Source organism: Pseudidiomarina insulisalsae, from assembly GCF_003987065.1.
Taxonomy (GTDB): domain Bacteria; phylum Pseudomonadota; class Gammaproteobacteria; order Enterobacterales; family Alteromonadaceae; genus Pseudidiomarina; species Pseudidiomarina insulisalsae.
The window spans coordinates 1-115,343 of the sequence record NZ_PIPY01000001.1 but is presented as its reverse complement, the minus strand read 5'-3'; the positions used below and the strand labels follow the sequence as shown (position 1 = coordinate 115,343).

100 protein-coding genes, 2 tRNA genes and 1 riboswitch (1 of these 103 running past the window's edge) are annotated in these 115,343 nt (G+C 52.6%); of the genes, 53 read left to right on the top strand and 49 right to left on the bottom strand.

The window, feature by feature from the left end:
* A protein-coding gene (gene rho, locus CWI71_RS00515; protein WP_126753290.1) for a transcription termination factor Rho crosses the window boundary here: on the top strand, window positions 1–337 show its 3' portion. It extends 929 nt beyond the left edge of the window; 337 of the gene's 1,266 nt are visible here — the last part of the coding sequence; the start codon falls outside the window, past its left edge; its stop codon occupies window positions 335–337.
* A 520-nt stretch (window positions 338–857) separates the two neighbouring features.
* On the opposite strand, the gene CWI71_RS00510 is transcribed toward rho, so the two are convergent.
* The gene (locus tag CWI71_RS00510; protein ID WP_126753289.1) at window positions 858–1,862 is read right to left on the bottom strand and encodes an endonuclease/exonuclease/phosphatase family protein; all 1,005 of its coding nucleotides are present in this window, start codon (window positions 1,860–1,862) and stop codon (window positions 858–860) included.
* Between the two features lie 119 nt (window positions 1,863–1,981).
* Here CWI71_RS00510 and ubiD point away from each other — a divergent pair, with 119 nt between their 5' ends.
* The 6 genes from ubiD to CWI71_RS00480 all read left to right on the top strand — a co-directional run bounded on the left by ubiD (window position 1,982) and on the right by CWI71_RS00480 (window position 9,240).
* Window positions 1,982–3,469 (top strand): 4-hydroxy-3-polyprenylbenzoate decarboxylase, encoded by a 1,488-nt coding sequence (ubiD, locus tag CWI71_RS00505; protein WP_126753288.1) that lies wholly within the window; start codon window positions 1,982–1,984, stop codon window positions 3,467–3,469.
* Complete coding sequence (gene fre, locus CWI71_RS00500) at window positions 3,466–4,164, top strand: NAD(P)H-flavin reductase (protein WP_126753287.1); 699 nt, start codon at window positions 3,466–3,468, stop codon at window positions 4,162–4,164. The genes ubiD and fre overlap by 4 nt, the downstream gene beginning before the upstream one ends.
* Window positions 4,165–4,186: 22 nt before the next feature.
* A riboswitch (TPP riboswitch) is annotated at window positions 4,187–4,301 on the top strand.
* A 60-nt stretch (window positions 4,302–4,361) separates the two neighbouring features.
* Window positions 4,362–6,473 carry a TonB-dependent receptor gene (locus tag CWI71_RS00495; protein ID WP_126753286.1) on the top strand — a complete coding sequence of 704 codons (2,112 nt, stop codon included), beginning with the start codon at window positions 4,362–4,364 and terminating at the stop codon, window positions 6,471–6,473.
* 23 nt (window positions 6,474–6,496) lie between these two features.
* Window positions 6,497–7,120: a nicotinamide riboside transporter PnuC gene (gene pnuC / locus CWI71_RS00490; protein ID WP_241967568.1), complete on the top strand. Its 624-nt coding sequence runs from the start codon at window positions 6,497–6,499 to the stop codon at window positions 7,118–7,120.
* A complete protein-coding gene (locus CWI71_RS00485; RefSeq protein ID WP_126753284.1) occupies window positions 7,072–7,884 on the top strand; it encodes a phosphotransferase in 813 nt (270 codons plus the stop codon). The genes pnuC and CWI71_RS00485 overlap by 49 nt, the downstream gene beginning before the upstream one ends.
* 9 nt (window positions 7,885–7,893) lie before the next feature.
* On the top strand, window positions 7,894–9,240 hold the full coding sequence (locus CWI71_RS00480) for an MFS transporter (RefSeq protein WP_126753283.1): 1,347 nt from the start codon (window positions 7,894–7,896) through the stop codon (window positions 9,238–9,240).
* 61 nt (window positions 9,241–9,301) lie between these two features.
* On the opposite strand, the gene CWI71_RS00475 is transcribed toward CWI71_RS00480, so the two are convergent.
* From CWI71_RS00475 to CWI71_RS00460, 4 genes are all read right to left on the bottom strand, one after another.
* Window positions 9,302–9,499, bottom strand: coding sequence for a DUF3185 family protein (locus CWI71_RS00475; RefSeq protein ID WP_126753282.1), 198 nt, complete (start codon window positions 9,497–9,499; stop codon window positions 9,302–9,304).
* A 101-nt stretch (window positions 9,500–9,600) separates the two neighbouring features.
* Window positions 9,601–10,077: a Dps family protein gene (locus CWI71_RS00470; protein WP_126753281.1), complete on the bottom strand. Its 477-nt coding sequence runs from the start codon at window positions 10,075–10,077 to the stop codon at window positions 9,601–9,603.
* 106 nt (window positions 10,078–10,183) lie between these two features.
* Complete coding sequence (gene trhO, locus CWI71_RS00465; protein ID WP_126753280.1) at window positions 10,184–11,110, bottom strand: oxygen-dependent tRNA uridine(34) hydroxylase TrhO; 927 nt, start codon at window positions 11,108–11,110, stop codon at window positions 10,184–10,186.
* 74 nt (window positions 11,111–11,184) lie between these two features.
* Window positions 11,185–11,721, bottom strand: a complete 537-nt coding sequence (locus CWI71_RS00460) for a protein tyrosine phosphatase family protein (RefSeq protein WP_126753279.1) — start codon at window positions 11,719–11,721, stop codon at window positions 11,185–11,187.
* Window positions 11,722–11,829: 108 nt separating this feature from the next.
* On the opposite strand from CWI71_RS00460, the gene recC reads away from it, so the two are divergent.
* From recC to CWI71_RS00435, 5 genes are all read left to right on the top strand, one after another.
* Window positions 11,830–15,258, top strand: a complete 3,429-nt coding sequence (gene recC / locus CWI71_RS00455; protein WP_126753278.1) for an exodeoxyribonuclease V subunit gamma — start codon at window positions 11,830–11,832, stop codon at window positions 15,256–15,258.
* Window positions 15,255–18,917 (top strand): exodeoxyribonuclease V subunit beta, encoded by a 3,663-nt coding sequence (gene recB, locus CWI71_RS00450; RefSeq protein WP_126753277.1) that lies wholly within the window; start codon window positions 15,255–15,257, stop codon window positions 18,915–18,917. The genes recC and recB overlap by 4 nt, the downstream gene beginning before the upstream one ends.
* On the top strand, window positions 18,908–20,839 hold the full coding sequence (gene recD, locus CWI71_RS00445; protein ID WP_157981028.1) for an exodeoxyribonuclease V subunit alpha: 1,932 nt from the start codon (window positions 18,908–18,910) through the stop codon (window positions 20,837–20,839). Before recB ends, recD begins: the two co-directional genes overlap by 10 nt.
* Window positions 20,832–21,251: an alternative ribosome rescue aminoacyl-tRNA hydrolase ArfB gene (gene arfB, locus CWI71_RS00440; RefSeq protein WP_126753275.1), complete on the top strand. Its 420-nt coding sequence runs from the start codon at window positions 20,832–20,834 to the stop codon at window positions 21,249–21,251. The genes recD and arfB overlap by 8 nt, the downstream gene beginning before the upstream one ends.
* Window positions 21,252–21,337: 86 nt before the next feature.
* Window positions 21,338–23,881: a penicillin acylase family protein gene (locus CWI71_RS00435; RefSeq protein WP_126753274.1), complete on the top strand. Its 2,544-nt coding sequence runs from the start codon at window positions 21,338–21,340 to the stop codon at window positions 23,879–23,881.
* Here CWI71_RS00435 and CWI71_RS00430 read toward each other — a convergent pair.
* The 9 genes from CWI71_RS00430 to CWI71_RS00390 form a co-directional block, all read right to left on the bottom strand.
* The gene (locus CWI71_RS00430) at window positions 23,878–24,792 is read right to left on the bottom strand and encodes a MaoC family dehydratase (protein ID WP_126753273.1); all 915 of its coding nucleotides are present in this window, start codon (window positions 24,790–24,792) and stop codon (window positions 23,878–23,880) included. The two genes, CWI71_RS00435 and CWI71_RS00430, sit on opposite strands and share 4 nt — an antisense overlap.
* A 199-nt stretch (window positions 24,793–24,991) precedes the next feature.
* A complete protein-coding gene (locus CWI71_RS00425; protein ID WP_126753272.1) occupies window positions 24,992–26,632 on the bottom strand; it encodes an FAD-binding oxidoreductase in 1,641 nt (546 codons plus the stop codon).
* Window positions 26,629–27,360, bottom strand: a complete 732-nt coding sequence (locus tag CWI71_RS00420; protein WP_126753271.1) for a hypothetical protein — start codon at window positions 27,358–27,360, stop codon at window positions 26,629–26,631. The genes CWI71_RS00425 and CWI71_RS00420 overlap by 4 nt, the downstream gene beginning before the upstream one ends.
* Before the next feature lie 68 nt (window positions 27,361–27,428).
* On the bottom strand, window positions 27,429–30,134 hold the full coding sequence (locus CWI71_RS00415) for a TonB-dependent receptor (RefSeq protein WP_126753270.1): 2,706 nt from the start codon (window positions 30,132–30,134) through the stop codon (window positions 27,429–27,431).
* A gap of 338 nt (window positions 30,135–30,472) precedes the next feature.
* A complete protein-coding gene (locus CWI71_RS00410) occupies window positions 30,473–31,510 on the bottom strand; it encodes a bifunctional glycosyltransferase family 2/GtrA family protein (RefSeq protein ID WP_126753269.1) in 1,038 nt (345 codons plus the stop codon).
* Window positions 31,511–31,520: 10 nt separating this feature from the next.
* On the bottom strand, window positions 31,521–32,549 hold the full coding sequence (locus CWI71_RS00405; protein ID WP_126753268.1) for a DUF3667 domain-containing protein: 1,029 nt from the start codon (window positions 32,547–32,549) through the stop codon (window positions 31,521–31,523).
* A gap of 74 nt (window positions 32,550–32,623) precedes the next feature.
* Window positions 32,624–32,878, bottom strand: a complete 255-nt coding sequence (locus CWI71_RS00400; RefSeq protein WP_126753267.1) for a hypothetical protein — start codon at window positions 32,876–32,878, stop codon at window positions 32,624–32,626.
* Window positions 32,845–33,243 carry a hypothetical protein gene (locus tag CWI71_RS00395; RefSeq protein WP_126753266.1) on the bottom strand — a complete coding sequence of 133 codons (399 nt, stop codon included), beginning with the start codon at window positions 33,241–33,243 and terminating at the stop codon, window positions 32,845–32,847. The genes CWI71_RS00400 and CWI71_RS00395 overlap by 34 nt, the downstream gene beginning before the upstream one ends.
* Window positions 33,244–33,355: 112 nt before the next feature.
* The gene (locus tag CWI71_RS00390; protein ID WP_126753265.1) at window positions 33,356–33,652 is read right to left on the bottom strand and encodes a hypothetical protein; all 297 of its coding nucleotides are present in this window, start codon (window positions 33,650–33,652) and stop codon (window positions 33,356–33,358) included.
* A gap of 184 nt (window positions 33,653–33,836) precedes the next feature.
* On the opposite strand from CWI71_RS00390, the gene CWI71_RS00385 reads away from it, so the two are divergent.
* Window positions 33,837–34,391, top strand: coding sequence for a WYL domain-containing protein (locus tag CWI71_RS00385; protein WP_157981027.1), 555 nt, complete (start codon window positions 33,837–33,839; stop codon window positions 34,389–34,391).
* A 7-nt stretch (window positions 34,392–34,398) separates the two neighbouring features.
* Here the strand turns inward: CWI71_RS00385 and CWI71_RS00380 are convergent, their stop codons facing one another.
* On the bottom strand, window positions 34,399–34,866 hold the full coding sequence (locus tag CWI71_RS00380) for a methylated-DNA--[protein]-cysteine S-methyltransferase (protein ID WP_126753263.1): 468 nt from the start codon (window positions 34,864–34,866) through the stop codon (window positions 34,399–34,401).
* An 87-nt stretch (window positions 34,867–34,953) separates the two neighbouring features.
* Here CWI71_RS00380 and CWI71_RS00375 point away from each other — a divergent pair, with 87 nt between their 5' ends.
* Complete coding sequence (locus tag CWI71_RS00375) at window positions 34,954–36,159, top strand: Nramp family divalent metal transporter (RefSeq protein ID WP_126753262.1); 1,206 nt, start codon at window positions 34,954–34,956, stop codon at window positions 36,157–36,159.
* A 1-nt stretch (window position 36,160) separates the two neighbouring features.
* Here the strand turns inward: CWI71_RS00375 and CWI71_RS00370 are convergent, their stop codons facing one another.
* The 3 genes from CWI71_RS00370 to CWI71_RS00360 all read right to left on the bottom strand — a co-directional run bounded on the left by CWI71_RS00370 (window position 36,161) and on the right by CWI71_RS00360 (window position 39,727).
* Window positions 36,161–37,141 (bottom strand): hypothetical protein, encoded by a 981-nt coding sequence (locus tag CWI71_RS00370; protein WP_126753261.1) that lies wholly within the window; start codon window positions 37,139–37,141, stop codon window positions 36,161–36,163.
* A gap of 69 nt (window positions 37,142–37,210) precedes the next feature.
* Window positions 37,211–38,890: an NAD-dependent malic enzyme gene (locus CWI71_RS00365; protein ID WP_126753260.1), complete on the bottom strand. Its 1,680-nt coding sequence runs from the start codon at window positions 38,888–38,890 to the stop codon at window positions 37,211–37,213.
* A gap of 138 nt (window positions 38,891–39,028) precedes the next feature.
* On the bottom strand, window positions 39,029–39,727 hold the full coding sequence (locus CWI71_RS00360; protein WP_126753259.1) for a 2OG-Fe(II) oxygenase: 699 nt from the start codon (window positions 39,725–39,727) through the stop codon (window positions 39,029–39,031).
* 143 nt (window positions 39,728–39,870) lie between these two features.
* On the opposite strand from CWI71_RS00360, the gene CWI71_RS00355 reads away from it, so the two are divergent.
* Window positions 39,871–42,396 carry an ExeM/NucH family extracellular endonuclease gene (locus tag CWI71_RS00355; RefSeq protein WP_126753258.1) on the top strand — a complete coding sequence of 842 codons (2,526 nt, stop codon included), beginning with the start codon at window positions 39,871–39,873 and terminating at the stop codon, window positions 42,394–42,396.
* 51 nt (window positions 42,397–42,447) lie between these two features.
* On the opposite strand, the gene CWI71_RS00350 is transcribed toward CWI71_RS00355, so the two are convergent.
* The gene (locus CWI71_RS00350) at window positions 42,448–43,020 is read right to left on the bottom strand and encodes an SOS response-associated peptidase (RefSeq protein WP_126753257.1); all 573 of its coding nucleotides are present in this window, start codon (window positions 43,018–43,020) and stop codon (window positions 42,448–42,450) included.
* Between the two features lie 100 nt (window positions 43,021–43,120).
* On the opposite strand from CWI71_RS00350, the gene CWI71_RS00345 reads away from it, so the two are divergent.
* From CWI71_RS00345 to CWI71_RS00320, 6 genes are all read left to right on the top strand, one after another.
* On the top strand, window positions 43,121–44,821 hold the full coding sequence (locus tag CWI71_RS00345; protein ID WP_126753256.1) for a serine hydrolase domain-containing protein: 1,701 nt from the start codon (window positions 43,121–43,123) through the stop codon (window positions 44,819–44,821).
* Window positions 44,818–46,170 (top strand): NADP-specific glutamate dehydrogenase, encoded by a 1,353-nt coding sequence (gene gdhA / locus CWI71_RS00340; protein ID WP_126753255.1) that lies wholly within the window; start codon window positions 44,818–44,820, stop codon window positions 46,168–46,170. Before CWI71_RS00345 ends, gdhA begins: the two co-directional genes overlap by 4 nt.
* 83 nt (window positions 46,171–46,253) lie before the next feature.
* Entirely contained in the window at window positions 46,254–47,399 is a 1,146-nt protein-coding gene (locus CWI71_RS00335) for a sensor histidine kinase (RefSeq protein WP_126753254.1), read from the top strand.
* Window positions 47,396–48,055: a response regulator transcription factor gene (locus CWI71_RS00330; RefSeq protein ID WP_126753253.1), complete on the top strand. Its 660-nt coding sequence runs from the start codon at window positions 47,396–47,398 to the stop codon at window positions 48,053–48,055. The genes CWI71_RS00335 and CWI71_RS00330 overlap by 4 nt, the downstream gene beginning before the upstream one ends.
* A gap of 84 nt (window positions 48,056–48,139) precedes the next feature.
* Window positions 48,140–50,296, top strand: a complete 2,157-nt coding sequence (locus tag CWI71_RS00325; RefSeq protein ID WP_126753252.1) for a S46 family peptidase — start codon at window positions 48,140–48,142, stop codon at window positions 50,294–50,296.
* A 156-nt stretch (window positions 50,297–50,452) separates the two neighbouring features.
* Window positions 50,453–51,799 (top strand): DUF3300 domain-containing protein, encoded by a 1,347-nt coding sequence (locus CWI71_RS00320; RefSeq protein WP_126753251.1) that lies wholly within the window; start codon window positions 50,453–50,455, stop codon window positions 51,797–51,799.
* A gap of 81 nt (window positions 51,800–51,880) precedes the next feature.
* Here the strand turns inward: CWI71_RS00320 and CWI71_RS00310 are convergent, their stop codons facing one another.
* Together CWI71_RS00310 and CWI71_RS00305 are read right to left on the bottom strand one after the other, a co-directional pair.
* Window positions 51,881–54,757 (bottom strand): insulinase family protein, encoded by a 2,877-nt coding sequence (locus tag CWI71_RS00310; RefSeq protein WP_126753250.1) that lies wholly within the window; start codon window positions 54,755–54,757, stop codon window positions 51,881–51,883.
* A gap of 131 nt (window positions 54,758–54,888) precedes the next feature.
* Entirely contained in the window at window positions 54,889–55,908 is a 1,020-nt protein-coding gene (locus CWI71_RS00305; RefSeq protein ID WP_126753249.1) for a CNNM domain-containing protein, read from the bottom strand.
* A gap of 93 nt (window positions 55,909–56,001) precedes the next feature.
* Here CWI71_RS00305 and CWI71_RS00300 point away from each other — a divergent pair, with 93 nt between their 5' ends.
* Entirely contained in the window at window positions 56,002–56,670 is a 669-nt protein-coding gene (locus CWI71_RS00300) for a DNA-3-methyladenine glycosylase I (protein WP_126753248.1), read from the top strand.
* Window positions 56,671–56,688: 18 nt separating this feature from the next.
* On the opposite strand, the gene gorA is transcribed toward CWI71_RS00300, so the two are convergent.
* A complete protein-coding gene (gorA, locus tag CWI71_RS00295) occupies window positions 56,689–58,044 on the bottom strand; it encodes a glutathione-disulfide reductase (protein ID WP_126753247.1) in 1,356 nt (451 codons plus the stop codon).
* Window positions 58,045–58,153: 109 nt separating this feature from the next.
* Here gorA and CWI71_RS00290 point away from each other — a divergent pair, with 109 nt between their 5' ends.
* On the top strand, window positions 58,154–58,870 hold the full coding sequence (locus CWI71_RS00290; protein WP_126753246.1) for a M48 family metallopeptidase: 717 nt from the start codon (window positions 58,154–58,156) through the stop codon (window positions 58,868–58,870).
* On the opposite strand, the gene CWI71_RS00285 is transcribed toward CWI71_RS00290, so the two are convergent.
* Complete coding sequence (locus CWI71_RS00285) at window positions 58,867–61,170, bottom strand: S9 family peptidase (RefSeq protein ID WP_126753245.1); 2,304 nt, start codon at window positions 61,168–61,170, stop codon at window positions 58,867–58,869. The genes CWI71_RS00290 and CWI71_RS00285 overlap by 4 nt on opposite strands.
* Window positions 61,171–61,275: 105 nt before the next feature.
* Here CWI71_RS00285 and prlC point away from each other — a divergent pair, with 105 nt between their 5' ends.
* Complete coding sequence (gene prlC, locus CWI71_RS00280) at window positions 61,276–63,342, top strand: oligopeptidase A (protein ID WP_126753244.1); 2,067 nt, start codon at window positions 61,276–61,278, stop codon at window positions 63,340–63,342.
* On the opposite strand, the gene CWI71_RS00275 is transcribed toward prlC, so the two are convergent.
* Both CWI71_RS00275 and CWI71_RS00270 read right to left on the bottom strand, forming a co-directional pair.
* Window positions 63,339–63,533: a DUF2970 domain-containing protein gene (locus tag CWI71_RS00275; protein ID WP_126753243.1), complete on the bottom strand. Its 195-nt coding sequence runs from the start codon at window positions 63,531–63,533 to the stop codon at window positions 63,339–63,341. The genes prlC and CWI71_RS00275 overlap by 4 nt on opposite strands.
* Window positions 63,534–63,535: 2 nt before the next feature.
* Window positions 63,536–63,856, bottom strand: coding sequence for a hypothetical protein (locus CWI71_RS00270; protein ID WP_241967567.1), 321 nt, complete (start codon window positions 63,854–63,856; stop codon window positions 63,536–63,538).
* A gap of 178 nt (window positions 63,857–64,034) precedes the next feature.
* On the opposite strand from CWI71_RS00270, the gene rpe reads away from it, so the two are divergent.
* From rpe to CWI71_RS00230, 8 genes are all read left to right on the top strand, one after another.
* The gene (rpe, locus tag CWI71_RS00265) at window positions 64,035–64,706 is read left to right on the top strand and encodes a ribulose-phosphate 3-epimerase (protein WP_126753242.1); all 672 of its coding nucleotides are present in this window, start codon (window positions 64,035–64,037) and stop codon (window positions 64,704–64,706) included.
* Between the two features lie 20 nt (window positions 64,707–64,726).
* Complete coding sequence (gene trpS / locus CWI71_RS00260) at window positions 64,727–65,734, top strand: tryptophan--tRNA ligase (protein ID WP_126753241.1); 1,008 nt, start codon at window positions 64,727–64,729, stop codon at window positions 65,732–65,734.
* Between the two features lie 40 nt (window positions 65,735–65,774).
* On the top strand, window positions 65,775–66,362 hold the full coding sequence (locus tag CWI71_RS00255; RefSeq protein ID WP_126753240.1) for an anthranilate synthase component II: 588 nt from the start codon (window positions 65,775–65,777) through the stop codon (window positions 66,360–66,362).
* Between the two features lie 184 nt (window positions 66,363–66,546).
* Window positions 66,547–67,749: an aspartate aminotransferase family protein gene (locus CWI71_RS00250; protein WP_126753502.1), complete on the top strand. Its 1,203-nt coding sequence runs from the start codon at window positions 66,547–66,549 to the stop codon at window positions 67,747–67,749.
* Between the two features lie 15 nt (window positions 67,750–67,764).
* Entirely contained in the window at window positions 67,765–68,778 is a 1,014-nt protein-coding gene (astA, locus tag CWI71_RS00245) for an arginine N-succinyltransferase (protein ID WP_126753239.1), read from the top strand.
* 35 nt (window positions 68,779–68,813) lie between these two features.
* Window positions 68,814–70,298 carry a succinylglutamate-semialdehyde dehydrogenase gene (astD, locus tag CWI71_RS00240; RefSeq protein WP_126753238.1) on the top strand — a complete coding sequence of 495 codons (1,485 nt, stop codon included), beginning with the start codon at window positions 68,814–68,816 and terminating at the stop codon, window positions 70,296–70,298.
* A 15-nt stretch (window positions 70,299–70,313) separates the two neighbouring features.
* Window positions 70,314–70,718: an OsmC family protein gene (locus CWI71_RS00235; protein WP_126753501.1), complete on the top strand. Its 405-nt coding sequence runs from the start codon at window positions 70,314–70,316 to the stop codon at window positions 70,716–70,718.
* A complete protein-coding gene (locus CWI71_RS00230; RefSeq protein ID WP_126753237.1) occupies window positions 70,719–71,576 on the top strand; it encodes a 23S rRNA (adenine(2030)-N(6))-methyltransferase RlmJ in 858 nt (285 codons plus the stop codon).
* Here the strand turns inward: CWI71_RS00230 and CWI71_RS00225 are convergent.
* Complete coding sequence (locus tag CWI71_RS00225) at window positions 71,573–72,466, bottom strand: phosphoribulokinase (protein WP_126753236.1); 894 nt, start codon at window positions 72,464–72,466, stop codon at window positions 71,573–71,575. The two genes, CWI71_RS00230 and CWI71_RS00225, sit on opposite strands and share 4 nt — an antisense overlap.
* Window positions 72,467–72,552: 86 nt before the next feature.
* Window positions 72,553–72,789, bottom strand: coding sequence for a SlyX family protein (locus tag CWI71_RS00220; protein WP_126753235.1), 237 nt, complete (start codon window positions 72,787–72,789; stop codon window positions 72,553–72,555).
* A gap of 89 nt (window positions 72,790–72,878) precedes the next feature.
* On the opposite strand from CWI71_RS00220, the gene fkpA reads away from it, so the two are divergent.
* Window positions 72,879–73,655 carry an FKBP-type peptidyl-prolyl cis-trans isomerase gene (gene fkpA, locus CWI71_RS00215; RefSeq protein ID WP_126753234.1) on the top strand — a complete coding sequence of 259 codons (777 nt, stop codon included), beginning with the start codon at window positions 72,879–72,881 and terminating at the stop codon, window positions 73,653–73,655.
* An 89-nt stretch (window positions 73,656–73,744) separates the two neighbouring features.
* Here the strand turns inward: fkpA and CWI71_RS00210 are convergent, their stop codons facing one another.
* Both CWI71_RS00210 and rsd read right to left on the bottom strand, forming a co-directional pair.
* The gene (locus tag CWI71_RS00210) at window positions 73,745–74,512 is read right to left on the bottom strand and encodes a hypothetical protein (protein ID WP_126753233.1); all 768 of its coding nucleotides are present in this window, start codon (window positions 74,510–74,512) and stop codon (window positions 73,745–73,747) included.
* Window positions 74,513–74,739: 227 nt separating this feature from the next.
* The gene (gene rsd, locus CWI71_RS00205) at window positions 74,740–75,228 is read right to left on the bottom strand and encodes a sigma D regulator (protein WP_126753232.1); all 489 of its coding nucleotides are present in this window, start codon (window positions 75,226–75,228) and stop codon (window positions 74,740–74,742) included.
* A gap of 91 nt (window positions 75,229–75,319) precedes the next feature.
* On the opposite strand from rsd, the gene nudC reads away from it, so the two are divergent.
* The 4 genes from nudC to CWI71_RS00185 all read left to right on the top strand — a co-directional run bounded on the left by nudC (window position 75,320) and on the right by CWI71_RS00185 (window position 81,551).
* Window positions 75,320–76,132 (top strand): NAD(+) diphosphatase, encoded by an 813-nt coding sequence (nudC, locus tag CWI71_RS00200; protein ID WP_126753231.1) that lies wholly within the window; start codon window positions 75,320–75,322, stop codon window positions 76,130–76,132.
* A 67-nt stretch (window positions 76,133–76,199) separates the two neighbouring features.
* Window positions 76,200–77,264: a uroporphyrinogen decarboxylase gene (hemE, locus tag CWI71_RS00195; protein WP_126753230.1), complete on the top strand. Its 1,065-nt coding sequence runs from the start codon at window positions 76,200–76,202 to the stop codon at window positions 77,262–77,264.
* 127 nt (window positions 77,265–77,391) lie between these two features.
* Window positions 77,392–78,441, top strand: a complete 1,050-nt coding sequence (locus CWI71_RS00190) for an efflux RND transporter periplasmic adaptor subunit (protein ID WP_241967565.1) — start codon at window positions 77,392–77,394, stop codon at window positions 78,439–78,441.
* 2 nt (window positions 78,442–78,443) lie between these two features.
* The gene (locus CWI71_RS00185; protein WP_126753228.1) at window positions 78,444–81,551 is read left to right on the top strand and encodes an efflux RND transporter permease subunit; all 3,108 of its coding nucleotides are present in this window, start codon (window positions 78,444–78,446) and stop codon (window positions 81,549–81,551) included.
* Here the strand turns inward: CWI71_RS00185 and CWI71_RS00180 are convergent.
* Genes CWI71_RS00180 through rsgA form a run of 3 tightly spaced genes read right to left on the bottom strand, consistent with a single transcriptional unit; the run spans window position 81,548 to window position 84,211 of the window.
* Window positions 81,548–82,300: a glycerophosphodiester phosphodiesterase gene (locus tag CWI71_RS00180; protein WP_241967564.1), complete on the bottom strand. Its 753-nt coding sequence runs from the start codon at window positions 82,298–82,300 to the stop codon at window positions 81,548–81,550. The genes CWI71_RS00185 and CWI71_RS00180 overlap by 4 nt on opposite strands.
* On the bottom strand, window positions 82,281–83,150 hold the full coding sequence (gene asd / locus CWI71_RS00175) for an archaetidylserine decarboxylase (protein WP_126753227.1): 870 nt from the start codon (window positions 83,148–83,150) through the stop codon (window positions 82,281–82,283). The genes CWI71_RS00180 and asd overlap by 20 nt, the downstream gene beginning before the upstream one ends.
* Complete coding sequence (rsgA, locus tag CWI71_RS00170) at window positions 83,147–84,211, bottom strand: small ribosomal subunit biogenesis GTPase RsgA (protein WP_126753226.1); 1,065 nt, start codon at window positions 84,209–84,211, stop codon at window positions 83,147–83,149. The genes asd and rsgA overlap by 4 nt, the downstream gene beginning before the upstream one ends.
* 148 nt (window positions 84,212–84,359) lie before the next feature.
* On the opposite strand from rsgA, the gene orn reads away from it, so the two are divergent.
* The 4 genes from orn to CWI71_RS00150 all read left to right on the top strand — a co-directional run bounded on the left by orn (window position 84,360) and on the right by CWI71_RS00150 (window position 85,524).
* Window positions 84,360–84,911: an oligoribonuclease gene (gene orn / locus CWI71_RS00165; RefSeq protein WP_126753225.1), complete on the top strand. Its 552-nt coding sequence runs from the start codon at window positions 84,360–84,362 to the stop codon at window positions 84,909–84,911.
* An 80-nt stretch (window positions 84,912–84,991) separates the two neighbouring features.
* Window positions 84,992–85,067, top strand: a tRNA-Gly gene (locus tag CWI71_RS00160).
* A 28-nt stretch (window positions 85,068–85,095) separates the two neighbouring features.
* Window positions 85,096–85,171, top strand: a tRNA-Gly gene (locus CWI71_RS00155).
* Window positions 85,172–85,281: 110 nt separating this feature from the next.
* The gene (locus CWI71_RS00150; protein WP_126753224.1) at window positions 85,282–85,524 is read left to right on the top strand and encodes a hypothetical protein; all 243 of its coding nucleotides are present in this window, start codon (window positions 85,282–85,284) and stop codon (window positions 85,522–85,524) included.
* A 67-nt stretch (window positions 85,525–85,591) separates the two neighbouring features.
* Here CWI71_RS00150 and dgcN read toward each other — a convergent pair whose 3' ends face one another.
* Both dgcN and CWI71_RS00140 read right to left on the bottom strand, forming a co-directional pair.
* Window positions 85,592–86,599: an N-acetyltransferase DgcN gene (gene dgcN / locus CWI71_RS00145; protein WP_420849276.1), complete on the bottom strand. Its 1,008-nt coding sequence runs from the start codon at window positions 86,597–86,599 to the stop codon at window positions 85,592–85,594.
* Between the two features lie 90 nt (window positions 86,600–86,689).
* Window positions 86,690–87,586 (bottom strand): LysR family transcriptional regulator, encoded by an 897-nt coding sequence (locus CWI71_RS00140; protein ID WP_126753223.1) that lies wholly within the window; start codon window positions 87,584–87,586, stop codon window positions 86,690–86,692.
* A gap of 108 nt (window positions 87,587–87,694) precedes the next feature.
* Between CWI71_RS00140 and CWI71_RS00135 the strand changes: the two genes are divergently transcribed.
* Entirely contained in the window at window positions 87,695–88,333 is a 639-nt protein-coding gene (locus CWI71_RS00135) for a 4'-phosphopantetheinyl transferase family protein (protein WP_126753222.1), read from the top strand.
* On the opposite strand, the gene CWI71_RS00130 is transcribed toward CWI71_RS00135, so the two are convergent.
* The gene (locus CWI71_RS00130; protein WP_126753221.1) at window positions 88,307–88,690 is read right to left on the bottom strand and encodes an Lcl C-terminal domain-containing protein; all 384 of its coding nucleotides are present in this window, start codon (window positions 88,688–88,690) and stop codon (window positions 88,307–88,309) included. The two genes, CWI71_RS00135 and CWI71_RS00130, sit on opposite strands and share 27 nt — an antisense overlap.
* A gap of 22 nt (window positions 88,691–88,712) precedes the next feature.
* Window positions 88,713–89,084, bottom strand: coding sequence for a DUF423 domain-containing protein (locus CWI71_RS00125; protein ID WP_126753220.1), 372 nt, complete (start codon window positions 89,082–89,084; stop codon window positions 88,713–88,715).
* A 59-nt stretch (window positions 89,085–89,143) separates the two neighbouring features.
* Here CWI71_RS00125 and CWI71_RS00120 point away from each other — a divergent pair, with 59 nt between their 5' ends.
* The 4 genes from CWI71_RS00120 (at window position 89,144) to CWI71_RS00105 (ending at window position 95,314) form a co-directional block, all read left to right on the top strand.
* The gene (locus CWI71_RS00120; protein ID WP_126753219.1) at window positions 89,144–90,427 is read left to right on the top strand and encodes an acetyl-CoA hydrolase/transferase family protein; all 1,284 of its coding nucleotides are present in this window, start codon (window positions 89,144–89,146) and stop codon (window positions 90,425–90,427) included.
* 137 nt (window positions 90,428–90,564) lie between these two features.
* Entirely contained in the window at window positions 90,565–92,649 is a 2,085-nt protein-coding gene (locus tag CWI71_RS00115) for a cytochrome D1 domain-containing protein (protein WP_126753218.1), read from the top strand.
* Window positions 92,649–94,838, top strand: a complete 2,190-nt coding sequence (locus CWI71_RS00110) for a TonB-dependent receptor domain-containing protein (protein WP_126753217.1) — start codon at window positions 92,649–92,651, stop codon at window positions 94,836–94,838. Before CWI71_RS00115 ends, CWI71_RS00110 begins: the two co-directional genes overlap by 1 nt.
* Before the next feature lie 110 nt (window positions 94,839–94,948).
* Window positions 94,949–95,314: a MaoP family protein gene (locus tag CWI71_RS00105; RefSeq protein WP_126753216.1), complete on the top strand. Its 366-nt coding sequence runs from the start codon at window positions 94,949–94,951 to the stop codon at window positions 95,312–95,314.
* 64 nt (window positions 95,315–95,378) lie between these two features.
* Here CWI71_RS00105 and purD read toward each other — a convergent pair whose 3' ends face one another.
* From purD to cutA, 11 genes are all read right to left on the bottom strand, one after another.
* Entirely contained in the window at window positions 95,379–96,668 is a 1,290-nt protein-coding gene (gene purD / locus CWI71_RS00100) for a phosphoribosylamine--glycine ligase (protein ID WP_126753215.1), read from the bottom strand.
* Between the two features lie 24 nt (window positions 96,669–96,692).
* Window positions 96,693–97,544 (bottom strand): class I SAM-dependent methyltransferase, encoded by an 852-nt coding sequence (locus tag CWI71_RS00095; RefSeq protein WP_241967561.1) that lies wholly within the window; start codon window positions 97,542–97,544, stop codon window positions 96,693–96,695.
* 69 nt (window positions 97,545–97,613) lie between these two features.
* Window positions 97,614–99,182 carry a bifunctional phosphoribosylaminoimidazolecarboxamide formyltransferase/IMP cyclohydrolase gene (gene purH / locus CWI71_RS00090; protein WP_420849275.1) on the bottom strand — a complete coding sequence of 523 codons (1,569 nt, stop codon included), beginning with the start codon at window positions 99,180–99,182 and terminating at the stop codon, window positions 97,614–97,616.
* 79 nt (window positions 99,183–99,261) lie between these two features.
* A complete protein-coding gene (gene fis, locus CWI71_RS00085) occupies window positions 99,262–99,555 on the bottom strand; it encodes a DNA-binding transcriptional regulator Fis (protein WP_126753214.1) in 294 nt (97 codons plus the stop codon).
* 19 nt (window positions 99,556–99,574) lie between these two features.
* Entirely contained in the window at window positions 99,575–100,540 is a 966-nt protein-coding gene (gene dusB, locus CWI71_RS00080) for a tRNA dihydrouridine synthase DusB (RefSeq protein ID WP_126753213.1), read from the bottom strand.
* 124 nt (window positions 100,541–100,664) lie between these two features.
* Window positions 100,665–101,546, bottom strand: coding sequence for a 50S ribosomal protein L11 methyltransferase (gene prmA / locus CWI71_RS00075; RefSeq protein WP_126753212.1), 882 nt, complete (start codon window positions 101,544–101,546; stop codon window positions 100,665–100,667).
* A gap of 5 nt (window positions 101,547–101,551) precedes the next feature.
* Window positions 101,552–102,901, bottom strand: coding sequence for an acetyl-CoA carboxylase biotin carboxylase subunit (gene accC / locus CWI71_RS00070; RefSeq protein ID WP_126753211.1), 1,350 nt, complete (start codon window positions 102,899–102,901; stop codon window positions 101,552–101,554).
* 22 nt (window positions 102,902–102,923) lie between these two features.
* A complete protein-coding gene (gene accB, locus CWI71_RS00065) occupies window positions 102,924–103,376 on the bottom strand; it encodes an acetyl-CoA carboxylase biotin carboxyl carrier protein (RefSeq protein ID WP_126753210.1) in 453 nt (150 codons plus the stop codon).
* 27 nt (window positions 103,377–103,403) lie between these two features.
* Complete coding sequence (gene aroQ, locus CWI71_RS00060; protein WP_126753209.1) at window positions 103,404–103,877, bottom strand: type II 3-dehydroquinate dehydratase; 474 nt, start codon at window positions 103,875–103,877, stop codon at window positions 103,404–103,406.
* Between the two features lie 144 nt (window positions 103,878–104,021).
* Window positions 104,022–105,791: a protein-disulfide reductase DsbD gene (locus tag CWI71_RS00055; RefSeq protein ID WP_476742291.1), complete on the bottom strand. Its 1,770-nt coding sequence runs from the start codon at window positions 105,789–105,791 to the stop codon at window positions 104,022–104,024.
* 20 nt (window positions 105,792–105,811) lie between these two features.
* Complete coding sequence (gene cutA / locus CWI71_RS00050) at window positions 105,812–106,132, bottom strand: divalent-cation tolerance protein CutA (protein WP_126753207.1); 321 nt, start codon at window positions 106,130–106,132, stop codon at window positions 105,812–105,814.
* 157 nt (window positions 106,133–106,289) lie between these two features.
* On the opposite strand from cutA, the gene CWI71_RS00045 reads away from it, so the two are divergent.
* From CWI71_RS00045 to CWI71_RS00035, 3 genes are all read left to right on the top strand, one after another.
* Window positions 106,290–106,583 carry a co-chaperone GroES gene (locus CWI71_RS00045; protein ID WP_126753206.1) on the top strand — a complete coding sequence of 98 codons (294 nt, stop codon included), beginning with the start codon at window positions 106,290–106,292 and terminating at the stop codon, window positions 106,581–106,583.
* Between the two features lie 37 nt (window positions 106,584–106,620).
* On the top strand, window positions 106,621–108,255 hold the full coding sequence (groL, locus tag CWI71_RS00040) for a chaperonin GroEL (protein WP_126753205.1): 1,635 nt from the start codon (window positions 106,621–106,623) through the stop codon (window positions 108,253–108,255).
* Between the two features lie 116 nt (window positions 108,256–108,371).
* Complete coding sequence (locus CWI71_RS00035) at window positions 108,372–108,881, top strand: DUF3016 domain-containing protein (RefSeq protein WP_126753204.1); 510 nt, start codon at window positions 108,372–108,374, stop codon at window positions 108,879–108,881.
* Here CWI71_RS00035 and epmB read toward each other — a convergent pair.
* The gene (epmB, locus tag CWI71_RS00030; RefSeq protein ID WP_126753203.1) at window positions 108,871–109,884 is read right to left on the bottom strand and encodes an EF-P beta-lysylation protein EpmB; all 1,014 of its coding nucleotides are present in this window, start codon (window positions 109,882–109,884) and stop codon (window positions 108,871–108,873) included. The genes CWI71_RS00035 and epmB overlap by 11 nt on opposite strands.
* A gap of 128 nt (window positions 109,885–110,012) precedes the next feature.
* Between epmB and efp the strand changes: the two genes are divergently transcribed.
* From efp to CWI71_RS00015, 3 genes are all read left to right on the top strand, one after another.
* Complete coding sequence (gene efp, locus CWI71_RS00025; protein WP_126753202.1) at window positions 110,013–110,582, top strand: elongation factor P; 570 nt, start codon at window positions 110,013–110,015, stop codon at window positions 110,580–110,582.
* A gap of 15 nt (window positions 110,583–110,597) precedes the next feature.
* The gene (epmA, locus tag CWI71_RS00020) at window positions 110,598–111,569 is read left to right on the top strand and encodes an elongation factor P--(R)-beta-lysine ligase (protein ID WP_126753201.1); all 972 of its coding nucleotides are present in this window, start codon (window positions 110,598–110,600) and stop codon (window positions 111,567–111,569) included.
* A gap of 69 nt (window positions 111,570–111,638) precedes the next feature.
* A complete protein-coding gene (locus CWI71_RS00015) occupies window positions 111,639–112,019 on the top strand; it encodes a MerC domain-containing protein (protein ID WP_126753200.1) in 381 nt (126 codons plus the stop codon).
* A 4-nt stretch (window positions 112,020–112,023) separates the two neighbouring features.
* Here CWI71_RS00015 and trmA read toward each other — a convergent pair whose 3' ends face one another.
* Window positions 112,024–113,121 (bottom strand): tRNA (uridine(54)-C5)-methyltransferase TrmA, encoded by a 1,098-nt coding sequence (trmA, locus tag CWI71_RS00010; RefSeq protein ID WP_126753199.1) that lies wholly within the window; start codon window positions 113,119–113,121, stop codon window positions 112,024–112,026.
* Window positions 113,122–113,341: 220 nt separating this feature from the next.
* On the opposite strand from trmA, the gene CWI71_RS00005 reads away from it, so the two are divergent.
* Entirely contained in the window at window positions 113,342–114,946 is a 1,605-nt protein-coding gene (locus tag CWI71_RS00005) for a S8 family serine peptidase (RefSeq protein WP_126753198.1), read from the top strand.
* The last annotated feature ends 397 nt before the right edge of the window (window positions 114,947–115,343 follow it).

The window sequence follows — 115,343 nt, the reverse complement described above, 5'->3', positions numbered from 1 at the left end:
TGGCAGTTTGACCATCATCGCCACAGCACTTATCGATACCGGCTCGAAAATGGACGAAGTCATTTACGAAGAGTTCAAGGGCACCGGTAACATGGAACTCCACCTGAACCGCAAAATCGCCGAAAAGCGCGTCTTCCCGGCCATCGACTTCAACCGTTCCGGCACCCGTCGCGAAGAGCTGCTCACCTCACAGGACGAGCTGCAGAAAATGTGGATCCTGCGCAAAATCGTCCACCCAATGGGCGAAACCGAAGCCATGGAATTCCTCATCGACAAACTCCAAATGACCAAAACCAACGACGAATTCTTCGACGCCATGAAGCGCCAGAAGTCTTAGTCGAGTCATCCGGCTCCGGTGATTCCGCGGGATTGATTCCCAAGGGACGCCGTGAACCCTTCCCTGGGGGCTTGGGCGCCGCATCCCTGCGGCGCACACCCTAGGGAATCAATCCCGCGAAACCACCGCGCCTCCTGAGCGATCCGCTCCTTGGCTTTCGCTGCTTTTAGCAGCCCGATTTCCGAGGGACGCCGTGAACCCATCCCTGGGGGCTTGGGCGCCGCATCCCTGGGGGCGCACACCCTCGCAAATCGACTTACTATCACCACCATGCCTTCGATGCGTTACGCATCGCGACGGTCAAAGGCTCAAGCGAAGGGCGCAGGGTGAGTTAGAGTTCAAAGACTTGAGGTGTCTGCCGCAGGGATGCGGCAGCCAAGCCCCCAGCGAAGGGCGCAAGGTGAGTTCAGGGTCCATAGGCTTGAGGTGTCTGCCGCAGGGATGCGGCAGTCAAGCCCCCAGGGAAGGGTTCACGGCGTCCTCAAGCCTGTGGACCCTGAACTCGCCCAAAAGCCGAAGGCTAGCTTTCGCGTTTGAGCGCGAGTTCGATGAGAAGGGGGAAGTGATCTGAGCCGAATTTGGGGAGGCGGCGCATTTTGACCAGCATGAAGTGCTCGCTGTGGAACAGGTGATCCAGGGGCCAGCGTAGGTAAGGTACTTTGGCGTGGAAGGTATTGTAGAGGCCACGGCCCATGCGTGGGTCGAGTAGCTTGCTGGTGCGCAGAAACTGCCGCGTGGTGCCTGACCAGGCGACGTCGTTAAGGTCGCCGGTGACGATAATGGGGCCATTTTCTTTGAGCGTCATATCGGCGACTTTTAATAACTCGCGGTCGCGCGGCTTTGTGGTGTCATGTTCGGCTGGCGCAGGAGGGGCGGGATGCACACAATGGATACGCACCACACGGCCGCCCGGCATTTCTATATTTGCGTGGATGGACGGTACCTTGTCCTCAACCAGATTTTCCACAGTGACATTTTTTAATGGCCATACTGAGTAAAGCATCATGCCGTAAAGGTTGTTTTGCGGTACGCGCACGACATGCGGTAGGTCATCCTCAATGTCGGTGAACTGCTTTTCCCACCAGTCATCAGCCTCAACAGCGACAATCATGTCGGGGCGCTCGCGGTTAACCATGCGAATGAGCTCGACCGCGTCGCGGTTATGCTCAAAAACATTAACGACCATAATGCGCAGGTGCTCTTCGACTTTGCTTTCGTCGCGCTTTCTGACGTAGCGCTGGACGCAGCGCTCTCCCAGCGGGGTGTAAGGGAATATCCACCAGAGCTGCCAGGCACAACAAGCCAGCTGCAGTGTTATTAGTACCCAGGTGGCCGGGTGTTCCATGGGCAGCCATTGGGCGCTGGCTGCCAGCAAAATAACCGCGACCGCAGTTAATTGCAGACGCGGGAAATCCCATACGCGGATCAGCCAGAATGGGCGCTCAGACAGTGGCAGTAAGCTTACTAAGGTCAGTAAAGCAGTAAAGAAACCTATTACGACAAAAGCGATGAGAGATTCGGGCATAATGTTGTGATCATCCTTGGCGTACCTTGCGTTTAAGCCTAGCGCACTTTTACAGCGCTGAAAACAACCGCAAAAACCAGTATACTCTGCGCTAATTCGTCGCAGTGAGGTCAGGCCGAGTGAAATATCAGGACTTGAGAGATTTTATTGCGCTGCTTGAACAGCGTGGTGAGCTAAAGCGTATTGTTATGGAAGTGGATCCTTATCTGGAGATCACGGAGATTTCCGATCGCACGTTAAAATCTGGTGGGCCGGCGCTTTTATTTGAAAATGTCAAAGGGCATTCGGTGCCGGTATTGGCCAACTTGTTCGGCACGCCTGAGCGAGTCGCGCTCGGTATGGGTCAGGAGTCGGTGGCGGCATTGCGTGACGTGGGTAAGTTACTGGCCTTTCTGAAAGAGCCAGAGCCACCGAAAGGCTTTCGCGACGCACTGAATTTGCTGCCGATGTACAAAAAAGTGCTGAGCATGTCGCCGAAGCAGCTGAAAAAGGCGCCTTGTCAGGAAGTGGTACTTAGCGGTGATGAGGTCGACTTAACACAACTGCCGATTCAGCATTGCTGGCCGGGCGATGTGGCGCCATTGATTACCTGGGGCCTGACGGTGACGAAAGGGCCACATAAAGAACGCCAAAATCTGGGCATTTATCGTCAGCAACTGCTGGGTAAGAACAAAGTGATCATGCGCTGGTTATCGCATCGCGGTGGCGCGCTCGATTTTCAGGAGTGGCAGCGGGCGCATCCGGGTGAGCGTTTTCCGGTCGCGGTGGCCTTGGGGGCTGATCCGGCAACGATTCTGGGCGCCGTGACACCAGTGCCGGACACCTTGTCTGAATATGCTTTTGCTGGTTTGCTGCGTGATGGCAAAACGGAAGTAGCAAAATGCGTGAGCAACGATTTGCAGGTGCCGGCGCACGCTGAAATTATCTTGGAAGGCTATATTGAGCCGGGTGAAATGGCACCGGAAGGGCCCTACGGCGACCATACCGGCTACTACAACGAAGTGGATGATTTTCCGGTGTTTACCGTGACGCATGTGACGCAACGCCAGGCGCCTATCTACCATTCGACGTACACGGGGCGCCCGCCGGATGAACCGGCGATTCTGGGCGTCGCGCTGAATGAGGTGTTTGTGCCCTTATTACAGAAGCAATTCCCGGAGATTGTTGACTTCTATCTGCCGCCAGAGGGTTGTTCCTACCGGGTAGCTGTGGTGACCATGAAGAAACAATATGCGGGTCACGCCAAGCGCGTCATGATGGGCGTATGGTCGTTCTTACGGCAGTTTATGTATACCAAGTTCGTGATTGTCTGCGACGATGATGTGAACGCGCGCGACTGGAAAGATGTGATCTGGGCCATGACCACGCGCATGGATCCGGCGCGTGATACGGTGTTAGTGGAGAATACGCCGATTGATTATCTTGATTTTGCCAGTCCGGTTTCCGGGTTGGGATCGAAGATGGGCATGGATGCCACCAATAAATGGCCCGGTGAAACCGAACGAGAGTGGGGTGTGCCGATTGAGATGGACGAGGCGGTAAAAAAACGCGTCGATGCTATCTGGGACGACCTCGGAATTCTGCAACAGGACGAAGCAACTCAATGAAACAACTGTTATGCCAGGTGACAACGCTGGAAACCTTGTCGCCGAACGTTTATCGTGTAGTGCTAAAGCTGCCGGAGTCGATTGATTTCGCTGCCGGACAGTACCTGCAGGTAGTGATGAGTGAGCGTGATAAACGCCCGTTCTCGATCGCCTCTTGTCCGTCGGTAACGGGCCAGTTGGAATTACATATTGGTGCTACCCCGGATAACCCCTATGCGATGGAAGTCATTGAGCGCATGCGTAAGCAGGGCGAGCTAACCATTGAAGCGCCCTTAGGCGCGGCCAATTATCGTCGTGACAGTGAGCGCCCACTTATTCTGATAGCCGGGGGCACGGGCTTTTCTTATGCCTGGTCGATTTTGCAGGCGCACCTGCGCTCGGCTTCGCAGCGCCCTATTACCTTGTATTGGGGCGGACGCAAGGCGGGTGACTTGTACTATGATGACAAACTGAAGACGCTGGCCGAGCAACATGCCAACTTTTATTACCGCCCGGTGGTCGAGGAAGCCCAACAGGGCTGGCACGGTGCTGTGGGCCTGGTTCACCATGCGGTCCTGGCCGAGCAGTCGGATCTGAGTGAGGCTGATATTTACGTGGCGGGTCGGTTTGAGATGGTACGTGTGATCCGCGATGAGTTCCACAACCGCGGGCTGCCTCTGGACCAGCTCTATGGCGACGCACTAGCCTTCATATAAACTCGCTGTTATACTGCGCAGCGCAATTACCAAGGGGTGCCCCTGTACAGCTTGTACGGAGTGGCTGAGATGCACGATGCGAACCCTTTGCACCTGATCCGGTTAATACTGGCGTAGGGATGGTAGCTAACATTTTTAGTCCATTAGAATCCTGCCCGACCGGATTGTTTCTGAACCAGAAGTTGAGGAAATAATCCATGAAGTACCAAGTTCTTGCCCTCGCGGCACTTACCAGCGTGACGGCTGCCCAGGCACAAAGCAATGACGCCGATGCCAAGGCTGTAGAGCGCATCACCATTTCCGGTGAATTTCGACAAATGACGGTGCAGGAAGCGCCCACTAGTGTCACCGCATTGGTAGCCGAGGAGTTCGCTGAGCGCGGTGCCTTGCACCTTGAGTCAACGCTGAATGCCCTTGCCAATGTCAACTTTTCCGGCGGTTCCTCGCGTGCCCGCTTTATTCAAATCCGTGGTGTGGGTGAACGCAGTCAGTTTGTTGATCCCATTCAGCCTTCAGTGGGCTTACTGATTGATGGTATTAACTACAGCGGGCTTGCGCAGGCGGCGCAGCTGTTTGATATCAGTCAGGTTGAAGTTTACCGTGGGCCGCAAAGTGGCCGTTTCGGTGCGGACGGGATGGCCGGCATGATGGTGCTGGAAAGCACCATGCCCGGCGCTGAAACCAGCGGTGTCTGGCAGTTGGGCGTGGCAAATTATGATGGCCTGAGCGGCGGTTTTGCCATTGGTGGCGAGCTTGAGCGCCTGGGCCGCGGGCGCCTGAGTGTATTTCAGCAACGCGATGATGGCTTCATCGAGAATACTTATTTAGGCCGTGACGACACCAATCGCCGTTCTGAGCGAAACCTGCGCGCGAATTTATACACTGAACTTAGCCAGCACTGGCAGTTACGTACCACAGTACATGCTCTTCGCCAGGACAACGGTTACGACGCCTTCTCGCTGGATAACGATCGCACTACCTTATCCGATGAGCCAGGCGAAGATGATCTGCGCACCCGCGCGGCGCGTTTTGCGCTGTCATTCAATGGCTGGCAGACTGCCGAGCTGGAACTTGCCTACAGTTACCTGAGTGCTGACAGTGTTTACAGCTACGACGAAGACTGGACCTATGAAGGTATCGCACCGGGCTGGGAGTATAGCTCGTTTGATGCCTATCACCGTGACCGTAAGGACCATACCTTTGAAGCGCGTCTGGTCAGCCGCGAGCCGCTACAGCTTTTAGGTAGCCCGACAGACTGGGTCGCCGGTTGGTATCATTATCGCCGCGATGAAATGCTCGAGCGTGACTTTTTTAACTGGGATATCTATAGCCCTGATCTCTTCACCAGTCATTACGACAGCCGTCACCACGCGGTGTATGGTGAGTTGGTTCAGCACCTGAGTGACAGCTGGCGCTTAAGTGCCGGTGGCCGCTTGGAGCGCTACGACAATAGTTATCAGGACAGTAACGAAGTAACGGCAACGCCGGAAGATACCATGTGGGGCGGTCGTTTAAGCCTGAGTTACTTACCTCAAAGTGACGTAATCTGGTACGCAACGCTGGCACGCGGTTATAAAGCTGGTGGTGTTAATGGCGATGCGCTGGGCAAAGTGCAGGACACTACCCTGGTTGAGTTGCGTGACTACTTACTTGAGCGCGCGACCTTCGAGCCGGAGCTACTGAGCAGTCTTGAGCTGGGTCACAAACGCGTGAGTGCCGACGGCAAACTCAGCATGCAACTGGCGGCCTTTGCGCATCAGCGTGACGATGTGCAACTGAAAGGCTGGGTGAATCGTGATCAAAGCTTTGTCGGTTATATTCAGAATGCCGCTGAAGGAACGGCGTATGGCGCTGAGCTTGAGCTGAACTACCGTCCGACGGAACAGTTGGAGGCCTTCGCTAACCTCGGCCTGCTGGAAACAGAGATCGACGGCTTTGTGACCGAAGACGGCGTTGATATGACCGGTCGCGAGATGGCACATGCGCCGGGTTATCAGTTCAACATGGGTCTTAACTATCAGTTGAGTGATGCCTTGCAAGCAGGGCTTTCAGTCGATGGTAAAGATGGCTTCTACTACTCAGACTCGCACATGAGCCGCGCCGACGAGATGGCGTTGCTAAATGCCCATCTGACCTGGCGTCAGGGCAACTGGCAAGTGCGCCTGTGGGGCCGCAACCTGACCGACGAGGACTACGGCATTCGCGGCTTCTATTTTGGCAATGACCCGCGTAAAGAATACGTCGCTGAAACCTATGAGCAGTTTGGCGAGCCGCGTCGGGTCGGCATAACCGTGAACTACAACTTCTGATGCTGAGGTAAGGGAACTGACTGATGGCGGCACTACTTTCTGATCTTATGCAGCAAATTGCTGCAACATCATGGCTGGAATGGAGTGCCGTGGTGCTGGCCATTGCCTATCTGGTGCTGGCCGCGCACCAGTCGCTGTGGTGCTGGTACGCCGCCGCTATCAGTTGCACGATTTATACTTATTTAATGTTCACTGCGCAGTTGTACATGGAAACCCTGCTGCAGATTTTTTATATCGTCATGGCCGCCTATGGCTACTGGCAGTGGCGTTATGGCAAAGCACAAAAAGACGCCACGCAGGTGAGGGAACTGTCATGGTTCTGGCACTTGCGCTGGATTGTCGCATTGACACTGATCGCCGCTGGCATCGCGCTGGCCATGCAGCACTATACCGATGCTGATGCGGTATGGCTGGACACTTACACCACGGTATTTTCGCTGTTCGCGACCTGGTTACTGACCCGTAAGCAGTTTGCCAACTGGTGGTATTGGCTGGTCATTGATGCTGTTTACGTTTACCTGTACAGCAGTAAAGGCTTTGTGATCACGGGTGCACTTTTCTTCGTATACCTTATACTGGTGTTTTACGCGATGTGGCAATGGCAAACAACGAGGACAGAACAACAGCAATGCAGCAGCAGTGGTTAGATAGCCTCCCAATTCATGGTGTCATCAAAGCTGAGCCCCTTTTACGCGGCGTTGCGAATAACGTCTATAAAATCACCACCACTAAAACTGACTATATTCTGAAGCAGTTCCGCTTCGACCACCCCTATGGTCTTGATCGTGACCAGGAGGTGCATGTGCAGCGACAACTGGCACAACTGAACCTCGCCCCCGAAATTATTCATTATGACGCAACGCAGGGACTGGTCTTGCAGGTCTTTCTGAAAGAGCCTGATTTGGCTCATACCGATATTCCGATGGCAGATAAGTTAAGAGAACTGGCTGACTTATCGGCACATATTCACCGGGTTAGTGTGGAGGCTCCGGTGTGGTCGTTACGCGAACGCCTGAATCGTTATTGTCAGCAGCTTGCTGAGTTTGACGCCGAACATGCGCGCCAGTTTACCCAGCGCCTGCGCGGCTTTCGTAAGCTGCTTGACAGCTTCGCTGCGCATCCGGTCTTTTGCCACAATGACCTTGGCCTGCATCACGTGTTTCTGAACCCAACCCCCAGGGTCATCGACTGGGAGTATTCAGGACTCGGCGAACGCTATTTTGATCTTGCTAATACCATGGCAGCAAATGATCTTGAGCGACACCAGTGCAACGCTTTTATTAATGCCTACGAGGCTACGTCGGGCTTTCAGGTACAGCGCCAGACACTCGATAACTGGCGTGAGCTGGTTGCTGTCGTTAATCAACTTTGGTACGAATTACATCACCATTTGCAACGCATTACGGAATAGGAAGCGAATATGAGCGAGCGCGCCGAAGCAGCTGAACTAACCAGGAAGATCTACGGCTACCTTGCTGAAGACGAGGACGCACGGGTCTGTAAGGATATTCCTGAGTCTGCCTGCGACGATCAGCCGAAAGCTTTTCTTGCGCATATTATTGCTTTGAGTATGACCAAGCTTGGTGACTCTCTGGTCAGCGCCCGGTTGGTGTTGCCATGGATCTTGTCGACGCTCGGTGCTCCCTCGGTATTTATCAGTGCGCTGGTGCCGCTGCGCGAGTCGCTGGCGCTATTACCGCAACTGATCATTGCCCAGCAACTGCGTGAAACGCCCATTCGTAAATGGTTCTGGGTGTTTGGCAGTGTCGGGCAGGCGCTGGCACTGGTGGGGATGTTATTCAGTGTACTGACACTACGCGACAGCGCTTTAGGCTGGGCTATCATTATTCTGTTAACGGTGTTTAGTTTGTCCCGCGGCGTCTGCTCGGTATCAATTAAGGACGTCGAGGGGAAAACGATTTCCAAAACCCGACGTGGACGCTTGTCAGGGATAGCGGCCTCAGTGGCAGGGCTATTGTCGGTATTAACCGCACTGGTCGTGTTATTTTCACCGACCTTGCTGAACAGTTCCGTGAGTGAGGGGAATACCCTTATTTTCACCGCCTTACTCGGTTTTGCCGCTATGCTCTGGCTGGCTGCGGCGGTTACCTATGCGCAGGTACCTGAGGTACCAGGCGCTACAGAAGGCGGCGGCAATGCCCTGATTGAAGCATTAAAATCTATACGCTTACTGTGGCAGGACAAGCAGTTTGGCAGCTTTGTACTAACCCGTGCGCTGTTGGTTTCGTCGGCCTTTGCCATTCCCTATATCGTGGTGATGATTCAGCGTAGTGGTAAGGGAAGCCTGACCAGCCTGGGTGGCTTAATGCTCGCCAACGGCATTGCCGGCATGTTAGCCGGCAGGTTCTGGGGTAAATGGTCTGACAGTGCCAGTCATCATGTAATGGCGGCTGCCGCCTTCATGGCTATCTCGGTGATGGTCTCTGGTCTTGTGCTCTATACCCAGGCCAGTCATTGGTTGGCGCAACCCTGGGTTGCCGGCTTACTTATTTTCATTGCCGCAGTGGCGCACCACGGTGCCCGGGTAGGGCGAAAAACCTATCTGGTTGATATGGCTACACAGGACAATCGCGCCGAGCTAACCGCAGTCTCGAATACGGTTATTGGCGTCGTTCTGTTGCTTGGTATTGTGCTGGGCGCGGTCGATGCCTATGCCGGCGTAGAGGCAGTCATGGCGATTCTGATCCTACTTGGCTTAATGGCTGGCTTCCGCGCATTAACCTTGCCGAACGTGCAGCAAGATTAAAAAAGCCAGCGTCGATAACGCTGGCTTATGATAGTTTTTGCAGTCGTGCTATACGCTTTGCTTAGCGGCCGCGGATGACACCGTAAAGACCAACAATGACTGCAATGGCACCGCCAATGAGATACCACATGGCGTTGTCGGTGGGCTGTCCCGTTACAGCTTCAGAAATTTCCGACGCCGGCGAGTTATAAGCCTCATAGCCGAAATACAGCAAGATAATACCTACCACAAGCAAGATAATTCCAATGACTTTATTCATGAAACTTTCCTTTTATAGCTTTATTCGTGTGCGGAATAACTGAATTCAGCATAGCAAAAAACCAGTGCAATACAATTGCACTGGTTTTTGCGGAGAGGGCGTTATGAGCCTAGGTAAGAGGTTAGCATCCAGGCTGTTTTTTCCTGTTCTTTGATGTAATCACTCATTAAAGCCGAGGTACCCTCGTCGCCAGCATCACCGGCCAGCGCTAACAGTTCACGTTGCAGGCGGATGGTGATCGAGTAACTATCAAGAATCTCACGAACGCAGGTCTTTCCGTCGTGAATGTCTTTTACTTCTTCAATTTCGCTACTTTTGATGTAAGTTGAGTAGGCATGCAGTGGCCGCTGACCCAGCGTCAGAATACGCTCTGCAATTTCGTCAACTTTCAACAGCAGATCATTGTAGGTTTCCTCGAACTTAGCGTGCAGCTCGAAAAACTCCTGGCCTTTAATGTTCCAGTGAAAACCGCGCACATTCATGTAAAAAATCTGGTAGTTCGCCAGCAATGTATTGAGCTTGTCAGCGAGTTTTTCGGCGTGCTGCTGGTCAAGACCAATTACGTTTAATTGTTGCATTACAGACTCCTTGTTGGATAACGTAAAAACTTGATGTCTATACTAAAACATAAGAGTCAGTATAGACCTTTTCAAGCCCCGACGAGAAGTCTGCTGCGACGATTGCCTAAATCGATTTTTCCTCAAGCTTGCCGTCGCGGATGTGCTGCTCGCCGCGTTGTCTGGCGAGTTGGATCTGCTTTTCACGTTCGGCGTACCGTTGCTTTTGTTCAGGCGTCGTCTTGTCATAACAATGAGGGCAGCTCACGCCTTTCTGATAATGCTCTGACGCTTTCTCGGTCTCAGTAATTGGCATACGACAGGCATAACACTGGTCGTACTCACCCTGTGCCAGACCATGACGAACGGTGACGCGCTGATCGAAGACAAAACAGTCGCCTTGCCAGGTGGAGTCATCTTCAGGTACTTCTTCCAGGTACTTCAGAATACCGCCTTTCAGGTGATACACGTCTTCGAAACCGAGTGACTTCAAGTAAGCCGTCGACTTCTCACAACGAATGCCTCCGGTGCAGAACATGGCGACTTTCTTGTGCTTTTCCGGGTCAAGGTGATCTTTAACGTACTGGGGAAACTCACGGAAGGTATCGGTTTTCGGATTAATAGCGCCTTCGAACGTGCCTACCGCGAACTCATAATCATTGCGGGTATCAATCAGCAGAACTTCAGGGTCGCGGATCAGATCGTTCCACTGAGCAGGGTCGACATAAGTTCCAACGACATTTTTCGGGTCAACCCAGTCAATGCCCATGGTGACGATTTCTTTTTTCAGTTTTACCTTGGTGCGGTAAAACGCCTGAGTGTCACTGGGCGATTCTTTATGCTCGATATCGCGAAACACCTCTTGCGCGCGCAAAAAGTTAAGTACGTTATCGATACCTTCGCGGGTACCACAAATGGTGCCGTTGATGCCTTCACGGGCCAGCAGCAGAGTGCCTTTCACGTCATTCTCCGCCATGCAGTCATACAGCGGCTGGCGAACAGCTTCAAAGTCATTAAATTCCACAAACTTATAGAGTGCGGCGCAAATATACATCAGTTACTTCCTTCTTTTGGCGGTTCGGATCGCAAATCCGAGGTCAAAAATTGCGCGCGCATTCTAGCACAAAATTAATTGTTGAGCAGCTCTTCTACGCGCTCGCGCAGACTGGTCAAGCCGTAACGCTCGCCGAGTTCAAGCGCGTCTGCAGCGGATACGTCCTGGTACCAAGCGGCGCGCAGCGCCATTAAAGCGCCAACCCGATTACTGCTGGCACAGTGCATAAACAGGGTCTTGTCCTGATTGTGCTGCATGGTCTCATGGAAAACGCGCACGGTCTCGCGGTTCAGGTCTTCAGCACCGCTTACGGGAATATGAAAATATGCTATTTGGTTGGCCGTCGCCCACTGTGCTTCGGGGATATCTGTCATTTCGGCATGACTGCGCAAATTAATGATGGCATCGACGCCGCTGTCTGCCAGTGCGGCGACTTCATCCTGTTCGGGTTGGCCGCCCACCAGATGATTGGGTGCAGGGTGAGCAAAATTATAGATGGCGGATGCACCCTCGGCTATTTTCATCGGCGGTGTTTCGTCGGCCTTTTCAGGAGTGCAGCCCAACAGACCCAGCGCTAAAGAGCTAACGATTAAAAGGTTTACAAGTTTCATAACGGGATTCCTTTTTGCTGTCTGTGCGACACCAAATGTCGCACTAAGTTGCTAGCCTACCGCTGCATGTTTGGGTAGGATGAACCGCATGCAAGGAGAGGATAGCAAATGAGTGAACAACGCGCAGGATTAATCGTCGCCCACAGCCATAAGTTAGAGGAACTGACGCAACTGGTTGTCGAGATCACACGGATTGCACCTCTTGATCCCCTTGATGCCGAATGTGTGCTGGTGCAGTCCAATGGTATCGCGCAGTGGCTGAAACGGCATTGGGCCGAGGCGCTGGGTATTGCCACCATGGTTGACGTGACGTTACCAGCGCGCTTTCAATGGCAGGCGTACCGGGCGGTATTAGGCCACGACCTGCCGCGTCACTCACCGTTTGATAAAGATCGGCTGACCTGGCGCCTGTTACGACTGCTCCCCCCTATGCTAAGCCGACCGGAGTTTGCAGCACTGGCAAACTATATGCGTGACGACAGCGATCAACGTAAGCTCTATCAGTTATGTGAGCGCCTGGCTGACTTATATGATCAGTATCAGATGTATCGCGCCGACTGGTTAGCAGACTGGGCGGCGGGTACCGCCACTGCAGCTGATGCCGACAGTATCTGGCAGGTGTTGTTATGGCAGGAAATCTGTCGTGATGTCGGCGACCAGGGCTTAAGCGACCGGGCACAGTTACATCGACGCTTTATCGCACGCGCGCAGACCCTTCGTCACGCTGAACGTCCGGCGGGACTACCGGCGCGAATCATTGTCTTTGGTATCTCAAGCCTGCCGCAACAAATGATTGAAGTGCTGAACGCGCTGGCACATTGCAGTCAGGTGATTTTATGCGTCCATAACCCCTGCCAGCATTTCTGGGTGGACAGCATTTCCGGGCGTGATGAATTACGCGAGATTAAGCGCAAACGACAACGCCGGAAACCCGGCCAGGCTGAGCTTGAGCTGGCGAATTTACATACCGAGACCCATCCACTGCTGGCATCCTGGGGCAAACAGGGCGGTGACTATATTCGCATGCTCGACGCTTATGATGCGACGCAGGAACATGTCGGGCGCTACGGCGATCTTCATTTTGATCTGTTTGACGAAACAGGAACGCCAGACACGGCGTTGAACCAGTTACAGTCTGACATTCTGCATCTGCGCAGCATTAGTGAGGCGCGTCCGTTTTGGCAGCAACATCAGGATGATTCACTTAAATTTGTCAGTTGTCATAGCCCACAACGCGAAGTGGAAGTATTACATGACCAGCTACTGGAGCTATTTAGCCGCCATCAGGATTTGCAGCCCAGTGATATTATTGTCATGGTGCCTGACATTGACCATTACGCGCCTCATATTCAGGCAGTTTTCGGTCGCTACCCAGCCACGGATCCGCGCCGCATTCCCTTCACCATCGCCGACCAGGGCGTGCGTCATCGTCACCCGATTTTACTGGCACTGGAGTACGCGCTGAAACTTAGTGTCGAGCGGGCCACCGCCAGTGAATTACTCGATATTGTGCAGGTGCGCGCGGTACAAGAACGGTTTGCGCTGAGCGCTGATGATGTTGAGCAGTTACAGTTGTGGCTGCAGGAAGCGGGGGTACGCTGGGCATTGCACGGTGAGCATCGTGAACAGTTAGGCTTACCGGCAGCACAGGGTCGTAACAGCTGGTGGTTCGGGTTGCGCCGTATGCTGCTCGGCTATGCCGTTGGACAAGTCGAACAGGCTGAAAGTGACTGGTTAGGCGATGAACCTTATCCGGAAGTCGGTGGCCTGGCCGCCAATGCCGCTGGCGGTTTGCATCAGCTGGTAAAGGTGTTGGATGGGGTGTTTCAGCACAGCCGGCAAAGTTATACGCCAGCGCAATGGAACGACTACCTTACTGCACTTGTAGAGGAGCTGTTCGCTGCCGACGATGATGACGACGCCTGGGTTGTGAGCCGCTTAAAAAGCCAACTTGCCAACTGGGTTGACGCCGTAGAAGCCGCGAACTATGACCAGAAGGTACCGCTTACGGTAGTACTCGAGAGCTGGTTATCGAAAGTTGACGAGCATCAGCTGAATCAACGTTTTCTGGCCGGTAGCGTAAACTTTGCCACCTTAATGCCAATGCGCGCGATTCCTTTTAAAGGCGTATTTCTACTGGGCATGAATGACGGCGACTATCCGCGCCAACGTAAACCTTTTGATTTTGACCTGATGGCCTTTGACCGCCGTCCTGGCGACCGTTCGCGCCGCGAAGATGATCGTTATCTGTTTTTAGAGGCGCTGTTATCGGCACGGCAATGGTTTTATCTGAGCTGGTGCGGTCGCAGCATTAAAGACAATACTGAAAAACCTCCGTCCGTTTTAGTCAGTCAGTTACGCGATCACTTACTGCAGTTAGGTTATAAAGCAGAAGTTCAGGAGCATTTTTTGCAGCCATTTAACCCGGCGTACTTTACCGACCAGGCCGCGGGAGACGATTATTTTAGTTACGCGCACGAATGGCATGCACTGCACCTGGGTGCCCCGACGGCCGCCGTGCCTTCCGAAAGCTTACCGACCTGGCTGCCTGACGGGCCAGTAAGTCTGCGTCAGCTGCAGAACTTTTTTATTGAGCCGGCGCGCTGGCTGATGAACCAGCGCTTTCAATGTTACTTGCCTGACACGCGTGTTGATAATCACGATGAAGAAACCTTTGCCCTCGACGGTTTGGTGCGCTGGCAGCTGCTGGAGCGTCTCAGTGCGTCGCTGCTGCAGTGTGTCGATGCCGGTGACGATGCCTTGCAGTGGCAGGAGCAAATGATGGCTTTGCTGGGGCAAATGCAACGTCAGGGCCAGCTGAGTGCGGGGGCGGCGGGTCTGGATCAGCAGCAACAGCTGCTACTTGACGGGCAGGCTTTATGGGAACACATGCAACCGCACGTGTTGGCCTATCCACAGGTACAGCCACCGCTGGCGTTACAATTTGGTGCCGACAGTGGCTTAAGGGTGCAGGACGCTGTTAACGGCGTGCGCAGCAATGCGGTGGGGGAACATGTGCGGATTCAGCTGTCAGCGTCGCGCCTGATCGATAAAAGAGGCAAGGCGCGTTATGAGAAACTCGCTGGCAGTTGGTTGGAACATTTACTGCTGAATACTCAGATGAGCTGTCGCACGGTGTTGATTAGCGCTGAAGGTCAGCTCAGTCTGCCGGCCCTCGCCCGTGAGCAGGCCAGCGCTGATCTGGAGCGCCTACTCAGTTGGGCAGAAACAGGACTTCGCGAGCCCTTGCCATGGCATTATGAACTGGTTCTTGCTGGATGGCGCGAGTCGCTAAAAAATGGGCCGAGAGAGTTTATTGCCAGTGAAGCCTATGCGTTTATGAATGATGCAGCCCGGCAGTCCTATGATGAAGGTAACAGCCGTGCAGGACACCCGCCACTGCGCCGTAAAGCGCGCTATCTGGCGCGTTTTTATCCGGACTATGGCAGCTTGCCGGATACTCCCCGCAGTGTGCAGTTCGTCACCGAAGTGTACCGGCCTCTGTTACTGGCTCTGGCTCAGGAGGAACAAGAATGACTGCTCCGCAACAACTGCAGCCGTTAAATTTTCCGCTGCGTAACAGCCATCTGATCGAGGCAAGCGCGGGTACCGGGAAAACCTATACCATTGCCGCCCTGTACTTACGTTTAGTGCTGGGTCACGACCCACAGGATGAGGGGCAGCAGGAGGCGGGCCGACGCATGAAGTCGCCGCCGGAGATTCTGGTCGTGACCTTCACCGATGCGGCGACCGAAGAGCTTCGTGATCGTATTCGCGCCCGGCTTACTGAAGCCGCAGCGTTCTTCCGTAGCGAGACGGATGCTGAGGATCAACTGCTAAGCGGCCTGCGCGCTGCCTATGCGCCAGCGGACTGGCCGGCGCAGGCCCGAATTCTTGAGCTGGCTGCACAGCAAATGGATGAAGCAGCGGTATCGACCATTCATGGCTGGTGTAATCGCATGTTAAGTGAGCATGCCTTTGCCAGTGGTAGCTTGTTTACCCAAACGCTCAACACCGATAACAGTCTGCTATGGCAGCAGGCAGCGCAGGATTACTGGCGCACCTTTATTGCCAGCCTGAGCAATGCTGAGCTGGATAAATTTAGTCTCCTGACGCGTATTTTCAAAACCCCTGATGCCATTGTTGCCCGTTGCCGCGAGCTGCAACATGTGCGTGCTCAGGGTGATCCACAAGGTCTCACGATTATCGATAGCTACCTGCAGGCGAAGCGCGAACTACAGGAGCAGTTTCATGATCCTCACACCTGGCGGGCAGCCCTTGAGGATTTCCAGCAGCACTTTGTCGCGCAAATAGGTGACAGCGTAAAAGTGGATGGCCGCAAGTTACGGCGTGATCACTTAAACGGCTGGTTAGCAAAAATTGCCGAATGGATAACCGAACTCGAAGCGCCGGAACATCAGGCGCCATTGTTTCCGGAACTCACCAGTAGCGCACAAGCACGCCTGACGCCAGAAGGGCTGCATGCTGTTTGTAAAACACCGCTGCAGCCGGAGCATTTGCAACTACCGCAGTTACTGGCAGAGCTTGCGCAGACCATCGCGGCGTTACCTGATCCTGAGCCGGCGGTGCTGCGTCATGCGGCAAACTGGCTGCAGTTGCGCTTCCGACTGTTACAACAGCAGCGGGCCGAGATTGGCTTTGATGATATGTTGACGCGCTTGCGCGACGCCCTACGCGAAGACGATGGTCGTCTGGCTGCGCAGTTACGTCAGCAGTTTCCGATTGCGATGATTGATGAGTTTCAGGACACCGATCCGGTTCAATATGAGATTTTCGATCGCATTTATCAGATTGACGCAACGCCGGAGGGGACCGCGATTTTTCTTATCGGCGACCCGAAGCAGGCGATCTATTCGTTTCGTAACGCCGATATATTCACATATTTGCAAGCGCGGCGGGCCACGACTGGCCGCCATCATACGCTGGGAACTAACTTTCGATCGACCACACAGATGGTCAATAGTATCAATGAGCTGTTTTCCCGGGCTGAAGAGAGTCCGCAGGGCGCTTTTCGCTTTAAAAAGCCCGACGGCAGTAACGAAATGCCGTTTTACCGGGTCGCCGCAAATGGTCTGAAAAAAGAGTTCGTGGTACAGGGTGACCGCCAAAAAGCCTTGGGAATTCTGAATCTAAGCGGCATGACGGGGAATAATGCCGAGCTCGATAATGCCATTTCTGAGGCTTTTGCAGAATACATCGTGACCCTGTTGAACGACAGTGAAACAGGTTTTCTAACCCGCGACAGCGGTGAACTACAGCGGGTGCAACCGCAGGACATCGCAATACTGGTCAGTACCGGTTATCAGGCGCAGTTGGTCCGCCAAGCGCTGCGCAAACGTCAGTTACGCAGCGTCTATTTGTCCGAGCGGGATTCCGTTTTTGCCGGTCGCGTGGCGCTGGAACTTTACACACTCTTAAACGCCTGTGCGTATCCCCGGGACCCCCGGCGCTTACGAGGTGTTCTGGGCTGCGAGCTATTAGGTCTCAACCTTGCCGAAATCGAGCAGATCAATGCTGATGAATTACGCTGGGACGAGTTTGCGGTGCGTTTTAGCGACTATCATGAGACCTGGCAACGGCGTGGGGTGCTGGCTATGTTGCAGCAGTTACTGCACGACTTCGGCGTGCCCGCACGCTTGCTGAGCCAAGACCACGGCGAGCGTGAACTGACTGACCTGCTGCACCTGGCGGAATTGTTGCAGCAACAGGCGCAGCATGTCGAGGGCGTGCATGGTTTATTACGGTTTTTGTTGGAGCATATCGACCAGGCACAGCAGGATAATAATCGCGCCAGTAACGCCGAGCTGCAGGTACGCCTGGAGAGTGATGCGGAGCTCATTCAGGTGGTCACCATTCACAAATCGAAAGGCCTGCAATATCCGCTGGTATTTTTGCCGTTTGTCAGTCGTGGCCGTGACGACAGCCGCATGCAGTTCCCGCAGCGCTACCATGACGCTGAGGGGAAGCTGGCGATAGTGTTTGATAAAGACGATGAAGAAGCAGTTGCGCGGGTAAAAGAGGAAGCTTTTGCCGAGGAATTGCGCAAGCTGTATGTAGCCACTACGCGGGCACAATACGCAACGTTTATCGCGGTGGCGGGGTACAACAAACTGGCAAACTCAGCACTGCATTATTTGTTTAGTGATGGCGCAGAGGACAACGCAACGCCTGATTTCTCACTTGGCGAATACAGTTGCGATTTGCCTGCCGTTGCCGAAGCATTGAGCCACTACCGGCCACCGATGACCACCGGGCAGAGTTTCGACTACCGGACCTTACCTGCTGGCTTCGGCTTTAAGCCTTGGTGGATGGCCAGCTACAGTGCGCTGCGCTACGGCGAATGGGTTGCCGAGGAAGCGCCGCAAGAAGCGAATCTCAAAGAAGGGCGCCATGACGCACCGCCAGAATTACCGCAGCAACCGGTGGCAGATTCGATTCATGGCTTTCCGCGCGGCGCAGAGGCTGGCACCTTTTTGCACGAACTGCTTGAAAATGCCGCAACAGAAGGGTTTGGCCGGGTAGGCCAAAGTGCAGTCCAGTGCCAGGCCTGGTTAAACGAGCAGTTGCGCCACAGCAGCGATGAGATGCAACAGCAGGCGCTGCATAACTGGTTATACGACTATCTGCACACCCCGTTTAGTTTGGGCGACGACAGTGTCGCGGTGAAGCTGGCTGAGCTGCAACGGTACCAGGCTGAGCCAGAGTTCTGGTTCCCTGCGCGTGAAGTAAGTGCCGCGCAGCTCGATGCGCTGGTGTGCCAGTACGTGCTGCCGGATAAATCGCGGCCGCGGGTACTGGAACGCGAGCTTAACGGCATGCTCAAAGGCTTCATTGATCTGGTATTTGAATGGCGGGGCACCTATTACGTGGCCGATTATAAATCAAACTATCTGGGCCCTGATGCAAGCGCTTATACCAGCGAGGCGATGGAGCACAAGATCCTGGAAAGCCGCTACGACTTACAGTTTGTGCTTTATACCCTGGCCTTGCATAAACTGTTGAAGTCACGTCTGGGTAAAGCGTACGACTACGATCAGCATGTGGGGGGAAGTCTTTACCTGTTTCTGCGCGGTTATCAGGCGCAGAGCAAAGGCGCGTTTTATTACCGGCCGCCCCGCGAACTGATTGAGCGACTGGAGGAATGCTTCGCCGGACAGGAGGTCCTATGCAGTTGATGACGATTTTGCGCACCTGGTATGCGCATAAATGGTTGCGCGCCATTGATCTGAGTCTGGCCCAGTATGTGCTTGAGAAATTGGGCGAATCGGCAGAGGAGGTCGCATTTTTTGCTGCGCTGGCCAGTCACCAGCTCGGCCACGGCCATCCTTGTCTCGACTTACAGCATCTGCGTCGCAATGCCAACGCTGTGCTGCAACTACCACCGGAGCATGCCTCGCATGAAAGTCGTCACGCCTGTCTCTCTGCTGAGCAAGCGCTGGCACTGATAACCAACGACTGGCCCGAGTTATTGGCGGCCTCAGCGGCTGTCAATGTGGCAAGTTCACCCATGGTTCTAAGCGCAAACCGACGGCTTTACTTGCGTCGTTACTGGCGCTATGAGCAGATCATCAGGCACGACTTACTGGCGCGCTGCCAGAATATTACCGCGCTTGACCCGGTAGTTCTGAAGCAGACCCTTGATGCACTTTTTGGGAGTAGCAGCCAACTGAGCTGGCAGCGAGTGGCGTGTGCAATGGCGGCGCGCAGTGGCTTTACCATTATTACCGGGGGGCCGGGCACCGGGAAAACTTATACGGTGGTGCGACTATTAGCTACCTTGCAACAACATCGCGAACAACAGACACCACTGCGTATTCGCCTGGCAGCGCCAACTGGTAAGGCTGCAGCCCGAATGACCAGCTCTATTGAAAAAGAATTACAGAACTTGCCCGAGGATCTGGTTGACACTATCACTGAACGGCAAGCGGTAACCTTGCACCGTTTGCTTGGCAGCTCAGGGCACAGCCGGGAATTCCGGCATAATCGACGTAACCCATTGCTGGCTGATGTGGTTATTGTTGATGAAGCATCGATGGTTGATATTGAAATGATGGCGGCACTGACACAAGCGCTGGCGCCCGCAACCAGACTTATTCTTCTCGGCGATAAAGACCAGTTGGCCTCGGTAGAAGCGGGCGCGGTATTGGGTCAGTTATGTGAAGGCGCAGAGCAGGGCCACTATCAGCGGGAATTAGCCGATTGGCTGGCGCAATCACACGGTATTCCGTTACCCGAGGACTCTATTGATGACGCCGGCGCCGCACGCTGGCCCTACTTGCAGCATACCGTTATGTTGCATGAGAGCCGTCGCTTTGACGCGGAGCGGGGCATCGGTAAGCTGGCGCATGAAATTAACGCGCAGCAGACGCAATGGCTCGAACGCTGGTTAGCGGATGCCCGGGGTATGGCGGCAGAAAACCCTGCTCTGGCCAATATAAATGCTATGTCGATTAACAGCAGTGGTTCCCGCAGATTCCGCGAGCTGGTAAGTGAAGGCTACGGCCCGCTGTTGCAATTGCTGGCACAGGGGCCCGGAACCGACGTTGATGTTTGGGGTGAACAGTTGCTGCAGCAACTGGAGCGCTTTCAGGTTTTGGCTGCAGTACGTAGCGGCGATTGGGGTGTCGAGCGGCTGAATCAGCTCATCACGCTCTGGTTGTTCGGCGACACCGTCAGTGCCGATAAATGGTTTGCCGGACGCGCGGTGATGATTACTCAGAACGATTACAGTGTGGACTTGCGTAATGGCGATATTGGCCTGGCGGTTCAGCTCGATCCGCAGCAACCGCTACGGGTTCTGTTCCGTGGTAGCAATGGTCGCCTGCGCTGGCTGTTACCGTCACGTCTGACACATCTGGAAACCGCATTCGCGATGACGATTCATAAGTCGCAGGGCTCGGAATTCAGCCATACTGTGGTAGTGCTGCCGGAGCACGACTCGCCGATTCTGACCAAAGAATTGCTCTATACTGGTATTACCCGTGCCAGCGAGCAACTCACACTGGTGTATCGCTCGGCCGAGCGCGTCATTGCGGCGACGCAACGGAGGATTGAACGCAGCGGCGGGCTGACAATAGCAGAGGAGCGTCATGAGTGAGATTCAAATTTCGCAGCGTGTGAGTATTCCTGAAACGGAAATTGAGTGGCAGTTTATTCGCTCCAGCGGTGCCGGCGGCCAGAATGTGAATAAGGTGGCTACCGCCGCGCAACTGATCTTCGATATTTCCGCTTCATCTTTGCCCGATTTTTATAAACAGCGTCTGCTGGCGAAGCGTGATCATCGCATTACACCAAGTGGCAAAATTATTATTAAGTCGCAGGCCACCCGTAGTCAGGCCCAAAATCGCGAGCTGGCAGTGCAGCAGTTCGTTGAGCTGGTCGCAAGTGTGAACCGGGTCGAGAAACGGCGGATCCCCACCAAGCCAAGTAAAGCCAGTCAGAGGCGGCGCGTCGAGAAAAAGAAAAAACGCGGCGATATCAAATCAATGCGACAAAAGCCGTTAGTCTAAATGTCCTTGCGACTAAGGGCGAGTGCGGCCATACTTGAGCAATAAAAAAGCAAAACATAAAAACAACACAAAACAGGTAAAACACCATGGCAGAACAACGATTTAAGCCGCGGCTACTGGCGCTACTGGCGCTACTGGTAGCTACAGGCACTCTTACGCTGGTTGGTTGCGGCGACGGCTACGATCCGGATCCGGTCGAGGACGTCGTCATTACCAACCCTGAACCGGCCGGTTTAGTTGCCTTCGCGCCTGATGGCGAGCTAAGTGCCGACGTCACCTGGACCGACTACGGCGTACCCTATGTTACCGCTGACAATCTCGAAAGCCTGGGTTTTGGTGTCGGCTATTCATTCGCACGTGACAATATTTGCATTCTGGCCGATCAGATCATCAAGTTTAACTCGCAGCGCGCGATGTATTTCGGCCCTGACCGTGTTCCCGGCAGTGGTGACTCGGACAATATCCTCAATGACTTTGGTTATCTTGCGTTGGGTATCCGCGATAATGCCGAACAAGGCTTTGATCAGATAAGCGAAGAATCGCAAGCATTAATCACCGGCTACGCCGCGGGTTACAACAAATACCTTGCTGATACCGGCGTCGATAATATTGCGCCGGCATGCGCTGGCCAGCCCTGGGTACAGCCTGTTACGCCTATTGATCTCATGACCTATGCGCAGGGCGTCGCCTTATTGCCCGGCGCCGCTAACTTCACTGGCCCGTTATTCCTCGCCATTCCGCCAAATCAAGCCAGCGCAGCAATCAATAAAGAAACGGGCGAAGCCATGTCAGCGGCACCTGTGGCTGCGTTGCATGCTGAGGTCCCCGACACCAACCCAACGGAGTCCGGCTCGAATGGCTGGGCGATTGGCAGAGACTTAAGTGCCACCGGGCAAGGCATGCTGATTGCCAACCCGCATTTCCCGCATACGGGTAATCAACGCTTCTGGCAGTTCGGTATTGAGATTCCGGGTGAGCTGAAAGTCGTGGGTGGTTCATTGTCGGGCATGCCTGGTATCGTCAACATTGGTTTCAATGAAGATGTTGCCTGGACGCATACTTTCTCTACCGCTTCACGCTTTACGATTCATCGGCTGACGCTCGATACCAGTGACGCCAGCGGCACCACCTATATGCTTGACGGAGAGCCGGTTGCAATGAGCAAGCAAGCGCATGAAATTCAGGTCGCCACCGGCCCGGGCACCTTCATGACCTTACAACGCTCCAGTTATCACAGTGAGTTTGGCCCCATTATTGTCATTCCAAATGGCTTGCCGTGGGGCACCGACCCGGTGACAGGTCAGCAAGTTGCCTACGCATTGCATGACGCCAACCTGCCCAATTATGATTTATTTGATCACTGGCTGGGCATGAATCTGGCGGATGGCATTGATAGCTATAAGCAGACCTTTGTCGATAACACCGGCACCGTTTTTAATAACGCGATGGCAGTCGATCGCGAGGGCAACGCATTTTTCACTGATGGCTCATCAGTGCCCAACATCGTTCCCGAGGCGTTAGCCGCGTGGAGTCAGAATGCGCTTTATCAGGGCCTGTCACAGCAAGCAGGGCTCTTTATCTTCCCGGGAGACGATAGCTTATATCTGCCGCAGGGAACTGTCCCCTTCGCCCAAGCACCGCAGCTTGAGCGCAATGACTTCGTCCAAAACTCGAATGACAGCTACTGGCTGACCAATCCGGCTGCGCCGATTACAGGGGTTTCACCGTTGTGGGGACCGGTCGGTAATCAGCAATCGTTCCGTTCACGTCTGGGCCAGAAAATGCTGGCCGAAGGTGGCTCAGTGGATGGCAAGTTCACCCGTGCCGACCTGGTTGATCGTTTGATCAATAATCGTACCTGGTTATCTGAAGAGCTATTGGCCGATCTGGTCGCTCACTGTCAGGCACAGGGAACGACGCCGGTCATGAGCGCAAGCGGCAACAGCATCGACATCTCCACGAGCTGTGCGGCGTTGGCCCAGTTTGACGGACGCATGAATCTGAACAGTACAGGCGCCATGACGTTCCGCGAATTTGCGACGGAGTTCCGTCGTAACCCGCAGTGGGCAGTGGCATTCGATCCGGCGCAGCCATTAACAACACCGAATACCATGGTGGCGAACGACGTTGTGTTGCAGCAACTAGCCACTGCGCAGGAGCGTATTGAAAATGCCGGACTGGCGGTCGACGCCACGTTAGCTGAAGTGCAGTTCGTTGAGCGCAGTCTTCCAAACGGTATGCCATCGGGTCAGAAGCTGCCGTGGGGCGGGGCCAATAATATTGAAGGAGGCTTTAATGTCTTCCGTAGTAATATGGGTAATGACGGTACTTTATTACCGCGTCATACTTACCCATTGCTGCCAGGCTCTGACTTAAGCGCGACTGCTGGCGGTTATCATATTACTTATGGTTCCAGCTGGATGTTTGCGATGGAATTTACCGAAGAGGGTCCGGTCGCCAATGGCTTGCTTACCTACTCGCAAGCCTCTGACAGCGACTCTGATCATTATCTGGATCAAACCTTGTTGTACTCGTCAGAGCCGCAATTACGTCCGTTACATTTTAACAATGACGATATTGCCAGTGCCGCAGCAGAGCAGGTAACCCTGACAGGAGAGAGCGTGCGTTAAGCGCGCTCTTTATTTGCGACAAGCGTATAACTTCCTTCCAGGCGCTGCAGGAAATCCTCAGCGCCACATACCTGATAACTGCCGCAATGCTCGTCACCTTGTTGCCACAAACCAATGGTTGCAGGCAAGGGCACCGGGCGCTTGAAGGTAACATCAATGCGTGCTACCGGGCGTTGATAGCGGCTTTCAATTTCGGCCTGAGCGCGGCCTGCCATATACATTCCGTGAATAATGGGTTGCTCAAAACCAAACCAGCGTGACAACAGCGGATGCAAATGAATCGGATTAAAATCGCCGGACAGGCGTGCGTAGTCACGGCCGCTGGCGGTCGTTAATGACCATTGCCCGATTTCCTGCCAGTCATTTGCCGGAGCTTGCCCCTGTTTTTTCTCGCGAGACGTCGTCGCTTTACCACTACTCTTGGGCATGACCTGATATTCGCTTGTGCAGGTGACGACCTTGTCTTCGTCTTGATAAAACTCAACAGTGAACAAAGGTCTTAGTCGCCGTGGCGATACTTTCGGTCCGCGGGCGGGAAGTTGGATGCTGGCTTTGATATGAAAGCGCTGCTCAAGCTGAATCGGCGCATGCTGTTCCAGTTCGTTACGGACATGTACCAGACCCGGCGCGGGCCAGGGGAATTCATCGCCGAGCATCTGCGCCAGATGAACCCGTTGCGCAAGGCAATACATCAGCGTCAGTGGTACTTCGCTCACGAAGCCGTCAAAGGCGTTTTTGTAACGCGCCACCTGCGTTTGGGTGAGGCCCGGTGCGGTAAACTCGTCGCGAAGTTCGCAGGCCGCTGCTTCAGCCTGATCATTACGGGCTACAGTAAACAACGAACGGAAAAACATGCCTGGTAGCTTTGGTAGCGGTACTGAATGTTCCATAGGCGGCTGAACGTCCTGCATAAAGGTTCCTGTCGTGATGAGTAGCTACTATAACATAATTTTGACTTTTACGTGTATTGCTAAGTAGCGTCATAGCTATCATTAGTATACATGGAATTGAAAATGGGAAGGACAAACCACTTAATCGGCGTAGTAAGGTGGGGGATTTAAGCGCCTGAAGTGACTCAGGCGCTTATTTTTGCGTGCTTATCTTTGCGAGTTAAATACCAAAGTCGTCAAAGCGGATGTTATCGCGGGGTACGCCTGCTTTTGCAAGCATTGCCATCGTCGCCTTGAGCATGGGCGGTGGGCCGCAGACATAAACATCCAGCGTTTGCACATCCTGCGTTGCTAACCACTGTTCTGCGACCGTGTGCACAAAGCCTACGGGTCCGGTCCAGTTGTCACCGGCAGCAGGTTCAGAAAGCACCGGCGTGTAATCTACCGCCTCAGCAACGCTGAATTCACCGGTATAACATAGCTCGTTACTGTTACGTGCACCGTAAAAGAAAACACAGTCGCGTGGTTGCGACGCATCGAGTTCCGCCTGGATAAGCGCGCGCAAGGGCGCTATACCGGCACCACCACCAATAAACACTTGCTTACGTTGTGGTTGTGAACTCAGTACAAAGTCACCAAACGGACCTATGGCCTCTACCTGATCGCCGGGCTGCAGTTGACACAGGAAAGTTGAGCCTACTCCCGGTGGCAAATCGGCCGTGGGCGCTGGCATATGGCGAACGGTAAATACCAGTTGATTACTACCTGGCTTGGTCGCCATGGAATAATGGCGGGTCAGTGCTGCTTCCTTGTGCGGAATTTTGAACTGCATAAACTGACCTGCGGCATAGTCGATGGCGCGCTCAGCGGTAAACGTCAACTCGGTAAGACTCGGTGTCAGATCGCGTTTGTTTACTAAGGTTAGCTGATGGGTTGCAACATCTGCGTTGGCCAGCTCTACTTCGTCCTGCGGCCGTACCCGGTGCTGACAGGCCAGACGCAGACCGCCCTGAACTTCCGCTGCGCTCAACATCGACCGTTCTGCCGGTGTTATTGCCGGAATTTGGTCACCGGTAAAAGTGACTTTGCATAAGCCGCAGGTGCCGCCGCCGCCACAGCTACTGGCGATAGGTTGCTGGTCGCGCTGTAACTGCTCAAGCCAGGTTGGCTTGCGTCGTGGGTTAAAGTCACCTTGGGCAATATTACGCAGTAACAGGATCAAGCCGGATAATGAGAACCAGAGCGCGAACAGGCCGGCACTCCAGATCAACAAGTGATTAAAACTACGCTCACCACTGTAATCCATGAAATGCAAGCGGAACGCCCAATCAGCAATGACCCACAGGGTATTTCGGTGTTCAATAATTTGACCGGAGTCGGCGTCAACGTACACGCGGGTATTCAGATCATCAGCAAAATCGACACGAAAACCATTGCCCTGCCAGTCAATGACTTCATCAGTGCTGGTAATGGCAGTGACGTCGGTGACCTCGCCAGGCCCATTATAACTCGCCTCTGCCAGGCGCGTGGCCAGCTCAGTATCGGTTTGCCAGATGTGGCCATCGCGCGCGTTCAGATAAACCCAGTTATCTTCTTGCTTGATTTGATACTGTGGTTGCCCAAGCACGCTGCGGAGTACGATGGAATCAGCATCAGGATAGCTCTTACGAACATTTTCCAGTGGCCAGACCGGGGCTGTTTTTTCTAATATTGGCGGGTGGACATGGCGCATGTATTGATGCCCTGACATGCCGTGGTGGCCCATAAGACTGAATACCGCAGCGCTAATAATCCATAGCAGTACCTGAATAATCAGAATCAGGCTGACCCAACGGTGCAACCATTGCATAAAGCGCATCATACTGCACCTCCTTGCGGCTTACGTTTAAAGCTAATGGTATATACCAGCAGTACCGCTCCGGTGATCATCAGAATAAAGGTGCCGATAATGAAGGCTTGTAACCACCAGCTCTCAATGTCGACACGATCTTCATAATCCATAATGTGAATCATCCAGAAAATGTCGAAGCCGCGCCAAAACGTATGGCGCTTGACCAGCATTTCGCCTGTGGTTTCGGACAGATACAGGCTTGTATTGCCAAAGTCATCAAAGTTAACCTGCCAGATGGGTAACAGTGCCGGGTTGAGTTCAGTGGGCGGATTCTCGGTGAGGTACACCACCGAGCTTATTTGCGGGTCGGGCAGCGCATAATAGCGCTTGGCGAGTGCTTCAATGGCCGCCTCGTCGAGCTGCACGGTTGTGAGCGTCGTAGCATTTAGCAGCATTTCGCCCTGATGCCCGTCAAGCTTGTACACTGCTTGTTGCTGGCCGTTCAGCCATAGTGTTTCCAGCGTCAGGCTTTGCGTGTGCGGGTAAGCGGCGAGAACCTCGTCGACTGGCGCGACCTGAATATTCGCCGGAACCGGCTGCGTGATTTCCTGCACCAGATGGTCACCGTGAATATAGTCGAGATCGAAAAAGACCATGTAGGCGCCACTGATGCTCCACAGCACCATTTGGATACCAAAGATAAGTGAAAGCCAGCGATGCCAGACTCGCCAGCGGCTTGAACGCGTTACCTGCGTCATGAGTTACCTCAAAATGTCTCAGAATAATGATGTTGCCACCCCGGTCGAGGTGGCAACGGGCAGGTACTTTAGAAGCTATACCGGACTTTCAGGTAAAGCTGACGACCTAGTAAATCATACGTCATAGTATCGGTGTTTGCATCGGTCCAGCTCTGAATGTAAGGCGGCTCCTTGTCGAACAAATTATTCGCACCCGCAGTGATGCTGAAGTTATTGTTCAGGAAGTAAGTACCTTGCAGGTTGTGATAGAACACGCTTGGAGCATGGTCGCCAATATCACCAGGTGATGCGTTGATATCGTCAGCGCGGCCGATGTACTGCACGCCGTAATGCACGCGCCAGGCGTCTTTCACAAAGGTCGCGGTCGCGTTCGAACGCAAATTGGTATAACTACCACGGCCGCCAGTAATGTACCCTGCATATTCAATTTCAGGCGCACCGGCAAACGGTGCAAAGGTATATTCATCGAGATAGCTCATGTTCCACGAGAAGTCACTCTCCCAGCCGCTCAGGTTGGTTTTGTAGAACACTGCCAGGTCGACACCTGACACTTTCTCTGTTGCCGCATTCGTAGGCTGGGCAGAGAGGAAGTTAATGTCGCCAGTCAGCGAGTCACGGGTAAAGTGCTCATCACTACAGAACGGATGCGAAAGGTTTTCCGAGTTGTAGCAAGCAGCCAGCTTGGTAGAACCTGGAATGGTCTGAATAGCATCTTCAATATCAATATTGAAGTAGTCCATGGTGATTTGCAGGTTTTCAACAGCATTCACGTCCCAGACAAAGCCAGCAGTAAAGGTTTCGGCATCTTCAGGTTTCAGATCCGGGTTACCACCGACTGTGGTCAGTACGGTTGCGCCGAACTGGGTGTAACCTGCTGGTACACCGTCGGCCTGACAGTTTGCTGCCACGGTTGGATCAGCGCCAGGCTGGTCCCATCCATCACAAGGATCCGTGGTGGTCAGGTTACCTTCCGCAACGCCGCCGAATAATTCAGGAATATTCGGAATACGGAAGGCCGTCGACTGTGTTGCACGAACTTTAAAGCTATCGTTAATGCGCCATTGCAAGCCAACTTTGTAGTTGCCGTCGCTACCGAAGCTATCGTAGTCGCTGTAACGATAGGCAAGCTCCAGCGTCAGATCTTTGGCAAAGTCCTGATTGCGCAACAGTGGAATTGCGGTTTCAGCATAAACTTCATCGACTGTGTAGTTACCCTCGATCGGTTCTGCCTGATTGGTATTCATGATACCAGCCGCGATAGAAGAATCGGGATGGCGCCAGCCTTTTTCTTTACGGTGTTCAACACCAACAGCGAACGGAACCCATCCCGCAGGGAGGTCAAATAAGTCGCCGGAAATGTTGGCTGACAGTGAGCGTTGTTCGTTACCGCCATTATCGGTAGTGCGGAACATAATATGGTCGAGCGCCTCTTGCGAGATGCCACCGTAACCTAACAGATCAATGCAGGGTACACCGTTGCTACCACAGTTGTCGGCGTCAAGCCCTTGCTCAAGACGTTCCATGTTGACGATATTGGTCATGCCATCGATAGCGGTATTGCGACCGTAATTGTAAGCCACATCCCATTGCCAGCCATTACTGAAGTAGCCGTTTAAACCAACTACGGTACGGAAGGTATTTACGTCCTGGAAAAAGATCCGCGGACCGCCTTCAAGCAGACGACGACCATCCAGACGAATCGCTTCACCGACCGGATTGGTTGGATGATCAGCGGCAAACTCAATACCGCGTAGCGTCCCCGGAGTTGCTAACTGCTCCGATTGACGATTGTTATATAAAACTTCGGCAAACACTGTTGTGTCGGCGGTTAGCTGATAGTCACCAAAGGTAGAGAAATTCCAGTTGGTGATGGGGTTCACAGCGTTAAGATAGGGGAAGAAGGCGAAATTGTGCTCCGCTGAGCTGTAGGGTTCGTAGAAGTCACCGTCGCCGTTTGGATCCTGATTAAAGTTGATGCGGTCGCCAGCGTTAGGGCCTGTCAGAATAGTGGCACGGCCACCGATGGTGCTGGAGCTACCGAAGCAATCGAGTTGACCTGGGGTCAGCTCACCAAGCGCACAGCCTGCCGCGTCGGCCATATTCAGTTCATCGGAGGAGCGATAACCGACGGTGGCCATCACCCGGCCCTTGTCGCCGCTTGAGCCCATAATCATATTTACATTGCGGTCCTGAGCTTCACCGTCATCGGTCGCACCGGCGCGGGCTTCAATGCTAAAACCTTCGTAACCTTTTTTGGTGATGATGTTGACCACACCGGCTACGGCGTCAGCGCCATAAATAGCGGAGGCGCCATCTTTAAGCACTTCAATCCGCTGAATCACTTCAACGGGAATCATGTTCAGGTCAACGGAACTGTTCGCGCCGGTACCACCGTTCACAATACGGCGCCCATTCAGTAACACCAACGTACGATTAATGCCCAGGCCGCGCAGGTTTACCTGCGCGGTGCCATAGCCATTACCGGTCCAGTAGGCGTTGCTCTGATTACCGGCAAAACCTGCCGAGGCTGACATTTTTTGCAGGATAAGTTCGACCGATGTAACACCCGAGACTTCAATGTCCTCTGCAGTAAAAACCTGAACCGGAGCCGCGCTTTCGGCTTCGGTCCGCTGCAAGCGTGAGCCAGTTACGGTAATGCGTTCATCAGCATTACCTGAAGGTTCTGCGGTTTGCTCCTGCGCATAGGCGACCGTGCCTGGCATTAAAGCCAGTCCGATAGCGGCGGATAATGAAGATAAAACGTATTTTTTCATGTTGTCACCCTGAATAAATTATCGTTATTTTGAGTTGTGTCGATCGATTGTGTTCTGGAGTTGATTTGCTTGTGTATACAACTCAACAATAGCGATTTTTGCCGCACTGTAAAGCATATCAGTTATTAAAGTTGTATAATAAAACGCCAGTTTGACGCGGTCTATGCGGGTTGTATAGGCAAGTTGGAAGGGGGGTGGAGTACCCCCAGTCTACTACGCAACAAGGCCGACAGGAACGAGACTAGCACAGCGCAAAAAAGTTGTGCAAGACCAAAAGGAATAATTTATTCCTGAATATTTATGTAGAAAGTTTGTGTTTTTATTTATGCGAATCGCATTTAAGCGTAGGAACGAAACACCAACCGTTTTTGTAACCGGTAACTCATTAAAAAAACGATGACTTCAGCCACGGGCTTGCCGATAAAAGGAGATACCCCAAGCCACAGTAGCGACTTTGTGAGGACGTAGTTCGCTCCGACTAATGTAGCAGCGAGTAACGTGTACTGACTCGCGTCGCGTACCAATGAGCCGCCTTTACCAAAAACCCACTGGCGGTTGAGACTGAAATTAAAGATACCTGAGCAGACCCGCGCCAAAGCAATCGCCAGAAGGATCTCGCCGGTGAAACCATAGATCAGAGCGAATAAACCATAATCGATGGCAGCGGAGGCAATACCGACACCGGAGAACTTCAGGAACTTCTTGTAGATCAGCAGACTGTCTTGCAGAGGTTTAAAATGACTGGTCTTATTGCCCGGCTCGTAGACGGTCTCAATGGGCACACTGGCAAATTCCAGACCCACTCGTTTCGCGATAATCAGCATATCAAGCTCAAATTCGTAGCGATCACTGCTAACGGTAATCAGTTCTGCAAGAAGGATGCGGGGGATACCGCGCAGGCCTGTCTGGGTATCGGGAATGTTTATTCTCAGCCCTAACCGGAATGATATACGGGCGAAGTTATTGCCCAACCATGAGCGAAACGGAATACCCTGTGCCGAAAAATCACGGCTGCCTAACCACAGAGCGTTGGGCCGCTGTTCAAACGCACGTGCTACGCGCAAAATATCTTGCGGTAAATGCTGGCCGTCGGCGTCAGCGGTAATAACGCCTGTGGCCTCTGGACGCTGTTCAAGTATCCACTGAAAGCCGGTTTTTAAGGCGGCGCCCTTGCCACGATTTTGCGCATGAGTAAGCAGTGTGACTTGCGCAAACTCCGCCAGAATATCAAAAACGCTGGTGGTATCGCTGCCGTCATTAATGACAACAATCGGAGTTTGATCGGGGGCCAGGTCGATCAGGGATCGGATTAAGTCGACGAGGCGCTGATCGGGATTGTAGGCAGGTATAACAATTACAGGTGTTCGATTTGGCAAAATAACTTCTCTATGCGGTCAATATTCCAATAAATAACATGATGACGAAAGCAAAACTCAGTAACACAATGTACGCCAGGCCGGAGAGAGCGAACTTAAACAAAGTCATGGCCCAGCCCTGTCCATAAAATAATTTTTGGGTGAACAGCATATAGCTGACCATCCAGACCAGGAGAATATTTTCAGCCCAGTCGACCGTATCTTCAATCAGTGCACTACCGGTCCATTCGCTGGCCCAGTGTGAGCCCTTGCTCAATACCGTCAGAATCATTAACGATAACAGCAAAAAGGCATGCGTGTGTAGTGCTGCGCTTAAATGTTCTAAATAAAAACGTTTGGAGAAAAGGTAAATGAGTTTTAAAAACAGCGCCCAGAACGGCAACATCAGTAACATCATTTGCGGGGCGAGCGACACCAGTCGTTTAATCAGCACCTTCGGTTCCTGCGCCAGTTCCTGAATACGCTGCTCAATCTGTTGTTCCTGCTCAGGGGTAGCGAAAGGCAAGCTCACTTTTAGATTGCCGAGTGGCGCAGCGGCAACCTCGCTGGCGTCAACGGCTGGCAGCGCGGGCAGTTCCAAAGTTTGATTTGTTGCCTCTTCTGCAGCCTTGAGTCCTGCCTCGGCTTCAGCTCGTTGTTCTGGTGTAAGTTCTGAGTTTAAGGTGCCAACATTATCAAAGTCGATAAGTGTGGTGAGTACTAAAAAAGAAACGAGTGAGATAAAGAAATAAAGTCGTAACGGAGGCACATAGGAGGCATGCCTGCCTCTGACGAATTCCTGGGTGAGAAACGCAGGGCGCATGAACAAGGCCACCAGGGTGCGATAAAAGCGGGAATCCCAATGACTGATCTCCCCCATAAGATCACCGACGACGGCAAAAATACTGCGAATATACTGGCGATCCTGCTGGCCACAAACATGGCAAAACTCACCTATAAGTTCGCTATCGCAGTTTTTACAGCGATGCTGAGAGTCGTTTTGCCGCGGCTCCTGAAGGGGAGGAGCCGCGCTGATAGCTTGTTGGGTAGCCTGTGTCATTGCCGCTATTTCTAATTATTTTAGTGCTGACAGTGTAGCCTAAGTTATTTGCCATGCACAAAAAAAACAACAGGCTAGTTAGCGTCGACAAACAGCTCCAGGAATTTCAGGGCCAGCGGGTTTTTCTCAATATGGGCGCCAGTCAGGCTGTCAACTTCATGACGCAAGCCATCAGTATTGCCAAGCGCGATAAGTGCCAGACCCTCAGATTCTTCCGGTGCATGGCGAAATGGTGTTGCCAGATGCGTCAGTACCGAGGCCGCGCTGGCATCGCGCCAACCTGCCGCTATGTTGTTTAATTGTGCCGGCTCGATAACGTACTTGCGCACCCAGTACGACCAGCTCTGATCGGTATTTTCTTCGACCCAGTTCGAGAGGCGCCCGAATACAATGGGGTTATAAAAAAGCCGATCCCAAGTTCACCCTGGACCTGATTTTGTAACACCTGACGCAGCGTAATGCTCTCGTCACACTTGACCGGGCGAACGACAAAACCGTTGTCGGCACGCATCGCAATTTCGTCGTCCTTTACAATAGCGACGGACAGGCTGGGAATTTTATTTTCAATCCGGAATTCATGCAAAAACGCACGGAATTGTTCAACTTTATGGGCGGGAAGATCGGCAGCCACAGCCGTATTAACAACCGAGAGAGCTAAGGCGAGCACTAAACCAAAAGGCAGCATGCTTTTCATTTGTGAGTACCCTTTTTAGCGAAGTGACTGAGCCCGGAGCTCATCAGTACCCTTACAGTCATTGGGTGCGCTAAAAAAGTTTTCGAACAGCTAAAAAAGCGTCGTGTGTAGCTTAACGGTTGTCGTTATCGCCGTTATCTTTCTTCTTCTTGCCGTCGTCCTTTTTGCCATTGTCTTTCTTAGCTTGCACACCTTCCTGTAAAGCTTTGCGCTGCGCTTCACGTTCGGCTTTCATCGCCTCGTGTTCAGCTTTCATTTTCTCGCGTAGTTCAGCTTTTCGTTCAGCAGCAGTCTTTTTGGCATCTTCAGCCTTTTCCTGGCCCTGTTGTGAATTCTGGTTTTGCGCCATGAGTTGCGCGGGGGCAATCATCAACGCGCCTGTGAGCACTATCAGAGTTAAGCGATTCATCGTCGGTTCCTCGGTTTAAATGTACTATTATTGTATCGTATATGGGCAAGATATGCGCAAAAAACAATGGTTCTGATGAAAGTTTGCGCGAGTTTTACAAAAATGAAATGCTGCGACATAGCATGTCGCACTGGCGGTATAATCTTGCGTTATGCCGACACTGGCCTGGAAAGGGAGTTCAGTCATGCAAACGGTTCTGCGTTATCTGCTGATGTTGCGCCATATACCGAAACAGCCACAGAAGATCGATGTTAGCACCTTACGTGAGCGTCTTTCAGAGCATGGTGTCGATGTCAGTATTCGGACCATACAGCGCAACTTAATTGAGTTGTCTGAGTTTTTCCCGCTAACCACTGATGAACGCACAAAGCCATACGGCTGGAGTCTGCTGGCAGAAGCGCCGCTGCTGCCACTGATCGACATGACCCGGAATAACCGCATGCTTAATGGCGTTAGCAGAAACGGTCTGCCCCCGGGCCCGGCAGTGAACGTAGAGTTGCGCTGCGAGCGCAATCTCAAGCGGCAACTTGAAGCCTATCCGCTCAACACCTCGCAACTACTGGAGCTTGACCATGACGGTGTCACCCTGAGAGCCGAGGCTGAGCTGAGTGAGCACTTGCTGATCTGGATTCTCAGTCATGGTGCGCAGATGGAAGTTAAAGCCCCTGCGGAACTACGTCAGGAAGTTGCGGCACAAGCCAAAGCAATGTACGAGTTTTATTACCTGCGCAACAACTGACACTTTTTTATCCGTGCGCTATCGGCCAGCTTTTCTCATGTCGTAATAGCCACTCTTTCTTATCGATGCCTCCGGCATAGCCGGTAAGTTGTCCATTTGCACCGATCACCCGGTGACAGGGAATAACAATGGCCAACGGGTTTTTACTGTTGGCCATGCCTACTGCCCGTACGCCTTTGGGGTTGGCAATCGACCGGGCAATGTCTGCGTAACTGGTAGTGCTGCCAAAGGGTATGCTGGCAAGGGTCTGCCAGACTTGCTGCTGAAATGCTGTTCCTTGCGGGCGCAAAGGCAAGTCAAATTGCTCTAAAGTACCGGCAAAATAAGACGCCAGTTGTGCGCTGGCGCGTTTTAACACGATATCGCTAGCCTTTTTAGTTAATGGCGCAGAGCAAAATTCAATACGACTAATAGCATCTCCGTCACTGACAATCAGCAGCGGGCCTAACGGGGACTCGATCGTTGCTTGATTCATTGCTTCTCTTTTGATGTTTGCGTAACTTAAGGGGCACCATTTGATTTAGCATATTCTCCGGAAACCGGCCAGCAAAAGGAGCCAGGTGTGCCATTTAAAAAATTTAGTTTTGGCCCGGCGACCCTGGTCGCAGCGGCCTTTATTGGGCCTGGAACCGTTGTCACCGCGAGTCTTGCCGGTGCCAACTTTGGTTACGCGTTGCTGTGGGCGTTAGTCTTCTCCGTTTTGGCAACGATGATTCTGCAGGAAATGGCCGCTCGGCTGGGTGTGATTACACAGGCCGGGTTGGGCGAGGCCATTCGCACACAAATTACGCACCCGTTGCTGCGCGGGTTGGCGAGCGCGCTGGTGATTGCTGCCATTGTCATTGGTAACAGCGTGTATCAGGGAGGCAATCTAAGCGGCGCCAGCATGGGCGTCGAGGGTATCGTTGGTGAGCGCGCCGCGTGGTTACCTTTACTGCTGGGAGTCATTGCCGGCGCTTTATTGTGGCGGGGCAGCTACGCTTTGCTGGAGAAGGTTTTAATCGCCTTGGTACTGGTGATGAGCCTGGCGTTTGTTGCGACCTTGCTATTAGTACAGCCGGACTGGAGTGCGTTTTTCAGCGGTCTGCTGATGCCGCAAATGCCAACCGGCTCGATCTTAACGGTCGTCGCCCTTATTGGTACCACAGTGGTTCCCTATAATCTTTTTTTACATGCCGCCAGCGCCGCGAAAAAGTGGCGCCACAGTCATGAGCTGGCGCAGGCGCGTACCGATCTCTTCGTATCGATTCCCCTCGGTGGGCTTATTTCCATTGCCATCGTATCCACTGCTGCAGCGGCATTTTTTGGCACCTCCATAACGCTGGAAGGAGCCGCCGACTTGAGCGCTTCATTGCAGCCTCTGGCCGGCGAGAGCGCGACCTGGTTGATGGCAACCGGATTATTTGCTGCCGGGCTGTCGTCATCACTCACCGCACCGCTGGCCTCGGCATATGCGCTAAGCGGGATTCTTGGGCGCGGAGGGCAGTTAACCGACTGGCGTTTTCGGCTGACATGGATGGCGATTATCGTGATCGGGGTAGTGATCGCGTCGCTGCAATTACGACCGGTCTCAGTCATTTGGTTTGCTCAGGTGGCCAATGGCTTGCTATTGCCAATTATGGCGTTATTTCTGCTCTGGGCCTGCAATCACCAGATGATGGGCGAGTTTCGCAACTCGCTGCGACAGAATCTGCTGGCAGGAGCTGTCGTAGTGGTCGCTATGGGCTTAGGGGCGCGCAGCATTGGTGCGGCATTACAATGGTGGTGATTCAGTCGCCAAAGTGAAGTTCCAGTTCAATGCCCACCAGCCAACGCGGCTTACGTGTTTCGCTCAGGTACTCGCGGGGCCAGTGCAATCCGATCCAGCTTTCCAGATAAAGCCAGTCGCGGAGAAAACGCGAGCGATGAAGGCCTTTTATACCGTAGTCCTGCATCGGTACCGGGTGTTCGGTCTCGCCGTACCACCATACCTCGCCGCCGAATGCACGCTCATGATGATAAATGTAATAGAGCTTCTCTGAAGCATGCCAGCGGACCCCATCGATACGCTCGGCAAAAGTGCCACGTAGCCAGAATTTGTTAAACCACTTCGCGCTAAGCGCGAAATCGTGTTCAATGGTTTGCGCGACGCCAAAACCATCGCTATCGCGCCAGAAACCCACCGTCTGCAAGTGAATTTCACTGCGCTCATTGATAATTTCATCAAAGCGGTAACGAGCGCGCACATAGGGGTCAAGCTGTAAGCCACCACGAAAACCGGCACCGAATGAAATACTGTGATCGTCTTGCACCAATGGATCAAAGCCCAGCCCAACCATCCACTCTTCGTCGGCCTGCTCACGGCGGATGACTGTAGGGCGTGTGGTTTGCTGGTCGTTGATAAAGTCGTCAAAATCACCACGACCGATAATAGCGGAGAACTTGCGTTCGGCATGAGGCAGGATTACCCGGGCGCGGAAACTTGAGTCGATTTCAACGCCGTCATACTCATCCCACTGTGGGGCAATGGTCAGACTACCGTAAACGTCATCGTACTCAGTGGGATCCACTGCATCGGTAAAAAATGAGTCGAGCCATGCGGCGGTTGCGCTGACGGTCGTGTGAATACCACTACGCACACTGTCAATCAGTTCCTGATCGTCACCGATCGTCTGCGGCTCTTCTTCTTGTTGCGCCCAGACGGGCAGCGGCGCGCCTGCCAGTGCCAGTAGAATACAAATTGTCGCAACGCGATGAGAGACTTGCCACATAGCACGGATTTCCTTGCCCTTTGATTATCAACATACAAGGAAACCGAGCTTTGTGCCAGTTAACTCAGGTCAAATGCTGACACGTTTATAAAAGCGATATTCAGGTGTCCAGAAATGCCCGTCAATGCGCTCAAGCAGCGTCTCATCGGTGATTTCCAGGGCATGTCCCTGGGCTTGAGCGACCTTACCGACAGCAAAGGCAATGCGCTTACTAAGCTCCGCAATTTGCGTCAAAGGTGGCAACAGGATGTCGCCCTCGCCCCGTGCTCTTGGCGATGCATCGGCCAGCGTATTGCTGGCGGCCATGAGCATCTCATCACTGATAACCCGCGACTTTACTGCCAGTACGCCTAAACCAACGCCGGGGAAAATGTAGCTGTTATTACATTGGGCGATGGGATAAATACTGCCATTAAATTTAATCGGCTCGTACGGACTGCCGGTGGCGACAATGGCATCGCCATTGGTCCACTCAATCACATGCGCTGGATGCGCTTCAATTTGCCGCGAAGGATTCGACAGCGGGAAAATAATAGGTCGCTCGGTGTACTGATGCATGGCCTTCACTACTTGCTCAGTGAACAGCCCCGGCTGACCCGAGACACCAATCAAAATAGTCGGCTTGGCATAATGCATGACGTCAAGTAGCGAAGCATACTCACCACTATGCTGCCAGTCCTGCAAGTTGCTGTGTGGTTGCACCAATGCCTGTTGGAAGTCGCGCAAACCGGTCATGCCTTCGGTCAGCAGGCCATACCGGTCGACCATGTAAATGCGCTCTCGGGCTTCGGCATCGGTCAGCCCCTCGGCAACCATTTGTGCAATGACTTGTTCGGCAATACCACAACCAGCAGAGCCAGCACCAACGAACGCAACGCGCTGGTCTTTAAGCGCGACCTCTTTTACTTTGCAGGCGGCGAGCAAGGTGCCTACCGTAACCGCAGCGGTACCTTGAATGTCATCGTTGAAGCAACGAAAATCGTCGCGATACCGCTGTAAAATCGGCATCGCATTGGGCTGAGCGAAGTCCTCAAACTGGATCATTGCTTCAGGCCAGCGCCGGCGAATGGCATGCATGAACTTTTCGATAAAAGCGTCGTAACTTTCCTGGTCGATGCGTTTATGCCGTGCGCCCATATACATCGGGTCATTCAGTAATTTTTCATTATTGGTGCCGACATCAAGGCAGACGGGCAATGTATAAGCCGGACTGATGCCACCACAGGCGGTATAGAGGCTCAGTTTACCTATGGGAATTCCCATGCCGCCAATACCCTGATCACCAAGGCCAAGAATACGCTCACCATCGGTCACGACAATGACCTTCACCTTGCGCTTAGTGGCATTGCGTAATATGTCGTCAAGTTGGTCGCGTTCTTCGTACGAGATAAACAGCCCGCGAGAACTGCGGTAAATGTCTGAGAACTGCTCGCAGGCATCACCCACCGTGGGGGTGTAGATGATAGGCATCATCTCTTCCAGATTATCTTGCAGTAACCGATAGAACAGCGTTTCGTTGTTATCCTGAATCGCGCGTAAATAAATGTGTTTGTTGAGCGCCGTATCGAAGCTTGAATATTGCATGTAGCAGCGCTGTACCTGTTCTTCAATGGTCTCGTAGCGCGGCGGAAGCAGGCCTGTTAAGTTAAACATGGCGCGCTCTTCACGGGTAAAGGCACTGCCTTTATTAAGCAAAGGCGTTTCTAGTAAATTTGGGCCTGCATAGGGAATATACAGCGGATTCTTCATGGAATCATTCTCCTGGCGCTCGGGTTTTCAACGGTTTAGAACCCGTTATTATGGCAAAAATCAGCGCAGTTCACATGGAAAATCCGACCTTCGAAGGGAAACTTGCGTTAATTGACGACCCTGCGCCTGAAGTCGATGTTATGTCCCGAATAGTTGCGCGCCTGACTTCATCAAGATCCAACTGGTCAGAATGTACTTGTCGCCCGACAAGGGGACACTGCCACGATGGGTATGGGTGAAATAACCCGGTGCAATGACCATGCGGCCCTGGCGCGGCGAAATACTGCGGTTCTGATAATAAAAGTCGGTGCTTCCGCCTTCTTTGACGTCATTCAGATAAAACATGAACAACAAACTACGGTGTAAAGCTTCGACACTGCCTTTTTCCGGAAATACCTCACAATGCCAGTAATTATAATTGCCCTTACCCTGTAAATACTTTTGTGCCTGGATGGGCCCTAGTCGATATAGAAACTGCATGTAGGCGGCTTCATTTCCTGCTGCGACCTCGTCAAAGTTTTCATGGGTAAGTGCCACCGCCTCACCGGTTTGTGGATGACGAACCTGCAATGCCACCGGCGCGATCAGTGCAAAGCGATACTTTTTAAAATACTCAACCGTGCAGCGTTCAGTTGCACTGATAATGGTTTGTAGCTGGCGTTGATAGTCAGGGTGCTGATTCAGATACAGGTCGGTGCTGAGCTTTTTACTGGTATCGATCCCACCCCCAGTGCGACCGGGCTGCAAGTGTGGGCTTTGTTCAAAAGTCTCGATAAAGCTTTCACAAAAGTCGCTGCTCAGAGCGTTGTCGTACACTTCGATAAAATCATGGGACATAACATCAAAACTCACTCAGTCTGGCGGTTATTCGTGTGGTGATTCTTGTAGTTATTCTGGCGTTGCGTAGGTGTCATCCACTTGTCATAAAAAGTCATTAAGTTGTTATAAAAAGTGCGCTATAGTGACCCCGCACATGCAACTTGGATTACATAACGATAAGAGAATGGACTATAAAACGTCATAACTTAGCAATCGCATTATCTGCGCTACTTGCGAGCGGCGCAGCTAATGCGGACATCATCATTTCTGAGTATATCGAAGGTAGCTCGAACAACAAGGCTGTCGAGTTTTTTAATGCCGGTAGTACCGAAGTCGATTTAAGCACCTACGTGCTGGAAATTTACTCCAACGGTGACACTGAAGCTGGTAATACCGTGCCGCTGGAAGGCACCTTACCTGCCAACGGTATTTTTGTCGTCGCACATCCGCAGGCCAGTGCCGAGATTCAGGCAGCTGCCGACAAAACGGGTAATCTTTATTACAACGGTAACGACGCGCTGGTACTAAAAAATGGTACTGCTGTGGTCGACTCCATGGGACAAGTAGGCGTTGACGAAGACTGGGCCAGCGAAGGCGTAGCCATGGCTGAGCAAACATTGCGTCGCAAAGACAGTATCATCAGCGGTGATACCGACCCAAGTGATGCTTATCAGCCGCACGTTGAGTTCGATACCTTTGCCCGCGATAGCTTCGGAGACTTAGGTCAGCACTTAGGTTATGGCGCTTCAGAGCCGGAGCCTGAGCCTGAGCCAGCGCCAGAGTTTGGCGCATGTGGCGACAGCGCGACGCTGATCTCGGCGGTACAAGGGGCAGGCTTTAGTAGCCCTATGGTTGACTCTGAAGTCGTGATCGAGGCAATTGTTACTGCCGACCATCAAGGCGGAAGTGGCTCCTTAGGTGGGTTCTTCTTACAAGAAGAAGACGCTGACCAGGACGGCGACGCGAGCACATCAGAAGGTATTTTTGTCTATCATCAGGACACGCAGGTCGAAGTTGGTGACCGGGTGCGTCTGGCCGGTACCGTCAGTGAATATTATGACTCCACGCAAATCAGTAATCTTACCGGTATCACCGTGTGTGCCTCTGGCGAAAGCGTCAGTGCGGCCAGCTTAAGTTTACCTGTCAGCGGCATGGCAGACTTTGAAGCGATTGAAGGTATGCTGGTAACCGTAAGTCATCCGGTGGTGGTAACCAATACCGATACTTTAGGGCGTTACGGTGAGTTCTGGGTTGCTAAAGAGCGTTTGTATACGCCAACGCAGGTAGCAGCGCCGGCCGAAAATAACGACGTGAATATCGCGCTCAACGCGTTCCTTATTGACGATGCCCGTAGTGGCAGTAACCCGGAATCTGTGCCGTTTCCTGCGGGTGACCTGAGTGCGCTGAATCCGCTACGCCTGGGTACCGAAATTACCAACCCAACCGGTGTCATTAATTACTCTTTCAGTGAGTACCGTTTAGTACCAACTGCTGACCTGCAGTATGTGGCTACCAATCCACGAACCGAGCAGCCTGAACTCGCCGCCGAAGGCGATTTACGGATTGCCTCGTTTAACGTTGAAAACTTTTATAATGGTGACGGCCAGGGCGGTGGTTTCCCAACCGACCGTGGCGCAGACTCAGTCGCTGAATATGACCGTCAGTTAGCGAAGCTGGTCGCAGCGATTATCGGCCTGAACGCTGATATCGTTGGTCTGAATGAAATTGAGAACGATGGCTTTGGCGAAGACAGTGCCATTGCACAGTTAACCGCCGAAGTTAACGCGCAAAGCGAGGCCGAGTGGGATTTTGTCGTATTCGAAGGTGCCGATTACGTGGGTGGTGACTCGATCACGAACGCGCTGATGTACCGCACTGATCGTGTGGCGGAAACGGGTACCGCGGTATTCACTACTGATGCGCCGTTTGATTTTGGCAATCGTCCGCCGATTGCGCAGACCTTCCATGACCTGGTCAACGAAGATGAAGTGACCGTGATCGTCAATCACTTCCGCTCGAAAGGTGGGTGCAGCGATAATGCCGCAGCGGGCGATCAGGAGAGTGGCGATGGCCAGGGCTGCTGGAATGCTACACGTGTGGCCGCCGCAGAGACCTTACTGAGCTGGATTGAGGGTAACCCCACCGGCCGCGATGTGACAGATGTACTGATCATTGGTGACCTTAATGCTTATGGCATGGAAGACCCTATTCAGGCGTTGATTGACGGCGGTATGACCGATCTGAAATTGGCTGAACTGGGTGCTGAGAATTACACCTATGTGTATGAAGGCCTGGCAGGTTCACTTGATCATGCACTGGCCTCAGAAAGCCTGACAGCAAAAGTAGTGGCGGTAGCAAACTGGCATATTAATGCCGATGAACCGACCGTCTTTGACTACAACATTGAATACAAGAGTGAGTTCAATCAGAACAACTTTTACAATGCTGACCCGTACCGTAGTTCGGATCATGATCCTGTGGTGGTAGCTATCGCGACGGAAGCTGGTGACACTGGCGACAATGACGGTGGCGATCCGGACGTGGATGAAGGTGGTTCAGCGCCTCCTGCCGAGGAAGAAGTACCGAACCTTGATCACGCGACCACCAGCGGTTCTTTCCCGGTATGGCTGGGACTGAGCACCCTGCTGCTGGCGCTGACGCGTCGTCGCCTGAAGGTGACGCGATAACGCCAACGCGTAGTGCTAATACCAAAGCGCTGACCCAGGTCAGCGCTTTTTTTATGCCGAAGCGTTAATGCGGAGGGCCGTATCAGGAAACGCGTGAAACAGCGCAGGTAACTGCTCAATGTCAGCATGCATCCAATAATCGAGCGCGTCATGCTCGATCAGCAATGGCATGCGATCGTGATACTGCGCACAGCGAACGGTCGGCGCGGTGGTAGAGGTGACCAGTCGCGGGCCGTCGTCGCTGCGAAATACCATACCGGCCATAAATAACGGCTGACCATCAGCAGCACTGAAGTAATATTTGGTCTTGCCATGTTGTTCGGCCCGCCATTCATACCAGCCACTCACAGGTACGAGACAGCGCGATTGCTGAAATGCCTGGCGAAAGGTTTTTTTCTCAGCGGCGGTTTCAACTTTGGCGTTTATGATCAAACGTTTGGCCCACTGTGGTTGAATGCCCCAGTGCGTCGGGATCTGGCGCCAGCCGCTGCTGCTGACCATCAGCGTGTCCACCCGCTGGGTGGGCCTGAGATCGGTATTGTCGTGGGTGCTGAAGTTAAGCTGAAGCTGTTCGCGCAAATACTGGGCAATGGGCGCAGCGATGACATTCATCCTTCCACACACGGCAGATCTCCTAAATGCTTGCATTGGTAAATGACAGAAAAAACGGCAACTTGCGGCAGGCTGGACTAGTATTGATTAAAAAATTACCAAGGAGCTTACCATGCCTACTAAAAACCTGATTCTGCCTGTTTTGTTACTGAGTCTAATCAGCTGTACGCCTGCTGTCGAGCCACCTGCTGCAGAATCACCAGCGGCGGCGCAACCAAGTGCGTTAACTCAGAAATTTGATGCCACACTGGACGCCATTTATGAGAATGATGCGCCCGGCGTTACGGTGATGATTTCGCGCGAAGGTGAGCAGCTCTACTCGGGCGTCCGTGGCATGGCTGATCTCGAGTTGGGTGTGGCGATGGCGCCTGAGCATATTTTAAAAATTGGCTCGGTGACCAAGCAGTTGACCGCTGCCGCGATTTTAAAGCTGGCAGAACAGAACCAGCTGAGTGTTAACGATGCGGTGGGCACCATCCTACCGGACTTTCACGAGCCAGAATTAACCATTCACCAGTTGCTGAACCATACCTCAGGCCTGCCCAGTTACACCGATAACAGTGAGTATATGATGGGTAATGGTATCCGTGCTGACGTGACCGCCGCAGAGATCATCGCGTTAACCAGTGATCTGCCTTTGCATTTTATTCCGGGCGAGGACTGGCGTTACAGTAATTCAGGCTATGTGGTGCTTGGTGCGGTGATTGAAGAGCTTAGTGGTAAAAGCTGGCATGCGTTCATTGACGAGCAACTGCTACAGCCGCTGCAGTTACAAAAAACCGGCTACTTCCATGCCGCGGAAATCGTTCCCGGTCGGGTGCCCGGGTATATGTTTGAAGATGGCTTTATCAATGCTCCTTATATCAGTATGACACAGCCCCACGCTGCTGGCGCATTCTCGGCAACAGCAACTGAGCTGGACCGCTGGCAGCGCGCTTTACACGGTGGCGAAGTACTTTCTGAGCAAAGTTATCAGCAAATGATCGATGCCAGTAGTGGACTGAATGATTATGCCTATGGCGTCGGTGTCAGCACCTTGCAAGGTCATTCAATGATTAGCCACGGTGGCGGGATTCACGGTTTTAATGCCTATGCATTGTGGCTACCTGAAACACAGCTGTCGGTGGTGGTGCTGAGCAATCGTATGGCGCCGGGCATGGGCGCAGGCGAGACGGCCATGCGACTGGCTGGCATTGCACTTGATCAGCCATTCCCTATCGAAAAAGCAACGGTAGATGTGCCACCAGAGTTGCATGACGCGATCATCGGAACTTATCGGGTGGATGAGCAAACCTCGCGGGTGATTTTCTCGCGTGACAATTCACTTTACAGTAAACGTGGCGACGGTCAGGCTTTTGCGCTGCGTTATGTCGGCGATGATCAGTTCGTTTATACCGACTCACTGACTTATTTTGAGGTATTGCGTGACGCCAACGGCGCTGTTGAGGGGCTTAATTTTTATCCGGCCGATCAGAACATGCCTGATTACAGTGAAAAAATCAGTGAGGAGGTACAGGTACGCCAGGCGATCACACTTGATGATGCACAAATTGCGCGCCTGGTTGGCGACTATCAACTGCAGCCGGGGTTTGTGATTAGTATTCGCCATACGGATGCGGGAATTACGGCACAGGCCACCAATCAGTCGGCATTTTTAGTCGAAGCTTCCAGTCCGGCGGTTTTATTTAGTGAGCAGTTTGGTATCGTCATGGAGTTCGAATTACCAGAGCAAGGCGCGGCAACCCAACTAAATTTATTACAAGGTGGTCAAAATCTGCCGGCGCCGCGTATCGAGGACAAGGAGGACGAATGACTTATATCCATGACAGCATTGAACAATTAAAAAGAACCAGTCCGGCCCAAACCGAGTTTTATCAGGCGGTAGAAGAAATACTGGAGTCACTGGCGCCCGTACTGGAGCAGAATCCGAAATACCGTCAACACTCGATCATTGAGCGCTTGCTGGAGCCTGAACGGCAGATTATGTTTCGCGTACCCTGGGTCGACGATGACGGCAAAATTCAGGTCAATAAAGGCTATCGTATTGAATTTAACTCAGCGTTAGGGCCTTACAAAGGTGGCTTGCGTTTCCATCCGAGCGTCAATGCCAGTATCGTCAAGTTTCTCGGTTTCGAACAAATCTTTAAGAACGCGTTGACCGGGTTGCCAATTGGTGGCGGAAAGGGCGGCGCTAACTTTAATCCGAAAGGTAAATCAGACGCCGAAATCATGCGTTTTTGCCAGTCATTTATGACCGAACTACATCGCCACATAGGTCCGCATACTGATGTGCCAGCTGGTGATATCGGTGTAGGTACGCGTGAAATCGGTTACATGTTTGGGCAATACAAGCGCCTGATGAATCGTTTTGATGGTGTTATGACGGGTAAAAGTAAGCTTTGGGGCGGCTCGGCACTGCGCACCGAGGCGACCGGTTTTGGTTGTGTGTATTTTGCGCAGGAGCTCTTGAATCACCGCGATAAGTCGATGGAAGGGAAACGTTGTCTGGTGTCGGGTTCAGGAAATGTTGCTATTTACACCATGCAAAAACTGTATGAGCTGGGTGCCAAGCCGATTGCCTGCTCAGACTCCAACGGTACGATTTATCATCCGCAAGGCATTAATCTTGACTTAGTGAAAGAGATTAAAGAGGTTCGGCATGGGCGCTTAATTGAGTATTGTGAGACCCATGATGATGCCGAATACACCGCCACTGAAGACTACCCTGACGATGGCGAGGCGATCTGGCGCTATGAAGCTGATATTGCTTTTCCCTGTGCGACGCAAAATGAACTGAACGAGCACGATGCGCAATGCTTATTGGAAAACGGTATTGAAGCAGTGGTTGAGGGGGCGAATATGCCCTGTACCCAAGCCGCCGTCGACTTGTTTGTCGAACAGTGCACCGCTTTTGGTCCGGGCAAAGCAGCCAATGCTGGCGGGGTGGCGACCAGTCAGTTGGAAATGGCGCAAAACGCCAGCATGACGCGCTGGACCGCCGATGAAGTCGATGAGCAATTGCAGTGCATCATGCGCCGTATCTACCGCGACGCGCAACACACGGCCGAAGAATTCGGTCACCCGCACAATCTGGTGCTGGGCGCCAATATTGCCGGCTTCCGACGGGTGGCGGATGCGATGATTGATCAGGGTGTCGTTTAAATAGTGACTTTTGGCATAGGCATGTGCCGGCGATTCAGGCTAATCTGGCTAAACTTCGATCGTCGATAGCTGGCACATGATCTATGCAGATTAAACATTCACTCAATGACTTTGGAATAGAACGCTGGGCAGGCCTGCTGACCTGGGCGTTATTGGCAACGATGTCGCTTTGGCTGATCGCCGGGCGGCCAGACTCGGCCCTTTTCTCCGCGTCCTGGTGGGGAGCACTGCTGCTTTTTGTCGTCTACATTGTTGCGTTCGCCAAGGCCACCCAGGAGCAATCGCTAAAGTTTGAACCCACAAGCCGGTATCTGTTACTGCTATTACAGCTGCTCTGTGTCTACATCCTGTTCTGGTTATTGCCACTGAATTTTCTGGCGATTTTGTTAACGATGTGGTGCGCGCAGCTACCTTATTTTTTCACCATCCGTAACTCGGTGCTGATAGCGGCGTTGATCAACGTTCCTCATGCGCTGATTTTCCAGCTGCACTGGCAACAGCAGGATGCCTGGCTGACCAGCCTGCTATTCTGGGCATTTCATTTATTTGCCATTCTGATGATGGGCAGTCAGCTACGCGAGCAACGCGCGCGGGAGAGCGAGCAAGCGCTAAACCGTGAACTTCGGGCCACGCAAAAGCTACTTACGGAAGTCAATAAACGACAGGAACGCACCCGCATTGCCCGCAATATCCATGACTTGCTCGGCCACCATTTGACCGCTCTGGCAATCCAGTTGCAGGTCGCTGAACGCAAAAGCGAAGGTGAGGTTAAGCAACTGCTACAGCAGAGCCAGGGAATAGCGAAGTTATTACTGGCCGACGTGCGCGAGGCGGTCTCAGAAATAAGAGCTTCGGCGGCGATGCCGCTGAAGCCATTACTGGAACAGTTGCTAATACCAACTCCGCATAAACGCATTGAACTCGACCTTGATCCCGGATTGCAACTGGCACAGGTCGAGGTCGCTGAGGCAGTGGTGCGGATAGTGCAAGAGACGATTACCAACTTCGTCCGGCACTCGCGGGGCAACTGTTTGCGTATCGCTGCGCAACTCAGCGACCGCCATTTTAACCTGCAGATGAGTGACAACGGAGGGCCGACGGCCACCGTTGAGCTCGGTAATGGCTTGCAAGGCATGCGCGATCGCGTGCATGCCTTAAAAGGCTCGTTCGCGCTCACGACCGCGCCGCAATTTTGTATCCGTATTTCGTTGCCGGTAGAACAATCATGAGCATAAAAGTGATCTTGGTAGATGATCAAAACCTGGTGCGTCAAGGGCTGCAAAGTTTGTTAGCACTTGCTCCTGAGGTGGACGTGGTAGCGCTGGCCGCCAACGGTAATGAAGCGCTGGAACAGGTCGCGGAGTATGTGCCGGATGTCGTGCTGATGGATATTCGCATGCCGGAGTGTGATGGGATTCAGGCCGTCACAAAGCTGCAGCAACGGTATCCGGGTATTCCGGTACTGATGCTCACCACCTTTGATGATCACACCAGCATCATGGCTGCGATTAAGGCGGGCGCGAAGGGATATTTGTTAAAAGATGTGTCGTTGGAGACGCTGGTGGCAGCCATTGAATGCCTGCATCAAGGTGGTACCTGGCTTGAGCCCACACTCACTCACCGCATTGTCGAAGGCTTGCAATCAGGTTCGAAAAGCGGCACTGAAGAACTGACAGAGCCGCTTACCGATAAAGAGCTGGCAGTGCTGCGCCTGTTAGCCGCAGGGCTGAGCAATCAGGAAATTGCTGAGTGTCTGTTTAAGTCAACTGGCACGGTAAAGAATCAGGTTTCGACCATATTGGCAAAATTAGGCGTGAGCGACCGCACCCGTGCGGTTCTTAAAGCTATCGAGTTGGGTCTGCTCAGCGCTTCGGATAACCGTTGACATCGGTCGTACTTGCGTCAATGATGGTGACCAACCTTTTATTAACTTCCCTCTCGTTCAATAACTATAACTATGAGTGAATTCATGAAAAAGTCATTACTAGCTCTTGCACTGCTTAGCACCAGTGCGCTTGCCGATGAAGGCATGTGGATGCCGCAACAACTTCCGGAAATCGCCGGCCAGTTAAAAGCTGCCGGTTTAGAATTAGACCCGGCCACCCTGACCCGGCTGACCGAGTTTCCTATGGGCGCGATTGTTAGTTTAGGGGGCTGCTCGGCCTCATTTGTCTCACCTCAGGGCCTGGTCGTTACCAATCACCATTGTGTGTACAACAGCATTGCCTACAACTCCACGCCTGAGAATGATTTACTCGCAAATGGTTTTTTAGCTGCAACTATGGCAGAGGAAGTCGCTGCGGCGCCAGGTTCACGTATTTACGTCACCAAAGCGGTTGAGAACGTCACCGCAGAGGTTATTGATGCGGCGACAGCTCAATTGACCGGTAAGGCACGGGTGGACGCTATTGAGTCAAACTACAAGCGCATTGTTGCGGCCTGTGAAGAGGACGCAGGACATCGTTGCAGTGTGTCGTCGTTTTATGGTGGCCTGGAATACTATCTGATCAAGCAGCTGGAAATTAAGGATGTCCGGTTGGTGCACGCGCCCGCTGAGGGCGTCGGCAAGTTTGGTGGTGATACCGACAACTGGATGTGGCCGCGGCATACCGGTGACTACTCGTTTTATCGCGCCTACGTCAGCCCGCAAGGCGAATCGGCAGAATATTCAGAAGACAACGTGCCCTATCAGCCTGAGCATCACCTGACGATTAGTCAGGAGGCGCTTGATGAGGGTGACTTTGTGATGGCGCTTGGCTACCCGGGGCGTACGAACCGTCACCGTCTGCCCAGCGAGGTGGAGAATACCTTCGAGTGGAGTTATCCCAACATGGTCGAGCGCTTTCGCGATAATCTGGACATTATTGCCGCACAAACCGTCGATAATAAAGATGCCGAGTTAAAATATGCCAGTCGCGTCGCGGGCCTGAACAATTACCTGAAAAATCGCCAGGGTATGCTAGACAGTTATGCCAACAGCGACCTGCTGGCGCGCAAAAAAGCGGAGTATGCGGCGCTGACCGAATGGGTTAACAGTTCCATGGCAAACCGTGCGGCTTATGCCGATGATCTGATTGCGATTGAGCAATTGCTGGCCGAACGTCATCAACGCGAGCGCAATGATTACTACCGCTCACTGGCGACGCCGCGCTTATTAAGTGTCGCGCAGGCGCTTTATAAGCTCAGCCAGGAGCAAACTAAAGCGGATGCCGAGCGTGAAGTGGGCTACCAGGAACGTGATCTGCCACGCTACCGTGCCTATATGGCCGGTCTGGATCGTAGCTTTGCCGCCAGTGTTGAGCAGGCGCTCGATTTTTATAATCTGAAAAATTACTTGCAAGTACCAGCTGACCAGCGTGACACAACCTTTGACAATGCGTTGGGCCTCAAGGACAACATGAGTGATGCCGAGCTGCGCTCACTCATTGCTAAATGGTACGTCGAGACAGACCTTACTGAACTTGCAACCCGGAACGAGTTACTGGAAGCCAAACCCAGTCAGTTTGCTGACAGTGACGATGTCTTTATTAAAGCCGCAGTTGCCCTGTACCCGCAGCAACAAGCCGAACAGGACCGCGCCGAAGAGTTATCGGGCAACATTCAGCAAGCCTATGCCAATTATATGAAAGCAAAAATTGCCTTCATGAACGAGCAGGGCGAAGCGGTTTATCCGGATGCCAATAGCACCTTGCGGGTGACCTACGGCACTGTGACCGGACGTGACCATGGCACTTACGATGGTACCGCCTGGACAGCGTTTACTACCTTGCGCGGCATTATGCAAAAGGCTACCGGTGAGGGTGAGTTCAACGCGCCGCAAGCACAACTGGATGCCATCGCGGCAAAAGACTTTGGTGACTATTATGTCGCCAGCCTCGACTCGGTGCCGGTGAACTTCCTGGCGACGCTGGATATTACCGGAGGTAACTCTGGTTCTGCAGTACTTAACGGTAAAGCAGAGCTGGTGGGACTGGCATTTGACGGAACCCTTGATTCAATTATCTCGGACTGGGATTTTAATATTGATAACACCCGTTCGATTCAGGTCGACAGTCGCTTTATGCTGTGGCAAATGGAGCAGGTAGACGATGCTGATAACCTTTTGAAAGAGCTAGGCATTCAGTAACAGGACTGGCCGCCGTCCGAGTCCGGACGGCGGCTTGTTTAGCCAGCCCGATGACGCTTTACCTTCGCTTTACATACCTTCGGTCACTTTTTCGGTGACGCCTGCGTCTATACTAGTAACGATGGTTAAGTCCATCCACCATACGGAGGCTCACTCATGAGACAGTTTAAACAAGCCAGATTACCGTTGTTGAAGTTAAGTGTCGTATCCTTGGCTTTAGCAGCTTCCGTCGGTTGTACTACGGTGCCAAACGCCTATGCTGAAGCGCCGAATTATACCGCTTATGCTGTTGATGGTGTTTATCAGCGCGCTGACTTAGATCGCATGCTGGCACCCATCGCGCTTTACCCTGATAGCTTACTTTCACATATTCTGATTGCCGCGACCTATCCACTGGAAGTCGTGCAGGCCGAGCGTTGGACGCGCGAACATCAGCATCTTTCCGCGGAGCGAGCCCTGGCAGCTGCGGATGCTCAGGACTGGGATCCCAGCGTGAAAGCTTTAGTGGCGACTCCGGATGTGCTACGCCAGATGAGTGAAGATTTGCAGTGGACGCAAGCGGTGGGTGAGGCATTTCTGGCGCAGCAAGAAGATGTGCTTGCCAGTATTCAATTGCTGCGGGATCGCGCCTATGCCGCCGGTAACCTGCGGAGTGATGACCATGTGGCCGTCGCCCGTGAGCGCGACGCGATTCGTATTCATACGGTGCGCCGCGAAATCGTTTATGTACCGGTATATGACAGCCGCTATGTGTACGGCTCCTGGTGGCACCATCGTCCCCCTGTCTACTGGGACGGCTGGGGCATGTCAGTAAGTTATGGCAGCGGTATTCGCTGGTCGCTTTCGTACCATGTACCGCATTGGTATTTTTTCAGCGACTTTTACTGGGCTCACCGTTACGTGGTGATTCATCACCATCATTATCACGATCGCCATCGTGACCGCCGTCATCGCCGTGATTACTATGATCATCCGCGACCAGGCGAGGGCGATCGTTGGCGCCATGACCCACGCCATCGCCGCAATGTTGATTACCGGCACCGTGAACTAGTGCGTAATCCGCCGCAACTGGAGCGCAAAACACCGCCCGGTCGGGTGATAGGAGCACCGGTGAAAGAAGAGCGGCCACCGCAGGTTGAGTTACGCCGCCGCTTACTCGAAGCCGAGGCCCAGCCGCGCATGCGTCGGGTAAATGAACCACGCATGGAGCAAAAACCGGTCGCTCCGGTGGTACGGCAGCAGCCGCGCTTTGAATCCAAGCCAAGTCAGCCGGTGGTACGGCAGCAGCCGCGCTTTGAATCGAAGCCGAGTCAGCCGGTGGTACGGCAGCAGCCGCGCTTTGAATCCAAGCCAAGTCAGCCGGTGGTACGGCAGCAGCCGCGCTTTGAATCGAAGCCAAGTCAGCCCGTAGTACGCCAGCAGCCGACGCCGGTTGAGCGCGGCCCGGTGAAACGGGTCGAGCGCGGGGCGAAGCCGAAGAAAGATCATCGCGAGATTGACTGATTTGCGGCTATGACGCAGCGCGATTGGGAACAGGTAAACTACTGTTCCCAACGTTGCTCCCGCAGTCGCTCTAAGGGCTAGCTACTGTTTTTTCATCTGCTCATGAAACTCGCTTAACTGCTCAACCGTGGTTTGTTCAGCAAACTCGGCAAAGGGCTGCTCAGCAAACTTAGTGCCACGCATCTGTACATTAATGCGCGCCGCAGACGGGTTTTGCATGGTGTCCTGGTAAAACTTGCGAACATCAGCCAGCGTCACCAGTTCAACTGCGTCGATCAGGCGCTGCTTGCTGTCAAATTCAAACTCCTCTCGATACCAGTCACTGATGAGTGGAGCGGCTTCTTCTGACATATTCTTGGGCGGCTCTTTTAAAGTGACCAGCGTACTGCTCTTAAGCTGCTCAAACTCGGCTTCGGTCAGTTCCGCCAGCACAGTTGCATACTCGTCGCGGAATGCATCGAAGCGCGCCTGCATCGCGGCCACGTCTTTCACCGGGGTCTGAATATACATGGCAAACCCTGTGTAATCATCGAGTCGCGTAGCGGTGCCACCCACCGCGTACGCCAATTGCTCTTCAGTGCGTAAGCGATCGAACGCGACATTGCTGAAGTGTCCCTTCAATACGGTAGCTGCGGCATACGTGGCATAGCCCGGCGTCGGATTGACGTGAACATCAATCAGACCGACATCGGCAACGTCAATATCCTCTTGCCAGACCACCGTCTTGTCCTGCTGTGGCAGCCAGAAGGCAGCCGTTTCATAGGCAACATTCTGGCGCTCGGCGGGCAGGGCGTTGGCGACTTTCGCAACAACGTTTTCCAGCGCGGCCTGATTGTAATTGCCAAACGCAAAGATACGGGTGTTGTTTTGCTGCAAAAACTCATGCATAAACACTTCAAGATCGTTCGCCGTCAGTGACTGCGCGGTGCTGATCAATTGCTCAGTATTAAAGTTACCTTCGCGGATAAGACGGTTATAAGCACCGAAGGCCTGATAGAACGGGAACTGCTTGTCTTGATTCTGCAAGGCGCGCACGTAGCGGTCGACTGCCTGTGTGAAGTTCTGTTCATTCACGCTAACTATCAGCTCGGCTAACGCTTGCTCGAGTAATACCGGCTGTTTATCGGTAAAGCCGCCTACGCGCAATGTCAGGCCGGTATTCGCCGCCAGACTCAGGTTCATACCTGCAATACCCGCCTCAGTAGCGAGCGCGCTTTGTTGCAGGTTGTAAAGGTCACGCCAGAGCGATAGTAAGACATCGGCTTTAGCTGACTGTAAAGCATTCGGGTAGTTCATATGAATGCTCATCCAGCCGCGCGGCTGGTCAGCAAAGTCCTCACTGGGATAATGCCATACCGTAATACCGTCTTGCTCAACGACCACCTCAGGTTTCTCAGGCTGGGTTTCAGCGACCAGCTCAAAGTTCTCCGGAAGTAAGTTATTGACCGCTGGCAGATGCATCGGCAGGTTTAGCGCCTGTTGCCAGGACGACTGTTCGTCAGCGCTAATATCGACGACTTTGTACTTGCCGTCGTAATAATACAGCTCACTATCATGCGGTTCTTGCTGACTGACATACCAGATCCGCAGACGTTCAGGCGTTAGCTGATCCAGTACTTTACGGATCGCTTCGGCATCGAAGCGCTCGTAATGGAAAGGCGCCGCGATGGCCATGGCGGCGGGAACATTCTGCATGGCTTCGGCCAGGTTCGACACGTAACCAAATTCGTCAGACTTCTCTAAGAAGCGGAATTGGTTCTGCAGACTGGTTTTGATTTCGGCGTAATACTTCTCGTCCACACCTTGCGCTTTAATCAGCTCAAGATATTGCATTAACATGGCGGTAATGGTTTCGCGATTTTGCATGCCAGCGTCAGTCAGGCTGACATCAATACTGAAACTGCCGTAGTTACCGTATTGTGTCGGACTTGCTGAGACGTTCAGGCTGGAAATCATGCCGCTGTTCTTCAGCAAATATGCGGGCGTGCCTGGCATTTCTGAACCCATCAGATAAGCAATAAACTGATTGGGTTTAACCGCAAAGTCGTCGCTATTATCGTTGATGATAAATTCAAGTCGTAACTGCTTGATATCCTGATTGGGAACGTAATGAATACGCTTGCCGCCAACATGATCGAAGTCGAGCGTGGTACTGACTTCGGGCTCGGCAATCGCTTTGTTCTCAATCTCGCTGAAGTGTTTGCGGGCGAGCTGCTCTAGTTCTGCCAGCGACTGGTTGCCTAATAGCGCAACCTTCATGATATTGGCGGAGTAATAGCGTTCATAAAAGGCTACGGTTTCGGCATGCAAAGGGCTGCCATCTTTATCACCCAACGACTCCAGGTTGCCAATCAAAAACCGGTTGGCCGGGTGATCGCCAAGGAGATTACGGGCTAATTTGAACTGGCCAAAAAAGTCCATCTCGCGGCGCATGGACCATTCGGCATTCACCGCATTTTTCTCTTTATCGGTATACTCCGGGTAGAGCATGGGTGCTTTAAAAAAGTCAGAGAAACGGTCCAGTGCTTCGTCGACTGCGTCGTTATTGACGCTAAACATATAGTTGGTGATATCAAGCCAGGTGTATGCATTCTGACTGCCGCCGTTCGCCGTCATAAACTCTGAATAACCTTTGGTATCCGGATAATCTTCAGTACCAAGAAATAGCATATGTTCCAGATAGTGAGCCATACCCTGCTGGCTTTGCGGATCTTGCAACAGTCCTACACCCACACTCAATGAGGCGGCTGATTTTTCCGTAGTTGGATCAGAGATCAGCATCACTTCGAGCTGGTTGGGCAGCACAACCACTTGATAGTGACGGTCATCATTCGGTGACTTAATCACCGGGGCTTGTGCGCTTTGCTCAGCCTGTGGCTGCGCAGGTGTCGCTTGCTGAGTAGTACACCCGCTTAGCAAAGCGAGACTGATCGCGCTCGAAAGAAATAATCGTTTCATAGTCCGTTGCTCTTGTTAATGAAGAAAGGAATAACAGACTAAGTTTAGAGAGTTGTACGCTATTTTTTGACTAAAAAACCGTGATTGCGTCGCTTGGTTTGTAACAAAACTTGATCCAGCGACGCCTCTATTTACTCTTGCTCGGTTTTTATGCGCTGTCCCCAGCGTTGTTTGGCGTAGCGGCGCAGGCTTGGAACAATATCAGTTTCGTCCATAATTGGCTGACCCAGAATCGTTTCAATTATATCTTCAAGCGTAATGATACCAAGCCAGGTGCCGTGTTCGTCATACACCACGGCCATATGCTGGCGGGTTTCCAAAAAGCGTGTCAGAGCTGTTTCTAAGTCAACTGACGGAGAGAACACCTCAATATGCCGTGCGAGATCTTTAATTGCCATTTCGCGATGTGACTCCAATGCCTCATTGCGCAAAATAAGACCCTGTGGTTCCTCATCGGCGTCAATAATAGGAAAACGCGAGTAGGGCATGGCTTTTACTTGTTCCAGGAATTCACCGACGCTACGCTCCGGTAATACAGACTCGCAAACTGTGCGCGGCGTCATCGCTTTACTGACTTTAATGGCGTGCAAATCGAGAATATTGCTGATCACGCGCTTTTCTTCATTGTCGATGGCATTTTGTTCATGCCCGACCGTCGCCAGGGCTTTAATTTCCGCGCGGATATCAATGTCATGGGACTCACCGCCAATCCGGCGGGTAATGAGATCTGAAAGCCAGATAAAAGGTTTCAGGATGAAAATCATAAAATTGAGTATCGGCGGCAGCACTGGCGCTAACCCTCGCCAGAATTTTGCCCCAATGGTCTTTGGAATGATTTCGGAAAGTACCAGAATTAATACGGTCATAACTGCCGAGGCGATGGCAAGATAACCGTCGCCATAAACCACACCAACCTGAGCACCGACGCCAGCCGCCCCCACCGTATGCGCTACGGTATTCAGAGTCAGAATAGCGGCCAGCGGACGATCAATGGTCGCTTTGAGGTGTTCCAGTTGGTGGTAAAGTCTGGGGTTCGGGAGTTTTTGCTGGGCAATATAGCTCGGTGTTATGGAGAGTAACGCGGCCTCTAAAATGGAGCATAAAAACGAAATGCCAATTGCAACAAAGGCAAAAACGATAAGTAAAAACATTCGCATCCTGATTCGGGGTTAGGTTAATCTGAAAATTAGCACAGAGCAGGCATGGCTTGCCACTGTTTTACCTGGTTGAAAATGGTAACCCCCATGAAATTTGATTATTTTTATGAGCGCGCATTAGCACGTAAAGGCGAGCAGGAGCTGCAGGCGCGCTTGCCGAAACTCACCCCGGCGCAACAGTTACGTGAACGCGACGATGCGTTTTACCTGGCAGAGCTGACCCGTGGTATTTTTCGCGCAGGTTTTGTCTGGCGCATCATTGATCACAAATGGCCGGGTTTTGAGGCTGCGTTCAGTGGCTTTGTACCGGTTTATTGGCAGCAGGTGCCGCCGGAAAGGCTGGAGCAGCTAGCCAACGATGAGCGGATCATCCGTAATTGGCAAAAAATTGAAACGGTGCCCGTTAATGCGCGGATGATCGTTGAAGTTGCTGAACACTACGGCAGCTTTGGCGAGTTTCTGGCACAGTGGCCGTCGGCTGAACAAGCGCAGTTGCTGCAGTATCTGCAACAGCATGGCTCACGCCTTGGCGGTGCCACCGCACAACACTTTTTGCGCCGCGTGGGTTGGGATGGTTATGTGTTATCCGCTGATGTCCTCACCGCCTTGCGCAATCACCAGTTACTGGATGCATCACCGGGCAGTAAAAAGGGCCTGCAACAAGTGCAGACCCTCTTCAATGAATGGCATCAGCAGACCGGGCTACCTTATAGCCACCTTTCCCGCATTCTGTCGATGACAGTAGACGCGTTATGAAAAGCGATACGCTGCGCTTTAGCGCAGCGTAACAAACTCTTCGGCGCTGGTCGGATGCAAGGCGACCGTGGCGTCAAAGTCAGCTTTGGTGGCGCCCATTTTCATAGCGACGGCAAAGCCCTGCAGAATTTCATCCATACCCTCACCAATACCGTGAATACCGACGACTTTTTCTTCAGGACCGGTGCAAACCAGCTTGAACGTACTCAGCGCGCGATGGGGTGTTACCGCGTTATACATGGCGGCAAATCGGGAGCGATAGACCTTGATATTACCCTCACCGTATTTCGCTACCGCTTCCACTTCGGTCAGGCCGACGGTGCCAATTGGCGGGTGGCTGAACACGATCGTGGGAATCTGGCTGTAATCCATGTGCGCATCAGGCATTTGTGGATTAAACAAACGTTCGGCCAGCAACCGGCCTGCTTTAATCGCTACCGGGGTAAGTTGCGCTTCGCCGGTGATATCGCCTACCGCGTAAATACCTTCCACGTTGGTATTCTGGTATTTGTCAGTGCGCACGAAGCCGACCGGGTCGACTTCAACCCCTGCCGCTTCGAGATTAATTTTGTCGGTGGCAGGCTCACGACCGATGGCCCAGACCAGACAGTCGACGTCGTTCAGTACGTCGCCACTTTCGGTGTGCACATCAAGTAAACCGTCGTCGCGTTTCACCACTTTCTTAACCACTGTGTTGGTGTGCAAGGTAGGGCCGTCCTGTGCCAGGCGCTCCAGCAGACCATCAGTAATGTCTTCGTCAAAGTAGCGCAACGGACGTTCGCGACGTACCAGCAAGTGGCTGTCTGATCCTAAGGCATGGAGTACGCCGGCAATTTCAACGGCGATGTAACCGGCGCCAACCACGACCGCTTTTTCCGGGCGTTGCTTTAGAGCGAAGAAACCATCCGAGTCGATACCGTGCTCAGCGCCTTCGCAGGAAGGGATAATGGCGCGGCCACCTACGGCGATGGTGATATGGTCAGCGGTGATTTTTTCACCATTAACTTCTACGGTATTTTTATCGACAAAGCGCGCAAAGCCTTCAATGTACTCAACCCCATTACTGTCGAAGCCGCGTTTGTAGCCGCCGTGAATACGTTCAATATAGGCTTCACGGTTACGCACCAGCGTGTCCCAGTCGAATCCTTTTTGCTCCAGCTTAAAGCCGTAGGCCTCACTGTATTTGAGCGCTTCGGCAATATGCGCGCCATACCACATAACTTTTTTGGGAACACAGCCAACATTTACACAGGTGCCACCGACCGCTTTTGCTTCAATAACGGCGGCTTTTGCGCCACGAATGGCGGCACGATTGGCTGAAGCGATTCCGCCGCTACCTGCACCAATCGCCAAATAATCATAATGTCGAGTCATGCGTTGTACTCCTGTTACATGGTAATCTGTCAAAATTGAGGGTGTTATGATCACTTAAAACACTCCCGGGTGCAACGCAACGGGCAAATTCGCAGGTAGGAAAAATCCGATGACGGCAATCTATCCCATTCAGCGCAGCAGGCGGCGCCGCTCTCTGGCCATTAAAATTCGGGCCGGTGAAGTCATTATCCAAGCCCCGCAGCACCTGTCTGAAGCGAGGATAGCAGCTTTCGTGCAAAGTAAGCATGGCTGGATCGACAAACATCTGCGCGCGCAACGTGACTGTCTGGCCGAACTTGATCAGCGGCTGTGGCGCGATGGCGAACGATTGCGCTGGTTAGGTGAGCCGCTGCAACTGCAACTACAACAAGCGCCGCGCAAACGCTGCTGGCGCGATGGGGCGCAGCTTTTTGCCACAGTGACGCCCCGGGCAAATCCGGCTCATGAGCCAAAAGGCGTGATTCGTAACTGGTACCAGCAGCAGGCGCTGCAGTGGCTAAATGCCTTCATGCAAGAGTGGGCCACCGTGCATCCCGAATGGATGCCGCGAAGTTGGCAAATGGCGAACTTTTCCAGTAAGTGGGGACACTGCTCCCGCCAGGGGGAGTTGAAATTTTCCTGGAAGCTTTGGTTGGCGCCGGAATGGGTAGTTCGCAATGTGGTTATTCATGAGCTTTGTCATTTGCGCGAGTTCAATCACAGCTCCGCATTCTGGCGTTTAGTGGCGCAGCACTCAGACGATTATCAGCAGGCCGGGCAGTGGCTTCGTCAGCACGGCATGACCGTGCTGAACGAAGCTTATCTGGATTACCACGAAACTGCTTAACGCCCGCCTGCTGGCAGGTTCTCCTTAAGGAACTCAGTCATCATGGTTCGCAGGTGCAAGGTGGTCCCTGCGCCTTCGCGCAAGCCGTGGGTGCGGTTCGGGTAGGCAAAGAACTCAAATTGCTTGCCGTGTTTAATCAGTTCATTTACCAGGCGCTCTGAGCCCTGGAAGTGAACGTTGTCATCGGCGGTACCGTGGACCAGTAACAAGTCACCTTCAAGATTCGCTGCGTGCGTAATCGCTGACGTTTCCTGGTAGCGCTCTGCGGCTTCTGGCAACAGGCCAGAATAGCGTTCCTGATAGATGGTATCGTACAAGGTCAGATCGGGTACCGGCGCAAGCGCTATGCCCATATGGTAATGCTGCGGGTAGCGGAACAGTGCATTTAGCGTTTGTGAGCCGCCACCGCTGTGACCCCAGATACCGACGCGGTTTTCATCGATAAAGCTCCAGCGATCGAGCATCTGTTGTAAGGCGTCATATTGGTCACGCACGGTGACCACACCGAGGTTCTTGTAGATTGAACGGCGCCAGTCGAAACCACGCGGGGACTTGGTGCCACGGTTATCAATGGAAGCGACAAGATAGCCTTGCTGAGTTAAGTAAGTGTGCCATAAGAAACGCTCATAGCCCCAGCTATTACTGACCGTTTGCCCCCAGGGTTCGCCGTACACATAAAACAGGATTGGGTACTCTTTGGTCGGATCGAAGTCCACTGGCTTCATTAAATAGCCATCAAGGGGCAGGCCATCGCGTGCTTCTACCTGAAAGAACTCAATCGCGCCCTTCGCTAATGCGTTATATGCCTGCTGCGCGGTCTCATTGGCTTTGATCATGCGGATTTGTTGGTGCTCAGGTAAGCTCACCATGTCCACTTGCGGTACCTGCGTTACGCTGGAGTACGTGTGCACGGCGTAATCGGCGTTGGCGGAGAGCTGATAACTGTGCGTGCCAGCCTGGTCCGGGGTCAGGCGTTCCAGTTGTCCTGAACCATTTAAACGCGCCCGGAATAAGTAACGCTCAAGTGGCGTTTCCGGTGACGCAATAAAGTAAACCCAGCCTTGCTGCTCATTAATCTGCAACACTTCAACCACGTCCCAGTTGCCTCGCGTGATAGCGTTCAGGCGTCCGCTGTCACGATCGACGCGGTAAATATGACGGTAACCGCTGCGCTCGCTTAACCAGGTAAAGCTGCCATCGTCGAGGAACTGCACATCGTCGACATACTCGGCCCAGCTAGCCGTGGTTTCGCGTAACACCTCACGCACGGTGCCATTGTCAGCATCGGCGAGAAACGCGCGGTTGATTGCCTGTGAGCGGGTCAGTTGCTGAATTATTAACTGGTCAGAATTGCCCGCCCACTGCATGCGTACCAGATAATGCTGACGCGGATCGCCAGGTACCTTCATCCAGGTCGTTTCGCCGCCATCTGCGGGCATGACGCCAATGCGCATGGCGGCATTGGTTTCACCGACTTTCGGATACGGAAAGCTCTTCAGCGTGGGGTACAAAGCGTCGGTGTTGTTGATCATGGTGAAGATTGGCGTACCTTCGGTATCCAACTGCCAGTAAGCAATCTCTTTGCCATCAGGACTCCAGCGGAAACCGTCACGCAGGAAAAACTCTTCTTCATTTACCCAGTCAAAGGTGCCGTTGACAATGGTGTCACTGCCGTCGGTGGTGAGTTGGGTGATCTTGCCATCACGCAAACGCTCGACGTAAATGTTGTTCTGCATGACATAGGCAACACGTGTGGCCTGCGGATCAAATTTAGCAAACTGCAACGTTGACGGTTCGGCAAAGGCTCCAAGTTGCTGCAAGGTGCGCTGTTGCAGGTCAAAGACCCAATAATCGCCCAACGTATGGGTACGCCATGAGCGTTTCGTATTGGTGAAAATCAGCAACTTATCCCCGGTCTCAGACCAGTGGTAGTCGGCCAGTTGCAAGGGTGTACTCTGTCCCTTGGGAGTCAGTTCTGCGGCACTGATAAGAACATCGCGCTGTTGCGTTTGCGGGTGGTAACGTACCAGGTCGTGACCTTCGCCCTCGGCGATGGGTTCTAATGTGGTGTAACCACTGCCATCAGCCAGCCAGCGCGTCGGCGGCACGCCGCCAGCGTGGTAAGTCGGTTCGGTATACAGCTTTTCCAGCGTCAGTAGCTCACCTTCAGCGCTGCCCGCGGTAATAGTTTGTGCCCGGTCGTTGGCAGAGGGCAATGTGCTGCAACCAAGCAAGGTCATAACTGCCACGCCACTTAGCCCAAGCCGCAGCGGTTGGGTGAGAAAAGAGGTTAGTTTCATGAAGCCTGTTATCCTGTTAGGGCAGAGCCGGCCTTGAAAAAATGAGTTTTGGCCTAACATCTGCTGTAAAGTAGTTACACAGCGCATTATTCAAGAGGAAGCCGCATGAGTCAAAACCCTTTGTTGAGCGAGTATCATCTGCCACCCTTTGCGGAGATTCGGCCGGAGCATGTCAAACCAGCGATGGAGCAACGTATCGCTGATTGTAAAGCGACCATTGAGCGGGTGCTTGAGGCGGGTGATTATTCCTGGTCAGGGCTGGTTGCTCCGCTGGAAGAGGTTGACGATCTGCTCGAGCGTAGCTGGTCGCCAGTCTCGCATCTGAACGCGGTGGTTAGCTCAAGCGCACTGCGCGAGGCGCACGATGCCTGCTTACCTTTGCTGAGTGAATACGGAACCTTCGTCGGTCAACATGAAGGTCTGTTCAATGCCTATAAAGCGTTGGCCGCAAGTGAGGGGTTTGCCTCGTTATCTGAGGCGCAGCGAAAAGTCGTGACCGATACCATCCGTGATTTCGAACTTTCAGGCGTCGCCTTGCCTGCGGTGGAGAAACAACGTTACGCGGAGATTCAGACACGACTGTCCGAGCTGTCATCGCAATTCAGTAATAACCTGCTGGATGCGACAGATAACTGGCACTATCTGGTCACTGACGAAGCGCAATTGAGTGGTTTACCGGAGAGTGCGGTCGATGCCGCCGCCAGCGCAGCAGAAGAGAATGATCAGACGGGGTGGCGCTTTGGTTTATCGATACCGAGCTACCTGCCGGTGATGATGTACGCCGACAGCAGCGAGCTGCGCAAAGTAATGTATCAGGCCTTTACTACACGAGCCTCTGATCAGGGGCCACAAGCAGGACAGTTTGATAATAGTGCGATTATGGCTGAGACTCTGGCGTTGCGGCATGAGCTGGCGCAGTTATTGGGCTTTGCCAATTATGCCGAGCTCAGTCTGGCAACCAAGATGGCGGACTCGACTGAGCAGGTCGACAACTTTTTGCAAGACCTGGCAAAACGCTCACTGGGTCAGGCCCAGACGGACTATGATGAGGTCGTCACTTTCGCCCGCGACGAGTATGACGTAGCCGAACCCGAAGCCTGGGATGTTGCCTATTACAGTGAAAAGCTCAAACAGCAGAAGTACGCGATCTCTGATGAAGAGCTGCGCCCGTATTTTCCTGAAGCCCAGGTACTGAAAGGCTTATTCAGTGTCGTTGAGCGGCTGTTTGGCATCAGCATTGCCGAAACGACCCCGGCGTCAAGTTACCACCCGCACGTACACTACTTTGAACTGACCGACCGTCAGGGCGAAAAACGCGGCAGTTTCTTTCTTGATCTCTACGCCCGAAGCGGCAAGCGTGGTGGTGCCTGGATGGCAGAGTGTGCGGTGCGTCGTTGCACCAGCGCGCAACAATTACAGTTACCGGTGGCGTATTTGACCTGTAACTTTAATAAGCCAGTCGGCGATAAGCCCGCGCTGTTCACCCACGATGAAGTATTAACCCTGTTTCATGAGTTTGGCCACGGCTTACATCATATGCTGACCAAGGTTGACGTTGCTGGTGTGTCGGGTATCAACGGGGTGGCCTGGGACGCCGTAGAGTTACCCTCGCAGTTTCTGGAAAACTGGTGCTGGGAACCTGAGGCACTGGAATTGATATCCGGTCATTATGAAACCGGCCAGCCGTTGCCAGAGGAATTGCTGGCGCGCATGCTCGCTGCACGTAATTTCCAGTCGGCCATGCAAATGGTGCGGCAACTGGAATTCAGCTTGTTCGACCTGCGTATCCACTGTCAGTATGACCCGCAGCAAGGTGATCAGATACAGCGCATTCTGGATGCGGTTCGTGATCAGGTCGCGGTACGTAAGCCACCTGCTTACAATCGCTTTCAGCACAGCTTCGGGCATATTTTTGCCGGCGGCTATGCAGCCGGTTACTACAGCTACAAATGGGCTGAGGTGCTTTCAGCTGATGCATTCAGCCGGTTTGAAGAGCAAGGTATCTTTAACGCAGCAGTGGGCGAGGACTTTTTACACGCAATACTGGAGCGTGGCGGCTCGCGCGATGCGATGCAGTTATTCAAGGAATTCCGTGGGCGTGAGCCAGATGTCGAGGCGCTGTTGCGCCATGCGGGAATTACCTCACTGGAACAGGCGGGTGCCGCCCCTTAAGGGAGCACCCAACTGACGACCAGCAGCAACAACAGGACAAAAGCGACAATAAAAATGACGCCAACAGCGATGAACTTAGCCGGGCTACCCTTGCTAAAATCGCGTTGGCGGTTTGCTTCGGTCTGAACCCCGAATAAAGCGGCAAGTACACTGAAGATCACGCTGACAAAACCAGGTTGCTCAGAACGCATGGTTACAGGCTGACTTTCTTGCTGCTGCCGTAATCGCGTGAGTGACGTTCAGAGCTACCAAACAGAAGCTCGAACAGGTCAAGGAAATGGAATTGGGTGGAGCGACTGCTACCACTGAACCAGCTGGCCCAGCTTAAAGTCGTTGCACTATCTTGCTGGACGCACTGTTGCACTGTGTGCGGTTGCTCAGTGTTGTTGAGCAGTTTCTGGCACTGTGCTTCATTACCGATCACCACGCTATTGCTCGTATTACCCAGCAGTGCGACAGATAACACTAGCCCTGCGACGACAAAGCTGGTCACTGCTTTTTTATTTTTAGTCACGGTGAAGCTCCTACACAATTGTGCGAATTCCGTACAATTTACCAGCTTCAGTCACGTGTTGCCAAGAGATTTGGCGCTTTTTTTCGCTGGCAAGCGCGGGTGTGTCTGGTACACTAGGGCACTTTCTGGATACGCCAGACGCAGTCTGGACGAGACGCTCAGTACGTTGGAGGTGCATATGGCAGACTATTTAATTGCTCCATCGATATTATCAGCTGACTTTGCCCGTTTAGGCGAAGAAGTTGACGCTGTGCTAAAGGCGGGAGCCGATGTTGTGCACTTTGATGTCATGGACAACCATTTTGTCCCCAATCTGACGATTGGTCCGATGGTGTGTAAAGCGTTACGTGACTACGGCATTACCGCGCCCATCGACGTACATCTGATGGTTGACCCGGTAGAGCGGATGATCGACGAATTCGCCAACGCGGGTGCTTCTATCATTACTTTCCATCCTGAGGCGGCAACGCACATCGACCGCTGTCTGGCGCAGATTCGCGATCATGGCTGTAAAGCGGGGCTGGTGTTTAATCCGGCGACACCACTGCACCACCTTGACTATGTGATGGATAAACTTGATGTCATTCTGCTGATGTCAGTGAATCCTGGCTTTGGCGGACAAAAATTCATTCCGGCGACGCTTGATAAGCTGCGCGAGGCGCGGGAACGTATCGATCGCAGTGGTTATGACATTCGCCTGGAAATTGATGGCGGGGTAAAAACCGATAACATTGCTGAGGTAGCGGCGGCGGGCGCAGATATGTTTGTCGCTGGTTCGGCCATTTTTAATCAACCCGATTACGCTAAAGTCATTGCCGCAATGCGGGCTGAGTTAGCGCAAGTTAAATAACTGAAGTAACGGAAAAAAGCATGAGTAAACCCATTGTATTAAGCGGCTGTCAGCCTTCAGGACAACTTTCCATCGGTAACTATATTGGCGCGCTGCGCCAGTGGGTGCGGATGCAGGATACTCATGATTGTCGCTTTATGCTGGTGGATTTGCATGCCATTACCGTGCGTCAGGATCCCGCGAAGCTACGTGAAGCCACGCTTGATGGTCTGGCGCTTTATATGGCTTGTGGCCTTGACCCGCAGAAGAGCACAATTTTCGTGCAGTCGCATGTGCCTGAGCATGCACAGCTGGCCTGGATACTGAACTGCTACACGCAGATGGGCGAGCTGAACCGCATGACGCAGTTTAAGGATAAATCGGACCGTCACGCCAATAATATCAACGCTGGCCTTTTTACTTATCCGGCGTTGATGGCCGCTGATATTTTGCTGTACCAGGCAAATCAGGTGCCGGTGGGGAATGATCAGAAGCAGCACCTGGAGCTGTCGCGTGATATCGCAATCAGGTTTAATAACATCTACGGCGACGTCTTTACCGTACCTGATCCTTTTATTCCGGAAGTCGGCGCGCGGGTCATGAGTTTGCAGGATCCGTTAAAGAAAATGTCCAAGTCGGACGACAACCCGAACAACTTCATTGGCTTGCTGGAAGAGCCAAAGAAAATCAGTAAGAAATTAAAACGCGCGGTGACTGACTCGGACGAGCAGGCGCGAATTTATTTCGACGTAGAAGAGAAGCCCGGCGTTTCGAACTTGCTGTCGATTCTTTCCGCTGCCACCGGTAAACCGATTGCCGAACTGGTTCCGGAATACGAAGATAAAATGTACGGCCATTTGAAAACCGATACCGCCGATGCCGTAGTGGCAATGCTGGAGCCGATTCAGCAGCGTTACCATGACTACCGCGCCAACATGGACTTTCTTAATGAGGTCATGGGCAAAGGCGCTGATCAAGCCAGCGCGTATGCTGCAGAAACGTTGCAAAAAGTCTATGACGTCATTGGTTTTGTCCCACGCCCACGGTAACTGAGACGAAAGCTTTCAAGACAGGACAGTTTGGCCACTTATGTTGTTAATGATCGATAATTACGATTCTTTTACCCATAACGTGGTCCGCTACTTTCGCGAGTTAAACTGCACGGTGAAGGTGGTGCGTAACGATGAACTGACGCTGGCTGACATTGGCCAGCTTCCCCTTGATGGCATCATTCTCTCGCCCGGCCCCTGTACGCCCAACGAAGCGGGCATCACCCTTGAAGTCATTCAGGCGTTTGCTGGAAAACTACCGATTCTTGGCGTCTGTCTGGGACACCAGGCCATTGGCCAGGCCTTTGGCGCAAAGGTGGTAAGGGCGCGCACCATTATGCATGGTAAAACCAGTCTGGTTAAGCATAATGGTGGTGGATTGATGCATGGCCTGCCGACCCCCTTTAAAGTGGCTCGTTACCACTCGTTGGTATTGCAACCCGACAGCTTACCTGAGGAGCTGATTGTGGATGCCTGGAGCGCGGATGCTGCGCCCGAAATTATGGCATTGCATCATGCCCGGTTACCGATTTGGGGGGTGCAGTACCATCCTGAAGCGGTGGAAACTGAATATGGGCACGCAGTTTTAGCCAATTTCGTCGAATTCTGTCAAACATTTTGCCGTTAGCTATGCAGCCGAATAGGGCGCCTCATGCATAGTTATGCAGCCCTCCCGCAAGCTTAACGCAACAAGCTGAACTGTCTGTTTTTTCTGCTCTGTAGACACGACAGAGCGGGGTTTTTCTGCAATAATAATCGCACTCAAATCCCCCGTATATGAATCCGAATGAGAGGAATTTATGGCAGAACACATGAAAGTCACCCGCGCTACCTTCAATGACGTGATGGTACCTAATTACAACCCAGCGAGTATGATCCCGGTAAAGGGTGAAGGTTCGCGGGTTTGGGATCAAGAAGGCAAAGAATATATCGATTTTGCTGGCGGCATCGCGGTGAACTGTCTGGGTCACTGCCATCCGGCTATGGTCAACGCGTTAACCGAGCAGGGCAACAAGTTGTGGCACCTGAGTAACGTCTTTACCAACGAGCCGGCAATTCGCCTGGCTAAGAAGCTGACCGATGCGACTTTTGCTGAGCGAGTTTATTTTGCTAACTCGGGCGCCGAAGCTAACGAAGCGGCACTGAAGCTGGCCCGTCGTTGGGCGCTTGATAATCATGGCGAAAGCAAGAATCAGATTATCGCCTTCACTAAAGGTTTCCACGGCCGTACCTTCTTCACGGTCACAGTTGGTGGCCAGCCTGCGTACTCTGATGGCTTCGGGCCTAAGCCAGGTGCCATTGAGCACGTTGACTATAATGACCTTGCTGCGCTCGAAGCGCAGATGTCAGAGAAGACCTGTGCCGTGATGATGGAACCCTTACAGGGCGAGGGCGGCGTGATCAGCCCTGATGCTGACTTCGTCAAAGGTGTACGTGAACTGTGTGACAAATACAACGCCTTATTAATTTTCGATGAAGTACAAACAGGTTTTGGTCGCACTGGCAGCCTTTACGCTTACGAGCAACTTGGCGTCACACCAGACATTCTGGCATCAGCCAAGTCATTAGGTGGTGGCTTCCCGATTGGCGCTATGCTGACCACTGCGGCCATTGCTGAACATCTGAAGCCTGGCACCCATGGTAGTACCTATGGCGGCAACCCGCTGGCCTGTGCGGTCGCAGAGGCGGTTTTTGACGTGGTAAGTACTGATGAAGTGCTGGCCGGGGTGAAAGAGCGCGAAGAGCTATTCAAGAACAAGCTGGCTGAAATTAACGAGCGCTATGGCGTATTCAAAGATATCCGCGGTAAAGGTTTACTGCTCGGTGCAGAACTGAGCGATGATTACACCGGTAAGGCCCGTGACTTTTTAAACGCGGGTGCGGATGAGGGCGTCATGGTACTGGTGGCGGGCCCGAACGTGGTGCGCTTTACCCCGTCCTTGATTATCCCGGAAGCTGATGTGCTGGAAGGTCTGGCACGTTTTGAAAAAGCGATCGCGAAAGTCGTCGCTTAAGACACCGGAGCCGTTATGTTAGTGGTACGTCCGATTCAGCCGCAGGATTACGCGGCACTTTATGAATGTGCAGTGGAGTCAGGTTATGGCTTCACTTCATTGCCTGTGGATGAAGACCTGCTGCGCCGCCGCATTGCCCGTGCACAGGAAGCGTTTGCCCGGGAGCATGTCAGTGAGCCTGGTGAAGAAGGCTATCTGTTTGTCATGGAAGATACCGAGACAGGCAAAGTGGTCGGTTGTAGCGGTATTGAAGCGGCGGTCGGACTCACCGAGGCGTTTTACCATTACCGTCTCGGTAAAGTCGTACATCATTCAAAAAGCCTTGATGTTTACAATGCGTTGGAAACGCTGACACTGTGTAACGACTACACCGGCGTCAGTGAATTATGTACGTTATTTTTGCGCGAGCCGTTCCGCAAAAACCAGAATGGTCGGGTACTGTCGCGCTTCCGCATGCTGTTCATGGCAGAGTTCAAAGAACGTTTTAGTCAATTTGCTATTGCCGAAATGCGTGGTGTGTCTGATGAGAATGGCGAGTCACCCTTTTGGGGCTGGCTGGAGAAGCATTTCTTCAGCATGGACTTCAATCAGGCTGACTATTTAACCGGTATTGGCGAAAAGGCCTTTGTCGCTGAACTCATGCCAACCTTCCCGATTTACGTGAAGATGCTCGAACCGCAAGCGCAGCAGGTTATTGGTAAAGTACATGACAATACCCGCCCGGCGCTGCGAATGCTGGAAAACGAAGGGTTCCGCTTCCGTGGTTACGTGGATATTTTCGATGCCGGGCCCACGGTTGAAGTCGAAGTGGCGAATATTAAAAGTGTCCGCGAAAGTCGCCGCAAGCCGGTCCAGGTCGGCCCGGTAGAAGCGGGCAGTGATGTCATTCTCTGCAATACGCGGGTTGCGGACTTCCGCGCCGGGCGTGCGCAAATTCAAGAGACCGACGAACACATTATTGTCAGCCCCGAAGTGGCTGCAGCTTTGCTGTTGGAAGAAGGCGACGCCGCTCGCTTTGTCGCACTGTAAACAACGTTGGTGGACTCAAACCAGAGGAACACAAAATGTCAGAACAAAATTTATTTATCGGTGGCCAATGGGTTGCCGGTGAAGGCGAAGAACTTAAGTCGATCAGTCCAGCTCGCGACGAAGTGATCTGGCAAGGACGTTGCGCTACTGAAGCGCAAGTCGATGCGGCGGTATCCGCTGCGCGCGATGCCTTTGTCGCCTGGGCCGATAAAGATTTTGCTGAGCGCCTGGCGATTTGTAAGAAATTCTCAGATTTATTGACTGAGCATAAAGAAGAGTTAGGCCACATTATTGCGGAAGAAACCGGTAAACCGGTATGGGAAGCACTGACTGAAGTGGGTGCCATGATTGGCAAAGTAGCCATTTCAGAGCGCGCCTATCATGAGCGTACCGGCACCGTGGAAAACCCGATGCCGGCTGGTAAAGCGTTTATCCGCCATAAGCCACACGGTGTTGTTGCGGTCTATGGACCGTATAACTTCCCTGGTCATTTGCCGAACGGGCACATTGTACCGTCGCTGATTGCCGGCAATACGGTGGTATTTAAGCCAAGCGAGATGACACCCAAAGTTGCCGAATTTACCGTGAAGCTGTGGGAAAAAGCCGGCTTACCAGCGGGCGTGTTAAACCTGGTGCAGGGTCTCGTAGAAACAGGTAAGGCGCTGTCTGCGCATCCGCAAATTGACGGCTTATTCTTTACTGGCTCTTCCTCCACCGGTCACTTGTTGCATAAACAGTTTGCCGGCCGTCCGGACAAAATCCTGGCGCTGGAGATGGGCGGTAATAACCCGCTTATCGTTAAAGATGTGAAAGACATTGACGGCGCGGTACACGATATCGTGCAGTCCGCATTTATCACTTCAGGCCAGCGTTGCACCTGTGCCCGGCGTTTGTTCATTGAGCGTAGCGAGAACGGCGACGCCATTTTAGAGCGGTTGCTCGAAGTCACTAAGCAAATTGAAGTAGGCGATTACGAAGCGGATCCGCAGCCGTTCATGGGCGCTATGATTTCGGCAAAAGCCGCGAATGAAATGGTCAAAGCGCAAAACGATCTGGCTGAAGCGGGTGCCACGGTATTGGTGCGAATGCAGCAAAAAGACCATAATCTTGGTTTTGTCACGCCAGGTATTCTGGATGTCACCAATGTGAAAGACATACCCGATATTGAGCATTTTGGTCCGTTGTTAAAAGTCTATCGCTATAGTGAGTTCGACGCGGCGATTGAAGAAGCCAACAACACCAGTTTTGGTCTTTCAGCCGGTATTTTGTGTGACGAAGAGAGTACCTACCGGTACTTCTTCAAACGCATCCGTGCCGGTATTGTCAACTGGAACAAGCCGATTACCGGCGCCAGTAGCGCCGCCCCCTTTGGTGGTATTGGTGCCAGCGGTAACCATCGCCCAAGCGCCTATTACGCAGCGGACTATTGTGCTTACCCGGTCGCTTCGGTTGAAGCTGAACATGTGGCAATGCCGGAAAAGCTTGCGCCAGGGTTGCGCTTTGAGAAAGCTGAGGACTAAGTCATGGCAGCAGCAATGCAGGCTAACGTAGAATGGCAAAATGACCTGGTGTTCAAAGCAAGTACCGGGTCAGGCCACGACGTCGTCATGGATGGCAATAAGGCGACCGCAGCGTCGCCTATGGAACTGGTGCTGGCAGCTGCTGGCGGTTGTTCGTCGGTTGACGTCGTCAGCATTCTTGAGAAAGCTCGCCAGCAGGTGACCGGCTGTCGCTGTGAGGTACATGGCGAGCGCGCTGACGGCATTCCGGCGGTATTTACCAAGGTACATTTGCATTTTGTTGTCAGCGGACATGACGTTGCCGAGAAGCATGTTGAACGCGCCGTGCAACTATCGGCGGAAAAATACTGCTCGGTTGCCAAAATGCTGGAAGCGTCGGTGGTGATGACGCATAGCTACAGTATTGAGCAGGCTGAGTAAGTGAACTACCGCCATAGCTACCATGCGGGCAACTTTGCCGATGTGATGAAACACGCTCTGCAATGGGCGTGTCTTGCTTATTTGCAAGAAAAGGATAAGCCGTTTTGGCTGCTTGATACCCATGCTGGTATTGGTATGTATGATTTGCTGGGCGAACAGGCCAGCAAGACCGGCGAATGGCAGTCAGGCATCGCCAGGTTACTGGCAGCGCCGGAAGCCCCGCAAGAGCTGCAGGGTTATTTACAGGCAGTTCGGCACTTAAATGCTGATGACGCCTTACGATGGTATCCGGGCTCTCCCTATCTGGCAGCCTTGCAGTTGCGCGCACAAGATCAATTGACCCTGTGTGAACTGCATCCGGAAGATGCGCGGGCACTGGCGCAGAATGTCAGCCGTGATTTTCCGTCGCGGGGACAGGTGAAAGTTGAGCTGGGGCGCAATGGCTACGCGGCGTTAAAAGCATTAACGCCACCTCCGATTAAACGCGGTATGGTATTAATTGATCCGCCGTTCGAGCAACGCGATGAATTTAGTCAGGTGGTGCAGGCGCTTGGGGCAGGCACCAAACGCTGGGCCACCGGTAGTTATGTGATCTGGTACCCGATAAAAGACCCGCTGATCATCGGTGACTTCCATCAACAGGTCGCGGACCTGCCACATGTGAGTAAAGCCTACGCTGTGGATCTGCTGGTGCGCGGCCCGCAAGACGCAACGCGCATGAACGGTTGTGGGATGTTATTTGTGAATCCACCTTATGGGGTCGTGCAACAGGTCGCGACCATCATGAACTTCATTACACCTTTGCTGGCGCAGGACCGTGGTGCCGAATGGCAGGAGCGCTGGCTAAAGAGCGCTTAGCGTTTGAGCCAGCCTGGTTTGCCACCGTGTTGCTTGGCAAACATCATTTCTTCAATTAACGGCGCCAAAATCAGCTCCATCGCGAACACCATTTTGCCGCCCGGAACTACCAGCGTGTTCATGCGCGACATAAAGGCGCCGTCAATCATTTGCAGATAGTACGGAAAATTGACGTTGCGCATGCCGCGAAACCGAATCACCACAAAACTTTCGTCCAATGACGGAATATCTTTGGCGCTGAACGGGTTCGAGGTGTCGACCGTAGGCACGCGCTGAAAGTTGATATGGGTGCGCGAGAACTGCGGCACAATATGGTGAATGTAATCTTCCATGCTGCGCACAATACTTTGTGTCACTGCTTCGCGACTATGCCCCCGCTCGGCGGTATCGCGTAAGAGCTTTTGAATCCATTCCAGGTTCACAATAGGCACCATGCCGATAAGCAGGTCGACGTGGCTGGCGACATCGTGCGCATCGGTTTTCACGCCGCCATGCAAGCCCTCATAGAAAAGCAGATCGGTCTCGCTGTTCAGGCACTCCCAGGGCGTGAAGGTACCGGGCATTTGATGATAGGGAACGGCGTCGTCGAAACTATGCAGGTAACGGCGGACCTCGCCATTACCGCACTCGCCGTATTGTCGGAATAAGGCTTCAAGCCGCTCAAAATCGTTAGCCTCAGGGCCGAAGTAACTGATATGACGGCCTTGTTCCTGTGCTTTGCGAATTTCGACATCCATTTCGGGTCGTGAGTAACGATGAAAACTGTCACCCTCAACGCAGGCCGCAGTGATATCCTGCGAGCGGAAAATGTGCCGCAAGGCCTGACTGGTCGTCGTTGTACCAGCGCCTGAGGAACCTGTGACCGCAATGATAGGGTGTTTGACCGACATAGCAACTCCGTAACAAGAGGAATATTTGTTATACGGGGTCACAACCTCGGGGTCAAGTTCACCTCCCGGACCTCGTCGGCCAACTTTTAATAGTGAGGTGGAATTTCGTCCGCAGCACTGAGCGGTTGACCTTCGTCGTTGCGCTCCTGCATTTGTTGTAAGCGGCGACCTAGCAACTTCAGTTGCTGCTCCATGCGTTGTAACTGGTCGCTTTGTTGGGTTACTAACTGATTCAGGGTCTCAATGGTGTCATCCTGAAACGCCAGACGACTTTCCAAATCGGCTAATTGTGTGAGTATTGCGTCAGAGTCGAGTTCAGCCATAGGCAAATGCCCCAATTTATGTGTAGTATAGGAATCGCAACGCATTAGACCCTGTTAACAGCAAGAATTCAATCTTGGAGTAAAAAGGAATGAGCTATTTAAAGAAAACATTTGCGATCAGCCTGGTGGCGCTCGCAATCGCTGGTTGTACTCAGGAAAAACAAGAACCCTACCCGGTGACAGAGCAGGCGCCAACTGAAGAGCAGGCCAAAATGGCCTATGCCTTGGGCGCGTCAGTCGGCACCTTCGTCGGTAGCAACCTTGATGAGCAGGACAAGATGGATCTGGTACTGGATCGCAACCAGGTTATCGCCGGCTTTGTCGACTCGCTGAAAGACCAGTCAAAGCTGACTGAAGAAGAAACCGAGCAACTGCTGACCACTATGCAGCAGCAATATACCGAGATGAAGACGTCGAAGTTAGGTGCTGAATCACAGGCCGAAGGTGAAGCTTACCTTGCTGAGTTTGTCGCTAAAGACGGTGTGGTCGTGACTGAGTCGGGTCTCGCTTATGAAGTGATCGAAGAAGGTGAAGAAGGCGGCGAGCAGCCTGCTGCTGACGACATCGTTGAAGTTCACTATGAAGGTACCCTGGTTGACGGTACCGTATTTGACAGCTCAATTGAGCGTGGTGAGCCAGCAGTATTCCCATTAAACCGCGTCATTCCAGGCTGGACTGAAGGCGTGCAGCTAATGAGCGTGGGCGACAAGTACCGCTTTGTGATTCCACCAGAGCTGGCCTACGGTGACCGCGAAGTGGGCGGTGGCACCATTCCACCTCGGTCAACGCTGATTTTTGAAGTTGAGCTTATTGACGTTAAAGACAAGCCAGCGGAGCCGCAGGCGGACGTCGAAGTGCAAGGCTAAGCTTTGAGCTTCCTTAAGCAATGAAAAAAGCGCCGTTCGTCGGCGCTTTTTTGTTGGCAAAGCCTTATTGGTAGGCCAAACCCGGGCGATTAACTACACGCCACAGTGGCACACTTCAGGTCAGTACTTAAAGGAGCCCAGGGCACAGAGCTCAGTTGCTTCTGAACCTCAATGAAACTGCCCGATTCGCTATCGACAATTCGAGCGGTCGTTCCCACTGGCTGTGCGCCATTTTGATTTTCCCAGTCCTGCATAGCAGCTATGATGTCCAGTTGATCCTGAAAATCATCGAACATTTGCTCGATAATAACCCGACAAGATCGACCACATTCAACCACCGGGCCATCAAAATCATCGTCATCAAAATAGCTAAGTGTAGCGTGGGCAGAGGATTTAGCTCCCGCTGCAGAACCACCTGGAGCGGCGGCGTAACGATTTAAACTTAAAGCGGTCGTCATGGTCATATCAAACGTCCGGTAAAACTGACGGAATTTCTCGATATCAACATTGGCGCGGGAAGCCAGCATTTCGACCTCAAGTTCGTAGCGCTTTGCAATGAGCATCATTTGTTCGCTTTCGAGGCTGGCATAAGGTTCAGCATCAAAATCAATTTTAGCTAATACCTGGTCGTCGGAAAGAGCGTCGAGCTCAGGGAGGGTGAGCTTACGGGCCTGAAAATCAGCGATGACGAAAAACGCTCGGTTGAGCTCATCTCTGGAAAGTCCTATCGTAGATGCTACTAACCGTATAACTTTCGCTGCAGGCTCCTGTCCGGATACCGTTTTCGCTGCAATTGGCCCACTGCTTAACAGTGACAAAACCGTTAGCGAGGCCGCGATTATTTTTACTCTTTTCATAGCACGTCCTTATTGTCTAAGTAATAAGAATAAAGCCAGATGACGGGGGTGGCTGTTCAAATAATAGGCATGACAATAACGTATCGTCAATCAAAAAACTTGGTTGCAACAAAAGGTGCTGTGGGCGTCGCGCCTGTGCGGGGCAGCTGCCGAAGAGATGATAGGTATGATGATAAAAAAAGGGGGCAGGCAAAGGTTGCCTGCCCCCCCGGGATACGACGCCTGCTTTACGTCTCCGTTGACTTATCCAGTAAACGATGTTGTTCCAGGGCGTTTAAAAGGCGATCTTCAAATTCCATGCGCAATTCCAGCGCTTCACCTAGTCCAGAGAGACGTTGGTCAAAGTCGACTAACAGATTTTGGTCATCTACTTCGCCATACGTATCATTAAAGTCGAGCGCGATTTCGGTAGTATCGCCAATGAGCGGAAATAGTTCATCGGCGAGCTCCTGGGTCACTTTCGGGGCTTCTTTGCAGTTGCGGATAATCTGATCATAGACTTCGAAGTGACCGGCCGAAATATAGTCCATGAGCAAGGCACAGAAGCTGTGGATATCGCTCAGCGCAGGCAGTGCCTGATTGTCACGCTCATAAGGAGGCAGGGCCGCCAGTTTGAAGTACTCGATCAATAATTCCTGGCGCTCGTGAAGCCACATATCAACGGCTTGGTGGGCTCCACCCCAACGTTGCTTGGCTTGTTCTTGTCGCTTTAGCATGGTCTACCTCTCCTTATGTGTGCGTAGAGTCAATCTAACGATGATGCTAAGCTAAGGTCAACTCTTTTTACTGTACCGACGAATCACTACTATGACAAAACCTTATCAACGCCCATCTGCTGATGAGCCGGCCTGGTGGTTTATCTGTTCGGCGGGTGAACTCACCTTCGATGCCAACGATTTGCCCCCGCACGGTCGGCTACAGGAATTACCCATGCCCAATCTTGATGAGTATCAGGTGATTTGGCTGGGTGAGTTGCGCGAACGCAGTTGTTATCTGGTGGTTGCCGATCTGAATGACGATGCGTTTGCCGCCCTTGGGGAGTTCAAGTCATTACGGCCGCTGGTAGAGGCAAATGATGAAGAGATGTTTATGATGGCTGCACGCGCCAAGCAGGTAACGGAGTTTCTGACCACCCACCGTTATTGTGGCCGTTGCGGCACGCGCATGCAGGCCGTTGACTGGGAGCTGGCGATGCAATGCCATGCCTGCCAGCACCGGTGTTATCCACGGATATCCCCTTGCATCATTGTCGCGATTCGTAAGCAGGACAAAATTTTACTGGCGCGTGGCAAGCGGCACCGCCCTGGCTTGTTTTCGGTACTGGCAGGCTTTGTTGAAGCGGGCGAAAGTCTTGAGCAGACGCTGGCGCGCGAAGTCATGGAAGAAGCCGGTATTGAGGTAAAAAATATTCAGTATGTCTGTAGCCAGCCGTGGCCGTTTCCTAACTCGCTGATGATGGGTTTCGTAGCCGAGTGGGCCGCTGGTGATCTGCATTTTGACCCGTTCGAACTGGAACAAGGCGACTGGTTTGGTTTTGACGCGCTTCCGGATATTCCGTTACCGGGTACCATCGCGCATAAGTTGATCCAGACCGTGAAAGCGCAAATAGATCGAGAATGATCGCGTCGGGACTGATAGAATAACGCCCAATTTTTTGGCCAAGCTAATACAGGTAAAACAAAGCGACATGAGCACTTTGCAAAATGATCTTTATTTACGTGCATTGTTACGTGAACCCACTGAACGTACCCCTATCTGGATGATGCGCCAGGCTGGCCGCTACCTTCCTGAATACCGTGAAGTGCGTAAACAGGCAGGTGACTTTATGGCGCTGTGTAAAAACCCGGAGTTGGCGTGTGAGGTGACGATGCAGCCACTGCGCCGTTTCCCTTTAGACGCAGCTATCCTGTTTTCCGATATTCTGACCATTCCTGATGCTATGGGTTTAGGCCTGTACTTTGAAACCGGCGAAGGACCTAAGTTTGAGCGCCCGGTGCGTGATCTGGCTGCTATTTCCAGGCTTGGCGTACCTGATCCGGAGCAGGAGCTGGGCTACGTGATGGATGCAGTGCGAACCATCCGCCGTGAACTGAACGGAAAGGTGCCGCTGATCGGCTTTTCCGGCAGCCCGTGGACGTTAGCCACTTATATGGTCGAAGGTGGCAGCACCAAGAACTTTAGTCAGGTAAAGAAGTTGATGTTTGCTGAACCACAGGCCATGCATCAGTTACTCGATAAGCTGGCGCAGTCCGTTACCAGTTATCTGAATGCGCAGATTGCTGCGGGCGCGCAGGCAGTCATGATTTTCGATACCTGGGGTGGTGTGCTCAGCCCGCGTGACTACCGTGAGTTCTCGTTGCGCTATATGCAGCAAATTGTCAGCGGACTTACCCGCGAAGCCGACGGCCGGCAGGTGCCGGTGACCCTGTTTACGAAAAATGGTGGCGCCTGGTTGGCAGATATGGCGGCGACCGGCGCTGATGCGTTAGGGGTTGACTGGACCACCGACCTTGCAACTGCGCGACAAGCGGTAGGCGACAAGGTCGCATTACAGGGCAATATGGACCCGAGTATGTTGTATGCCTCGCCGCAACGCATTGAAGAGGAAGTGGCGACCATTTTAGCCAGTTATGGCCATGGTCATGGTCATGTTTTCAATCTTGGTCACGGTATTCATCCAGAGGTCGATCCTGAGCATGCTGGTGCCTTTATTGAGGCCGTACATAAGCTGAGCCCTGCCTATCACCGTTAATTTGCGGTAAACCTCAACGAATCGGCGGTAAGCGGAGCTGCCGCCGATGATCCTCACGTTACAATAGCGCCATACTCTAGTAAGGCCAGTCGAGCCTGAAATTCAGCACCTCAAGGAGTCAGTGGCGGTGGCAAAAATTGTAAATCCCATTTCTTTGGTTGTGGTCTTATTGATCGCAGCGACAGCCTATTTCAGCTTTTTCCATCAACCGGTGGTGGAAGAGCAGCGTCAGCAACAGGCGGTGCCGGTTGAAGTGACGAAAGCTACCGTAAAGCCCTTTCGCGATATTATTGAAGCGCTGGGCACCGCCCGGGCAAATGAGTCGGTGGTGATTACCGCGCAAACTCAGGACAAAGTGACCGCCGTTCATTTTAACGACGGGGACACGGTCGCGGCTGGCGACCTGCTGGTAGAGCTGGATGCGCGTGAAGAGCTGGCACGGGTGCAGGAACTAAAATTTCGTTTAGCTGAGGCAAACCGTCAGTATCAACGCCTGAAAGATCTGCGCAAGCAGAATGCCGCCTCGGTGCAGCAGGTTGAAGCACAGGACGTGGTGGTGAAAGAGATCGTTGCCGCACTTGAAGTTGCTGAAACCCAACTGGCACAGCAACAAATTATCGCACCTTTTGCCGGTCGTCTTGGTATCCGCCAGATCAGCGTGGGCTCGCTGGTGAGTCCGGGTCAGCAAATCACTACCTTAGATGACATTACTCCGATTAAGCTCGACTTCAACGTACCCGAGTTGTTTTTCGCCAGTCTGGCCATTGGCCAAGAGGTAAAAGCCCGCAGTGGTGCCTATCCGGGCAGGGACTTTACCGGTACCATTCGTAGTATCGACTCCCGGGTCGATCCTTTGACACGCTCTATTCTTGTGCGCGCCGAATTAGCGAACGAAGAAGGACGCCTGCGCCCGGGCATGTTGTTACGGGTGCAATTACTGCGCAGTGTTGAGAATGTCATGCAGCTTCCCGAGCGGGCCGTAGTACCGCTTGATACGCGGCACTTTGTTTACGTCATCGATGACAATAATATTGCCCACGAGCGACAGGTGACGATTGGTCGCCGCAAGCCCGGTGTGGTAGAGATTGTCGATGGCATCGAAGTGGGCGAAAAAGTAGTCACCGAAGGCATCGTGCGCATGCGGGATGGAATCGCTGTTAACATCAAGGAGGGCTAAGCATGTTACTCTCTGATGTGTCAGTCAAACGTCCGGTTTTTGCTACCGTTGTCAACATATTGCTGATTGTTTTTGGTATTGTGTGCTTCACCATGTTGCCGCTGCGTGAGTACCCCGATATTGACCCTCCGGTTGTTTCCATTGATACCAGTTACCCCGGCGCTTCAGCGGAAATTGTCGAGACCCAGATCACACAATTAATCGAAGACCGGATTAGCGGTATTGAAGGCATTAAAAATATTAGCTCGAGCAGCCGCAACGGGCGCTCTCGAATCACTATCGAATTTACCCTCAACCGCGATGTCGACGCCGCAGCGAATGACGTGCGTGACCGTGTCTCACGAGTCGTCGATAACTTACCCGAACAAGTTGATCCGCCAGAAGTTTCTAAGGCGAATTCAGATGAATCAACGGTGGTCTGGTATAACCTGCGAAGTGAAAATCTGAGTATTCTGGAGCTTACCGATTACGCTGATCGTTACATTGTAGAGCGGCTCTCAGTGGTTGACGGCGTAGCGCGCGTGAACCTCGGTGGCGAGCGACGTTATGCAATGCGGGTCTGGCTTGACCGTGAAGCCATGGCGGCACGTGGTATTACTGTAACCGATGTTGAGTCGCGGCTGCGGGCAGAGAATGTGGAGTTGCCAGCCGGTGAGGTCGAATCGGTCGATCGCGAGTTCAGCGTCAGGGTGGCGCGTACCTATCTGACGCCGGAGCAATTTAATCAGTTGTCGATTACCCGGGGCGACAGTGGCCAACTGGTGCGTCTGGGTGAAATTGCGCGCATTGAAATGGGTTCAGAGGACGACAAAACGGAATTCCGCGGCAATGGTATCAACATGATTGGTATTGGCGTCATTAAGCAATCTAAAGCCAATACCCTTGAAGTTGTTGAAAATGTTCGCCGTGAAATTGAGGCAATTGAGCGTACCTTGCCGGAGTCAATGATCATTGTCCCGAGTTATGACTCCTCCATTTTTATTAAAGGCTCCATCGACGAGGTGTATAACACGCTGGGAATAGCCATGGCGCTGGTGGTCATTGTTATTTACCTGTTCCTCGGTAACGTACGTGCCACACTAATTCCGGCGCTAACCGTGCCGGTGGCGATTATTGCATCCTACATTGCATTATTTGCGATGGGCTTCTCGGTCAACCTTCTGACGCTTTTAGCGCTGGTACTTGCTATCGGTCTGGTGGTCGATGACTCGATTGTTGTACTTGAGAATATCTATCGTCGTGTTGAGGCAGGTGAGCCGCCGCTGCTGGCAGCTTACCGCGGTGCCCGCGAGGTTGGTTTCGCGGTGGTCGCGACCACCCTGGTGCTGATTTCGGTATTTGTTCCTCTTGCCTTCTTAGAAGGCAATATTGGTCAGTTGTTTACCGAATTTGCCCTGGCGATCGCCGCAGCGGTGCTGTGCTCAAGTATTGCTGCGCTGACTTTGTCGCCCATGCTGAGCTCCAAGATTCTGCATCGGCGCGAGCGCACCAGTCGTTTTGGTAAAGCGGTGGACCGCTTTTTCAACTGGGTCGAAAGTGGTTACGCGCGGGTCCTGCAACGGACGCTGGCGTATCCGTGGCTGGCCGTGCTGTTGGTACTGTTTTCCGGTATTGTCTCTTACAACATGCTAAAGCTGGTGCCACAGGAGTTTGTCCCGCCTGAAGATCGCGGCACCTTCTTTGTCATGGTTCGCAGTGCCGAGGGCGCCAGTTTCGAATCGAATGCTGAGCACATGCGAGAAATTGAAGCCTTGCTGTTGCCTTATCTGGACGAGGGCAAAATTGACCGGCTGCTGGTTCGCGCGCCGGGCTGGGGCAACTCGGCGGGTATTGCCATTGTTGGCGCGGTACCTTATGAACAGCGTGACTGGAGTACCTTTGAACTGATGGACGATATCAGTGAGCAACTTAACCAGGTGGCCGGAGTTCGTGCCTTTGCCTTTATGCGCAGCGGTATTTCCGGCGGCAATGGGCGGCCGGTTCAGTTTGTCTTGCAGGGTAACACCTATGAGCAATTGGCGGCCTATCGCGATATCGTCATTGAAGAGGCCAGTAAGAACCCGAATCTGCTTGAGCTCGACAGTGACTTTAAACAAACCCAGCCGCAATTGCTGATTAAAATTGATCAGACCCGCGCAGCGGACCTTGGTGTGTCGGTCGGTGATATCGGTCGTACCCTCGAAACCATGCTGGGTGAGCGTCGCGTCACCACCTATCTGGACCGCGGCGAAGAATATGACGTGATTCTCGAAGGTGAGCGCGCTGATTATCGCGATCCCTCGGCTATCGATCAGATTTACGTCCGCTCGGACGCTACCGGGCAGCTGATCCCGTTATCTAACCTGGTAACCGTTGAAGAGCGCGCTACCGCGGGACAACTGAATCGTTATAACCGCATGCGCAGTATCACTATTGAGGCGAACCTTGCCGAGGGTTATTCACTCGGCGAAGCGTTAACCTATCTGGAAACTATTGTGCAGGAAAAGCTGCCTGATGATGTCTCCATTGACTACAAAGGTGAATCGCAGCTGTATCAGGAAAGTGGCAGCAGCGTGATTTTTGTATTCGTGCTGGCGTTGGTGGTGGCTTACCTGGTCCTGGCGGCACAGTTTGAAAGCTTTATTCACCCGCTGGTGATTATGCTGATGGTGCCGGTGGCCATTTTAGGGGCTGCTGTGGGTCTGTATTTCACCGATCTGACGCTGAATATCTACAGCCAGATCGGCATCGTCATGCTCATCGGTCTGGCCGCGAAAAACGGTATTTTGATTGTCGAATTCGCCAACCAATTACGCGATGCCGGCTATAGTTTTGATGCGGCCGTGGTACGAGCGTCACAACAGCGCCTGCGGCCGATTGTGATGACCGCATTTACTACCCTGATGAGTGCAGTACCGTTGATTCTGGGCACTGGTCCGGGCGCTGAGAGCCGAATGGTCATTGGTACGGTCATTTTCTGCGGCGTCGCTTTGTCGGCATTTCTGACTATTTTTGTCATTCCGGCGCTGTACTCGGTGCTGGCACGCAACACCACTTCACCACTGGCGCTCACGCATGAACTTACCGAGCTTGAGCAACAATATCCCCACCATAAAGGTGAGATAAATTAATCGATATGCCAGGTTTCGCGGGCTTGCATAGGTAAGCCCGCGATAACATTACGGGCGGCAACGGGGTGGTTCGTGAAGATACCGTCGACCCCCATTGCATGAAGCTCACGCATATCCTCGGGTTCATCCACGGTAAATACAAATACCTTCAGGTTGCGCTGATGTGCGTCAGCGACGAACTCAGGCGTGACGAAATCAACATCGATATGCACGGACCAGGCCTCCAGCTCGCTGGCAAAGGCGGCGTACGTGAGTGGACACGAAGTAGTAAGTGCACCAATAGGTTGTTCGGGATGATCTTGCTTGAGCTGGCGCAACCAATGATGGTTAAAACTCGAAACCAGTAGTTGTTCCTGAGTAAAGTTATGCTCGGCAACGGCCTGGCGGATATGCCGGGTAAGGCCGCGGGCAATATCGGCACCTTTCAGTTCAATATTGACCCAACAACGGCCGGCGATAAATGCCAGCGCTTCGTCCAGCGTCGGTACCGGGTGTTGGCCAAAGACTTTAAGCTTGCGTAATTGATCTATGGTGAGATCCTGTAACCGCCCGGGATGGGCGGTCAGGCGGGCCAGGTAGCGATCGTGAAAGACAATCCACTCATCACGCAATGGATAAACGTCCAGCTCAATGCCCTCGGCGCCCGCGTCGAGCGCCCGGCCGAAGGCACTAAGGGTATTTTCCGGCGCCTCAAAGCTGGCGCCCCGATGCGCAATGACCCACATCGCGTCAGTCGTCTCGCTCGCCAAGTACGGTACCGACGCGGGTGACGCTAAGTGGCTTCAGGTCATCGTCAAAGTCGATGACATCTTCAGGGAAGGTCATGACCACGGTGGAGCCCAGCTTAAAATGCCCCATCTCTTCACCTTTCTTCAGGCGAATGGCCTGATCGCCGCTGGCCGGATACTCCCAGCTATGCACATGTTTACCCGTCGGCGGCGTCACGGTGCCAGCCCAAACCGTGCCAATACTGGCGACAATAGTGGCCCCCACCAGTACCATGGCGAATTTACCGAATTCGCCATCAAAGATGGCCACCACCCGCTCGTTGCGGGCAAACAGGTTAGGAACATTTGCCGCGGTAAGCGGATTGACTGAAAACAGGTCGCCGGGCACGTAAATCATTTTGCGTAACACGCCGTCACAAGGCATATGAATACGGTGATAATCTTTCGGCGCCAGATAAATCGTCGCGAATTTACCATTTTTAAATGAATGCGCGTCACGCGGGTCCCCCCCTAACAACTCGGTTAAGCTGTAATCGTGCCCCTTGGCCTGAAAAATACGCCCGTCTTCGATGTCACCTAACTGGCTGACTGCACCGTCGACCGGATGTGCAAACTGATGCGCTTCGTTAGCCTGAAAAGGTCGCGCTTCGGGCTTTAAGTAGCGGGTAAAGAAATCATTAAACGTCTTGTAGGCGCGTGGACTTTCGTCAGCCGCCTCGCTCATATCAACCTTGTAAGTGCGAATAAACCAACGAATAAACAGTTGGGTAAACCAGCCCGCCCTGGCCGCAGCAAATCTTCCCACCAGGCGTGATAACGCGTGCTTAGGGGTAAGATATTGCACCTTAATTTTGACGTCGTCGAAATTCACTTTTTACTACCTCGTGGTATTGCTCGTGATGGCTTGGTGGAGGCCATCGATTCGATAATTTTGTGGAAATTGTACAACCGAAGCGCGTGCAGATCACCTGATTCGACAGCTTCTTGCAACGCACAGCCTGGGTCTTGCGGCAGATGCTTGCAGTCACGGAATTTGCAGCGTCCTAAAAACGGCCGAAAGTCTTTAAAACACCAGGCCACACGATTCTCATCAAGGTGCCACAACGCGAACTCGCGGATGCCCGGCGAGTCGATTAAATAACCGCCCTGAGGCAACGGGTAACGCGTTGCTACTGTCGTTGTATGCTGTCCCAGACCTGAACCCGCTGAAACATCGCCAACTTCGGTTTCAATCTCAGGTAGCAACGCATTGACCAGTGATGACTTACCGACGCCCGACTGACCAACAACAATTGAGACCTGTTGCTGTAACAAGCTCTGGATAGCGTCAAGGCCACCCAGGGTTTTGGCGCTAACCCGTAGCACCTGGTAACCAATCGCTTCATACATGGTCAGTGTCTGCTCAATCTCATCGACTGCGTCTGCTGCCAGTGTTTCGAGTAAATCTGCCTTGTTCAAGACAATCACAGGTGTAATATCAATGTCTTCGCAGGCGACCAGATAGCGGTCGATGATTTGCGCTGAGAAGGCCGGTAACACACTGGAAATAATCAGAATTTGATCGATGTTGGCGGCTACCGGCTTAAGGCCATCGTAGTAATCCGGACGACTCAGTAATGAGTGACGCGGTTGCACGGCCTCAATTACACCTTGTTCGGTCTGCTCCGTCTGTGCCGTCAGGCGCCGCCATACCACCTCATCACCACAGACCAGCGTCTCAATGCTACGGCGGATATGGCAACGAAAGGTTTGATCCTGCTCATTCGCAACCACTGCGTGCTGGCCAAAACGGCTGACAATAATGCCAGGCTCTGGTGCGCCCAGACTTGCGTCATCCGGTTCCTGTGCCAGCTCCACCTGTTGCAGACGTTTCTGCTGATTGGCGCGCATGCGCCGTAGCTGACCTTTATTTAATTTACGATGTTTACCCACAAAGCTCCTGACCTAATTGGGGGAAATATAATTTTGCCCTGATCATACAGTATAATCGGCGATTACGCCTGAACAGTTGTGTAACTGATTACAATTGCGCACAATATCCGAACTTTGAATCTTTATTTTAGCTAGCAAGGGTGACTGTATGTCTGCAACAGCCGATCGACTTATCTGGATTGACCTTGAAATGACCGGGCTTGATCCCGAGCAGGATGTCATCATTGAAATAGCTACCATTGTTACCGATCAACAGTTGCGCCCGCTTGCCGAGGGGCCCGTGATTGCCGTGCATCAGTCCGACGCTACTCTCGCGCGCATGGATGACTGGAATGTACGTACGCATACTGCGTCTGGATTAGTTGATCGGGTTAAAGCCAGCGACAAGGATGCAGCCACAGCCGAGCAAGAGACGCTGGCGTTTTTGCAACAATGGTGTACGCCGGGCAGCTCACCCATGTGTGGCAACAGTATCTGTCAGGATCGCCGTTTTCTGGCGCGTTACATGCCGGAACTTGAGGCGTTTTTTCATTATCGCAACCTGGATGTCAGCACCGTCAAACAGCTGGCAAAGTACTGGGCACCCGCGGTTGCTGCTGGCGTGCAAAAGCAGGGCAGCCATACTGCGCTGGCAGATATTCGCGAGTCAATAGAGGAATTAGAGCACTACCGTGCGCACTTTTTCGACATTCAGTCATGATTCGCTGAAAAAGCGGTTGCAAACCCTGCCGAATTCAGTAAAATTCGCCTCCGTTATCGCATTTGATAACAGAAGTTGACGCGGGAATAGCTCAGCTGGTAGAGCACAACCTTGCCAAGGTTGGGGTCGCGAGTTCGAATCTCGTTTCCCGCTCCAAACTTCAATTTCACTCTCTTTTCTTGATGCGGGAATAGCTCAGCTGGTAGAGCACAACCTTGCCAAGGTTGGGGTCGCGAGTTCGAATCTCGTTTCCCGCTCCAAACTTCCTCAGCCCGGGTGGCGAATTCATCTCTGTCGTCTAGACTAATAGCAGCCAGAAAAAATTTATTCATCAACCGACGTTAGCGTCATGTTGAGTAGTGGAGGCGTTATGAAACTGGAAGACATTTTAAAAGATCCGTCAGCAGCTTATGACAAGCCACAAGACGTACTGGATGACGATAATCTCACCCATGATGAGAAGTGCAAAGTGCTGGAGCAGTGGGAGTATGACATCCGCGAGCTTCTGGTCGCGACGGAAGAGAATATGCCAGGTCCGGAAGGCTATTCTCTGGACGAAGTTCAGGACGTGCTGAGAAAGCTTTGTGATGAAGACGGTGAAGGTAACCGTTAAGCTCCAGCGACCTCAATAGTCACATCAGCGGCGGCTACTTTGCGTAAAGTGAGCCGCCCACTTTCACTTACCATTTCTCTATAATGTCAGCCAGACGCGCCACGCCGTGACGGATCGGATCGACACAGGGCATACCAAACTGCTGTTCGACGTCCTGACAATAGGTCACCGCTTGCTCCTCGTCGACGGCTGAGGTATTCACAGCGATGCCGATGACTTTCGCGTTAACGTTGGTTACGCGCGCCATTTGCAGATTCAGTTCAATCGTTTCTGCCAGACCGGGTAAAGGTCGTCCGTGGATTGCACGCATGCTGTTACGGCCAAGTGCATGGCAGACAATCAATGCGTCAGGCTGTGCGCCATGCAGCAGTCCAAGACTGACGCCAGCAAAGGCAGGATGGAATAGCGACCCCTGACCCTCAATTAAGTCCCAGTGATCAGCGTCATTCGCTGGCGCTAACTGCTCTACGGCGCCGGCGATGAAGTCAGCTATCACGCAGTCAATCGCAATGCCCTCACCGGCGACTAATATGCCACTTTGCCCGGTGGCACGAAAAGTAACGTTGGCTTGTCGTCGCTGTAATTCGCGGCTAAGCGCCAGGGTTGTGTACATTTTTCCGACCGAGCAGTCGGTACCTACGGTGAGTAAGCGCTTACCTGGCCGCGCGTAGCCTTTGCCTGTACGCAAGCGTTGTGTCGGATGGCGGATATCATGCAGCTTCACGCCAAATTTTTCTGCCGCGGCAACCAGCTCAGGAATAGCGCTTAGACGATCGTGCAGACCGCTGATGATGTCCATGCCAGACGCTATAGCCTCATGAACGATAGGTAGCCAATTCGGGTCAAGGTGACCACCACTGTTGGCAAAGCCAAGAACCAGGCTTTTCGCTCCGGCTTGCGTGGCTTCACTAATGGACATTGCCGGACAGCCGGTCGTGACCTGACAGCCGGGTAAACGTAACTCGCCGACACACTTTTCCGGGCTCCAGTCAGCGGCACTGCGCGCCATTTTAATGCTAAGCGGATCGGTCGCATCGCCAATGAATAACAGATAAGGACTCGGTAAGGACACCATAGCAACTCCGGGCTGAATAAAACAATCAGCAGCATAGCGTGCTGGTAGGAAAAGCCTAATGAATTGATCGTGTCAGCGCATAACCTTAGGTTATAACTCGTTGCTGAGCTGCGTGATGGCCTTTGCCAGATAAGGCAAAAAAGCCTGAGTAAGTTTGGTCAGAGATTTATTGCTCAGATGCAGTCCCTGTAGCGGACAGCTGAGAGCCGGCTGTAAATCTGCCACAGCGACGTCGGCATTGCGGTTACCCCGCGCCGATAAAGCATCAATAGCGCAGCAGCCTAAACCATAGGCGACGAAACGCGCGGCAATAAAGTAGGTATCCACTTGTTGTTGACTATGTGGTTGTAACTGTTGTTCCTGTAATTGCCGCCAGACCAGTTGTCCCACTGGACCGCTGTCAGAGATATCAATCAGCTGCTGTTCTGCCAGTTGGCTTAGACTTAACCTGGCCGGAGGATCCGCAAAGAGCCGCTTGGGGTAAAGTGCCTTGATGGGTACCTGAGCTATTTCCACGGTTTCTGTACCGGGATAACTGGGCGGATCAAATAAAATCGCCAGCTCAGCCTTGCGCTCAATCAGCGTAGTTAAAGCCTCATCATTATGAATAGTTTGTAAGCGAAAGCGTACCTTCGGATGAGCCTGCTGAAACTGCGCTATTGCCAGCGGTATACTGTCAAAACCCAAGGCTGGTGAAATGGCCAAGTCGATTAGGCCTTCAGCATCGCGCTGTAAGTTGGTCGCCAGTGATTTTACGCCTTGCAACTGACGGTACAATTGCTCCACCTGAGGGAAAAGCGCATGGGCCTCCTCGGTGGGTAAAAGCTTGCCCTTGCTGCGTTTAAACAGCTTAAACCCTAACTGTTGCTCTGCATGCGCGAGGGTCTTTGACACTGCCGGTTGCGAAATATGTAATACTTGTGCAGCACGGGTAAGCGAGCCAGAATGATAAATGGCGTGAAAAACTTCGATATGACGTAAACGCATCGGCGACCCGAACAATAATGAACTTGTCCGGTTATTTTGGCACTGAGTCACAGCAGCGACAAGTCACTTTAAGGTGGGGAATACAGGTTGATATATATTGCATATGGATTGGCTTTACGACAACTTGCCAGGGCGCTGGCCAACTGGAATAGTGCTGCGGAAGTTACGCGCGCGCAAACCTATCAGAGTGAGTCAAGACAACAACAGCATCTGGCCGGGCGTGGTTTGCTACGCAAGTTGGTGTGTGAAGTAACCGGCGCTGCCAAAGAGGACGTGCACATTACCCGGCAGCAAAACGGTGCGCCACAACTACGCATAGGCAATGAGCAATTGGCCTGCTCCATTAGCCACAAGGCAGACGCTGTGTTAGTCGCATTCGGTCAGGCCGAACAGTTGGGCGTCGATATTGAAGCCATTGCAGTGCGCAAACGCCATGATGATCTCATCTCACAATTCTCTGAAGGCTTTATGGATGGCGTGGAAGTTTCTGACCTGACTACGTTTTATCAACGTTGGACGCTGGCTGAGGCAGTGACCAAAGCGCGGCAGGGAAAGCTACTCGCGACACTGAAAGAAGCATTTGCCGGCTATCAGAGTGCGGCAGTCTTTCATCAGGAAGCTGATTTTATGATGTGTTGCTACGCGCTGCGTTCGGCCCAACGTGTTGCGCAAGTAAGACCTTTTCAATGGTATCGCTTAGAGCCGGACAACGGTGGTATGCTAGCGGCGCAACATCACGCGCAATGATTCACTGACAGGCACAAACTCGGTGTTTCCTGTAGCGCAGTTATAGGCAGCGATCAAAATCTCATTACCGTGGCGGATGATCCCCGCGCTTAGCCACCAGTTGTCAGGTTTATCGGGCGTGCTGAAGTCGCAGGGTAGCGGGACAGAGCGCAACTGTTTAACTGTGGGAAGCCGCCAGGTCGGCCCTCGCGCAACTGAGGCATTCAGTTGGCGAAGCACTTGCCTGGCCTCATTCCAGGAGAGCAGATCTTGCTGCAGGCAGAACTGCTGCTGTAGCGGTACAGCCGGCTGGCAGGCCACGAGGTCGGTATGGAGTTCATCGAAGTGAAGCAACAGCAACACTAGCATTGTCAGCATTTTCAGCAGCCTTCGTCAGGTCTCAAAGCTCTTTCAGCACCGCCCAGAAAATCCATAACCAGCCGATAATAAAACAAGCGCCGCCAATCGGTGTAATCGGGCCAAACCAGCGAATACCGGTTAATGCCAGTAAATACAGACTACCTGAAAACAAAATAATCCCGGCCAGTAGCAACCAGCCTCCTGTACGTAAGCCACCGGCATTCGGGTACGGAACCAGCAGGGCGGCGACCATAATTAAACCCAACGCATGGTAAATATGATACTGCACACCGGTCTGGAAAATGTTCAACGCCTGCGGCGCGAGTTTTTCTTTTAAACCATGTGCCCCAAATGCGCCCAGAATTACCCCAAGAGCCATATTGATTGCACCTAACATTGCGAATACTTTCATGGTATGCCTACTCTTATTCTACTTGATGTCATCTTTACTTTACCGCAAAAGGAGTCGAAATGCGTGTAGCGAATGCGCAACAAGCGCTGGAAATTCTTGCTGACAATGATGTTATCTGGTGCCAGTCCATGGCTGCCACACCCTATAAGTTACTTGAGGGACTTGCCGAAGTTGCGTTACAGCGTAGCAACATGACCTTGTTGCAGCTGCATACTGAACATAGTGAAGTGCTGTCAAACCCAGACCTGCAAGGACATCTACGCCAGCGCGCGTTTTTTGTCGGTAAGTCGACGCGCGAAGCAGTGAACAAGGGCATGGCCGATTATGTGCCGATCTTTTTGTCTGAGATCCCAAAACTATTTCGCTCGGGTGAACAGCCGCTCGATGCGGTGCTTATTCAGGTCTCCGCCCCGGACGCACATGGCAACTGTAGTTTAGGTATTTCAGTTGAGGCTACCCGCGCGGCGTTGCAGGTGGCAAAAAAGGTGATTGCCTGGGTAAACCCTAAAATGCCACGCACTCATGGTGACTCCTTTCTTCACATTAGTCAGATCGACCGCTACTTCGAAGCCGAAGCGCAACTGCCTTTGCATACGCAGCCTCAGCAAAGTGAGGTCACCCAACGTATTGGTGAGCGGGTTGCTGAGCTGATTGACGATGGTGACTGTTTGCAGATGGGGATTGGCGCGATACCAGACGCGACCCTGGCGTGCCTTGGGGGACACCGTGACCTTGGCATCCACACGGAAATGTTTTCCGACGGCGTGCTGCCTTTGGTGGCTAATGGCGTAATTAATAACTCACGCAAGCGCAAGCACCGTGGGCGCATTGTTACTACGTTCGCAATGGGCAGCCAAAAGCTCTACGACTTTGTTGATGATAACCCTCAGGTCGCTTTTCTGGATGTGGAATATACTAATGACACCTCGGTGATTCGGCAAAATAAACAGGTGATGGCAATTAACAGCGCCCTACAGGTGGATGTGACCGGCCAGGTTTGTGCGGATTCCATCGGTACCCGTGTTTATTCGGGGGTTGGTGGGCAGATGGACTTTGTCCGTGGTGCCAGCCTTTCCGAAGGCGGGCGCTCGGTCATCGCGTTACCTTCTACCGCGTGTGGTGGGCGGGTATCGCGCATCGCCGCGATGCTCGATCCCGGCGCTGGCGTGGTGACGACCCGGGCTCATGTCCACTATGTGGTGACTGAATATGGAGTCGCCAATTTACGGGCGCGCAGTCTCACTGAACGTGCTTCAGCGCTGATCAGCATCGCCGCGCCACAGTTTCGCGACGAGCTTGCCAAAGCTGCGCTGGAGCACTGGGGGTTACGCGTCAGCATCTGATACTCACAAGGGAGTACCTCAGGGAAGTGAGCGTACTCTCTCCATTCATTGATATCGATCAATAGCTCTCCTTGTTCTACGCTTACAATCAAATTCGGTTAATTTTTATACCGAATGTCCATCAAGGAGGACAAACCATGCAAGCGTTTAAACTTCCCCTTTCACTGTGGCGGGGTGCGCCGGTTTTGGCAGTTGGCGTACTCACTGCATTCTTCTCATACAGTCATCCGGCAGCGGCGCAAGAGGGACAGCAAGCCTACGCAAAAAACTGTCAGGCCTGTCACCAACCCACCGGTAAAGGTTTACCCGGTGCCTTTCCTCCGCTGGCAGATAATCCTAACGTCAATGGCGAGCCGGTCTACGTGGCTGAAACCATTTTACAAGGTAAATCGGGTCTGCTGGAAGTGAACGGCCAAACCTATAACGCTGTCATGCCTCCTATGCAGCATCTGGATAACGATACCGTGGCAGCGATTACCAACTATGTGATGTCGAGCTGGGGCAACAGCGGTCCGTCGCTGAGCGCGGAGGATGTTGAAGATGTGCGGGTGCGACTCGGTATGAAGGACCGTGCCGCCGGCCAACCCCATGGCGACGCCACGGTTGCCGAAGTGAAGTATCGTGGCGCACCATCGGCGGTTGAAGGTGGGAAGCAAGTGGTCACTCCGGGGGCACCGGCAATGACCGAGCGTGAGTTTGAATTGGCACAGAAGATTTACTTTCAGCGCTGTGCCGGTTGTCATGGCGTGTTACGCAAAGGCGCCACCGGATTGCCGCTAACGCCGGACATTACGCAGGAAAAAGGCACCGAATACTTAAAAGCACTGATTAATTATGGCTCGCCAGGCGGTATGCCGAACTGGGGAACTTCAGGTGAACTGACCGATGAGCAGATCGACATGATGGCACGGTTCATTCAACATGAGCCACCGACTCCACCGGAGTGGGGCATGCCGCAAATGCTGGATAGCTGGACCGTGCATGTGGCACCGGAAGATCGACCCAGCGAACCACAGCATAAGTTTGATGTGGATAACATGTTTGCGGTGACGCTGCGCGACGCTGGTCAGGTGGCGATTATCGACGGTGAAAGCAAGCAAGTGCTGAACTACGTCGATACTGGCTATGCGGTTCATATCTCGCGAGCCTCGAGTTCAGGGCGTTATTTCACGACCATTGGCCGCGACGGAAAAATTGACCTGATCGATCTTTACATGTTCCCGCCGCAGGTAGTTGCTGAGATTAAAATTGGTCTTGAAGCTCGTTCCGTTGAGAATTCACGCTTCAAAGGTTATGAAGATAAAATTGCGATTGCCGGTGCTTACTGGCCGCCTCATTACGTACTCATGGATGGACAGACTCTGGAGCCCCATAAAATCGTTTCCACCCGTGGCATGACGGTCGACACCCAGGAATATCACCCTGAGCCCCGGGTTGCTGCTATTGTGGGTTCGCATAAACATCCTGAGTTTATTGTGAATGTGAAAGAAACCGGTCAGATCAAGCTGGTGAATTACTCGGATATTAATAACTTGCAGGTGACAACCATTGATGCGGCACCGTTTTTACACGACGGTGGCTGGGACAGCTCCGGCCGTTATTTCCTTACCGCCGCAAATGAAAATGACCGTATTGCTGTTGTCGATGCGCTGGAACGTGAGCTTGAAGCGCTGGTGCCGGTAGAGCGGATCCCGCACCCTGGCCGCGGCGCGAACTTCACCGACCCCGAGTACGGTCCGGTGTGGGCGACCAGTGCGCTGGGTAATGCAAATATCACGCTAATCGGTACCGATCCGGAAGGGCACCCGGAACAGGCATTCAAGGTGGTGCGGATTCTGGACGGACAGGGCGGCGGCTCCCTCTTTATCAAAACGCACCCGCAATCGCATAACCTTTGGGTTGATACGCCCCTGAATCCGGAAAGCGACATTGCGCAATCGGTGGCGGTATTTGATACCCGCGATTTCAGTAAAGGCTATGAAGTCTTGCCGATTGCCGAATGGGCGGATTTGGGTCCGGGACCAAAGCGCATCGTGCAACCTGAGTACAACAAGGCCGGTGACGAAGTCTGGTTTTCGGTCTGGAGTGGTATGGACGAAGAGTCAGCGATAGTTATTGTCAACGACAAAACACGGCAACTGAAGCATGTCATCAAAGGCGAGAGAATTGTGACGCCTACTGGCAAATTTAATAATTACAACACACGGAACGAGGTGTACTAATGCCAATACGACTGCGCAGGCTATGGATTGCCTGTGGTCTCGCAGGTTACGCGGTGGCGCTGACAGCCACCGCGCAACAAGCTGATACCCAGGAACAGATAACCCCCGATGAAGTGATTACCGTGGTGGCGCACCGCCAGCCACGTCAATTAAGCGAGATTGCCGGCACAGTGAGCGTGATCACAGCCGATGAGATCGCGCGCAACATGGTATTGAACGCCCAGGACCTGGTGCGTTATGAAATGGGAGTAGAACTTGATGACGCTAGTACTCGGTTTGGTCACAGCGGTTTTCGTATTCGCGGTATTGGTGGTAACCGCACCGCCGTTGTCGTAGATCAGGTTGCGATAGCTGATCGTTTCGCAGTGGGGAGTTTTTCAGATACCGGCCGCGGACTGCTGGATCTGGGCTTGGCCAATCGTGTTGAGATTTTGCGCGGTCCGGCATCGACACTTTATGGCAGTGACGCCTTAGGAGGCGTCGTTGCGATTCAGACCCTCACTCCGGAAGATGTGCTTACTAGTCCGACGCAGGGCGTGACGTTACGTCTGGGCGCAGCAAGTGACGCACAGCGTGGTTATGGGCGGGTGGCAACAGCGTTTCAACAAGGCGACAGCAGTGTGTTATTAGCGGGCTCAGCGCGGTACCGGGAGGAACCCGATGCTGCTGGTCTGGACGACGCTGAGCTTGATCCACAACGTGTGCGGCAAAGTGGCGCCTTGCTGAAATGGCAGCAACTGAGCGCAATGGGCACCTGGCAGGTAAGTTTTGACGCCTTACGCGAAACCATTGAAACGCAGGTTCAGCACAGTCTTGGTAGCGGCCGTCAAGCGAATACAACAGCGTTACGCGGCGATGATGAACGTTTTGAATGGCGGGCTATCGTTAGTCTGACAACAGAATCAAAGGCATGGGCCGATCGCGGGCAGTGGCGCGCGTATGTGCAGCAAGCCGAAACTCACCAGCATTCCTACGAGGAACGGGCGAACCTGGCTGAGCCCCTATCCATTTTCCGCGGCTTTCGATATGACTACGATAGCTACGGAGTTGCCGCTGATCTGGAAATGGATCTGCATTGGGGCGGTATACCCCAGCGGCTGGGCTATGGATTTGAACTGAGTCGGGCCGAAGTATGGGATGAGCGCGATGCCTGGCAGTGGAATTATGCCCAGCAACGGCTGACAAAGAACCTGCTGGGTGAAATCTTTCCGCTTCGCGACTTTCCGCGCAGTAGAATTGATGAAGCCGGCATCTATTTGCACGATGAGATTAAGTTGAACCAGGCTGGGCTGACGCTGAGTCCGGGGCTGAGGTATGAAAGTTATGACCTTGAGGTTCGTTCCGATCCGCTATTTGAAGAGCGCTACCCGCAAAGTGAAGTCGCTGACTTAAGTCATGATGCCTGGTTGCCAAAACTTGGCCTGTTATGGCCCTGGTCGGAACAGGCAGAATGGTTTGCGCAATATGCGCGCGGCTATCGCGCGCCGCCTTTTGCCGATGTCAATGTGGGTCTTTACTACCCGCAGTTTAGGGTATTGGCGATTGCTAACCCTGACCTTGAACCTGAACGTGGCGTAACCTTTGAGACCGGTCTACGCTGGCATGGCCAGGATACGAGGGTGCAGGTTACGGCGTTTCATAATCGCTACAGTGACTTTATTGAAAGCCGGGCATCCCTGGGTTTCGATCCACAACGACAATTGCTCATATTCCAATCGGTAAATCGCGATAAAGTGGTCATCGAAGGGCTTGAACTCAGCTGGCAGCAGCAATGGGACCGACGCTGGTCCTCCGAGATTTGGCTGCAAGCGAGTCGGGGCGAAGATGAGACCAATGGCCGTGATCTGGCGACGGTACAGCCGCCATCAATGCTGGCCGAGCTACGTTATAGCGCGTTAAATGGTGTCTGGGATACGCGCGTTCTGCTACGCGCTCAACGTGACCAGAAAGAACTTGTGGATAACGACGGCGAGCCGCTATTCAGTGCGCCTGGTTATGCCACTTTAGACTGGCTCTGGCAGTGGTATCCGCGAGCGAACCTGCAAGTGGGCGTAGGGCTTTTTAACCTGACCGACCGGCGCTATTGGCACGCCTCGCAGGTGGGCAACTATCCGCAGGATGATCCCGTTATTCCGTTACTGGCACAGCCGGGGCGACATATCCGGGCTACTCTGGATATTCACTTTTAGTAAAGATTAAAAGTTTTTATTGACAATGCCGCCTTTCGCCTCTATATCGTCAGTGTCGCAAAAAGGCGACACAAATTATCTGTAGTTGTTGGTCTGGAGGAAGGCACATTATGGCAACGATCAACCGTGAACAAATTAGCAAGAAGGCGTTTAACGACTTCAAAAATTATCCGTACGGTTTTGCCCGTTCCGGCGATTTTTCGATCCGCGAAAGCGACCTGTTACAGCAGCACGGCAGCTTAATTGCGGCATTGATTAATGGCGAGATCGAGCCGATGTCTGCTGAAGAGCAGTCTCTGCTTGCCGTCGCGCGTGGCGAAAAAGCCGCTGAAAGCGCAGTTGAGAAAGCATGGTCGAAGTACCAGGCACGTATCAACCGGCCGAAAGTCGGCAGCATGTACGGTCGCAGTCGTTATGCAGATGACTCGTTTGAGCTTTCAGTTGCTGATGACGACGATATCGTCGTTGAAGACTAAGGTCTGAAAAGAAATAGCGCCCAGCCGGGTGGCATGGGCGCAAGATTTGTTGTTGCTTCGCTGTTTATGAGCGCTCGCGGGCAATGGCGCGATGCGCAATATCGGTCCGATAGTAGGCATCTTCCCACGTAATTTTACCAACCCCGGCATACGCTTTTTGCTGCGCCAGGCTGACAGAGTCAGCAATGGCTGTCACACAAAGTACGCGACCACCAGCGGTGACAATATCACCGTTTTCCAGCCGCTTCGTACCGGCGTGGAATACCTTGGTATCATTATTATCGGCATCGGCCAGGCCGTGAATGACTTTACCTTTGGCATAGCTTTCCGGATAGCCGCCTGCTGCCATAACGACCCCAACCGTAGCGCGCGGGTCGAAGTCGATAACTTCGTCCGCAAGTTTGCCATCACAAGCGGCGAGGCAAAGTTCTACTAGATCGGACTGTAGACGCATCATAATAGGTTGGGTTTCCGGATCACCGAAACGACAGTTGTATTCGAGCACTTTCGCCGTGCCGTCGGGGGCAATCATCAGCCCGGCGTATAAGAAGCCGGTATAGGGATGACCCTCTTTGTTCATACCGGAGACCGTGGGCTCTATGACATGGTCCATGACCCAGTTGTGCACCTCAGGCGTAACTACCGGTGCTGGTGAATAGGCTCCCATACCGCCGGTGTTCGGGCCTTTATCACCGTTGTCCCGGGCTTTATGGTCCTGGCTACTGGCAAAGGCAAGCGCGGTTTCACCATCTACCATGACAATAAAACTGGCTTCTTCACCCATTAAAAACTCTTCGATAACGACACGACTACCGGCTTCGCCAAATCGGTTGCCAGCCAGCATATCGTCAATGGTCGCAAAAGCTTGCGCTTCGGTTTCGGCAATAATCACGCCTTTTCCGGCAGCCAGACCGTCGGCTTTAATCACAATAGGCGTACCTTGCTCTTTCACATAAGCTTTTGCCGTCTCAATGTCAGTGAAAGTTCCGTACGCAGCCGTTGGAATGTTGTGTCGTGCCAGAAAATCCTTACTGAAGGCCTTTGAGCCCTCCAGTTGTGCCGCCGCCTGGGTCGGGCCAAAAATGTTCAGGCCTGCCTCGGTAAAGCGGTCAACCACACCTGCCACCAGCGGCGCCTCGGGACCAACGATGGTCAGGCCGACGGCGTTTTGCTGCGCGAATTCCAGCAGAGCGTCAATGTCTTCGGCGTTAATGGCAATGTTTTCAAGCTTAAGCTCGGTAGCGGTGCCGGCATTTCCCGGTGCTACAAATACCGTTTCAACTAATGGCGACTGTGCCGCTTTCCACGCCAGCGCGTGTTCACGGCCACCGCCGCCAATCACAAGTACATTCATGTCCTGTCGACTCTCTTGTTTTGCTTATGAAGAAGATTCTGGTTTTTTGAATTTCAAGGTGAAGCGATCACTTTCACCGATGCCCTGATACATTTCCCGATCTTCCTCTCCCAAGCCAAGGGTGGGAGGTAAGGTCCACACGCCGCGTGGATGATCAGCAGTATCTGCAGGGTTGGCGTTAATATCGCTGCCGGCCACGAACTCAAAGCCAGCGGCTTTGGCAGCTTCAATGGCCAGGCTCTGTTTCATGTAGCCGGAACTGTCCATGTGGGTGTCCGGTCGGTTCTCTGGCAGGCGATGATCAACGACGCCCAAAATGCCACCTGGCTTCAGGGCTTCGTAAAAATCGGCAAATGCGGCTTCGACGCCTTCCATGCCTGCGTTCATATACCAGTTATGCAAGTTACGGAAGGTCAGTACCCGATCAGCACTACCTGGGGGGGCTATTTCATTGTCTTCCATCGGAGCGAATTCAGTGACCGTAATGGCACTGAAGGCGGGATCATTATTGACGCGCTCAATAAACTGTTGTCGCGAGTTCACGTAATAGTCGCGCGTTTCGGTTTTGGCAAAGTGCGCGGCGTACAGCTTGCCCTGTTCTTTAAGATAAGGTGCGAGAATTTCGGTATACCAGCCACCGCCTGGCCAGATCTCAACGACCGTCATATCGGGCTCGACTTCAAAAAACTTTAAGGTTTCTATCGGATGGCGATACTGATCACGGCTTAAATTGTCCGCTGAACGGGCAGGGTTATTATTCACCGCCTGCTCAAGGGTCATTGTGGGGCTTTCAGCGCTTTGCTGCGGGCTCTCTGAACAGGCAGTCAGTGCGCCAACACTGACTGCCAAGGTCATCATTACCAAGAAGTTTTTCATGATTTACTTCCTCACGTTGTCATAGGTTTGGTTTAATCCTAGACGGCGTAGCTCTTCTCGGCAATGTATTTAATGACGGAAATGACGCATGCCGGTGAAAACCATGGCAATGCCATGCTCGTCGGCGGCCTGGATAATTTCGTCGTCACGAATTGAGCCACCTGGCTGGATAATTGCTTTGATGCCGGCGGCCGCTGCGGCGTCGATGCCATCGCGGAATGGGAAGAATGCATCGGACGCCATAACGCTGCCAGCAACTTCAAGATTTTCGTCGGCGGCTTTAATACCGGCAATCCTGGCACTGTAAACACGGCTCATCTGGCCGGCACCCACGCCAATAGTCATGCCGTCTTTGGCGTAAACAATGGCATTTGATTTAACAAACTTGGCGACCTTCCAGCAGAACAACAGATCTTGTAACTGTGCGGTGGTTGGCTGTGCTTTGGTGACTACTTTCAGGTCAGCTTCAGTGATGCTGCCTAAATCACTGTCCTGTACCAGCAGCCCGCCATTAACACGCTTGTAATCATAAGTCGGTACGCGCTGCGCCGGCCATTCTCCGCACGACAATAATCGCACGTTGGCTTTGGTGGCGACAATCTGTTGCGCCGCAGCACTGACACTTGGAGCAATAATCACTTCGACAAACTGACGATCAATGATGGCCTTGGCGGTAGCCTCATCCAGCTCGCGGTTAAACGCAATAATGCCACCAAACGCTGAGGTCGGGTCGGTCTTGAAGGCACGCTCATAAGCAGTAAGAATGTTGTCACCTTTGGCGACACCGCAAGGGTTAGCGTGTTTGACGATAACGCACGCCGGTTCAGCAAACGATTTCACACATTCAAGCGCAGCATCGGTGTCAGCGATATTATTAAATGACAGTTCCTTACCCTGTAACTGCACGGCGGTTGCCACTGAGGCTTCCTGCGGCTCTGCTTCAACATAAAATGCTGCTTGCTGATGGCTGTTCTCACCATAGCGCAAGTCTTGTTTCTTTTCGAACTGGGCATTGAAGGTACGCGAAAAAGCACTGCTTTGCTGCGGCAAACGCGCGCCAAAATAATTGGCAATCATGCCGTCATAGTGCGCAGTATGCTCAAAGGCACGTACGGCAAGATCAAAGCGGGTATCGAAAGTCAGACTATTGTTATTGGCATCCATCTCGGCGATAACCCGCTCATAATCTGTGGCGTTAACGACAATAGTGACGTCCTGGTGATTCTTGGCCGCAGCGCGAACCATGGTCGGCCCACCGATATCAATATTTTCGACGGCGTCCTGATGGGTGCAGTCAGGATCAGCAACGGTTTTGGCGAAAGGATAGAGATTAACCACCACCATATCGATAGGCGCAATATCCTGTTGCTCCATCACTTCGTCATCGGTACCACGACGCCCTAAAATGCCGCCGTGAATTTTTGGATGCAGGGTCTTGACCCGGCCATCCATGATTTCCGGTTGCCCGGTATGCGCAGAAACGTCGGTGACTGTTACGCCCTTGTCACGCAACAAACGCGCGGTACCGCCCGTTGATAAAATTTGTACGCCACGTTGTTCAAGTTCTTTGGCGAATTCCACAATACCGGTTTTATCAGAAACACTTAACAGAGCGCGTTGAATGGGTCGAAAGTCCATGATGGTCACCATAAATTTCAATAAACTATTGTTCTTAAAACAAAAAAGAGCACACAAGGCGCTCTTTTTCAGGGGGCAATTAGTTCATGCCGTATTTTTTCAATTTTTTGCGCAGCGTGCCGCGGTTAATGCCTAGCATGGTCGCTGCACGGGTTTGATTACCGCGAGTATAGGTCATGACCTCTTCCAGGAGCGGCGCTTCAACTTCGGCGAGCACTAACTCATATAGTTCCTCAGGGTCTTGACCGTCAAGTTGTTTCAGGAATGAGTTTAATGCTTGCTTAACTGAATCGCGCAGCGGTTTTGGCTGGGCGTTGTTACCAATCGTCGTGAATGGTGAAACTCGGTCACGATTTGCGTTTTGATCAAACATAGGTGCGCTCTATCTCTTCTTAGTTTACTGAGTTAAAAAACGTCGCCAGTGACTCGATTTGCGCTTGCGCGTTCTCGAGGGTCACGAAGTGGCGGCGAAATTCTGCTGCGGGCTGCTGCTCTTGCAAGTACCAACCCACATGTTTACGGGCGATCCGGACACCGGTAAATTCACCGTAGTGCTGATGCAGTCGAGCGACATGCTGCAACACGACACGTGAGACTTCAGCGTTGTCTGGTTTAGCCAACTGCTCGCCAGTTGCCAGGTAATGCGCAATCTCGCGAAACAGGCATGGATTACCTTGAGCACCGCGGCCAATCATAATGGCATCGGCGCCGGTGTAATCAAGAACCTCTTCGGCCTTCTGCGGAGTACATATGTCGCCATTGGCGACCACCGGTATCGACACAGCCTGCTTAATTGCCCGGATGGTGTCGTATTCGGCTTCTCCTTTGTACATACATGCACGGGTGCGTCCATGCACGGCAAGCGACTGAATTCCTGCCTGTTCGGCAAGCCTGGCAATCGCGACACCGTTGCGGTTCGCAGTATCCCATCCCGTACGAATTTTAAGCGTAACCGGTACTTCTACCGCACTTACCACTGCATGCAGAATTTCCTGCACCAGTTCGGGGTACTGTAGCAGCGCCGAGCCTGCCATTTTCTTATTCACCTTTTTGGCCGGGCAACCCATATTGATGTCGATAATCTGCGCGCCGTTCGCAACGTTGTGCTGAGCGGCAGCTGCCATCAATTCGGGCTCACAGCCTGCGATCTGAACAGCTTTAATTCCCGGTTCATCGGCGTGGCCCATACGCTTTTGCGACTTCTGCGTTTGCCACACCCGTGGATTACTGGACAACATTTCAGAGACGGCCAGCCCTGCCCCCAGCTCATTGCAAAGCTGACGAAAAGGTAAATCGGTAACACCCGCCATGGGCGCCAGAATTACTGGATTGTCTAACTGATAAGGTCCGATCCGCATCGGTTAAAAACTGTTCAACTCAAGGGTCGGAAATTTTAGGGAATTTGGCGGCGAAAGAAAAGGCTGTAATTTGTACAAATGCAGCCTTTTTTGCACTTTTTACTCTTGACAATTGTGTGACAATCTACTGATTACGCAAGGCGTGGAGCATCACCCAGTCGTCCTTTATCGTTGCGGGGTCAAAGCTGAAGTTTTCCGCGTAGGCGCTTTGCACGGCGTCGATCTGACGCTCTAAAATGCCGGACATGACTAAATCGCCGCCGGGGCCCACATAACCGCTTATGACGCTGGCAAGCTCCTGCAACGGACCGGCAAGCACATTGGCCAGCACAACGTCAGCCGGTAACGACGGTTGCTCGCTGGGCAGATAGACTTCAAGACGTTCGGCGACGCCGTTGCGTTGCGCATTTTCGCGGCTGGCCAGTAAGGCCTGGCGATCGATATCAATACCGATGGCACGCTCAGCGCCCAGCAACAATGCGGCAATCGCTAAGATACCTGAGCCACAACCGAAGTCGACGACCGTTTTGCCGCGCAAGTCCTGACTGTCCAGCCATTGCAGACATAAAGCCGTCGTGGGATGGGTACCCGTACCAAATGCCATGCCCGGGTCGAGCAGAATATTCACCGCGTCCGGCTCAGGAATTTCGCGCCAACTTGGACAGACCCATAAGCGCTCGCCAAAGCGAATGGGGTGAAAGTTATCCATCCACTCGCGTTCCCAATCTTTATCTTCCAGCTGATCGGTTTTGTAATTGAGGTCATCACCGAAATAGCGGGACTTGCGTAAATTGGCAAGCACCGGCGCCAAGTCAGTTTCAGCGGGAAAAAGCCCGGTGACCAGCGTCTCCTGCCAGTACAATACTTCGCCTAATGGTGGCTCGAAGATGGGGTTGTCCTGCGCGTCGCGATAGGTCACGGCCATGGCACCGTTACCCTGCAACATGTCCCCTACTAAAGGGGCATGTTGCTCGGGCGCCGAAACGGTTAACTGAATCCACGGCATAAGCGTTAATGACCGCCCATGCCGAGCTTCTTCTCAAGATAGTGGATGTTGGTGCCACCATGCTGGAAGTTTTCATCAGCCATAATTTCTTTTTGCAATGGCACGTTGGTCTTGATGCCTTCAATGATGAGCTCGCTAAGCGCATTGCGCATGCGCGCGATGGCCACGTCACGGTTCTCACCATAAGTAATGAGCTTGCCAATCATCGAATCATAATTGGGCGGCACTTTGTAGTCGGCATAGACATGTGAGTCCCAACGCACACCCAGACCGCCCGGCGGGTGGAAACGGTTGATCAGTCCCGGTGACGGCACAAAGGTATTAGGATCTTCAGCGTTGACACGGCATTCGATCGCATGGCCACGGATGACGACGTCTTCCTGTGAGAAAGATAATGGTCGACCTGCAGCAATACGTAATTGCTCTTTAATCAGGTCGATGCCGGTGACCATTTCTGTGACCGGATGCTCAACCTGAATACGGGTGTTCATTTCAATGAAATAGAACTCGCCATTTTCGTACAGGAACTCAAAGGTACCTGCGCCGCGGTAGCCGATTTCCAGACACGCGCGGGCACAACGCTCACCAATGTATTTGCGCATTTCAGCCGTAATACCCGGCGCTGGTGCCTCTTCGACGACTTTCTGGTGACGACGTTGCATGGAGCAATCGCGCTCGCCGAGATAAACGGCATTGCCTTGTCCGTCAGCGAGTACCTGAATTTCAATGTGGCGTGGATTTTCCAGGAATTTCTCCATGTAAACCATAGAGTTGCCAAAGGCAGCGCCGGCTTCGGCTTTCGTGGTACTGATGGCGCGAACCAACTCTTCTTCTTTACGCACTACGCGCATGCCACGTCCGCCACCACCACCGGCAGCTTTTACGATGATCGGATAACCAATGCGCTTGGCAATTTTGAGATTCTTCTCTTCATCGTCATCCAGCGGGCCACCTGACCCAGGAACGCAGGGCACACCGGCTTTTTTCATCGCTTCAATGGCTGAAACTTTGTCACCCATCAGACGGATTACGTCGGCCGTCGGACCGACAAAAATAAAGCCAGAGTTTTCGACCTGCTCGGCAAAGTCGGCATTTTCCGCAAGAAAGCCGTAGCCGGGATGAATGGCAGCGGCATCAGTGATCTCAGCAGCACTGATAATACGCGGAATGTTAAGATAGCTTTCTGTTGCTGGCGCGTTACCAATACAGATGGATTCATCGGCCAGCAGTACGTGTTTTAAATTGCGGTCGACGGTGGAGTGCACCGCCACCGTTTTGATACCGAGTTCTTTACACGCGCGCAGAACGCGCAATGCAATTTCGCCCCGGTTTGCAATGACAACCTTATCTAACATGATGATGTCCTGATTTGTTGCGTTACTCGATGACGAATAATGGCTGGTCAAACTCAACCGGCTCGCCATTTTCAACGAGGATTTGTTTTACCACACCGCCTTTATCAGCTTCGATCTGGTTCATCATCTTCATGGCTTCAACAATACAAAGGGTTTCACCTGCTTTCACCTGCTGACCTACGGTAACGAAGTCGTTTGCGCCAGGGGCGGGTGCTGCATAGAAAGTACCCACCATAGGTGAGCGCACAATGTGTCCGGTGATCTCAGGTTCAGCTGCCTCGGCTGCTGGTGTTGCGGCAGGCGCCGGAGCTGCGGGCGCTGGCATAGGAGCAGCCTGGTAATGCATCGGTGCGGCCATCTGCTGGCTACTGCCGCGGTGAATCCGTACCGACTCTTCACCCTCAGTAATTTCAAGCTCAGCAATGCCTGATTCTTCGACCAGTTCAATTAATTTTTTAATTTTACGAATATCCATGATCTGTTATGACCCCGTAGATAAAAGTTAGGTGTTATCGCGCTGCTTTAATTTTGCGACAGCTGCGCGCAAGGCAAGTTCATAACCTTGAGCGCCGCAACCACAAATCACCGCAGCGGCTAATTCGGCTAAATAGGAATGGCGACGAAACGGTTCGCGGCCATGAATATTGGACAGATGTACTTCAATAAAAGGAATCGCTACTCCGGCAAGAGCGTCGCGCAGGGCAATGCTGGTATGGGTATAAGCCGCCGGATTAATGATAATGTAATCGACTTTACTGCTGGCCGCTTCCTGAACCCAGTCGATTAGCTCGTATTCAGCATTGGACTGACGGCAGTCCAACGTCACGCCCACGCTTTCGGCATGGTGACGTAATTCACTTTCAATATGGGCAAGCGTCGCTGAGCCATAAATTTCAGGCTCGCGCTGACCCAACATATTGAGGTTGGGTCCGTTTAACAACAGTATTCTATAGTTATGTTGATTATTTTCGGCCATGTTGCTGCGATCTGTTGCGAAGTTATCGTTGTGTTGCAAGTTGCCAGGAAATACTTAGAAATCCTGGCAAAATTACAGCTTCAACTTGGCATTATAGATAAAACTGACCGAAACGCAGCAAAATACTGGTCTTATCACCGAAGATCACGGCAGATTTTGCGCCTTCTCAAGTTCTCTCAGATGCTGTAGGAAAGCCTCGGCATCGAGAAAGCCGGAAATCCGCGCGTTGTTAATGAGTTCGCCGTCACGGAAAAATAAAATAGTCGGTAACCCCAGCACGCGGTAACGTTGCAAGATAGCATTGTTCATAGAGTTGTTCGCGGTGACATCGGCTTGTAGTAGCACAGCGCCGGCAAGTGCTTGTTGTACCGCCGGATCGCTAAAGGTGTAGCGCTCAAACTCTTTACAGGCGACACACCAATCGGCATAAAGGTCCAGCATCACGAGTTGCTCTGGCGCCGCATTGGTCACCTGCTCCTCAATTTGTGCGACCGAGGCTACCGCATTAAATGGCAGTTCAGCATGGTCGCCCTGTGGCCACCAAAGCACCAGTAGCCAGCTTGCCAGAGCCAGCCATGCGGCACTGATAACAATCGCCAGTTGATGGTCGACGTCACGCAAAGTAGTCACGATCAGGTATAAAGCGCTCAGTGAAATAAAGGCAACCCATAACCAGTCAGCCACCTGAACAGGTAACAGCCGTTCAATAAACAGCACCGCAACCGCGAGCAGCACTACGCCAAAAATACGTTTCACCAGTACCATCCAGGCACCGGCTTTTGGCAGCAGTTTGCCCCCGGTAGTACCAAACAGAATCAGCGGCAAGCCCATACCCAGACTTAATGCGTAGAGCACACTCGCACCCACCGTGAGATCGCCGGACTGGGCAATGAACAAGAGGACCCCTGACAGTGGCGCAGTGGTGCAGGGCGAGGCGATTAGGCCAGACAGCACACCCATAACAAAGACGCTACGATGCGCACCACCTCGCTGTTGTTGACTGATTTGGTTTAAATAATTCTGCCAGCTGGCGGGCAATTGCAAATTGTAAAAACCCAGCATACTCAACGCCAGCAGCACAAATAGCACGGCCAAAACCACCAGTACTACAGGGTGCTGCAGCATTGCCTGATAACGCATACCCGCCAAAGCGACCACAATACCAAGCGCAGAGTAGGTAATAGCCATGCCCTGTACATATGCAAATGACAACGTAAAGGCGCGGCCGGTGCTCAGCTTCTTTTGCGGTCCCATAATGACGGTCGACAAAATCGGATACATCGGTAGAACACAGGGAGTGAACGCAAGACCAATACCTGCGATAAAGAAAATCAGCAAGACCCAAATCAGCGGTTCTTCGTTGAGATCGCGAAACAGGCTGTTGGCGCTAAATTGCTGGCTATTCGCAGCAACCTGGGCAAAGTCAATCGTTGCTGTTGCGTCAGTTTCGATTGCCGGACCTGAATCGCTCACTGCCTGTAAGGGTATCTCCACGGTGGTCGGCGGATAGCACAAACCGGCATCGGCACAGCCCTGATAATCTAAGCTGAAAGTCGTCGCTGTGGTAGTTGCCAGGGTCAGCTGAATCTCGACCGCGTCGCGATAAATGACGGACTCACCAAAAAACTCATCAAAATGGGCTTCGCCGCGCGGTAACTCAGGCGCAGCTGCCAAAGGTACCTCGGGATCAAACTGAAAGCGGTGCTGGTAAAGATAATATCCGTCGGCAATATCAAAACGAATGAAAAGCTGCGCGCCGCGCTGCTGAAAGTCAAAACGAAAGGCCTCGTCAACGGGTAAAAACTGGTTCTGACTGAACGGATCGTCCGTATTGAGGGAAAAATCCTGCGCTAAACTTACCGAACTAAACAGCGCAAACCATAACGCAATAAGCGGTGCGACAACTTGCGCAATTGCGCGACGGTGGTACTGCATTAAGAAGTTACCTCTGATAACCAGCCTAAGTAAGCGTCACTACCCGATGTAATCGGAATCGCAATCAGTTCAGCGACATCGTAGGGGTGCGCTGCCTGAATCGTCTCAAATAGCGCCTCAAGTCGTGCTGTTGTGGTTTTGATATTAAGCACAACCTCTTCGTCACTATGTAAGTGATCGTCCCACCAGTACATCGACGTAGAAGGGGCGCCAATGTTAACACAAGCAGCAAGACGTGCACGTAATACCTTCTCAGCGATGGCTTTCGCGGTGCCACGATCGGGGCAACTGCAAAAGACGAGTTGAAATGAAGCGCTCATGGTGACTCCTTGCAAAAAAGTCATAAATTTTTTTAGTCGAAGCCTTGAGTTCGGGAATTTGCCCCCCATAACTGTGGCACAACATTTTTTAACAGCCCTCGTGAGGAATCACAAGGGTAAGTTATCAACCCACAACCAGGTTTAGGAGTTATCAAAGATGAAACTTCGTCCTTTACATGATCGTGTGATCATTAAACGTTCTGAAGCAGAAACCAAATCTGCGGGCGGTATCGTACTGACCGGCTCAGCGGCTGAGAAGTCAACGCGCGGAGAAGTGGTTGCTGTCGGTAACGGCCGCATTTTAGACAACGGTGAAGTCAAGGCACTTGACGTTAAAGTCGGCGATAAAGTGTTATTCAGCGAAGGTTACGGCGTAAAAACCGAAAAAATCGACGGTGAAGAATACTTGATCATGAGCGAGTCAGACATTCTCGCAATCGTTGAAGGTTAAGCTCCGTTAGCAACAGATTCGAAAGAGGAAAACGAACATGGCAGCTAAAGAAGTAAAATTTGGTAACACCGCACGCCAGCGCATGCTTAAAGGCGTAAACGTTCTGGCCGATGCAGTAAAAGTCACCCTGGGTCCGAAAGGCCGCAACGTGGTTCTGGAAAAATCATTTGGCGCACCTGTTATCACCAAAGACGGTGTTTCAGTGGCGAAAGAGATCGAACTGGAAGACAAGTTCGAGAACATGGGCGCACAGATGGTGAAAGAAGTTGCGTCAAAAGCAAATGATGAAGCGGGTGACGGTACTACTACCGCAACCGTACTTGCCCAGGCGATCGTTAACGAAGGCCTGAAAGCAGTTGCAGCGGGTATGAACCCGATGGACCTGAAGCGCGGTATCGACAAGGCTGTGGTCAGCGCCGTCGAAGAGCTGAAGAAAATCTCTCAGCCTTGCGACAACAACAAAGCGATTGCACAGGTAGGTACTATCTCTGCTAACTCTGACAGCACTATCGGTGAAATCATCGCTAAAGCCATGGAAAAAGTTGGCAAAGAAGGCGTGATCACTGTTGAAGAAGGTCAGGCGTTACAGGACGAGCTGGACGTGGTTGAAGGTATGCAGTTTGACCGTGGCTACCTGTCACCTTATTTCATCAACAATCAGGAAAACGGTACTGTTGAACTGGACAGCCCGTACATCCTGTTAGTTGACAAGAAAATTTCAAATATCCGTGAATTGCTGCCGACCCTTGAAGGCGTCGCGAAATCTGGCAAGCCATTGCTGATCATCGCTGAAGACGTTGAAGGCGAAGCGCTGGCAACACTGGTAGTTAACAATATGCGTGGCATCGTGAAAGTTGCGGCAGTGAAAGCTCCGGGCTTTGGCGACCGTCGGAAAGCAATGTTGCAGGACATCGCGATTCTTACCGGTGGTACCGTTATTTCTGAAGAAATCGGTATGGAGCTGGAAAAAGCTCAGCTGGAAGATCTTGGTACTGCGAAGCGCGTCGTAATCAACAAAGACAACACCACTGTTGTCGACGGTAATGGCGACCAGGCAGCGATCGAAGGTCGTGTGTCGCAAATCCGTCAGCAAATCGAAGAAACTTCGTCTGACTACGACAAAGAAAAACTGCAAGAGCGTCTGGCTAAGCTGGCCGGCGGTGTCGCAGTCATCAAAGTCGGTGCCGCGACCGAAGTGGAAATGAAAGAGAAGAAAGCGCGCGTTGAAGATGCCTTGCATGCAACCCGTGCTGCTGTTGAAGAAGGTGTGGTACCTGGTGGCGGTGTTGCGCTGGTACGTGCAGCGAGCAAGCTGGGCGACCTGCGTGGCGACAACGAAGAGCAAAACGTCGGTATTAAACTTGCGCTACGCGCCATGGAAGCACCACTTCGTCAAATCGCTGGCAACGCCGGTGCCGAAGGCTCAGTGGTTGCTAACAACGTGAAAAACGGTGAAGGTAACTACGGTTACAACGCCGGCAACGACACCTACGGCGACATGCTGGAAATGGGCATCCTGGATCCAACCAAGGTTACCCGCTCAGCATTGCAGTTCGCTGCGTCTGTTGCAGCCCTGATGATTACCACCGAAGCCATGGTTGCTGAAGTTCCAAAGGAAGAAGCACCAGCCCCTGACATGGGCGGCATGGGCGGTATGGGCGGCATGATGTAAGCAAAGCTCGCCCCGAGCAATCCCAAAGCGGCTACTTTCACAGGTAGCCGCTTTTTTTTGTCACACTTCTGCCATGGCCTGCATCTTATAGGCAGAACTACCAAAGGAGGTGGATTATGAAAACGAAGACAATTCTTGCGACAACAATTGCTGCGGCGATTATGTCCGCGACCGCGTCTGCTGCAGAAGTGAAAGTAGAGTGGCAGAATGTTGACGATTATCGTGATATTGAAGCGGTAAATGAAATTCAAAGCCGGTTCGAGAAGCGTATCATCGATGGGCTGACCGAGTATTGGAAAAAGCTGGGCGAACGTTTGCCAGCTGATAATACTTTGTCGATAACCATGACGGATCTTGATATCACCGGTCGGGTTGAACCGACCTACGGTGCTACTGCAGCAAGCTATGTGCGTGTACTCGACGAGATCTCCTATCCGTCGATGAGCTTTTCCTACACTTACACAGATGCGCAGGGCAATGTAATTTCTGAAGATGATGATGTCCGCATCAAAGACTTAGGCGCGCGCTCAGGCACCATCCGCAGTGTGATGGGGAGCGGTAAAGACACGCTTTACTTCGAGAAGCGTCTGATGGATCGCTGGTTTAGCGAGACATTTAATCAGTAATTAACTCGAGCGGCGTTTTGCTTGGCTCTCCGGCCACTTCGCGAACCAGGCGAGGAACCAGAAATCCGGGCAGCAAAACCCGCAATTGCTCAGCAATTTGTAATGCTTCGGCGTCGGTCACTGCAAAGTGGCTGGCGCCTTTTACTTTATCCAGCTGGTGCAGATAATAGGGCAAGACCCGCGCCTCGAACAATACCTCATTCAGCTGCGCCAGTACCTCAGCGTTATCATTTATACCCTTCAGCAAGACACTTTGGTTGAGCAAGGTAATGTCATATCCGGCCCAACGTTTTAACGCCTTCTGCAGTTTATGATCCACTTCGTGCGGATGATTGGCATGTAAAACCAGCAATGCCTGCAACGGGCTCTCATGCAGCCGTCGCGCCAGTGCATCTGTCAGTCGTTCCGGTAGCACCACCGGTAACCTTGAGTGAATCCGAACCCGTTTTAATTGTGGCAGCTGCTCGAGGTCAGTAAGCAGGCTTGCCAACTGAGCATCGGTGGCAAGAAGCGGGTCGCCGCCGCTTAGAATGACCTCGTTAATCGAGCTGTCGCTGCGAAGGTAGTCGAGCAGTTGCGAACGCTGCTGACGACCAAAGTGGTGGTCAGCATAGGGAAAGTGCCGTCGGAAACAGTAACGACAATTAATGGCGCAGCCACCACGCAGAATCACCAGTACCCTTGAGCGGTATTTATGGAGTAGCGCAGGTTGCTGGTTCGTTTGCTCTGCCAAAGGATCAGTGACAAAGCCGGGCGCATCGATAAACTCATCGGCATGCGGCATGACCTGACGTAGAAGCGGGTCATCGGGGTCACCAGGTTGCATCAGATTCACAAAGTGCCGCGTAACCATTAGCGGAAACAGCTCGCGCGCAGTGCTATGCCGCGCAACCCAGTCAGCAGGTAGATTTAACGCGGTGCCCAGCTCGGCGGGACTTCGAATCGCTTTGGCTAATTCCAGTTGCCATTCCGGGCGTACTGAAATGGTGGTGGTTTCGCTCACAACAGACCCATTAACCTCTACAGAAAAGTGCTCTAGTGTACCTGAAAATTATTTTTACCTGAAAACTTTGCGCTTATAGTTTATTATTGCGGCCGAAATCGCTAAACCTGTTTGATGATGAGGAACCTATGGCGAACTACAGTACGAATGAATTCAAGGCTGGTTTGAAAATCATGCAAGATGGCGAGCCTTGCGCCATTGTTGAAAACGAAATGGTTAAGCCGGGTAAAGGCCAGGCGTTTAACCGGGTCAAGATCCGTAAGTTGATCAGCGGCAAAGTTGTTGAGAAAACCTTCAAGTCTGGCGACAGTGTGGAAGGTGCTGACGTGATCGACGTTGATATGGCTTATTTGTACAACGACGGTGAGTTCTGGCACTTCATGAACGGCGAGTCGTTTGAGCAAATTGCTGCCGACGAAAAAGCTGTGGGCGATGCTATGAAGTGGTTGGTCGAGCAAGATGAGTGCACGCTGACGCTTTGGAACGGCAATCCGATTTCGGTCACCCCGCCAAACTTTGTCGAGCTGGAAATTACCGAAACCGATCCGGGTTTGAAAGGCGATACCGCCGGCACTGGTGGTAAGCCTGCGACGTTGAGTACTGGCGCAGTCGTGCGGGTACCTTTGTTCGTTCAGATTGGCGAAGTTATTAAGGTTGACACTCGTACGGGTGAATACGTTTCCCGCGCTCAGAAGTAAGTTGAGCGTATGAGCATGCAGCGCGATTCTGCCTGGCAACCTTCGGCCGATCTGGCCACGTTGCGGGCGCGCGCTGCTTTGCTGGCTAAGGTGCGGGAGTTTTTTGCCGCACGCCAGGTGCTGGAAGTCGACACTCCCTTGCTGGCGCAATATGGCGTTACCGATCCTCATCTGGAAAACCTCACTGTCCGCCTGTCACCACAGGGGCCGCTGTATTACCTGCAAACCTCTCCTGAGTACGCAATGAAGCGCCTGCTAGCAGCTGGTTCGGGCAGTATTTATCAGTTGGGTAAAGTCTTCCGCAGTGACGAGCAAAGTCGCCGGCACAACCCGGAATTCACAATGCTGGAGTGGTATCGTGAGGGCTTTAGTGTGGCAGACTTGCTTGACGAAATTGATCAACTGCTGCAAACCACGGTAGACGCCAAGCCGCTGAAGCAACAACGCTATCAGGATCTGTTTGTCGAAAAGTTGGGTGTTGATCCTCTGGCAGTTGATGCCGTCGCGCAACTCAAGCGAGTACTGCTCACAAAACCCGAATTAGCTGACTGGGCTACAGCTGAAGACGATTTAGATACCTTGCTCGACGGTACCATGGCGTTTTTGATTGAACCAACGTTGCCCCATGATACGCCGTTGGCCGTGACGCATTACCCGGCCTCGCAGGCCGCGCTGGCGATGCTGGATCCAGAGCAGCCTGAAGTTGCGCTGCGATTTGAAGTTTTCTATCGCGGTGTGGAATTAGCTAATGGTTATCAGGAGCTGACCGATGCCGGCGAGCAAGCGCGTCGCTTCGTGCAAGATAACCAGCGACGCGCGCAGCTTGGTAAACCTGGTCGCGACGGTGATCTGCGGTTACTGGCAGCCCTGCAGCATGGCTTACCGAATTGCGCTGGCGTAGCACTGGGTTTTGACCGCCTGCTAATGGCCTGGTTAGCGCGTGAACACATCTCACAAGTACTGCCTTTTGCAATTGATCGCGCCTGACCCTTGCTGTTCGCAATCGTGATGTTATAATATAACACGTTTACTTTTCGCAGCTCGCAGGAAGCCTCAATGACGCAGCGCTCACTTGATAAAACCGGTATCTGGGTAACCACATTATGTGCGTTACACTGCCTGTTATTGCCTGTGATTTTGCCAATGCTGTCATTAATCGGCTTGTCATTTATTGGTGAGGAATTGCTGGAGCGAACCATTCTGAGTATCAGTATTGTCGTTGGCTTTGTCGCTCTGGTAATTGGAATGCGTAAGCACCTGCGCTTCTATCCACTTATCTTACTTGTTGCTGGCGGCGTCATCTATTGGCACAAAGATAGTCTGGGCGAGGTCGGCGAGCCGATCATTATTTTGCTCGGTGCCAGCCTTATCATTGCTGCCCATTGGGTGAACCTAAAGCTCACCCGTGCGGCCAGAATTCTGATCCCCGAAGTTTAATCTGTCAGCGGCGCTCCAATACGACGCCCGCTTCCATATGATGCGTGTACGGAAACTGGTCAAATAACGCGCGGCGGGTTACCTGATGCGAACTTGCCAGACGCTCAATATTGGCGACCAGGGTTTCAGGGTTACACGAAATATAAATAATGCGTGGATACTGCCGGACCAGTTCAAGCGTGGCATCGTCAAGTCCAGCGCGTGGCGGATCCACCAGCACCGTCTGACAGTTGAAGCTATCAAGCTCAGCCTCATCAGCGCGGCGTGAGGTCTTCTCACCTTGCATGACCGCACTGAAATCTTCAGCGGACATGCGCACCACAGTGACATTGTCGATATCATTCAACTGGCAGTTGTAACGCGCAGATGCCACAGAGGTCTTGCTGATTTCAGTTGCCAGCACGCGCTGAAAGTTTCTTGCCAGGGGCAGACTGAAATTACCGTTCCCACAATAAAGCTCGAGTAAATCATGGTCGGTTGCTTCGGTTGCCGCCAGTGCCCATTCAACCATCGAGATATTCACTGTGGCATTAGGTTGGGTAAAGCTGTTCTCAATCTGCTGAAAGCGGTAGTCACGATCGGCAATGGTAAGTTGCTCTACGACCCAGTCTTGTTCCAATGTGATCTTTTGTTTTCGTGCCCGGCCAATTAGATGGACCAAGGCGAATGTGTTCAGGTGTGCGCGCAGCTGTTCTGCCTCGGCTTGCCATTGCTCATCCAGTTGCCGGTGATAAATCAGGCTGACCAGAGCCTGGCCACTGGTCGTCGTCAGGAACTCCACCTGGAAAAGCTTTTGTCGCAGTAGCGGTCGGAACTTAACGTAGTCCAGTACAGCTGGCATTAATGTGTTTATCAGTTGACTGCCAGCTGGAAACTGGTCCATACGGATCTTCTCGCGCGTGGCAGGATCAAACATGATGTAAAACAAATCATCACCTTCATGCCAAACCCGAAATTCGGCCCGCATCCGATAATGTTCGCGCGGCGACTCAAATACCTCAAGCGGTGCTTCGCAAAACGGGGCAAGCATTGCTTTTAAGCGCTCGGTCTTTTCTGTCAGTTGCTGTTCATAAAGTTCAGGTTGTACCGCTAAATGTGTCATGAAAGCCTCGGAATTGGACCTCGGGTTGAATTAAGAGGGCGAATTGTAATCACTGGCACTGAAAAGTCTAGCGCAGTCGGGCGTGCATCTTTACAAAAAGCTTGCAATTGAACATTGATTAACCAGTCAAAGTATTTCAATATGTTTCTTGCCGCTCGATAAAACAACAATAATGAGCGACGAACAACAAGAAGCTATTAACAATAATAAGGTGACACCCATGTCTAAGCACTTTGCTAAAAGCGGCAGTTTTGCTGTCGCTGCCCTAGCGCTGGCGGTCAGCAGCGCGGTAGTTCACGCCGGTAACGACAAAGAGCGCGTTATTGTCCAGTTTAAACCCGGCAGTCAGGCACAGATTGAGAAAGCCGTGCAACGGGCTGGCGGTAACAAGCATGTTGATCTGGCAAAGTTTGATGCAATGGCGGTTTCATTGCCTGCCGCTGCCCTCAATGGCCTTCGCAATAATCCTAATGTGGTGCTGGTCGAAGAAGACACCCCGCGTCAGTTACTGAGCTCGCAGTACGAACCGGGTACTCCTTACGGTATTACTCAGGTGCAGGCCGATTTAGTTTCTGACGCTGCGGCTGGCAGCCGTAAAGTCTGTATTATTGATTCAGGTTATGATTTAGGGCATCCCGACCTTCCTTCAGCAGGTGTTACCGGACGTTACGACTCAGGTACAGGTAACTGGTACACCGATGAAAATGGTCATGGTACTCACGTGGCTGGGACCATTGCCGCACTGGCAAATAATAATGGCGTAGTTGGCATATTACCAAACGGTAATGTCAACCTTCACATTGTTAAGGTATTTACTGCGTCCGGTTGGGGCTATTCTTCTTCCTTGATCGCAGCGGCGGACCAATGTGCGACTGAAGGTGCACAGGTCATTAATATGAGTCTTGGTGGCTCGCGCGCAAACCGCACTGAAGAACGCGCATTCCGACAGTTAAATGATGCCGGTGTTTTAAGTATTGCGGCAGCAGGTAATGACGGTAATACACGCCATTCTTATCCTGCTTCTTACGATTCGGTCGTTTCTGTTGCAGCCGTCGACAGTAGCGAAACCATCGCCAGCTTCTCGCAGCAGACCGATCAGGTTGAACTTGCTGGTCCTGGTGTCGCTGTACTCTCTTCAGTACCGCGCGGAACGGGTGAAAAAGTTGCTGTAACAGTGGCAGGTACGGGTTACGATGCGAATGGTATGGATGGTTCAGCGCGCACCGAAGCGACGGGCAGTCTGACCGACTGTGGTATCGGTGACCAGGCCTGTGCGGGTGCCAGCGGGGCTATCTGTCTGATTGAGCGCGGCACGATTTCATTTGCTGAAAAAGTTCAGGCTTGTGAAGCGGGCGGTGGTGTTGGCGCCATTGTATACAATAATGAGTCAGGTCCATTGTTAGGTACCTTAGGTGAGTACAGCGCAACTATTCCAGCGGTAGGTATTTCCGATGTGGATGGCGCGGCATTGCTCGGTCAGCTCGGAAGCTCCACTACCATAAGCGTGGTTGACAGTGACTGGGCATTCTTCGATGGCACCTCAATGGCGACGCCACATGTTGCCGGTGTGGCAGCCTTGGTCTGGTCCCATCATACGACCTGTACCAATAATGATATCCGCGCCGCATTGCAGGCAAGCGCCAAAGATTTAGGCGCTGCTGGCCGTGATAATGCTTATGGCTACGGTTTAGTGCAGGCAAAAGCTGCAGTCGACTTTATTACTGCAAATGGTTGCGGTGGTGGAACCGGTGGCGATACTGGCGGTGATACCGATGGTGGCAAGGGTAATAATGGTGGCGGCAAAGGCGGCGGCCCGAAAAAGTAAATTTCGGCTATTGTTATCATTTGATTGAAAAGCTCGCAGTTTGCGAGCTTTTTTTATACGGGTTGCACAACAAACCAGCAGTCAGCGAAAAAACACGCAAAAACTTGAAAAAGGCGCTTGACGTGGCAAGTTAAATCTCTAAAATGCGCTCCACGCTTGAGGCAGGCAACGAAGCCGCCAAAAGCAGAAGTTTTCAGTCAGAAAAAATTATGCCGAAAGGCTTGACAGAAAACTTCGAGGCTGTAGAATGCGCAGCCTGCTCACGACGAGCAACGTTCTTTAACAATATATCAAGCCAAGCAAACTGTGTGGGCACTTACCGGATTCAGGCAGAGAAAAGCATCTTCGGATGCAGTATCTTCGGATACACCTGACTGATTGGAAAAGTGCTTAACAA

What these genes read in the sequence shown, in the direction of transcription:
- CWI71_RS00415 (WP_126753270.1), bottom strand. Translation starts at nt 30,134, where the DNA reads ATGAAAAAATACGTTTTATCTTCATTATCCGCCGCTATCGGACTGGCT.
- CWI71_RS00045 (WP_126753206.1), top strand. Translation starts at nt 106,290, where the DNA reads ATGAAACTTCGTCCTTTACATGATCGTGTGATCATTAAACGTTCTGAA.
- CWI71_RS00510 (WP_126753289.1), bottom strand. Translation starts at nt 1,862, where the DNA reads ATGCCCGAATCTCTCATCGCTTTTGTCGTAATAGGTTTCTTTACTGCT.
- CWI71_RS00405 (WP_126753268.1), bottom strand. Translation starts at nt 32,549, where the DNA reads ATGACACAGGCTACCCAACAAGCTATCAGCGCGGCTCCTCCCCTTCAG.
- astA (WP_126753239.1), top strand. Translation starts at nt 67,765, where the DNA reads ATGTTAGTGGTACGTCCGATTCAGCCGCAGGATTACGCGGCACTTTAT.
- CWI71_RS00395 (WP_126753266.1), bottom strand. Translation starts at nt 33,243, where the DNA reads ATGAAAAGCATGCTGCCTTTTGGTTTAGTGCTCGCCTTAGCTCTCTCG.
- prmA (WP_126753212.1), bottom strand. Translation starts at nt 101,546, where the DNA reads ATGCCGTGGATTCAGTTAACCGTTTCGGCGCCCGAGCAACATGCCCCT.
- CWI71_RS00035 (WP_126753204.1), top strand. Translation starts at nt 108,372, where the DNA reads ATGAAAACGAAGACAATTCTTGCGACAACAATTGCTGCGGCGATTATG.
- CWI71_RS00255 (WP_126753240.1), top strand. Translation starts at nt 65,775, where the DNA reads ATGTTGTTAATGATCGATAATTACGATTCTTTTACCCATAACGTGGTC.
- fkpA (WP_126753234.1), top strand. Translation starts at nt 72,879, where the DNA reads ATGAGCTATTTAAAGAAAACATTTGCGATCAGCCTGGTGGCGCTCGCA.
- CWI71_RS00140 (WP_126753223.1), bottom strand. Translation starts at nt 87,586, where the DNA reads ATGCGTTTACGTCATATCGAAGTTTTTCACGCCATTTATCATTCTGGC.
- CWI71_RS00220 (WP_126753235.1), bottom strand. Translation starts at nt 72,789, where the DNA reads ATGGCTGAACTCGACTCTGACGCAATACTCACACAATTAGCCGATTTG.
- gorA (WP_126753247.1), bottom strand. Translation starts at nt 58,044, where the DNA reads ATGACTCGACATTATGATTATTTGGCGATTGGTGCAGGTAGCGGCGGA.
- CWI71_RS00420 (WP_126753271.1), bottom strand. Translation starts at nt 27,360, where the DNA reads ATGACGCAGGTAACGCGTTCAAGCCGCTGGCGAGTCTGGCATCGCTGG.
- CWI71_RS00235 (WP_126753501.1), top strand. Translation starts at nt 70,314, where the DNA reads ATGCAGGCTAACGTAGAATGGCAAAATGACCTGGTGTTCAAAGCAAGT.
- epmA (WP_126753201.1), top strand. Translation starts at nt 110,598, where the DNA reads ATGCAGCGCGATTCTGCCTGGCAACCTTCGGCCGATCTGGCCACGTTG.
- CWI71_RS00285 (WP_126753245.1), bottom strand. Translation starts at nt 61,170, where the DNA reads ATGAAACTAACCTCTTTTCTCACCCAACCGCTGCGGCTTGGGCTAAGT.
- dgcN (WP_420849276.1), bottom strand. Translation starts at nt 86,599, where the DNA reads ATGGTGTCCTTACCGAGTCCTTATCTGTTATTCATTGGCGATGCGACC.
- CWI71_RS00310 (WP_126753250.1), bottom strand. Translation starts at nt 54,757, where the DNA reads ATGAAACGATTATTTCTTTCGAGCGCGATCAGTCTCGCTTTGCTAAGC.
- cutA (WP_126753207.1), bottom strand. Translation starts at nt 106,132, where the DNA reads ATGAGCGCTTCATTTCAACTCGTCTTTTGCAGTTGCCCCGATCGTGGC.
- CWI71_RS00380 (WP_126753263.1), bottom strand. Translation starts at nt 34,866, where the DNA reads ATGAATCAAGCAACGATCGAGTCCCCGTTAGGCCCGCTGCTGATTGTC.
- recB (WP_126753277.1), top strand. Translation starts at nt 15,255, where the DNA reads ATGACTGCTCCGCAACAACTGCAGCCGTTAAATTTTCCGCTGCGTAAC.
- CWI71_RS00250 (WP_126753502.1), top strand. Translation starts at nt 66,547, where the DNA reads ATGAAAGTCACCCGCGCTACCTTCAATGACGTGATGGTACCTAATTAC.
- recC (WP_126753278.1), top strand. Translation starts at nt 11,830, where the DNA reads ATGAGTGAACAACGCGCAGGATTAATCGTCGCCCACAGCCATAAGTTA.
- accC (WP_126753211.1), bottom strand. Translation starts at nt 102,901, where the DNA reads ATGTTAGATAAGGTTGTCATTGCAAACCGGGGCGAAATTGCATTGCGC.
- orn (WP_126753225.1), top strand. Translation starts at nt 84,360, where the DNA reads ATGTCTGCAACAGCCGATCGACTTATCTGGATTGACCTTGAAATGACC.
- groL (WP_126753205.1), top strand. Translation starts at nt 106,621, where the DNA reads ATGGCAGCTAAAGAAGTAAAATTTGGTAACACCGCACGCCAGCGCATG.
- CWI71_RS00475 (WP_126753282.1), bottom strand. Translation starts at nt 9,499, where the DNA reads ATGAATAAAGTCATTGGAATTATCTTGCTTGTGGTAGGTATTATCTTG.
- rsd (WP_126753232.1), bottom strand. Translation starts at nt 75,228, where the DNA reads ATGCTAAAGCGACAAGAACAAGCCAAGCAACGTTGGGGTGGAGCCCAC.
- rpe (WP_126753242.1), top strand. Translation starts at nt 64,035, where the DNA reads ATGGCAGACTATTTAATTGCTCCATCGATATTATCAGCTGACTTTGCC.
- CWI71_RS00290 (WP_126753246.1), top strand. Translation starts at nt 58,154, where the DNA reads ATGACGGCAATCTATCCCATTCAGCGCAGCAGGCGGCGCCGCTCTCTG.
- CWI71_RS00225 (WP_126753236.1), bottom strand. Translation starts at nt 72,466, where the DNA reads ATGTCGGTCAAACACCCTATCATTGCGGTCACAGGTTCCTCAGGCGCT.
- CWI71_RS00185 (WP_126753228.1), top strand. Translation starts at nt 78,444, where the DNA reads ATGTTACTCTCTGATGTGTCAGTCAAACGTCCGGTTTTTGCTACCGTT.
- CWI71_RS00150 (WP_126753224.1), top strand. Translation starts at nt 85,282, where the DNA reads ATGAAACTGGAAGACATTTTAAAAGATCCGTCAGCAGCTTATGACAAG.
- CWI71_RS00015 (WP_126753200.1), top strand. Translation starts at nt 111,639, where the DNA reads ATGACGCAGCGCTCACTTGATAAAACCGGTATCTGGGTAACCACATTA.
- CWI71_RS00390 (WP_126753265.1), bottom strand. Translation starts at nt 33,652, where the DNA reads ATGAATCGCTTAACTCTGATAGTGCTCACAGGCGCGTTGATGATTGCC.
- gdhA (WP_126753255.1), top strand. Translation starts at nt 44,818, where the DNA reads ATGACTTATATCCATGACAGCATTGAACAATTAAAAAGAACCAGTCCG.
- CWI71_RS00370 (WP_126753261.1), bottom strand. Translation starts at nt 37,141, where the DNA reads ATGTGGCAAGTCTCTCATCGCGTTGCGACAATTTGTATTCTACTGGCA.
- CWI71_RS00300 (WP_126753248.1), top strand. Translation starts at nt 56,002, where the DNA reads ATGAAATTTGATTATTTTTATGAGCGCGCATTAGCACGTAAAGGCGAG.
- CWI71_RS00430 (WP_126753273.1), bottom strand. Translation starts at nt 24,792, where the DNA reads ATGCAGGACGTTCAGCCGCCTATGGAACATTCAGTACCGCTACCAAAG.
- CWI71_RS00345 (WP_126753256.1), top strand. Translation starts at nt 43,121, where the DNA reads ATGCCTACTAAAAACCTGATTCTGCCTGTTTTGTTACTGAGTCTAATC.
- CWI71_RS00125 (WP_126753220.1), bottom strand. Translation starts at nt 89,084, where the DNA reads ATGAAAGTATTCGCAATGTTAGGTGCAATCAATATGGCTCTTGGGGTA.
- fis (WP_126753214.1), bottom strand. Translation starts at nt 99,555, where the DNA reads ATGTTTGATCAAAACGCAAATCGTGACCGAGTTTCACCATTCACGACG.
- CWI71_RS00320 (WP_126753251.1), top strand. Translation starts at nt 50,453, where the DNA reads ATGAGACAGTTTAAACAAGCCAGATTACCGTTGTTGAAGTTAAGTGTC.
- trmA (WP_126753199.1), bottom strand. Translation starts at nt 113,121, where the DNA reads ATGACACATTTAGCGGTACAACCTGAACTTTATGAACAGCAACTGACA.
- accB (WP_126753210.1), bottom strand. Translation starts at nt 103,376, where the DNA reads ATGGATATTCGTAAAATTAAAAAATTAATTGAACTGGTCGAAGAATCA.
- CWI71_RS00115 (WP_126753218.1), top strand. Translation starts at nt 90,565, where the DNA reads ATGCAAGCGTTTAAACTTCCCCTTTCACTGTGGCGGGGTGCGCCGGTT.
- CWI71_RS00485 (WP_126753284.1), top strand. Translation starts at nt 7,072, where the DNA reads ATGGCAAACAACGAGGACAGAACAACAGCAATGCAGCAGCAGTGGTTA.
- CWI71_RS00425 (WP_126753272.1), bottom strand. Translation starts at nt 26,632, where the DNA reads ATGATGCGCTTTATGCAATGGTTGCACCGTTGGGTCAGCCTGATTCTG.
- dusB (WP_126753213.1), bottom strand. Translation starts at nt 100,540, where the DNA reads ATGCGGATCGGACCTTATCAGTTAGACAATCCAGTAATTCTGGCGCCC.
- pnuC (WP_241967568.1), top strand. Translation starts at nt 6,497, where the DNA reads ATGGCGGCACTACTTTCTGATCTTATGCAGCAAATTGCTGCAACATCA.
- CWI71_RS00105 (WP_126753216.1), top strand. Translation starts at nt 94,949, where the DNA reads ATGGCAACGATCAACCGTGAACAAATTAGCAAGAAGGCGTTTAACGAC.
- hemE (WP_126753230.1), top strand. Translation starts at nt 76,200, where the DNA reads ATGAGCACTTTGCAAAATGATCTTTATTTACGTGCATTGTTACGTGAA.
- prlC (WP_126753244.1), top strand. Translation starts at nt 61,276, where the DNA reads ATGAGTCAAAACCCTTTGTTGAGCGAGTATCATCTGCCACCCTTTGCG.
- trpS (WP_126753241.1), top strand. Translation starts at nt 64,727, where the DNA reads ATGAGTAAACCCATTGTATTAAGCGGCTGTCAGCCTTCAGGACAACTT.
- nudC (WP_126753231.1), top strand. Translation starts at nt 75,320, where the DNA reads ATGACAAAACCTTATCAACGCCCATCTGCTGATGAGCCGGCCTGGTGG.
- CWI71_RS00495 (WP_126753286.1), top strand. Translation starts at nt 4,362, where the DNA reads ATGAAGTACCAAGTTCTTGCCCTCGCGGCACTTACCAGCGTGACGGCT.
- efp (WP_126753202.1), top strand. Translation starts at nt 110,013, where the DNA reads ATGGCGAACTACAGTACGAATGAATTCAAGGCTGGTTTGAAAATCATG.
- CWI71_RS00385 (WP_157981027.1), top strand. Translation starts at nt 33,837, where the DNA reads ATGCAAACGGTTCTGCGTTATCTGCTGATGTTGCGCCATATACCGAAA.
- CWI71_RS00120 (WP_126753219.1), top strand. Translation starts at nt 89,144, where the DNA reads ATGCGTGTAGCGAATGCGCAACAAGCGCTGGAAATTCTTGCTGACAAT.
- CWI71_RS00110 (WP_126753217.1), top strand. Translation starts at nt 92,649, where the DNA reads ATGCCAATACGACTGCGCAGGCTATGGATTGCCTGTGGTCTCGCAGGT.
- CWI71_RS00360 (WP_126753259.1), bottom strand. Translation starts at nt 39,727, where the DNA reads ATGTCCCATGATTTTATCGAAGTGTACGACAACGCTCTGAGCAGCGAC.
- purD (WP_126753215.1), bottom strand. Translation starts at nt 96,668, where the DNA reads ATGAATGTACTTGTGATTGGCGGCGGTGGCCGTGAACACGCGCTGGCG.
- CWI71_RS00305 (WP_126753249.1), bottom strand. Translation starts at nt 55,908, where the DNA reads ATGTTTTTACTTATCGTTTTTGCCTTTGTTGCAATTGGCATTTCGTTT.
- CWI71_RS00460 (WP_126753279.1), bottom strand. Translation starts at nt 11,721, where the DNA reads ATGAAACTTGTAAACCTTTTAATCGTTAGCTCTTTAGCGCTGGGTCTG.
- CWI71_RS00275 (WP_126753243.1), bottom strand. Translation starts at nt 63,533, where the DNA reads ATGCGTTCTGAGCAACCTGGTTTTGTCAGCGTGATCTTCAGTGTACTT.
- CWI71_RS00325 (WP_126753252.1), top strand. Translation starts at nt 48,140, where the DNA reads ATGAAAAAGTCATTACTAGCTCTTGCACTGCTTAGCACCAGTGCGCTT.
- CWI71_RS00480 (WP_126753283.1), top strand. Translation starts at nt 7,894, where the DNA reads ATGAGCGAGCGCGCCGAAGCAGCTGAACTAACCAGGAAGATCTACGGC.
- trhO (WP_126753280.1), bottom strand. Translation starts at nt 11,110, where the DNA reads ATGTATATTTGCGCCGCACTCTATAAGTTTGTGGAATTTAATGACTTT.
- astD (WP_126753238.1), top strand. Translation starts at nt 68,814, where the DNA reads ATGTCAGAACAAAATTTATTTATCGGTGGCCAATGGGTTGCCGGTGAA.
- CWI71_RS00130 (WP_126753221.1), bottom strand. Translation starts at nt 88,690, where the DNA reads ATGCTGACAATGCTAGTGTTGCTGTTGCTTCACTTCGATGAACTCCAT.
- arfB (WP_126753275.1), top strand. Translation starts at nt 20,832, where the DNA reads ATGAGTGAGATTCAAATTTCGCAGCGTGTGAGTATTCCTGAAACGGAA.
- CWI71_RS00470 (WP_126753281.1), bottom strand. Translation starts at nt 10,077, where the DNA reads ATGCAACAATTAAACGTAATTGGTCTTGACCAGCAGCACGCCGAAAAA.
- CWI71_RS00095 (WP_241967561.1), bottom strand. Translation starts at nt 97,544, where the DNA reads ATGAAAAACTTCTTGGTAATGATGACCTTGGCAGTCAGTGTTGGCGCA.
- CWI71_RS00335 (WP_126753254.1), top strand. Translation starts at nt 46,254, where the DNA reads ATGCAGATTAAACATTCACTCAATGACTTTGGAATAGAACGCTGGGCA.
- CWI71_RS00005 (WP_126753198.1), top strand. Translation starts at nt 113,342, where the DNA reads ATGTCTAAGCACTTTGCTAAAAGCGGCAGTTTTGCTGTCGCTGCCCTA.
- aroQ (WP_126753209.1), bottom strand. Translation starts at nt 103,877, where the DNA reads ATGGCCGAAAATAATCAACATAACTATAGAATACTGTTGTTAAACGGA.
- recD (WP_157981028.1), top strand. Translation starts at nt 18,908, where the DNA reads ATGCAGTTGATGACGATTTTGCGCACCTGGTATGCGCATAAATGGTTG.
- CWI71_RS00435 (WP_126753274.1), top strand. Translation starts at nt 21,338, where the DNA reads ATGGCAGAACAACGATTTAAGCCGCGGCTACTGGCGCTACTGGCGCTA.
- fre (WP_126753287.1), top strand. Translation starts at nt 3,466, where the DNA reads ATGAAACAACTGTTATGCCAGGTGACAACGCTGGAAACCTTGTCGCCG.
- CWI71_RS00330 (WP_126753253.1), top strand. Translation starts at nt 47,396, where the DNA reads ATGAGCATAAAAGTGATCTTGGTAGATGATCAAAACCTGGTGCGTCAA.
- CWI71_RS00365 (WP_126753260.1), bottom strand. Translation starts at nt 38,890, where the DNA reads ATGAAGAATCCGCTGTATATTCCCTATGCAGGCCCAAATTTACTAGAA.
- CWI71_RS00210 (WP_126753233.1), bottom strand. Translation starts at nt 74,512, where the DNA reads ATGAAAAGAGTAAAAATAATCGCGGCCTCGCTAACGGTTTTGTCACTG.
- purH (WP_420849275.1), bottom strand. Translation starts at nt 99,182, where the DNA reads ATGGACTTTCGACCCATTCAACGCGCTCTGTTAAGTGTTTCTGATAAA.